This is a genomic window from Mucilaginibacter sp. P4_C11, assembly GCF_056402115.1.
This window is the reverse complement of record NZ_JBFUIA010000009.1, coordinates 115,344-220,334: the sequence shown is the minus strand read 5'-3', so window position 1 is coordinate 220,334 and position 104,991 is coordinate 115,344. Positions and strand designations below refer to the sequence as shown.

The 104,991-nt window shown below is 42.7% G+C and carries 77 protein-coding genes and 1 tRNA gene (1 of these 78 cut by a window edge); 35 read left to right on the top strand and 43 right to left on the bottom strand.

The window, feature by feature from the left end; translation table 11 throughout:
* The 3 genes from AC1DU2_RS10895 to AC1DU2_RS10885 all read right to left on the bottom strand — a co-directional run.
* Positions 1–237, bottom strand: a 237-nt coding sequence (locus tag AC1DU2_RS10895; RefSeq protein WP_477384305.1) for an SMI1/KNR4 family protein, incomplete at its 3' end; no start/stop codon positions are given.
* An 82-nt stretch (positions 238–319) separates the two neighbouring features.
* A complete protein-coding gene (locus AC1DU2_RS10890; protein WP_477384303.1) occupies positions 320–616 on the bottom strand; it encodes a hypothetical protein in 297 nt (98 codons plus the stop codon).
* A 24-nt stretch (positions 617–640) separates the two neighbouring features.
* Positions 641–1,456 (bottom strand): alpha/beta hydrolase, encoded by an 816-nt coding sequence (locus AC1DU2_RS10885; protein WP_477384301.1) that lies wholly within the window; start codon positions 1,454–1,456, stop codon positions 641–643.
* A 134-nt stretch (positions 1,457–1,590) separates the two neighbouring features.
* Here AC1DU2_RS10885 and AC1DU2_RS10880 point away from each other — a divergent pair, with 134 nt between their 5' ends.
* The 5 genes from AC1DU2_RS10880 to AC1DU2_RS10860 all read left to right on the top strand — a co-directional run bounded on the left by AC1DU2_RS10880 (position 1,591) and on the right by AC1DU2_RS10860 (position 5,597).
* Entirely contained in the window at positions 1,591–2,298 is a 708-nt protein-coding gene (locus AC1DU2_RS10880; protein ID WP_477384299.1) for an alpha/beta fold hydrolase, read from the top strand.
* Positions 2,299–2,364: 66 nt separating this feature from the next.
* A complete protein-coding gene (locus tag AC1DU2_RS10875) occupies positions 2,365–3,060 on the top strand; it encodes an ATP-grasp domain-containing protein (RefSeq protein ID WP_477384297.1) in 696 nt (231 codons plus the stop codon).
* Entirely contained in the window at positions 3,036–3,455 is a 420-nt protein-coding gene (locus AC1DU2_RS10870) for a hypothetical protein (RefSeq protein ID WP_477384295.1), read from the top strand. Before AC1DU2_RS10875 ends, AC1DU2_RS10870 begins: the two co-directional genes overlap by 25 nt.
* 206 nt (positions 3,456–3,661) lie before the next feature.
* Complete coding sequence (locus AC1DU2_RS10865; protein WP_477353884.1) at positions 3,662–4,759, top strand: carboxylate-amine ligase; 1,098 nt, start codon at positions 3,662–3,664, stop codon at positions 4,757–4,759.
* 7 nt (positions 4,760–4,766) lie between these two features.
* Positions 4,767–5,597, top strand: coding sequence for a type 1 glutamine amidotransferase (locus tag AC1DU2_RS10860; protein ID WP_477384293.1), 831 nt, complete (start codon positions 4,767–4,769; stop codon positions 5,595–5,597).
* A gap of 347 nt (positions 5,598–5,944) precedes the next feature.
* Here AC1DU2_RS10860 and AC1DU2_RS10855 read toward each other — a convergent pair whose 3' ends face one another.
* Together AC1DU2_RS10855 and AC1DU2_RS10850 are read right to left on the bottom strand one after the other, a co-directional pair.
* Positions 5,945–7,291, bottom strand: a complete 1,347-nt coding sequence (locus AC1DU2_RS10855) for an efflux RND transporter periplasmic adaptor subunit (protein ID WP_477353880.1) — start codon at positions 7,289–7,291, stop codon at positions 5,945–5,947.
* A 39-nt stretch (positions 7,292–7,330) separates the two neighbouring features.
* Complete coding sequence (locus AC1DU2_RS10850; protein ID WP_477384291.1) at positions 7,331–8,779, bottom strand: TolC family protein; 1,449 nt, start codon at positions 8,777–8,779, stop codon at positions 7,331–7,333.
* A 94-nt stretch (positions 8,780–8,873) separates the two neighbouring features.
* On the opposite strand from AC1DU2_RS10850, the gene AC1DU2_RS10845 reads away from it, so the two are divergent.
* The 4 genes from AC1DU2_RS10845 to AC1DU2_RS10830 all read left to right on the top strand — a co-directional run bounded on the left by AC1DU2_RS10845 (position 8,874) and on the right by AC1DU2_RS10830 (position 13,125).
* Entirely contained in the window at positions 8,874–9,500 is a 627-nt protein-coding gene (locus AC1DU2_RS10845) for a polysaccharide deacetylase family protein (RefSeq protein WP_477384289.1), read from the top strand.
* Between the two features lie 223 nt (positions 9,501–9,723).
* Positions 9,724–10,098 carry a four helix bundle protein gene (locus AC1DU2_RS10840; RefSeq protein ID WP_477353874.1) on the top strand — a complete coding sequence of 125 codons (375 nt, stop codon included), beginning with the start codon at positions 9,724–9,726 and terminating at the stop codon, positions 10,096–10,098.
* Between the two features lie 308 nt (positions 10,099–10,406).
* The gene (locus AC1DU2_RS10835) at positions 10,407–12,674 is read left to right on the top strand and encodes an aconitate hydratase (RefSeq protein ID WP_477384287.1); all 2,268 of its coding nucleotides are present in this window, start codon (positions 10,407–10,409) and stop codon (positions 12,672–12,674) included.
* A 157-nt stretch (positions 12,675–12,831) separates the two neighbouring features.
* Entirely contained in the window at positions 12,832–13,125 is a 294-nt protein-coding gene (locus tag AC1DU2_RS10830) for a hypothetical protein (RefSeq protein ID WP_477384285.1), read from the top strand.
* 56 nt (positions 13,126–13,181) lie between these two features.
* On the opposite strand, the gene AC1DU2_RS10825 is transcribed toward AC1DU2_RS10830, so the two are convergent.
* The 5 genes from AC1DU2_RS10825 to AC1DU2_RS10805 form a co-directional block, all read right to left on the bottom strand.
* Complete coding sequence (locus AC1DU2_RS10825; RefSeq protein WP_477353867.1) at positions 13,182–14,816, bottom strand: ABC transporter substrate-binding protein; 1,635 nt, start codon at positions 14,814–14,816, stop codon at positions 13,182–13,184.
* A gap of 230 nt (positions 14,817–15,046) precedes the next feature.
* Positions 15,047–16,069 carry a recombinase RecA gene (gene recA, locus AC1DU2_RS10820; protein WP_477353865.1) on the bottom strand — a complete coding sequence of 341 codons (1,023 nt, stop codon included), beginning with the start codon at positions 16,067–16,069 and terminating at the stop codon, positions 15,047–15,049.
* Positions 16,070–16,250: 181 nt separating this feature from the next.
* Positions 16,251–17,009 carry an endonuclease III gene (gene nth / locus AC1DU2_RS10815; protein WP_477353863.1) on the bottom strand — a complete coding sequence of 253 codons (759 nt, stop codon included), beginning with the start codon at positions 17,007–17,009 and terminating at the stop codon, positions 16,251–16,253.
* A gap of 292 nt (positions 17,010–17,301) precedes the next feature.
* On the bottom strand, positions 17,302–17,445 hold the full coding sequence (locus AC1DU2_RS10810; RefSeq protein ID WP_158642931.1) for a hypothetical protein: 144 nt from the start codon (positions 17,443–17,445) through the stop codon (positions 17,302–17,304).
* A gap of 277 nt (positions 17,446–17,722) precedes the next feature.
* The gene (locus AC1DU2_RS10805) at positions 17,723–18,307 is read right to left on the bottom strand and encodes an RNA polymerase sigma factor (protein ID WP_147055814.1); all 585 of its coding nucleotides are present in this window, start codon (positions 18,305–18,307) and stop codon (positions 17,723–17,725) included.
* A 1,027-nt stretch (positions 18,308–19,334) separates the two neighbouring features.
* Here AC1DU2_RS10805 and uvrA point away from each other — a divergent pair.
* From uvrA to AC1DU2_RS10790, 3 genes are all read left to right on the top strand, one after another.
* Positions 19,335–22,265: an excinuclease ABC subunit UvrA gene (gene uvrA, locus AC1DU2_RS10800; RefSeq protein WP_477384309.1), complete on the top strand. Its 2,931-nt coding sequence runs from the start codon at positions 19,335–19,337 to the stop codon at positions 22,263–22,265.
* A gap of 274 nt (positions 22,266–22,539) precedes the next feature.
* A complete protein-coding gene (locus AC1DU2_RS10795) occupies positions 22,540–24,831 on the top strand; it encodes an IPT/TIG domain-containing protein (RefSeq protein ID WP_477384283.1) in 2,292 nt (763 codons plus the stop codon).
* A gap of 227 nt (positions 24,832–25,058) precedes the next feature.
* The gene (locus AC1DU2_RS10790; protein WP_477384281.1) at positions 25,059–25,646 is read left to right on the top strand and encodes a glycoside hydrolase family 19 protein; all 588 of its coding nucleotides are present in this window, start codon (positions 25,059–25,061) and stop codon (positions 25,644–25,646) included.
* Between the two features lie 15 nt (positions 25,647–25,661).
* Here AC1DU2_RS10790 and AC1DU2_RS10785 read toward each other — a convergent pair whose 3' ends face one another.
* The 3 genes from AC1DU2_RS10785 to tsaD form a co-directional block, all read right to left on the bottom strand.
* Positions 25,662–26,057 carry a contact-dependent growth inhibition system immunity protein gene (locus AC1DU2_RS10785; protein ID WP_477384279.1) on the bottom strand — a complete coding sequence of 132 codons (396 nt, stop codon included), beginning with the start codon at positions 26,055–26,057 and terminating at the stop codon, positions 25,662–25,664.
* Between the two features lie 67 nt (positions 26,058–26,124).
* Positions 26,125–26,295: a hypothetical protein gene (locus AC1DU2_RS10780; protein ID WP_177183727.1), complete on the bottom strand. Its 171-nt coding sequence runs from the start codon at positions 26,293–26,295 to the stop codon at positions 26,125–26,127.
* A gap of 89 nt (positions 26,296–26,384) precedes the next feature.
* Positions 26,385–27,386 (bottom strand): tRNA (adenosine(37)-N6)-threonylcarbamoyltransferase complex transferase subunit TsaD, encoded by a 1,002-nt coding sequence (gene tsaD / locus AC1DU2_RS10775; RefSeq protein ID WP_477353851.1) that lies wholly within the window; start codon positions 27,384–27,386, stop codon positions 26,385–26,387.
* A 344-nt stretch (positions 27,387–27,730) separates the two neighbouring features.
* On the opposite strand from tsaD, the gene AC1DU2_RS10770 reads away from it, so the two are divergent.
* Positions 27,731–32,137 (top strand): translocation/assembly module TamB domain-containing protein, encoded by a 4,407-nt coding sequence (locus AC1DU2_RS10770; RefSeq protein WP_477384277.1) that lies wholly within the window; start codon positions 27,731–27,733, stop codon positions 32,135–32,137.
* 191 nt (positions 32,138–32,328) lie between these two features.
* On the opposite strand, the gene AC1DU2_RS10765 is transcribed toward AC1DU2_RS10770, so the two are convergent.
* The 3 genes from AC1DU2_RS10765 to AC1DU2_RS10755 form a co-directional block, all read right to left on the bottom strand.
* Positions 32,329–33,534 (bottom strand): bifunctional 3,4-dihydroxy-2-butanone-4-phosphate synthase/GTP cyclohydrolase II, encoded by a 1,206-nt coding sequence (locus AC1DU2_RS10765; RefSeq protein ID WP_477384275.1) that lies wholly within the window; start codon positions 33,532–33,534, stop codon positions 32,329–32,331.
* Positions 33,535–33,661: 127 nt separating this feature from the next.
* Entirely contained in the window at positions 33,662–35,080 is a 1,419-nt protein-coding gene (locus AC1DU2_RS10760; protein ID WP_477353845.1) for an LptF/LptG family permease, read from the bottom strand.
* A gap of 109 nt (positions 35,081–35,189) precedes the next feature.
* Positions 35,190–35,570, bottom strand: a complete 381-nt coding sequence (locus AC1DU2_RS10755) for an START-like domain-containing protein (RefSeq protein ID WP_090642033.1) — start codon at positions 35,568–35,570, stop codon at positions 35,190–35,192.
* A 162-nt stretch (positions 35,571–35,732) separates the two neighbouring features.
* On the opposite strand from AC1DU2_RS10755, the gene AC1DU2_RS10750 reads away from it, so the two are divergent.
* From AC1DU2_RS10750 to AC1DU2_RS10740, 3 genes are all read left to right on the top strand, one after another.
* A tRNA-Met gene (locus AC1DU2_RS10750) sits at positions 35,733–35,806 on the top strand.
* Positions 35,807–35,913: 107 nt separating this feature from the next.
* Positions 35,914–36,732: a helix-turn-helix domain-containing protein gene (locus tag AC1DU2_RS10745; RefSeq protein WP_477384273.1), complete on the top strand. Its 819-nt coding sequence runs from the start codon at positions 35,914–35,916 to the stop codon at positions 36,730–36,732.
* A 41-nt stretch (positions 36,733–36,773) separates the two neighbouring features.
* Positions 36,774–38,321 (top strand): FAD-dependent monooxygenase, encoded by a 1,548-nt coding sequence (locus AC1DU2_RS10740; RefSeq protein ID WP_477384271.1) that lies wholly within the window; start codon positions 36,774–36,776, stop codon positions 38,319–38,321.
* 161 nt (positions 38,322–38,482) lie between these two features.
* On the opposite strand, the gene AC1DU2_RS10735 is transcribed toward AC1DU2_RS10740, so the two are convergent.
* The 5 genes from AC1DU2_RS10735 to AC1DU2_RS10715 all read right to left on the bottom strand — a co-directional run bounded on the left by AC1DU2_RS10735 (position 38,483) and on the right by AC1DU2_RS10715 (position 47,215).
* On the bottom strand, positions 38,483–40,024 hold the full coding sequence (locus tag AC1DU2_RS10735; protein ID WP_477384269.1) for a RagB/SusD family nutrient uptake outer membrane protein: 1,542 nt from the start codon (positions 40,022–40,024) through the stop codon (positions 38,483–38,485).
* A gap of 11 nt (positions 40,025–40,035) precedes the next feature.
* The gene (locus AC1DU2_RS10730) at positions 40,036–43,398 is read right to left on the bottom strand and encodes a SusC/RagA family TonB-linked outer membrane protein (RefSeq protein WP_477384267.1); all 3,363 of its coding nucleotides are present in this window, start codon (positions 43,396–43,398) and stop codon (positions 40,036–40,038) included.
* A gap of 239 nt (positions 43,399–43,637) precedes the next feature.
* Entirely contained in the window at positions 43,638–44,630 is a 993-nt protein-coding gene (locus AC1DU2_RS10725; RefSeq protein WP_477384265.1) for a FecR family protein, read from the bottom strand.
* 165 nt (positions 44,631–44,795) lie between these two features.
* Positions 44,796–45,353 carry an RNA polymerase sigma factor gene (locus tag AC1DU2_RS10720; RefSeq protein ID WP_477384263.1) on the bottom strand — a complete coding sequence of 186 codons (558 nt, stop codon included), beginning with the start codon at positions 45,351–45,353 and terminating at the stop codon, positions 44,796–44,798.
* A gap of 419 nt (positions 45,354–45,772) precedes the next feature.
* Complete coding sequence (locus AC1DU2_RS10715) at positions 45,773–47,215, bottom strand: arabinose isomerase (protein WP_477384261.1); 1,443 nt, start codon at positions 47,213–47,215, stop codon at positions 45,773–45,775.
* Positions 47,216–47,625: 410 nt separating this feature from the next.
* On the opposite strand from AC1DU2_RS10715, the gene AC1DU2_RS10710 reads away from it, so the two are divergent.
* Both AC1DU2_RS10710 and AC1DU2_RS10705 read left to right on the top strand, forming a co-directional pair.
* Positions 47,626–48,504, top strand: a complete 879-nt coding sequence (locus AC1DU2_RS10710; RefSeq protein WP_477384259.1) for an AraC family transcriptional regulator — start codon at positions 47,626–47,628, stop codon at positions 48,502–48,504.
* A gap of 79 nt (positions 48,505–48,583) precedes the next feature.
* The gene (locus tag AC1DU2_RS10705) at positions 48,584–50,062 is read left to right on the top strand and encodes a family 43 glycosylhydrolase (RefSeq protein WP_477384257.1); all 1,479 of its coding nucleotides are present in this window, start codon (positions 48,584–48,586) and stop codon (positions 50,060–50,062) included.
* Between the two features lie 49 nt (positions 50,063–50,111).
* On the opposite strand, the gene AC1DU2_RS10700 is transcribed toward AC1DU2_RS10705, so the two are convergent.
* Positions 50,112–50,936: a phytanoyl-CoA dioxygenase family protein gene (locus tag AC1DU2_RS10700; RefSeq protein WP_477384255.1), complete on the bottom strand. Its 825-nt coding sequence runs from the start codon at positions 50,934–50,936 to the stop codon at positions 50,112–50,114.
* A gap of 510 nt (positions 50,937–51,446) precedes the next feature.
* Between AC1DU2_RS10700 and AC1DU2_RS10695 the strand changes: the two genes are divergently transcribed.
* The 3 genes from AC1DU2_RS10695 to AC1DU2_RS10685 are packed head-to-tail and all read left to right on the top strand — an operon-like array spanning position 51,447 to position 56,320.
* A complete protein-coding gene (locus tag AC1DU2_RS10695; protein ID WP_477384253.1) occupies positions 51,447–54,020 on the top strand; it encodes an alpha-L-rhamnosidase C-terminal domain-containing protein in 2,574 nt (857 codons plus the stop codon).
* A gap of 1 nt (position 54,021) precedes the next feature.
* Positions 54,022–55,482, top strand: coding sequence for a GH39 family glycosyl hydrolase (locus tag AC1DU2_RS10690; protein WP_477384251.1), 1,461 nt, complete (start codon positions 54,022–54,024; stop codon positions 55,480–55,482).
* Positions 55,483–55,501: 19 nt separating this feature from the next.
* Positions 55,502–56,320, top strand: coding sequence for a sugar phosphate isomerase/epimerase (locus AC1DU2_RS10685; protein ID WP_477384249.1), 819 nt, complete (start codon positions 55,502–55,504; stop codon positions 56,318–56,320).
* 13 nt (positions 56,321–56,333) lie between these two features.
* Here the strand turns inward: AC1DU2_RS10685 and AC1DU2_RS10680 are convergent, their stop codons facing one another.
* The 16 genes from AC1DU2_RS10680 to AC1DU2_RS10605 form a co-directional block, all read right to left on the bottom strand.
* Positions 56,334–57,227, bottom strand: a complete 894-nt coding sequence (locus AC1DU2_RS10680) for an AraC family transcriptional regulator (protein ID WP_477384247.1) — start codon at positions 57,225–57,227, stop codon at positions 56,334–56,336.
* Positions 57,228–57,248: 21 nt separating this feature from the next.
* Positions 57,249–60,503 carry a glycosyl hydrolase gene (locus tag AC1DU2_RS10675; RefSeq protein WP_477384245.1) on the bottom strand — a complete coding sequence of 1,085 codons (3,255 nt, stop codon included), beginning with the start codon at positions 60,501–60,503 and terminating at the stop codon, positions 57,249–57,251.
* A gap of 233 nt (positions 60,504–60,736) precedes the next feature.
* The gene (locus AC1DU2_RS10670) at positions 60,737–61,849 is read right to left on the bottom strand and encodes a DUF4998 domain-containing protein (protein ID WP_477384243.1); all 1,113 of its coding nucleotides are present in this window, start codon (positions 61,847–61,849) and stop codon (positions 60,737–60,739) included.
* 33 nt (positions 61,850–61,882) lie between these two features.
* Positions 61,883–63,067, bottom strand: coding sequence for a DUF5000 domain-containing lipoprotein (locus AC1DU2_RS10665; protein WP_477384241.1), 1,185 nt, complete (start codon positions 63,065–63,067; stop codon positions 61,883–61,885).
* 43 nt (positions 63,068–63,110) lie between these two features.
* Positions 63,111–64,997: a RagB/SusD family nutrient uptake outer membrane protein gene (locus AC1DU2_RS10660; RefSeq protein ID WP_477353799.1), complete on the bottom strand. Its 1,887-nt coding sequence runs from the start codon at positions 64,995–64,997 to the stop codon at positions 63,111–63,113.
* 56 nt (positions 64,998–65,053) lie between these two features.
* Positions 65,054–68,413 carry a TonB-dependent receptor gene (locus AC1DU2_RS10655; protein ID WP_477384239.1) on the bottom strand — a complete coding sequence of 1,120 codons (3,360 nt, stop codon included), beginning with the start codon at positions 68,411–68,413 and terminating at the stop codon, positions 65,054–65,056.
* Positions 68,414–68,984: 571 nt separating this feature from the next.
* Complete coding sequence (locus AC1DU2_RS10650) at positions 68,985–70,226, bottom strand: FecR family protein (protein WP_477384237.1); 1,242 nt, start codon at positions 70,224–70,226, stop codon at positions 68,985–68,987.
* 87 nt (positions 70,227–70,313) lie between these two features.
* Positions 70,314–70,916: an RNA polymerase sigma factor gene (locus tag AC1DU2_RS10645; RefSeq protein WP_477384235.1), complete on the bottom strand. Its 603-nt coding sequence runs from the start codon at positions 70,914–70,916 to the stop codon at positions 70,314–70,316.
* A gap of 245 nt (positions 70,917–71,161) precedes the next feature.
* A complete protein-coding gene (locus tag AC1DU2_RS10640) occupies positions 71,162–73,816 on the bottom strand; it encodes a family 78 glycoside hydrolase catalytic domain (protein WP_477384233.1) in 2,655 nt (884 codons plus the stop codon).
* 990 nt (positions 73,817–74,806) lie between these two features.
* Positions 74,807–77,092 carry a GH92 family glycosyl hydrolase gene (locus AC1DU2_RS10635; protein ID WP_477384231.1) on the bottom strand — a complete coding sequence of 762 codons (2,286 nt, stop codon included), beginning with the start codon at positions 77,090–77,092 and terminating at the stop codon, positions 74,807–74,809.
* Between the two features lie 128 nt (positions 77,093–77,220).
* Complete coding sequence (locus tag AC1DU2_RS10630; protein ID WP_477384229.1) at positions 77,221–78,420, bottom strand: acyltransferase family protein; 1,200 nt, start codon at positions 78,418–78,420, stop codon at positions 77,221–77,223.
* An 18-nt stretch (positions 78,421–78,438) separates the two neighbouring features.
* Entirely contained in the window at positions 78,439–80,658 is a 2,220-nt protein-coding gene (locus tag AC1DU2_RS10625; protein ID WP_477384227.1) for an alpha-N-acetylglucosaminidase, read from the bottom strand.
* A gap of 482 nt (positions 80,659–81,140) precedes the next feature.
* Positions 81,141–82,733, bottom strand: coding sequence for a RagB/SusD family nutrient uptake outer membrane protein (locus AC1DU2_RS10620; RefSeq protein ID WP_477353783.1), 1,593 nt, complete (start codon positions 82,731–82,733; stop codon positions 81,141–81,143).
* Between the two features lie 20 nt (positions 82,734–82,753).
* Positions 82,754–86,023 (bottom strand): SusC/RagA family TonB-linked outer membrane protein, encoded by a 3,270-nt coding sequence (locus AC1DU2_RS10615; protein ID WP_477384225.1) that lies wholly within the window; start codon positions 86,021–86,023, stop codon positions 82,754–82,756.
* A gap of 256 nt (positions 86,024–86,279) precedes the next feature.
* Complete coding sequence (locus AC1DU2_RS10610; protein WP_477384223.1) at positions 86,280–87,281, bottom strand: FecR family protein; 1,002 nt, start codon at positions 87,279–87,281, stop codon at positions 86,280–86,282.
* 437 nt (positions 87,282–87,718) lie between these two features.
* Positions 87,719–88,315: an RNA polymerase sigma factor gene (locus AC1DU2_RS10605; protein WP_477384221.1), complete on the bottom strand. Its 597-nt coding sequence runs from the start codon at positions 88,313–88,315 to the stop codon at positions 87,719–87,721.
* A gap of 48 nt (positions 88,316–88,363) precedes the next feature.
* On the opposite strand from AC1DU2_RS10605, the gene AC1DU2_RS10600 reads away from it, so the two are divergent.
* Positions 88,364–88,486, top strand: coding sequence for a hypothetical protein (locus tag AC1DU2_RS10600; RefSeq protein ID WP_477384219.1), 123 nt, complete (start codon positions 88,364–88,366; stop codon positions 88,484–88,486).
* Positions 88,487–88,582: 96 nt separating this feature from the next.
* Here AC1DU2_RS10600 and AC1DU2_RS10595 read toward each other — a convergent pair whose 3' ends face one another.
* Positions 88,583–89,452 carry an inositol oxygenase family protein gene (locus AC1DU2_RS10595; RefSeq protein ID WP_477353774.1) on the bottom strand — a complete coding sequence of 290 codons (870 nt, stop codon included), beginning with the start codon at positions 89,450–89,452 and terminating at the stop codon, positions 88,583–88,585.
* Between the two features lie 274 nt (positions 89,453–89,726).
* Positions 89,727–91,256 (bottom strand): glycoside hydrolase family 28 protein, encoded by a 1,530-nt coding sequence (locus tag AC1DU2_RS10590; RefSeq protein WP_477384217.1) that lies wholly within the window; start codon positions 91,254–91,256, stop codon positions 89,727–89,729.
* 202 nt (positions 91,257–91,458) lie between these two features.
* Between AC1DU2_RS10590 and AC1DU2_RS10585 the strand changes: the two genes are divergently transcribed.
* From AC1DU2_RS10585 to AC1DU2_RS10540, 10 genes are all read left to right on the top strand, one after another.
* Complete coding sequence (locus tag AC1DU2_RS10585) at positions 91,459–92,463, top strand: LacI family DNA-binding transcriptional regulator (protein WP_477384215.1); 1,005 nt, start codon at positions 91,459–91,461, stop codon at positions 92,461–92,463.
* 314 nt (positions 92,464–92,777) lie between these two features.
* On the top strand, positions 92,778–92,954 hold the full coding sequence (locus AC1DU2_RS10580; RefSeq protein ID WP_477384213.1) for a hypothetical protein: 177 nt from the start codon (positions 92,778–92,780) through the stop codon (positions 92,952–92,954).
* 115 nt (positions 92,955–93,069) lie between these two features.
* Positions 93,070–93,972 carry a metallophosphoesterase family protein gene (locus AC1DU2_RS10575; RefSeq protein ID WP_477384211.1) on the top strand — a complete coding sequence of 301 codons (903 nt, stop codon included), beginning with the start codon at positions 93,070–93,072 and terminating at the stop codon, positions 93,970–93,972.
* A 322-nt stretch (positions 93,973–94,294) separates the two neighbouring features.
* Positions 94,295–95,149, top strand: a complete 855-nt coding sequence (locus AC1DU2_RS10570) for an ABC transporter ATP-binding protein (RefSeq protein ID WP_477384209.1) — start codon at positions 94,295–94,297, stop codon at positions 95,147–95,149.
* Entirely contained in the window at positions 95,133–95,921 is a 789-nt protein-coding gene (locus AC1DU2_RS10565; RefSeq protein ID WP_477353763.1) for a hypothetical protein, read from the top strand. Before AC1DU2_RS10570 ends, AC1DU2_RS10565 begins: the two co-directional genes overlap by 17 nt.
* A gap of 6 nt (positions 95,922–95,927) precedes the next feature.
* Positions 95,928–96,320, top strand: coding sequence for a GntR family transcriptional regulator (locus AC1DU2_RS10560; protein WP_477384207.1), 393 nt, complete (start codon positions 95,928–95,930; stop codon positions 96,318–96,320).
* On the top strand, positions 96,317–97,069 hold the full coding sequence (locus AC1DU2_RS10555) for a head GIN domain-containing protein (RefSeq protein ID WP_477353759.1): 753 nt from the start codon (positions 96,317–96,319) through the stop codon (positions 97,067–97,069). Before AC1DU2_RS10560 ends, AC1DU2_RS10555 begins: the two co-directional genes overlap by 4 nt.
* A gap of 6 nt (positions 97,070–97,075) precedes the next feature.
* On the top strand, positions 97,076–97,963 hold the full coding sequence (locus tag AC1DU2_RS10550; RefSeq protein ID WP_477353757.1) for an ABC transporter ATP-binding protein: 888 nt from the start codon (positions 97,076–97,078) through the stop codon (positions 97,961–97,963).
* Positions 97,964–97,984: 21 nt separating this feature from the next.
* Complete coding sequence (locus AC1DU2_RS10545) at positions 97,985–101,617, top strand: ABC transporter permease/M1 family aminopeptidase (protein WP_477384205.1); 3,633 nt, start codon at positions 97,985–97,987, stop codon at positions 101,615–101,617.
* A 22-nt stretch (positions 101,618–101,639) separates the two neighbouring features.
* Positions 101,640–101,864, top strand: a complete 225-nt coding sequence (locus AC1DU2_RS10540) for a hypothetical protein (RefSeq protein ID WP_477384203.1) — start codon at positions 101,640–101,642, stop codon at positions 101,862–101,864.
* A gap of 60 nt (positions 101,865–101,924) precedes the next feature.
* Here AC1DU2_RS10540 and AC1DU2_RS10535 read toward each other — a convergent pair whose 3' ends face one another.
* A complete protein-coding gene (locus tag AC1DU2_RS10535; RefSeq protein WP_477353751.1) occupies positions 101,925–102,179 on the bottom strand; it encodes a hypothetical protein in 255 nt (84 codons plus the stop codon).
* A 281-nt stretch (positions 102,180–102,460) separates the two neighbouring features.
* On the opposite strand from AC1DU2_RS10535, the gene AC1DU2_RS10530 reads away from it, so the two are divergent.
* On the top strand, positions 102,461–102,994 hold the full coding sequence (locus AC1DU2_RS10530; protein ID WP_477384201.1) for an RNA polymerase sigma-70 factor: 534 nt from the start codon (positions 102,461–102,463) through the stop codon (positions 102,992–102,994).
* A 136-nt stretch (positions 102,995–103,130) separates the two neighbouring features.
* On the top strand, positions 103,131–103,940 hold the full coding sequence (locus AC1DU2_RS10525; protein ID WP_477384199.1) for a lysophospholipid acyltransferase family protein: 810 nt from the start codon (positions 103,131–103,133) through the stop codon (positions 103,938–103,940).
* Positions 103,941–104,003: 63 nt separating this feature from the next.
* Here AC1DU2_RS10525 and AC1DU2_RS10520 read toward each other — a convergent pair whose 3' ends face one another.
* Entirely contained in the window at positions 104,004–104,483 is a 480-nt protein-coding gene (locus AC1DU2_RS10520; RefSeq protein ID WP_477384197.1) for a nucleotidyltransferase, read from the bottom strand.
* Positions 104,484–104,485: 2 nt separating this feature from the next.
* Positions 104,486–104,650 (bottom strand): hypothetical protein, encoded by a 165-nt coding sequence (locus tag AC1DU2_RS10515; RefSeq protein WP_477353744.1) that lies wholly within the window; start codon positions 104,648–104,650, stop codon positions 104,486–104,488.
* A gap of 186 nt (positions 104,651–104,836) precedes the next feature.
* Between AC1DU2_RS10515 and AC1DU2_RS10510 the strand changes: the two genes are divergently transcribed.
* A protein-coding gene (locus AC1DU2_RS10510; protein WP_477384195.1) for a hypothetical protein crosses the window boundary here: on the top strand, positions 104,837–104,991 show its 5' portion. Its footprint extends 43 nt past the window's final position; only the first 155 of its 198 coding nucleotides appear in the window; the start codon lies at positions 104,837–104,839; the stop codon falls past the right edge of the window.

Below are 104,991 nucleotides of genomic sequence, written 5' to 3'. Positions count from 1 at the left end.
AAAATAATCAGCAAAATTWTTTTCGCTTGTTATTTGCACGTAAGGGTATTTTGAATCAATTCCGTTTGCAATGTTTAGTACAAACCAACGGTAGTCTTCAGGTATTTTGACCTTAAATTGAGTTTCAAATATTATTAATTCTTCTTCTGTAGCAACGGGGTTCAAATTAAATTCGTATTCAGATGGAGCAACCTCAATCAACAATTTTACTTTTTCCTCAATTGTGTATTCATTCATAATAGCTTAACGTCGTTAACAATTGTAATTTTTTAACATATAAACATCCATTAAAGACAAGTTGGGGTAATAGTAACCTCTATTACCTATCCATTTCCAGCATCCTGTCAGCTATCATCTCCAATTCATTTTGCAGTGGAATTGATAACTCCTCAATCTTTTCGATGAATTTAATATCCATCGTATACATGTAATCATGAAACTCTTTTAACGGTGCATCAAAATCAGATGCCATGACAACACCACCAACATCGCTTAAATCAATCTTTATTCCATTCTCTTTAGCTTCGCCAATCAGTTTAATTATAAAATGCTCAACCTGATACCTCGAACTTAATGGAAGCTTTTCTATTACCTTAATAATTACATCATTCTCCATGTAAGCAATTTAAGCAATCGAAACCTATACTCCAAACGCCCAGCACAAAAACTTACCCATTACCATACCCCAGGTTTCGGTATTATGGCTGCCGCCAACTACCTCGATATACTGTATATCCTCAGGCCGAGAAAAACCTTTTGTCTCCAGTCCCTTAATCAGGTCGATGGTATCGTCAATGGCATCGATAATCCCGTTTTTGTTCCTGTCACTGGCTTCATCTTTGGTGCCGGTTTGCAGCCAGAATTTCAGGCTGGGTTTGGTTTCGGTTTCTCTAACTAAAGCGTGTGCTATCCGGTCGTTGTCAGTATAACCTTTAGCCAAATCCTTACTTCTCCACCAAAACGAGCCGGAGAATACTCCTACCTTATCAAATACGTTGGCGTTATTCCAGCAGATATCAAATGCCGATAATCCGCCTAATGAAAAACCGGCGAAAGCCGTACTTGCAAATTCATGAATACCGGTTTCCGCTTTTACCTGTGGCAATAGTTCGGTTATAATAAATTGGGTATATACATCGGCCAGTGCGCCGCGTTTTTTAAAGTCGGGCCTGTTGGCTACGCCGTACTCCTGCAGGCGGTCTTCGCCGGCGTGGATGGCAGCTACCAGTATTGGCTTCAGCCGGTTAGTGTTATATAGTTTTTCGAGCGTTTGGCTAAGCGCAAGGTTTTCCAGCTCCTGTCCATCGTTCAGCAATAACAGGTTTAACGGCTCTGCAATTTCCTGTTCGTCCGGTATTAATAGCGTGCATAACACCTCTCTTTTAAGCAAGACAGAATTTATCGTTATCGTTTTTTCTATTATCGTCATCTCAGTTTCGGCCCAGCCCCAATTCATCTTATGTTAATTTTAAAGGGCACAAAAGTACGCTATGTTTTCAATTTATTAAGCTAACGTATTAATTTATCAGTTAGTTGCCTTTTTCAGTTAAACCACTTAACTTACATCAATTAAAACTTAAACTGCCCATTTTGATAGAAAAATATCATCGCTGGTACTCGCCAAACTTAAACCTGCATGTAGAAATGCTGGTATTTGGCGACCGCGGATTTCCTGTTATACTATTCCCTACTACCAAGGGCCGCTATCACCAAAACAAGGATTTTGGCCTGATTGATAGCGTAAAATGGTTTGTAGACCAGGGCCTGGTAAAGATTTACTGCCCCGATACATTGGATGACCGCACCTGGTACGACAAAGGCATCCACCCGGCCGACCGCGCCCGTAATTACAGTTGGTACGATAAAATGCTTTTACATGAGCTGGCCCCATGGGCCATGCACGAAACCGGCATTGGCAAAGTAGCAGTTGCCGGATGCAGTTTTGGCGGTTATCATGCAGCAAACTTTGCATTTAAACACCCCGAGAAAGTGGCGCACCTTTTTACTATGGGCGGAGCCTTTGATATCAAAATGTTTACCGACGGCTTTTATAACGACGATATTTTTTACAACAACCCGGTAGATTATTTGCCCGGCAGCAACACAGGCGACCTATGGAGCATCAACATCATCCTGGGCACATCTGAGCACGACATTTGTAAAGATTATAATATACAGCTATCAAACATATTAAACAAAAAAGGTATTAAGCATTGGTTAGATATCCGCCCGAATGCCAGCCACGACTGGCCTATTTGGAAAGAAATGTTTCCACATTATTTGTCGACGATAAAATAATTATTGATTTACTGAATTAGTGAATTATTGATTTAAAAAATTACAACTACCAAAAACATATACATAATGAAAAAAATAGGCATCTTATTCGGACAGGAAAATTCGTTCCCGCAGGCTTTTGTGGATAGGATAAACCAGAAGGCAGAGAAAAACATATCGGCTGAGTTTGTACGCATTGATAAAGTTATGCAGGCCGAACCATTGGACTATGCTGTTATCATCGATCGTATTTCGCAGGATGTTCCTTTCTATCGGGCTGCATTAAAAAACGCGGCCATTTGCGGCACTGCCGTTATTAATAACCCATTTTGGTGGAGCGCCGATGAAAAGTTTTTTAATAACGCGCTGGCTGTAAAAATTGGTGTGCCGGTGCCAAAAACAGTGATATTGCCTTCAAAAGATTTACCAGATGACACTACCGACAAATCGTTCCGCAACCTGGCCTACCCGTTGGATTGGAATGGTATTTTTAACTATGTTGGTTTCCCGGCCTACATGAAACCCTTTGATGGCGGCGGCTGGAAAGAGGTTTATAAGCTGGACGATAAAGAGGATTTTTTTGATAAGTACAACAAAACCAAGCAGTATGTAATGATGTTGCAGGAAGAGGTTGTTTTTGACGATTACTTTCGCTGTTACTGCATTGGCGGCAAGCACGTAGCATTATGCAATACGAGCCGCGCAACCCGCATCACTTGCGTTACGAGCACGGTAAAGCCCCGGCAGCAAAAAAGCTTTTGGATACTGTTAAGGATTACGTGATAAAACTTAACCAGTTTTTAGGTTATGATTTTAATACCGTGGAATTTGCCATTCGCGACGGCATCCCTTACGCTATTGATTTTTGTAACCCGGCCCCTGATGCCGAAGTGACCAGCGTAGGCCAGGACAACTTTGAATGGGTGGTTGAAACCGCCGCTGATTACGCCATTGAACGCGCAAAAAAACAAAAGGACGGTTTAGATAACCTTACCTGGGGCGAGTTTGTAAAAACATCGGCAGCCAAAACACCACTGGTAGGTGCGAAAGTAAAACCGGCTAAAGTGGATGTATCTGTAGCCAAAGTTGATCATGCTATTGAGGCTGAGGGGAAAGTGAAGAAGGAGAGGGTGGTGAAGGCGAAGAAAGTAGAAGAGCCCAAGAAAGCCAAAAAATAACGCTTGTCATTTCGACGAGGTACGAGGAGAAATCTTATACGCTATACAACGGTGCTCCGTGAATTGCATAGCGTGTAAGATTTCTCCTCACGCTAATGCTCGCGGCCAGCCCTTGTTCGTTCGAAATGACAATTTGTTTATTAGTATAGAAGCGAATACACGGAAACATTCAGCATAGAAACTGAATGTATTTAACCTAACCAATTATGAACAAGTTTACCTTAGGTGTTGAAGAAGAATTTATGGTGATTGACCCCGTAACCAGGGAGCTAAAATCGCACGAGCAGAGAATTGTGGACAGCGCGCAAAAAATCCACGAAGACCAGGTGAAGGCCGAAATGCACCAGGCGGTTGTGGAGGTAGGCACGCATATTTGCCATAATACCACCGAAGCCCGCAAAGAGGTAAGTAAACTGCGCACAACCGTGGCCATGCTTGCCGGCGATATTGGCTTGCGCATAGGTGCAGCGGGAACGCACCCGTTTTCGCATTGGCAACATCAGCTCATCACAGATCATCCACGTTATTTCGAGATTGTAGATGAGATGCAGGAGGCTGCCCGCTCCAACCTTATTTTTGGTTTACACGTGCATGTGGGCATCCAATCGCGGGATATGGCTATCCACATTGCCAACCAGGTGCGGTATTTTTTACCGCACGTGTATGCCTTATCAACCAATTCGCCTTTTTGGGAAGGGCGTAATACCGGGTTCAAATCGTTTCGTACCAAGGTATTTGATAAATTTCCGCGTACCGGTATTCCCGATTATTTCAGCAGTATCGAAGAGTATGACAATTACATCAAGCTGCTGGTAAAAACCAACTGCATCGATAACGCTAAAAAAATCTGGTGGGATATCCGGGTTCACCCTTTCTTCGAAACCATCGAATTCCGTATTTGCGATTGCCCTATGCTGGTAGATGAAACCATTGCTTTTGCAGCACTTTTCCAGGCGTTGTGTGCCAAATTATATAAGCTGCGTCAGCAAAATATGAAGTTTATAACCTACTCGCGGGCACTTATTAATGAAAATAAATGGCGGGCCGCCCGTTACGGCATCGATGGCAAAATGATTGATTTTGGTAAGGAGATGGAGGTAAACACCCGGTCGTTAGTTTTGGAATTGCTTGATTTTGTCGACGATGTGGTTGACGACCTTGGTTCGCGCGATGACCTGCAGTATGTACATAAAATACTGGAAACCGGTACCGGGGCCGACAGGCAGCTGGCCATTTACCAGCAAAATAATAACTTTGCGGATGTGGTTGATTACATCACATCGCAAACACTAAAGGGATTATAACGACAGGATGACAACGAAACCGGAAATAAAAGTAGCCATACTTGATTTGTATGATGGGATAGCGAATGAGGGGATGCGCGGTTTCCAGGATATTTTAAAAAGATATAAAGCACAACACGATTTAAATATCACCTATAAAATCTTTGACGTTCGCAGGGGATGCGAGGTGCCGGGGCTTGATTTTGATATTTACATATCAAGCGGGGGGCCCGGCAGCCCTTTACATGAAGGCACAGAATGGGAAAAGAAATATTTCAGGCTGACAGACAGGCTCGAAGATCATAACTTATCCAACACTACCGATAAAAAGCATGCTTTTTATGTTTGTCACTCTTTCCAATTAATGTGTCGTAAATACGAGCTGGGGGATATCAATACCCGCCGTTCGCCATCATTTGGTGTGTTGCCGGTAAATAAAACCGGGGCTGGTTTAACCGAACCCTTGTTTGAAGGCCTTGCCGAACCATTTTACGCAGTTGACTCCAGAAGCTGGCAGGTTATCAATCCGAACGAAAACCGGTTTAAAGAATTGAATATGCAGCTGGTGGCTATCGAAAAAGAGCGCCTGCATATTGATTTGCCACGGGCCATGATGGCCATTCGTTTTGACGAGTACTCCCTTGCTACCCAGTTTCATCCCGAAGCGGATGCCAATGGCATGAAAAACCTGCTTTTAAAGGAAGACAAAAAAGATGAAGTAATTAATGAGCATGGCGACGTAAAATACAAGGAAATGCTAAGCCACCTTGCCGACCCTGACAAAATTAGCCACACCCAACAAACGCTGATCCCTAACTTTCTAGATCAGGCAGTAATGAGTTTGCAGGGACTGGTGTAGGAAGATTACTCAATCGTTGTTATTGTGGTTTGTAAACCCTCATAGTACGGCTTGATAATCTCCTTTAAATAGCTGTCTTACTGAGTTATAAAATTTCGATAAATTCTGAAGGGAGAATGACATCGTAAAAAGGGCAGTCATGGTGAGCCTGTCGAACCATAGCGGGCAAAGGCCTCTCCGCGCGACCCTTCGACAGGCTTAGGGTGACCGGCCTACGCACCTCGAAAGTACAATATGTCATGGGTGGACGCGAAAACGCCACGTAATTAAAAATCCTGAGTCCCATAAAACAACAAAGCCGCAACCCAATAGGGCCTGCGGCTTTGTTAATATCAAATATCTTCTGATTAGTTACTCTTGCTGTTATCAGCATTAAACAACTTCGCTTTATCAACTTTTTCAATAATCATCCCATCGGCCAGCGTTTTAGTGATGGCAGCATAAGGGGCAGATACTACTTCCTCGCCTCCTTTAAGCCCGCTCAATATCTGGATATAAGAATCATTCTGGATACCTGTTGTAACCTGCACTTGTTTTAGCTTGTTACCCGCAGTTAACACAAAAACATATTCTTTTGACGGCTGTGTAATTGATGGTTTACTCTTGTCGTCGTCTTTTTTAGGCGGCCCGTTCTGGTCTTTTTTCTCTTCGCGGGTGGTTACCGATTGAATAGGCACAGATAATGATTTTACCTGGTTGGTATTGATATCAACTGTAGCTGTTAATCCGGGGCGGAAAGGTGAAGGGTTATCTGCCGTTTTTTTCAATAACGACATGTATGAATCTGCATTGATGCGTACTTTAACGGTAAAGTTAGTCACCTGGTCGGCAGTGGTACCAACCACATTGGCCGAGCTTCCTATTTCAGATACAACACCGGTAAATTTCTTACCCAAAAACGCGTCAATCTCGATATTAGATGAATCGCCTAACGAAATGCGATTAATATCGTTTTCGTTCACATCAACGTTAACATCCATTTTGCTAAGGTCAGATATCGTCATGATCTCGGTACCTGCAAATTGCTGGGTACCTAAAACACGCTCGCCCAACTCAATAGATAGTTTTGATACTACGCCATCAACCGGCGAGTAAATGGTTGTTTTAGCCAGGTTATCCTGCGCTTCTTTTACCGAAGCCGATGACTGTGCCAAACCATATTGCGAGCCGATAACATTTTGTTTGGCGGCTTCATACGAAGCTTTAGCGCCTTCGAATGCAGCTTTAGCATTTTCATATTCAGATACGGTAAGCACTTTGTTTTTATAAAGCTCTTCGCTGCGTTTAAAAATACCTGCCTGGTTGTTAAAGGTGGCCTCTGCCTGTTTCAACATCTGGCCAGAGTTACCTACACTGGCTTTCTGAGTATTGTATGATGCAATAGCCCTATCATAACCCGACTTTAATATATCAGGACGGATTTTACAAAGTAATTGCCCTTTTTTCACCACATCACCTTCTTTGATAGGTAATTCAACAACCTCGCCAGATACTTCGGGGCTTATTTTAACTTCGATATGCGGTTTTATTTTACCGCTTGCAGATACGGTTTCGTTAATAACGCGTGTATCAGCTTTTTCGGTAGCAACCTGCGTTAAAGGCGGCTTACCAATAAGGCCGGTTGCTTTGGCAATGATCAGCAGAACAATCAGCGAGCCAAGTCCTATCAGAATATATTTAGTAGTTTTTCCCATGATTATGAGTTTGGATATTTACGGTTTTAGTTTTTTTATTTACAATGATATTTGTTTGCCCAGGTAGTAATCAATCACTTTCGCCCTAAACACAACCATATATTGCGCGTTGATCATGTCAAACTGCGATTTATTGAGGTTGGTTAACGATGTATTATAGTCAAGCGAATTTACCAAACCAACATTATAACGCTGTTGTATAATATTAAAGGCTTCTTTATTGGCCTGGTATGTTTGCGTATATGACAGGTATGATTTTTCGGCAGCTTTTACATCCAATACCGCCTGGTAAATAATCTTGCTCAGGTTATTACGGGCAAGCTGTGTGGTTACCTTAGCGTTTTCATATTGTATTTTTGCTTTGCGTACCGACGTACGTGAGCTAAAACGGTTAAAAATGGGTATCTGTAAGCTAACCCCTACCGATTGGTTAAAGTTATCGCTCAGCTGTTTAAAAAACGGATACTTATTATATACAGCGGCATATTGTGGTAGTGTAGCCGGTTGGTTACGGTTGCCATTAACAAAACCGATTGTATCTATCCTGCCGGTAGGTGTTATCCCTCCCAATAAAGTACGCGCGTCTGAATAATTTGAGCCTAACTGGCCAAACAACACCACGCTTGGGTAATAATTACCCTGGGCTATTTTTATTCCCTGCTGGGTGGCTTTCTCCCGTTGCTCGGCAAGCAATAAATCCGGGTTAACCAATTCGGCGGTTTTTAAAACTTCTTCCGCGTTATATAATGTTTGAATGTCTGTCAGTTTGCTGATATCCGGTTTCTCAACTACGATATCCGTTTGCGGAGTCATTTCCATGTATTGCTTTAAAGTAAGCAACGAAATTTCATAGGCATTTTGAGCATTGGTATAATTCAAATCGGCTGTAGACACGGTTGCTTTGGCCTGCGACAGATCCGCCAGTGTTTGGTTGCCCACATCAAAGTTTTTTTGCGCCCTATCTAAAGTAATTTTAGATACATCTACTTGCTGCTGAGCGGCTTTTACCAAATCCTGGTTGGTTAATACCTGTAAATAGGTAGTAACCACATTTAAAATTAGGTCGTTCCTTACTTTTGCGGTAGCTGTTTTATCCGCATCAAGCAATAAACGGTTCTGAATGATAGTATTGCGCAACTGGCCACCCTGAAACAAGGTTACCTGCGTTTGTATGGTACCATTCAATGCAAAAATTCGCTGGTTGATGAACTGGTTGGTAGATGGGTCGATGTTACGGCCAAAGTTAAATGATGCCTGCGGACCTGCCGTAAGGTTTGGGAGCTGGTTATATTTCGACTGTTTTAAAGTTTCATCATCCAAAGCCTCGGTAAACTGCGATTGTTTGATGGTAAGGTTACGCTCCAGGGCCAGATCAACAGCCTTTTGCAACGATATTACCTCTTGCGCATTAGCCCGGAAGCTTAACGACGAAAACATGATGGCGCAAATTACAGTAGCTTTAAAAGATGGTATAAATTTTAGTTTCATAAGGTTTTTCTATACAATGGTAAGCAACTGATTACTACCTTGCGGTGTTGTTTTCTATCTACCGGAAAATTTAACATTAACTTTTGTTTTGAATATGTACCTGGTTAAAACTCCCTGGCTGCTAAAAAAGCTTTACCCCGAGCTTATTTGGAATGTAAACCAAACTAACCGTTGTATTTATCTCACTTTTGACGATGGACCCATACCTATTGTTACACCATTTGTTTTAAATATTTTAAAACAGTACAATGCCAAAGCAACATTCTTTTGTATTGGCGACAATGTAGGCAAACATCCTGATATTTTTAAGCAGGTTGTTAACGATGGGCATGCTATTGGCAACCATACCTACAACCACCTTAAAGGATGGAAAACTGACAACAAAACCTACCTTGATAATTTTCTATCGGCAGATAAAATACTGCATACTAATTTATTTCGGCCACCTTATGGCCGCATCAAAAAACAACAGGTAAAGGATTTAAAATCTGTTAAACCCGACATCAAAATCGTCATGTGGGATGTGCTGAGTGGCGATTTTGACATCAACCTAAAGCCGGAGGATTGCCTAAAGAACGTTATGAAGTATACCGAAGCGGGTTCAATAGTTGTATTTCATGATAGTTTGAAGGCCTTTGATAGGTTGGAATATGTTTTACCAAGGGCGATGGAGGTTTGGAGTAAGGAAGGGTATAGTTTTGAGTTGATTGGGTTGGATTGAGTTGACTGGGTTGAATAGGTTGAATAGGTTGAATAGGTTGAATAGGTTGAATAGGTTGAATAGGTTGAATAGGTTGAATAGGTTGAATAGGTTGAATAGGTTGAATAGGTTGAATAGGTTGAATAGGTTGAATAGGTTGAATAGGTTGAATAGGTTGAATAGGTTGAATAGGTTGAAAATTAACTATAAAGAAGTGGTTGTACAAAAACAAAACATTAATTAAATGGCATCATTTACTGAACTGGAAACTTGGAAGCAGGCCCGAAAAATACGGATGCTGATTTCTAACCTTGTCAAAAGTTTTCCAAATGAGGAAAAATTCAGATTAACCGATCAAATAATTCGATGTTCGAGATCAATAGGTAATAACATTGCCGAAGGCCATGGACGTTTCCATTTTCAGGATAATATCCGTTTTTGCATCATCGCCCGTGGCTCACTTTCAGAAACGCTTGATCACATGATTATTGCAAGAGATGAAAACTACATTGATGACGCGGTATTTAAATCGTTTCAAAATGACTACGATCAATGTCTTAAATTATTAAACGGCTACATCTTTTTCATCAAAAAGAAAAAGAATGACGAGTTAAGTTGAGTGGTTGATTAAGTTGATTAGGTTGTAGATTCATTTTCATTTAACCTAAGCAATCCAACCCAATCAACCAACCCGAACCAACTCAATCAACTTATTCCAACCCAATCAACTCAATCCAACCCAATCAACTCAATCCAACCCAATCCAACCCAATCAACCGCCAACCTATTTAGAACCTATCCAAATAAGAATTGACGAAACCTTGATTATTAATTAGATGTTATATTTTGTAAATTCGCCGCACTAAGTTTCTGACAATCAATTTTAGTGTCAATTTCTTTTACTTTTCACCTAAAAATCAAATACAAATGGCTTTTGATTTAGATATGATCAAAAAAGTTTACGACCGCTACAGCACCCGTGTGGATGCTGCCCGCAAAGCGACTGGTAAACACCTTACTTTAACCGAGAAAATTTTATACGCCCACCTTTCAGAAGGCGACGCCAAAACAGCGTTCGGCCGCGGTGTGGATTACGTTGATTTTGCACCAGACCGCGTGGCTATGCAGGATGCAACAGCGCAAATGGCTTTATTGCAGTTTATGCAGGCTGGCCGCCCGCAGGTTGCTGTTCCATCTACCGTACATTGCGATCACCTGATACAAGCAAAAGTTGGCGCCGTTGCCGATTTACATACCGCCGTTGACATTAACCGCGAGGTTTATGATTTCCTGGCTTCAGTATCTGATAAATATGGTATTGGTTTCTGGAAAGCCGGAGCCGGTATCATTCACCAGGTAGTGTTAGAAAACTACGCGTTCCCCGGTGGTATGATGATTGGTACCGATTCGCACACGCCCAATGCGGGTGGTTTAGGTATGATAGCCATTGGTGTTGGTGGTGCCGATGCCTGCGATGTTATGGCAGGTTTACCATGGGAGCTTAAATTCCCTAAACTGATTGGTGTTAAATTAACGGGCAAATTATCTGGCTGGTCATCAGCTAAAGACGTTATACTAAAAGTAGCAGGTATCCTTACTGTAAAAGGCGGTACCGGTGCTATAGTTGAATATTTTGGCGAGGGTGCACGTTCACTTTCTGCAACAGGTAAAGGTACTATCTGTAACATGGGTGCCGAAATTGGTGCAACCACCTCGGTTTTTGGTTACGATGAAAAAATCGCGACCTATTTAACAGGCACAAAACGTGGCGACATTGCTGAATTAGCTAACGCTGTTGCAGAACACTTAACCGGCGACGCGGAAGTTTATGCTAACCCCGAACAATATTTCGACCAGGTTATCGAGATCAACCTGAGCGAACTGGAGCCACACATTAACGGTCCGTTCACACCGGATTTAGCATGGCCTATATCTAAATTTGCAACAGCGGTTAAAGAAAATAACTGGCCTGCAAAATTAGAAGTTGGCTTAATTGGCTCATGTACCAACTCATCTTACGAAGACATTACCCGTTCTGCATCAATTGCAAAACAGGCTATCGATAAACACCTTACTACTAAGGCCGAATTCACCATCACTCCGGGATCGGAGCTTGTGCGTTATACAGTTGACCGTGATGGTTACCTTGATACCTTTGCACAAATGGGCGGTGTGGTATTGGCAAACGCTTGTGGACCATGTATTGGTCAATGGGCCCGTCATACCGACGATCCAACACGCAAAAACTCTATCATCACATCGTTTAACCGCAACTTTGCTAAACGCCAGGATGGTAACCCTAACACACATGCGTTTGTAGCATCACCAGAAATTGTAACAGCTTTGGCTATTGCAGGCGATTTAACATTTAACCCGCTTACCGATACTTTAACCAACATTCATGGCGAGCAAGTTAAACTTGACGAACCATTGGGTATAGAAATGCCGGTTAAGGGCTATGCTGTTGAAGATGCCGGTTACCAGGCCCCTGCCGAAGACGGCAGCCAGGTACAGGTATTGGTTGATCCAAAATCAGCACGTTTACAGTTGTTGGAGCCGTTTGCCGCATGGGAAGGCACCGACATTAAAGGCCTTAAATTGCTGATTAAAGCAAAAGGCAAATGTACTACCGACCATATTTCTATGGCCGGCCCGTGGTTAAAGTTCCGTGGTCACCTGGATAACATATCAAACAATATGTTGATTGGCGCTATCAACTATTTTAACAACACTGCCGATAGCGTTAAAAACGAATTGACTGGCGAGTACGGACCAGTACCAGCTACTCAACGTGATTACAAAGCAAACGGTATTGGATCCATAGTAGTAGGCGACGAAAACTATGGCGAAGGTTCATCACGTGAGCACGCTGCTATGGAGCCACGTCACCTTGGCGTACGTGCTATATTGGTAAAATCATTTGCCCGTATCCACGAAACCAACCTTAAAAAACAAGGTATGCTGGGTATCACCTTTGCTGATAATAACGATTACGACAAAATTCAAGAAGATGACACTATCGACATTACCGGCCTAACAGAATTTGCCCCTGGCAAACAGTTAACCGTTGTGTTAAACCACAAAGATGGCTCGGTTGAATCGTTCCCGGTTAACCATACTTACAACGCTCAGCAAATTGAGTGGTTTAAAGCAGGTGGCGCGTTAAACATCATTCGTAAACAAATGGCATCTTAATAAGACTAAAAGCCGAAAGGTTAAAGCTGAAAGCTAATTATATGAGCCTCCCTTTGGGGAGGCTTTTTTGTTTTAATCTTTATTGTAATATCACTTTTACTTAATATGGAATAAACCGGCAGGAGCTACATTAGTCGTACATCTAAACAATCCGGCTATGAAAAATCATGTTTTACTTATTGCAGTTATTTTGCTGCTAATTTCATCTTGTGCAATTATCCCCGTTACCTATTTTAGTGACAGGCTTCCACCAACAACATCAATAGAGATCTATTATTCTGCTCACGATGTTAAGCACGAATACAAGGTTATAGGTCATTTAACCTGCCCAAACTTTCTTGACCAGGAGGAAGTAAAAAGCAAGCTCTCTGATTACGCAAAAACTGTAGGTGCCGATGCCGTAGTTATTTGGGGACTGATAATTCAAAAGACTCGCAAGCAGCTATCGTAACTGCCGATGCGTTGAAGTATACAGATAAGTAAAACAGGTGTTCCCCCTTCAGGGGGTTAGGGGGCTTTCACCACCCTCTTCAACACCAACAAGTTTTGCCCGTTTAAACTAAAGCCAGATATATTATTCTGGTAAAGGTTTACCAATTTATCATAGTACAAAACCACCACAGGCGATTGCTCCATTACCAGGTTATCCATTTGCTGGTAAATGGCATAGCGGGCCGAATCATTTTTTACCTGGTAGGTTTGCTCAAACAATGCATCAAATTTTTTATTGTTAAAGCCGGTATAGTTGGGGCCAAAAGGAATTTTATTTTTTGAATAAAAAACCGACAGATAATTTTCACCATCCGGATAATCTGCTATCCATTGGCCGTAAAAAAAGTTGATGCCATTTTTTGACACCAGCTCCCGCAGGCTGGCGCCCTGGGTAATTTCTACGCTGGTTTTAATGCCTATCCTATCCAGCTGACCTTGCACATATTCAATCAGGCTGCGATAGCCTACGGTAGTAGCCAATGATATTTCGGGCAACCCCTTACCGTCGGGAAAACCAGCTTCGGCTAATAGTCGCCGCGCTTTATCAGGATCGTAAGAGTACCCCTTAACACATTTACCATCAAAACCCGGCATACCCTGGGGGATAAAGCCTGCATAACCGGGGGTTCCCATGCTATTGCGCAGGTATTTAATCATCTTTTGGCGGTCAATAGCGTAGTTTATCGCCTGCCTCACTTTCAATATTTTCAGCGGCGATTTTTTGACGATGGCCAAATTACTGTCGACCAAAATACCGAGGTACATGGTATTTAGGTAGGGTGCCGTATTTAAAATGAATTTACCTTTATACTTTTGTGTTACCGCGCCCGATTTGGTAAGGATATCATCGCGATAGCTACCGTCGATATCATTCAAAAAATCGAGCTTCTTTTTTACAAACTCTAAAAATGATGTTTGTTTATCGGCAATAAATGTAGCCCTTACGGCATCCAGGTACGGCAGATGCCTGCCATTTTTATCCATTTCCCAATACTTATCGTTTTTAAGCAGTACAAGTACCTCCCCCTCTTTCCAATACTTAAACCTGAATGGGCCGGTGCCTATAGGGTGGCTCCTGAAATCTTTGCCATAAAACTCAACAACCTCCTTAGGTACAACCGAGCAATATTGCGCGGTAAGCATGCTTAAAAAAGGCGCGAAAGGCTGCTTCAGCCTGATCTGGAACGTACTATCATTAGGCGCTGTAAAGGCATCGCAGCCCTTTACTTTATCGCTAAAAATCCAGGAGCCCGATGAGGCAACTTTAGGATCTATCAATCTGCCGAAACTGTAAACAAAATCAGATGCCAGAGCCCTTCGGCCTACTCCGTTTTTAAAATGCGGATCATCGTGAAAATAAACATCATTGCGCAGGTGAAATGTATACAGCAATCCATCAGCAGACACATCCCAGCTTTTTGCAATGCACGGCGTAACTTTTAAACTGTCGTTAACCTGCACCAGCCCGTTAAAAACCTGGTTATCCATCCAAATGGTATAGTGGTTACGGCAAAAAGCAGGATCGAGCGAGGTGAGGCCTTCCTCCAGGTTGATATTGAAAACTGTTTTATGCGAATTTGCAGATTTTGAAGAGCAAGCAGAAAGCTGGATCATCAATCCCAAAAACAGCAATAAGACCAGTTTATTCATCAAAAGCTAATGTAATAATTATTGAATTAGCGACTTGGGGAGTTAGTGATTTATTACTTAAAGATGAAGTTTTTAAATAGTGAGTAGTTGGATTAGGTGAGTGGTTTTAATCTGCTTGTTAAGGCACCCTTGTCAGTTTAAATAAAATCCAAAAAAAAGCCCTCCAAAATGGAAGGCCTTTTTATATCTGTCAAATCCGAAATCGAAATTCCGTAATCCGAAATCAAAAATTAAACTTCAGCTAAATGTTCGCCGGTAACTGTTTCTTTAATTTTTGTTTCCAGTTCTTCCATCAGCTCGGGGTTATCCAATATTAATTGTTTAACCGCATCGCGACCCTGGCCTAAGCGGGTATCGCCATAGCTAAACCACGAGCCTGCTTTTTTAATGATGTTGTATTCAACACCCAGGTCGATAATTTCGCCGGCTTTAGAAATACCTTCACCAAACATAATATCAAACTCGGCAATACGGAACGGAGGCGCAACTTTATTTTTAACAATCTTCACCTTTACGCGGTTACCGGAAACTTCATCGGTATCCTTAATTTGTGATATACGGCGTACATCCAAACGAACCGAAGCATAAAACTTCAAGGCGTTACCACCGGTAGTAGTTTCGGGGTTACCAAACATTACGCCTATTTTATCGCGCAGCTGGTTGATGAAAATACAGCAGCATCCTGTTTTGCTGATGGTACCGGTTAATTTACGCAGGGCTTGCGACATTAAACGTGCATGCAAGCCCATTTTTGAGTCGCCCATTTCGCCTTCAATCTCGGCCTTTGGCACCAACGCGGCAACAGAGTCAATAACCAGGATATCAATGGCGCCTGAACGGATCAGGTTATCGGCAATTTCCAATGCCTGCTCGCCGTTATCCGGCTGCGAGATTAGCAGGTTCTCTACATCCACACCCAGTTTTTTGGCGTAGAAACGATCAAAGGCATGCTCTGCATCAATAAATGCAGCTATGCCACCTTTCTTTTGCGACTCGGCAATGGCGTGGATAGCCAAAGTTGTTTTACCGGATGATTCCGGCCCATATATTTCAATAACCCTGCCTTTAGGCAAGCCGCCAACGCCCAGGGCGATGTCGAGCCCCAAAGAGCCGGTTGATATTACCTCTGTAGGCTCAATAACAGAATCGCCCAACTTCATGATGGTGCCTTTTCCGTATGATTTTTCAAGCTTATCCAGCGTAAGCTGTAATGCCTTTAATTTGTCTGAGTTATTTTTATCTGTGTTAGCCATCTTCAAATTATCTTTAGCAAATATAAATGTATTATTTAGAATTACTAATTTTTTTAGTAATTATTTTTTATTGATGAGTGGTTGATTGAGTTGGATTAGGTTGATTAAGTTTTAACTCGTTAAGCCACATCAAATATATCGAAACAAAACCTACTCACTGAATCAACTCAATCTAACTTATTCAACTTTTCTCCACACTCCTTTTCTTTAATTCCTTACTGATCTTATTAAGTGCGGTCTTTTTCTTAGCTTCTTTGGCTTTTTTAATCTTTGCGGCCTCGGCTTTTAATAAAGCGGTTTCTGTATTGTTTCGCTCATAATACCTGCAAAACCAGGTGAGCGGGCAAATATCGCATTTGGGGCTGCGGGCTACGCAAATGTACCTGCCATGCAATATTAGCCAGTGATGGGCAACGGCAATATGCTCTTTAGGAATGTGTTGTATCAATTGCTTTTCAACAGCCAGCGGCGTAGTTGCGTTATTGGTTAAACCTATGCGGTTGGCTACTCTAAAAACATGCGTATCTACCGCCATTGCCGGCTCTTCAAATACTACAGATGCAATAACATTAGCGGTTTTACGGCCAACGCCCGGCATCTTCTGCAGGTTGTCTATGCCCGATGGCACCTCGCTGTTAAACACATCTACCAGTATTTTGGCCATGCCCACCAGGTGCTTTGCCTTATTATTAGGATAGCTTACACTGCGGATATAAATAAAAACCTCCTCGGGTGTTGATGCGGCCAATGCTTCAGGCGTAGGGAAACGTTCAAACAGCGCCGGCGTTACCTGGTTAATGCGTTTATCGGTGCATTGCGCCGACAGAATAACCGCCACCAATAACTGGAACGGGTTTTCATAATGTAACTCGGTAACAGGGTTAGGCTGATTTTTAGAAAAGTATTCAACAAAGTGTTTGTAGCGGTCGGCTTTTAACATGGTTCATTAGTTCATTGGTAGCTGCACGATTTATTAGTGTCGGCGCTTATTAAATATTGTAACCAATATACTGCAATTATGCTCAATAAATTGCAATTGGCAAACCACTAAATATAAATTTATTGAACTATTCACCAATGAACTAATGAACAAGCGCAGCGACAATGAACCAATGAACTAATAAAAATAGAAAGGTTCATAAATCATTTATCGGATTTTTGGCAGGATCGATTCACATCGGGTACCGTAATCAACAATTTATGATCTATGAACCAGTGAGGGGGTGCAATGCTTAACGCAGGCTCTTCGAATAGTCAAGTATCTGGTGTATGGTTTGCACTTTGGGCTTCTTAGCCAAAAGGTCCAAATCGGCGCGAATTGAATTGTAAAAAATCAACTCGTCTGCGTCCAGGTTTAAATGTACATTATCGTTCATTTCAGCTTGGTTAGCATTAGCATTCAACGTTCTTGTAAAGGTTTCATCCATAAGCTTTATTACTGTAATTTTTATACGATTTATAACGGTGGCTTAAAGATAATATTTTGTTAGATGAAAATTAAATGAAATATTTTTTATTAATTAATTTTTCCTGATTATTTAATTAACTGGAAATGTGATTAATAAAGTTACTTGCGCAAAAAATCCGGTTAATTGATAATTAATCAACAACCAGATTCAATATTAAAATAACTTATTACTTAACGCTTAACGACTAATTTTTAAGGCTTAACTCCCTGCCCTGCATCATTTTGCGCAGGTTATTGAGCGCATAGCGCATACGGCCAAGAGCGGTGTTGATGCTTACGTCGGTAATATCGGCAATCTCTTTAAAGCTCATATCGCCAAAGTGACGCATAATCAGCACCTCTTTTTGCTCAGATGGCAAAAGCTGTATCAGGCCTTTAAGATCCTTATAAGTTTGCTCCCTAACCATCTTATCTTCAGTGCTTTCATCGTAGTTACCCAGCACCTCAAAAATATCAAAGTCGTCGCCATTGCTCACCATAGGTGCGCGCTTTTCGCGGCGAAAATGGTCGATAACCAAATTATGTGCAATACGGGTAACCCAGGGCAAAAACTTGCCTTCTTCGTTGTACTTTCCGGCTTTAAGGGTATTTATTACTTTTATAAAAGTATCCTGAAAAATATCCTCGGCAAGGTATTCATCTTTTACCAGCAGGTAAACAGAGGTGTATATTTTTGATTGGTAACGCCTGATCAATTCTACAAGCCCCGCTTCATCACCGGCAATGTATAGATGGATTAGATCCTGATCACTCTTCAATTGAAAATCCATAGAAAGTACTACTTTAAACTTAATTTTTAGTTAAACTCTTGAAAAGTAAAGTATTTCCTATAGCGTTTTTGTTAGGGTAAAAAAATTGTTACTTCAAATAAAACAAATTCCCGGATAAAAAACAAATAAAATTTTTTCAACCGGTCATTTTTTAAATATTCATCGGGTTAATTAGCAACAAAACAATTTATTATTTGGCAACAATAATATTAGACTAAATTACACTACCAAAGGTTTAATGGGTACCAAAATAAATTTTTAAAATTGAATTGATAAAAAAATAAGGTACTGTTAGATTGTATTAAATCCGTTACAAATATTTTGTACTGTAAATTTATTAAAAGGCATCAACTTATTGCCCGGCAAGATGTTAAAAAATGTTAAATATTAAATGTTGCCGGCGTTAACATAGACTAATAGTAGTGATAACTCTATAGCTCATTTAAAAATTCTCTTGCATCCTGAAGTTCAATTTTCCCTTCCTTATAAAGATTTATTTCCTTTACAGATCGTTTTAGCCGGGTATACATCACCTGTTCCGACTTAGATAACGGGCGCTTATTGTTGTCTTTTGCAACATTATAATCCAGGCCAAAAGCGTCCAATACAGCTTTGATGGCTTTCTCGGTTTTTTTATCCTCAATACTTACAGTCAGCGTAGTTATTATATTAGCTTATATTTTAAAATTACAAAATGATACCAGCTTTTAAAAGCATTATTACGCCAATATACAGATATCCGTTAAATCCAACTCTCAAAAACCCCAACTCCTTCACGTGTTTACGCTAAAGTAATTCCGCTCACCACCAACCCAAAAAATCCTCTCTAAACAATTAAAAGTCAACAAACTGTAAACTCGGGTATTTAATTGCAATAATCATCTAAACAAAGTGAAAGCGATTTGGATTATGCTAAATATTTTAGGATTTTTGCATTTTAGAAAAAAGACCATAGTCGATAGTCCATAGGCCATAGTGATTGTATGGTTTTTGCTATGGTCTATGAACCATGGACTACCAACAATATATGAGCAAAGAAGCAGAAAAAGATCCATCAAAACATATTATTATAAAAGGGGCGCGTGTACACAACCTTAAAAATATGGATGTGGCCATCCCCAAAAACAAGCTGGTTGTTGTAACAGGCATGTCGGGCTCGGGCAAATCGTCGCTTGCTTTTGATACGTTATATGCCGAGGGCCAGCGCCGCTATGTAGAAAGCCTTTCATCATACGCCCGCCAGTTCCTGGGCCGCATGAACAAGCCCGATGTTGATTATATAAAAGGTATAGCCCCAGCAATAGCCATTGAGCAAAAAGTAATCACATCAAACCCGCGCTCAACTGTGGGCACCTCAACAGAAATTTATGATTACCTGAAGCTGCTTTTCTCGCGCATTGGTAAAACCATTTCGCCTATATCCGGCCTGCCGGTGAAAAAAGATTCGGTTACCGATGTGGTAAACTTTGTACTCAGCCTGCCCAACGAAAGCCAGGTAACCATATTGGCTCCTTTATATCCGCACAATAACCGCAGCCTAAAAGAAGAGCTGGCCGTACTGATGCAAAAAGGTTTTGTACGCGTAGAATACCAGGGAAAGCTATCAAAAATAGAGGCATTGTTAGAGGACGCCAGTATTGTTGATGATGGGTCATGGCTGGTGGAAGAGGTGAAAGGCGAAAGCTTAAAGGCGAAAGGCAAAAAGCAAAAGGCTGAAAGCGATATCGAAACCATAAACCTTACTACGCATCAGTCATCCCTTACATCCTACTCAGCTATACGTATTGTTGTCGACCGTGTTAGCAAAAACGAAGAAGATGAAACAGTAAGCCGCTTAGGCGATTCTGTTCAGACAGCGTTTTTTGAAGGTAAAGGCGATTGCTACGTGCGTTACCAGGAGGCTGGCGCGGAGCAGGAAACCGAACGCTTTTTTTGCGACCGTTTTGAGCTGGACGGTATTAAATTTGAAGAGCCTACCCCCAACTTTTTCAGCTTTAATAACCCTTACGGCGCCTGCAAAAAATGCGAGGGCTATGGTAAGGTAATTGGTATTGATGAAGATTTGGTTATTCCTGATAAAAGTAAATCGATATATGAAGGGGCTATTGCCCCGTGGCGCGGCGAAAAGATGCGCGAGTGGAATGACAACCTGGTGAGGCATGCCCTGAAGTTTGATTTCCCTATCCATCGCCAGTATAACCAGCTTACTGCTAAGGAACAAAAGTTATTGTGGACAGGTAATAAATTTTTCCGCGGCCTTGATGAATTTTTCAAGGAGATGGAAGAGCAAACCTACAAAATCCAGTACCGTGTTTTGCTATCGCGATACAGGGGCAAAACCACCTGCCCCGAGTGTAAGGGCAGCCGTTTGCGCCAGGATGCATCATATGTAAAAATCAACGAACGTTCCATTACAGATGTGGTTTTAATGCCGTTGGATAAAGCGCAGGAGTTTTTCCAGGGCCTGGAACTGAACGAGACCGATGCCAAAATTGGTAAACGTTTGTTAATGGAAATAACCAATCGTTTGGTTTTCCTGAACGATGTAGGCTTAAGCTATTTAACGCTAAATCGTTTATCAAACACGCTATCGGGCGGCGAATCGCAGCGAATTAACCTCGCTACCTCATTGGGCAGCAGCTTAGTAGGCTCGATATATGTATTGGATGAGCCAAGCATAGGCCTCCACCCGCGGGATACCCAGCGCCTAATTGGCGTATTAAAATCCCTGCGCGATGTGGGCAACACTGTTTTGGTGGTTGAACACGAGGAAGAGATTATGAAGGCGGCCGACCATATTATTGATATTGGCCCCGAAGCCGGTACTCATGGCGGTGAATTGATTTTTACCGGAACTTATGACGAGATTATAAAAGATGATAACAGCTTAACCGGCCGCTACCTGAGCGGTAAAGACGAGATAGCTATACCAGCCACCCGCCGTAAATGGCACGATTTTATCGAGATAAAAGGCGGCCGCGAAAACAACCTGCAGCACGTAAATGCTAAGTTCCCTTTAGGTGTACTTACCGTGGTTACCGGCGTGTCCGGATCTGGTAAAACCAGTTTGGTAAAACGCATACTGGCACCTGCCCTGCAAAAAACGCTGGGCAATTACTCGGGCGAGCAAACCGGATCATACGATAGCATCGAGGGCGATTACGCTAAGATAGAACAGGTAGAAATGGTTGACCAAAACCCTATTGGCCGTTCATCACGCTCAAACCCGGTTACCTACGTAAAAGCCTGGGACGAGATCCGCAACCTGTACGCCGCACAACCGGCAGCCAAAGCGGCCGGCTTAAAACCATCCGCATTCTCGTTTAACGTAGAGGGTGGCCGCTGCGATGTTTGCCAGGGCGAGGGTGAAGTGAAGATTGAGATGCAGTTTATGGCCGATATTTTCCTTACCTGCGAAACCTGCGGTGGCAACCGCTTTAAACAGCACATACTGGATATTACCTACAACGAAAAGAATGTAGCCGAAGTGCTGCACATGACCATTGACGAAGCTTTGCAGTTTTTTGCCAAGGAGCCAAAGATCATCTCAAAAATAAAACCCTTGGTTGATGTTGGTTTAGGTTATGTACAACTGGGCCAATCATCAAATACACTATCGGGCGGCGAAGCGCAGCGTATTAAGCTGGCATCGTTCCTGGTTAAAGGTAACAATACGCACAAAACGCTATTTATTTTTGATGAGCCAACTACCGGGCTGCATTTTGCCGATATTAAAAAGCTGCTGAAATCATTTGATGCCTTGCTTGAACACGGCAATACCATTATTGTTATTGAACATAACATGGATGTTATTAAATGCGCCGATTGGGTGATTGACATTGGCCCCGAAGGCGGCGACCGTGGCGGTAAAGTAGTATTTGAAGGCGTACCCGAAAGCCTCATCAAAGAAAAAAAGTCTCACACCGGGCATTATTTAAAAGAACGGTTTGGGAAGTAACCGTTACCTATTAAAATAAGAAAGGCTTCGTAATTGGGGTCTTTCTTATTTACTATTAAGTTTTATTTGTGACTGCATAACCCAATACTAAACCACGGTTACAAAAAATTGCGCGCTTTAACGTAGGGACTGTTGACCTGTTTTTGATCGTCCACACGCCGGTTGCATTACACCGTTATTACTATTAACGAAATTATGGTTAACCTTATCCGGTTATTTTAGGTTTAAATTAAAAAATGCAACAATAACTCTATTCCTTATCATCATAATGAACATGTCGTTAAAAAATCTATCTGAATCAACTGCATTAGTATTATTGCTAATTGTAGGTTATTCATGCTCGAAAGGCAAAAACGATTCATCGGATCCTTCGCCAATTACCAAACCCTCGCTTACAGCAAAAATAGACAGCACCGATTATAACCTGGATGCCGCGGCTATTACCTCAACTTATTATAGTACGGATGGAGATGACGTAAAAGCACTGAAAGCTACAGGCCGGTTAAATACAACAGGAAATAAGATTGTATTTTTTATAAACGATTTCAAAGATGGCACCATTGAGTTAAGCAAAAAAGCCGGAACATCTTTCAATCCGGGTAATTCTCACTTAAAGATTAATGCGGTAGTAACCACACCGCCTGTCCAAACCTATGTCCAGTACATTAAAGATGGCAACACTTACTACGCGGTATCGGGCACAATCACTGTTATTATAAAAAGTAATGGTACAGCAACTGTTAAGTGGGATATTAAGTTTACCGACGCCAAGGGCCGTTCGTTTAATTCATCAGGCTCATTCGATCTTACTAATTTCCAGGCCAATATTAAACCAAAAACTGATATAGTTGACCCCACACCTGTAAGTGATAAGCCAACTATCGAAAGTATTAGTCCGCAAAAAGGATTTGCTTTAGATACAATTAGAATTACCGGTACAAATTTTAGTGCAGTAAAAACCGATAACGAGGTTAGCTTTAATGGCACTAAGGCAGTTGTGGGCTCGGCAACAACTACCCAACTGGTTGTTATCGCGCCCGCCGCGGCAAGCACGGGAAGCATTGTAGTCAGCATAAAGAACGGCACTGCTGTAACCGGCCCTGTATTCACGTATTTATTACCGGCAACAATAACCGGAATTAGCCCCGCGAGCGGAAAAACAAACGATACTGTAACCATTACCGGTACAAATTTCAGTACAGTATTGGCAGAAAACACAGTGTTTTTTAAAACAGCTATCGGCATAATGTTAACCGCTACCAGTACAAAATTAACAGTACGGGTACCGGCAAGCGGGTCAACAGGCACAATAACTGTAAATGTTAATCATGCCCGCAAAACCATTACAGGCCCTGTGTTTACTTATACTAACAAACCCGTTTTGCAAAGCATATCGCCCGCGCAGGGCAACCCGGGCGATGTTATCACTTTTACTGGTACCAACTTTAGTACCACTCCGGCCACAAATATTGTTTTCATTAATGGAGTCCGTGCATCGGTACTAACGGCTACCGCAACTAAGCTTACTGTTAAAGTCCCGGCCAGCGCTACTACCGGAAAGATAATTTTAAGTGTTGATGGGAACAGTGCCAATGAAGCATTAATTTTTACCGTAAACCCGCCAAAAACTTCGCTGGCCTGGACAGAGGTTTTCACATCAGTCAATTTGCAGCAAAGTAATCAGATGGTAAGTACAGGAGGCAGTGTGCTTATTACCGGGGGCCCGCAACAGAGTTACCTGTATTTTAGTGCAGACGGCAAATCATATACCGACGTTTATAATAATTTACCGTTTGCCCAGGGGCAAAAACCATCTATCAACATTATCAAAGCCGATAACAACAACTACTACGTTACCACAAGCCTGGGCATTGCAAAATCTACAAATGGTACTAACTGGGTAAAAATAGTTCCGGATGCTACATCGCCCAACAGGAGTTTTACGGGAATTACTGTTAACCAGGATAAAATTACTTTGTTGGCAGGTAAAAAGGTTTATAAGTCCCCGGATGGCGGCTCAACCTGGTCAAGCGCCGATATTTCCGGTCCGGGAACGCTCAATTACATCAGCAGTTTTGCGAATGAAAAGTACATGTTTGCCGTTGATAACAGCAAGAACTTTACTTCGAAAGAAGAAAAAATTTTTTACCAGTCGATGGACCAGGGCCGCACCTGGCGAGAAACCAGCGGCGTAACAGGTATTTACAATTATAACCTGGGCGAGCGCGATTTTTTAACAACATCGTCATACAACGTATTTTGTTCCTTTAGCTATAAAGGCTCGGGACAAAGCCTTGGCAGCACCCGCGTATACCGCTCTGTAAACCAGGGCGCAACATGGGAAGACATAGGCAGCGAAGCATGCAGAGTAATAAAAACAGCCGGAGATATTGTAGCCTACGGAACTGCTTACCTTAATCTATCCTTAAATAATGGTGATACATTTACAAAATACACTATACCAACGGGATATACTTTAGGAGGCATCGTAATCACTCCATCTTATTATTACATCAGCGCGTATACCAACACCGGTTCCAATAAGATATTCAGGGCTACCCGATAGATAATTTAAATTTCAAAAAAACGGCTACGCTTTATAACAGCATAGCCGTTTTTTTATCTCCGGATACTCCCGGTAGCACTATTTTAAAATCCATAAAAAGATTTGCTACTTCGTTCCTAAATCGTTATATTTGACTAACATCCAACGCCTTACACAAAGATATTGCGCAAATCTTTGTATCCGGGTAACATCGGCTCAATCATTAACATACCTAAACTTACACTACTATGCCAGGAAGCAAAGCATTTTACGACACCATCCGCCCATTGTTTGGCGGACATTTCTCTCAAAGCCAGATTGATGGCATCGAAACTATTTTAACCGTTATTGCAGCAGCTGGCATAACCGATAACCGCAAAACAGCGTATATGCTGGCTACAGTGTTTCATGAATGCGCCAAAAAAATGCAGCCGATAGCCGAATTTGGCAAGGGCGCAGGCCATGACTATGGAAAAAAATTAAAAATGGGGGCTGGCTCTGGTCACCGGGTACCCTATACCACACCCGATAAATTATATTATGGCAGGGGCTACGTACAGCTAACCTGGTATGAGAATTATGAGAGTATGGGCCATTTATTGCATGCTGACCTGCTCGGAAATCCAGAACTGGCCTTAGATCCAACTATAGCTGCAAACATCATGGTTAAAGGGATGGTTGGCGGGCTATTTACGGGCAAGGGTCTTGGCAAATATTTTACAGCCGACTTAACCGACTGGGTAAACGCCCGCAAAATAATTAACGGCCTTGACCAGGCCGCAACCATTGCGGGGTATGCTCAAACTTTTCATAAAGGATTAACTGCGCCGGTTTAAAATAACCAAAGGAGTTTAGGCGGCGAAAGATCCCAGGGAAATTCCGGCTTCCTGAATTTCCTTGTGTCTGCCGGCTGTCAAAGCTGCCACGGCACGATATAATTGTTGATTATCCTGCCAAAAAGCAGCTTTGATTTTTAGCACAACCGCTAATAAATCGCCGGGGTAGTAATCGCCCCCGGCAAAAAGGTCATCAGTAAGTTTTTCGATGGCCAGCGGTACAAGATATGGCAAGCTAATCTCCTGCCCTATCATTAAACGCAGATCCTCGGTAGTAAATTCATTTAGCGGGACCTTTAATAGTTCCAGGCAACGTCGTACAAGTTGTGTTGGCGCCGTTGCCGGATCTTCAACGGCTATCTTTTCCAGGTTTTGTAGTGACTTGTAGCGCCAATTATTTTCCAGTTTCATTAAATGAAATCAACATGTGTAAGCCATTAACTTAATCAACCACTCACCCAATTAACCATTCACCTAATTATTTGCCCCCCGTTTTAACGTACATGTAAATAATACCGCCGATAACGGTAATTGCCAATACAATAAGCCCGGTAACGCCTTTTTTTTTATCCTGGCGCATTAGCCATACTAAAAATGCAACCAGCGGCAGCACAAAAACTGCCCAGAATATTAATGATGGAATGTTCATAAGAAGCCCCCCGCCCCCCCTAAAGGGGGAGTTTTAAATTATTAATAAAGTTAATGCCCTCTTGTTCCCCCTTCAGGGGGTTAGGGGGCCTAAAAAATCATCCTTGCCATAGGTGCAATTTCCTGCCCTACAAATTCACCTTTTAAATATTTATAGTAACCGGCAATTGCAATCATGGCGGCGTTATCTGTACAATACTGCATAGCCGGAATAAAGCTTTCCCAGCCATTTTTTTCGCAAAGCGCTTGCAGGCCCAATCTTAAACCTGTATTGGCCGATACACCGCCGGCCAAAGCCAATTGTTTAATGCCATACTGTTTTGCGGCCTTTTCAAATTTATTTAGCAATATAGTTGCTATCCGTTTTTCAACCGAGGCGCAAATATCGTCCATATTTTCGCTGATAAAATCGGGGTTCTTAGCCACGTTATCGCGAATAAAATACAATATCGACGTTTTTAATCCGCTAAAACTAAAATCAAAGCCTGCGATCTGCGGCTCGGGGAACTTGTAAGCATCCGGGTTACCCTGCCGCGCATATTTATCTATAAGCGGGCCACCCGGATAAGGTAAGCCCAATATCTTACTGGTTTTATCCATTGCCTCGCCCGCTGCATCATCCAGTGTTTGGCCAATAATTTCCATCTCAAAATAATCTTTCACCAAAACTATTTGCGTGTGCCCACCCGATACGGTAAGGCATAAAAACGGAAACACGGGCTTATGATCGCCAATAAAATGGGCCAGGATATGGGCCTGCATGTGATTAATTTCGACCAATGGCGCGTTTTGAGCAAGCGCAAATGCCTTGGCGAACGATACACCAACTAATAATGAGCCTAAAAGGCCCGGCCCGCGGGTAAAAGCTACCGCATCAATATCATTTTTGTTTACTTTTGCGTTCAATAGTGCTTGTTGAACGGCAGGAACAATATTTTGCTGATGTACCCTTGAGGCAAGCTCGGGGACAACGCCACCATATGCCTCGTGAATGCTTTGGTTAGCAATAACATTGCTCAGGATAACCCCATCAACGCAAACAGAGGCAGACGTGTCATCGCAAGAAGATTCAATTCCTAATATTACAGGCACAGTTTTAAATTATTGATTTATTGAATTAGTGAATTAATGATTTATGTTTTTTTTGACAAACTATCATTGCATTAAATTGTAAATGGAATGGCAGGAAAATTCAATAAATCAATAACTCAGTAATTCACGTTTTTAATTATCGAATTACTGAATTATTGAATTAACGATTTGAAGAATATTTACCAAACTGCCATTTAGTTAAATTGTAAATGAGGGCGGCAAAAAATTCACTAAATCAATAATTCAGTAATTCACTAATTATAAAAGGCAAAGTTATTAAAAAAGCACTCAAAATAGTATTCGGGCTGGTGTTGTTGATATTATTGACACTGAGCATACTTTTATTGGCTTTTCAATATAAACCCGTACAAACATGGGCCGCTAAAAAAGCGACCAAATATTTGTCGGACGAGTTGCGTACTACCGTAAGCATAAAAAGCCTTTATATAAGGCCGTTTAGCACCGTAGTTATTGAAGGCCTATATGTACTGGATAAAAAGAACGATACGCTGCTGAATACCCCTAAGCTGGCGGTAGATATCAATGGATTCTCTATTTTTAACAGCATCAAACAACGGCTTATCACTTTTTCGGCCATCGAGCTTGATAACGGCTCGTTTTACCTGAAAAAGCAAAAGGACAGTACCACCAACCTCGATTTTATTATCAATTATTTTAACTCGGGCGATACTGCAAAAACCACCAGCAAGCCATGGACGCTGAATTTTGATAAGATTACCATTAACAACTTCCACTTCCGGTATAAAAACCAGCTGATTGATACCGCAATGGCCCAGGTTAATTTTGACGATATTGATGTAAAACATTTTAGCACGGTGGTTTTAAACATGGATATCAAAAACCACCTTTTTAAGGGCAATGTGCAAAAGCTAACCCTTGTAGAAAAAAGCGGGTTTTACGTTAAAAATTTAACCTCAAATATCACTATAGATACTAACCAGATACTGGCACAAAACCTCCATTTAAAAACCGGGCATTCTGATCTGAAAGATTATTTCAGGATGAAATTCAAATCGTTTAGCGATTTTAACGAGTTGAACACGAAGGTTTATATGGATGGCGATTTTAAATCGTCGCGGGTATCATCGGCAGACATCGCCTACTTTACCAGCGGGCTCGAAAAAGTAAGCTTTGATCTTGGTTTAGATGGCCGGGCCCACGGGCCGGTTAGTAATTTAAAATCAAAGGGGGTTACCATAACCAGTGGCCAGGCTACCTTTATAAAAGGCGACTTTAATTTAAGAGGCTTGCCCGATTGGAATAACACCTTCCTGGAATTGCGGTTTGACCAGATAGCATCCAACAAAAAAGATATCGATTATCTCATCAGTCATTTCTCGGGCCAGCCCAACCTAAAAGTTCCCGATATTATCAACAAGTTTGGCAACATCAATTTCACGGGCAGGTTTAGCGGCTTGCAAAACGATTTTGTGGCCTATGGTATTTTTAAAACCAAGCTTGGCCGTTTTGATTCGGATATTAATTTAAAGATTGATAAAAAGGGTAGCCCCAGTTACAGCGGTAAACTGGATGCCTTTAATTTTGACCTGGGCACCCTGCTTGATGAAAGCAGCCTGGGCCGCACCACGTTTACATCAAACATAAAAGGCAGCGGCGACGACCTGAAAACCCTGAGCGAAAAAGGCGATGCCAAAATCAAATACATCGATTTTAATAATTACACTTATAATAACCTTACCATCAATGGCTCGTTTATAAAAAAACTTGCTGGCGGGCATATCACTATTAACGATAAAAACATAAAGCTCGACCTGAAAGGTAAGGTAAACTTAAATGGCCAGCTGCCCGCTTATGATTTGGCAGCCACTATTAAGGATGCCAAACTAAACGCCTTAAAACTGATAAAAGATACCATCACCCTTAGTACACAGCTAAAAACTACGTTCAGCGGCGATGATCTCAAAAACTTACAGGGTAATATTTTGCTATCGCCGATAAAGATTGTTGACCCACGCAATAATTACCAGGCCGACTCGCTTTACCTATCGGCCAATGGCAGCGGTAATGCCAGGGAGATAGCCCTTAAATCTGACTTTGCCGATGCCAATATTAAAGGCAGTTTTGACCTTGCTACCCTGCCATCGTATTTTAAAACCATTGTTAAAAAGTATATCCCCTCGTTACAAACTACTATTGTACCACCCAAGCCAGAAGAGTTTGATTTTAACCTGACCATCAAAAAACTCGATCCGCTTACATCGATATTTTTACCCGAATTAAAAATACCAGATCAGGGGAATTTTACCGGCCATTTCGATTCCAATAACAAAACGGCTACGCTATCGGGCTATATCAAAACGTTTAAATACGGCAAAATAGTTTTTCATGATTTTATTATTGATGAAAGCACATCCGACAATTTGCTGGGACTTAACGTTTCGCTAAAAAAGGTTGACCTAACCGACAGCCTCTTTATAAAGGATATTAACATAACCAACTTTCTTAAAAATGATAGTTTAAACTTTAACGTTAAGCTATCCGATAAAAATGCGGTAAACCAGCTGGATCTTTACGGCCTGGTTGAATTTGGTAAAGACACTACCGCCAAATTGAAACTATTACCCTCGGATGTGATCCTGGAGCACGAAAAATGGAAAATACAAGACCAGGTACGCATCCGCCTGCTTAATGGCAAAACCCAGGTAACAGGCTTTGAGTTATCAAATGGAACACAAAAGGTTAGGATAAACGGCTTTATATCTGATAATCCTACTGATGTATTAAAGCTCTCGTTTGAACAATTTAATATGCGCACGCTTAACCAGCTTACCAAAACATCGGGCATATTTTTAAAGGGCTACCTTAATGGCGATGTAAACATGACCGCCATTACTGCAGATCCCGGTGTTGACGCAAAACTATCTATCGATTCGCTTACCATGAACAAAACGCTTATTGGTAATGTAAAATTGGTATCAACACTGGATAACGACCGCAAGCAGGCCGACGTGAAATTAAATATTGTTAACCGCGGCCTTGAAACCATGAACCTATCAGGGATATACGCCTTTGGAAAAGATGCAGAAAACAACCTTGACTTTGATGTAAAAATGAACCAAACAGAGGCTATCATTTTTGAACCCTTTATCAAAGACCTTGTATCAGATATTAAGGGCAACATATCCACCAACCTGAAGCTGACGGGGCCATTATCAAAACCGCAACTGAATGGAGATGTTACCCTGGTAAACACAGGCGTAACCGTTAATTATTTAAAAACAGCTTATACCGTTAATACCAAAGTAAACGTAACCAATAGCGTTATCAAGGTAGACAACATGGTGCTAAAAGATAAAAAAGGCGGCACGGGCACGGCTAATGGAACGATAGATTTAAACAATCCATCTAACCCGGATATTGAGGTTGACCTGGTTGCAAAAAACCTGCTGGCGCTGAATACTACGTTTAAAGACAACCACGTGTATTACGGCACCGCTTACGGTACCGGGAATTTTAGTTTCAAAGGCCCGGTTGATAACATGAAAATTGATATAACTGCGCGCACCGAGGCAGGCACAATTTTCAATATCCCGCTTAACACCTCATCAACAGCAAGCGATTATGATTTTATAAAATTTGTAAGCCATAGCGATACCGCCAAAGTTGTAGCCAAAGAGCGCGCATTTAATGGCGTAACCCTTAATTTTGATTTAACCGCCGACGAAAAGACCGTGGTAAGGATAGCAACAGATTATGGCTTGCTGGAAGGCAGCGGGGTAGCCAATAACCTAAAGCTGAATATTAACAGCCTGGGCGATTTTGAAATGTATGGCGACTTTTTAATAACCACGGGCAAATTTGAATTTACGGCTAAAAACTTTATCAGTAAAAACTTTACGGTAAGCCAGGGCGGTACCATCAGGTGGACAGGCAACCCGGCAAACGCCGAAATAAACCTGAAAGCGCTATATGAGGTACGTACAGATCGTTCGCCGTTGTATACCGCCGCGGGCCTGCAATCGCCGCAGGGCAATAAGCAGGTATTGGTACAGGCCGAGTTGATCCTGACCAAATCGTTGTTATTACCGGTTATCGACTTCGACTTTAACTTCCCAACCGATCCTTCGGTAAAGGATGACGTGGCTACTTATTTATCAGACAATAACAACCGCAGCCAGCAGGCATTAAGCATCATTGTGCGCAGGCAGTTTTCGTCGGGCAGCAACAACAGTTTAACCAACCAGGTTATAAGCACCGCAGGCGATGCCGTTACCGAATTTGCTTTTAATAAACTAAACAACCTGATAGCACAATCAAACATTAAAAACTTTGATTTAAACATCCGATCCTTTAATGAGGCCAGCGCCTCGTTGCGCTTTTTTAACGACAGGCTTTCGTTTAACGGAAGTTTGTTTACCAACACAGCCTCAAACGATTTATTTAACAACAATAACACTACCCTTTTCAATCAAAGCTTTAACTCCATTAACAAAGATTTTGAGGCCTTGTACCGCATCAGGAAAGATGGCAACTTAACTGCCAGGTACTCGTACCGGATTTTAAACAGTACCACCCTAAACAATTTAAATAACCAGTTGCTGCCGCAGTATGTGAACGGATTGGGCTTGGTTTATCAGCGGGATTTTGACACCTTCCGCGAGTTTATCCGTAACCTTTTCGGAAGCGGCAAGCGCGCCCAGGCCCCGGTAACACCATTACCGGTAACAAACCCCAATCCTATTGTTACCAAACCGGACGACGATGATTAGTTTATTGATGTGCAAATTTCAGATTTCAAATGTGCAGATGAACATACTTCAAGGCTATTGAAAACTGCCCTATCTAATACAAAAAAAGCAGGCTGACATTAATCAACCTGCTTTTTTATAATCTGATTTCCCTGCATCTGCACATTTAAAATCTGCATATCTGCACATCTGTAATCTGCACATCTAACAGCTTAATGGTCGCGCATAATCGCATGATCCATTTTGTCGCGTTTGGTACGCAGGTATAATTCATTATGTGGGTTTGACGCTATTTCGATAGGTACGTTTTCAATAACCTCCAGGCCGTAGCCAATCAAGCCTGCGCGTTTTTTGGGATTGTTGGTCATCAGCCTCATTTTCGAAATTCCAAGGCTGCGCAATATCTGCGCTCCAACGCCGTAATCACGCTGATCCATTTTAAAGCCCAGTTTAACGTTTGCTTCAACGGTATCATAACCGTTTTCCTGCAAGTGGTATGCTTTTAACTTGTTGATAAGGCCTATTCCGCGGCCCTCCTGGTTCATGTAAACAACTACGCCCTTTCCTTCCTTGCTTATCATTTCCATTGCTTTGTGCAGCTGTGGGCCGCAATCGCAACGGCACGATCCAAAAATATCGCCGGTAACGCATGAACTATGCACCCGGGTTAAAATTGGCTCACCGGGCTCCCAGGTGCCTTTTACCAAAGCCAAATGATTTTCCCCGGTATCCAGTTGGGTGTAGGCTATCATTTCAAAATCGCCCCACTCGGTAGGCATTTTCACCGATACTTCTTTTTTAACCAGTGTCTCGGCGTTTAAGCGGTAAGCTATCAGGTCTTTGATAGATACAATTTTCAGGTTAAACTCTTTTGCCATAACCAGCAGGTCGGGCAGGCGGGCCATGTCGCCGTCTTCTTTCATGATCTCACATATAACTCCAGCTGGTTCAAAACCGGCCAAAACAGCCAAATCAATAGCCGCTTCGGTATGGCCCGAGCGGCGCAAAACGCCTCCATCTTTGGCAATAAGCGGGAATATGTGACCTGGCCTCCCTAAATCTTCGGGCTTAGTGGCCGGATCAATTAATGCCAAGGTTGTTTTTGAACGGTCGGTGGCCGATATGCCGGTTGTGCAGCCGTGTCCCAGTAAATCAACAGAAACCGTAAAATTAGTTTCGTGCGAGGTGGTATTATGGCTCACCATCGGCTCCAGTTCAAGTTCGCGGGCTCTATCTACAGTAATAGGCGCGCAAACCAGGCCGCGGCCATAGCGTACCATAAAATTTATTGCTTCGGGGGTGGCGTTGCGGGCTGCAGTTAAAAAATCACCTTCATTTTCCCTGTCCTCATCATCAACCACAATGATCATTTTACCTGACCGTATATCGTCTATAGCTTCTTGTATTGTATTTAACATTATGTGGGTATTACGTATGGCAAACCTAAAAGGCTGCCATGATGTATTAAAGTTTAAACAAATTTAAACTATATTAAAATGATTCTGGTCGGTGCTATGTAAAATGATTTTGAAGGCGTTTGCCGTATCAGGCTTCCTTACGTTTAAAGATTTTATTAAAATATCTTTTGTAGGCCTCCATGTCAAATATCACTGAATCGGTAGCGGCTTTATAGGAAAGGAAAAGCCCGATGGGCGTTAGCACAATAATGGCCACCCACATACCAAATACAGTATTAACGTTACCTGCCTTTACAGATTTTTCGCCTATGGTTGATATAATGTAATAGATGAGGAAAAATATCACCGAAATTACCACAGGCAGCCCCAGCCCCCCTTTACGAATAATGGCGCCAAGCGGCGCACCTATTAAAAACAATGCTATACAGGCGGCTGATAAAGTATATTTCTTTTGCACTTCCGAGTCGTACCGGCGGATGGTAGACGCATCGTTATTATACTTATCGGCGCGATTTTTCAAAAAATCCTTTACCGACCGCACCTCAGATGCAGCGCTTGATAAAGCCATCTGCTGATCTGCAATTTTCATGCTTTTCAACACATCTTTATCGGCAGCAATATATTTTACTTTTGACTTAGCCGGCAAATTAAAATACTTGATGTACGGCGTAATAAGTTTATAATTTAATACAACAGCAGCATCCGTAGCCTTTTGACTCGAATCAACAAAAAATTTAAGTTGCCGCAAATTCATCATTTGCGATGCGGATTTAAACTCATTTTCATCGGTACGGCTAATTTTAAAGCCATCCAGCGAAAATTTTTGCTCCATCTCTTTAAACCGGAAACGGGTAAAGCGTTGCCGCAGATCATAATTAGCGCCGTCGCTTTTTGATTCCACATAGTTTACACCTTCCTTGAGTTTTAGCACCAGGTACTTATCGCCCATGGTACGGAACATAGTACCCTCGCGGGCCATGGTTACTTCGGTGTTATTGGTTTCGTCGTTTTTTTTATAAATAATAATACCATAAAGCCTTTGCCCGTCGGGATCTTTTTTTGTTACACGGATGGTGTAGCCTGGAAAGCTGGAACTGAATATCATTTCGGGCAGTAAATCGGCCGATTTCTGCTTTCGGGCATCATATAAAAGGGAATAGTATTTCAGGTTAGCTATCGGCAGCATATAATCCGAAAAGAAAAAGGCCGCGATACTTAATATGGATACAACAATGATCATGGGATACATTGCCCTGCGTAGCGAAATGCCGGCAGCTTTAATGGCTACCAGTTCATAATTTTCGCCAAGGGCACCATAAGTCATAATGGTTGATAGTAATACCGATAACGGCAGCGCCATGGCCACATTGGTTGCCGAGTTGTACATCATCAACTCCAGGATAATATACCAGGCAAAGCCTTTGCCTATAAGGTCGTCGATGTATTTAAACAAAAACAGCATCAGCAACACAAACATTACGATGAAAAGCGTGCTTACAAAAGGCCTTATAAATGACTTAAGCAGTAAAAGGTGGATCTTTTTCATCGGGGCAATTTGTATTTACAGGATAAAAAACGCGCAACGGTGCAGGTTAATTTTCATTAACGCAAAATTAGCGTTTGGTAATACAAAATTAGCTAAAATTAAATTGGCCTTACGCCCCCAGTACGCTTATGAGGTAATCAATCTGGTTATCCCATATCAGTTTTCGTTCGGGAATCTGGTCTTCCGTTGCAAAATCGGTGATGCTCAGGGCAACATCGTTGGTAAGTTCGTCTTGCAAAATCTCCATTTCAAAATAGCATTGCGGCTCATCCTCAAGCCATTTGAACCTAACCAGCTTATTTTCTTTAACTAAAATAAGTTTTGCTTTTTGCGGCTCATCGTCCCAGGTAAAAGTAAAAACCTGGTCACGAACATTTACATCATCGGCAAACCATTGTGCTAACCCGTTAGGCTCATTTAGGAAAGTGAACAGTATTCTTGGAGATGATTTTATCTCATACTCAATAGTAAATTTCTTTTTTTCGGACATCGGGGTTTATACTTGAAAACAGGTTATGCAGTAAATGTTAACATTTTTTCTAAAGAAAACGAATTTCTGCTATATTTGCAAACCTTTTTAAGGAAGCACATTGTTTTATAAACATAGCTACTCTTTTTACCAACCATATAAAAAGAGGATTAAATTAAAAACGGCGGGGTAGCTCAGATGGTTAGAGCGTAGGATTCATAACCCTAAGGTCGGCAGTTCGATCCTGCTCCCCGCTACTAATAACAGAAAGCCCCTTGAAAAAGGGGCTTTTATTGTATACCACCGTTTGCATTTTTATTTCCCCAAACCTTCAGCCAGATTTATATTACATATCGTTGAAAATATGCAGCACCAAGAATTTGCGCCTCCCGAAGAGCTACAAGATTCCATAAAATGTTTTTGGTACAACAGCAGAGACTTCGGGGAACAGCTATCTGATTTTGAAGTACAACCCGATGGCTATGCCGAAATTATTTTTCACTTCGGGAGCGGTTGCAGCATTGCCCAGAATGAGGGCATGCTACCATTGCCATCGCCGTTTATGATGGGACTGCTCAACCAGCCTGTTGTTTTTTACGCAAAAAACCGTTTGGAAATTATTGGCATCAGGTGCTTTCCCTGGACGGTGTTCGATTTACTTGGGCTGCCTGCGGGGAAAGGTGGTGTGCGCATATTTGAGCATCCTATAGCCCAGCTTCACCTCACACTAAAAAACGGCATGGAAGCCGGCAGGATAGATGAAGCACTGGCCTGCGTAAAACGGTATTTCATGAATGCCCGGTTGGATGTTGAAACCAACAGTATGCTATTTAAAGCAGGAGTTGCTATGCGCAAAGCAAGGGGTACCATGCCTGTAAGCCAGGTTGCGTCGGCAGCACACGCCACCGTTCGTACGTTGGAGCGCAACTTCAAGCAATCGTCTGGCCACACGGTTAAAGATGTATCGGGTTTAATGCGTTTTGAGCAGGTACGTAACCAGTTGTGGCTTTATCCGGAAATCAACCTTGCGGGCTTAGCCCACGAACTGGGCTATACAGATCAATCTCACTTAAGCCGCGAGTTTAAACGGTATAGCGGCACTACACCTGCAGCATTCGCTCGAAAAGCCAAGCAAGGGAAGCCGCCTGCAGGTAACGATTTTGTCGCGTTTGTACAAGCCTGAGACAGGAGCATTACTGAATTTTGTGTATCAAATCATTCCATATGAAAGTTACACTTAAAAGCGATAAATCTGCACAAAATAACTCCGTCTACGATGTGATCATTTCGGGCGCCGGGCCTGTAGGCCTGTTCCTGGCCTGTGAACTGGCCCTGGCCAAATGTTCGGTACTGATGTTGGAAAAAGTGGAGAACCCGCACTCGCCACTAAAACAACTACCCTTCGGGATCCGGGGCCTCTCAGCACCTACTATCGAAGCGCTGTACCGGCGCGGGTTGCTACAACAACTTGAGGTACACAAGCGTCTTAAAAATCCCCATCAAAATGCCGGGCAAGGGTTACGGCGACAGGTGGGGCACTTTGCCGGCATTCCGTTTCATGAAGGCGATATTGACACCACTCAGTTTACGAATCGCCTGCCCGGCTCAACCGACACCAGCTTGATTTCTGAAATGGCGGAGCTTGAAACCGTGCTGGCCCGTCGCGCCGAGACTCTTGGCGTAGAAATCAAGCGCGGGCTTGCCGTTACTAACTTTCATCAAACAGCGGAGGGGGTAACCGTTCAGTCTGGCGAGCAATCTTTTCAGAGTAAATGGCTGGTAGGTTGTGATGGAAGCCGTAGCGTTGTTCGCAAGTTGGGCGGTTTTGAATTCGCGGGCACCGAACCTGAATTTACCGGCTACACTACCCGGGTTGACATTGCCGATCCTGAGAAGCTAAACCCGGGCCGAAACGTGACACCAGGAGGCATGTACCTGCAATCGCAGCCAGGCTACCTCATGATGCAGGATTTTGACAGCGGGGCATTTCATAGCTCAGAAAAGCCAATTACCCGTGAACACGTGCAGGAGGTGTTACGCCGTATTTCGGATACCGACGTTACCATCAATACCCTGCAGATAGCAACCACCTGGACTGACCGGGCACGGCAAGCCACTACCTACCGCAACGGACGTGTGTTATTAGCCGGAGATGCCGCACACATTCATTCACCATTAGGTGGCCAGGGACTTAACCTTGGGCTGGGCGATGCCATGAACCTGGGCTGGAAGCTTGCTGTAACCATCCGGCAGGAAGCGCCGGATGGCCTGCTGGACAGTTATTATACTGAACGGCACCCAATTGGCGCACAGGTTTTGGATTGGTCACGAGCGCAAGTTGCAATCATGAAACCAAATCCGGGAGCCCGCGCGCTGCAAGCAATTATGCGCGACTTGATGAATACGCGTGATGGCGCCACCTATTTTGCAGGACGCGTGTGGGGCGTTTTTACCCACTATGATCTTGACGGCCACCACGCCCTGACAGGCTACAGCGTTCCCAACTTTGAGCTGGGGAATGGTATGAGAATTGGCGAGCTTATGCACGATGGCCTGGGGATACTGTTGGATTTTGATGCCAACATTTCACTTAAAACTTTAGCGAGTGAATATAGTTACCAGATGAAATACATTTCAGGTAGCACAAAAGAGCGATTAGGTGTAAGCGCTGCGCTGATACGCCCGGATGGCATTATCGCCTGGGCTTGCGCGACCAACCCGGATTACAGCGAACTTCGAAAGGCTGTCGCGCGTTGGTTTGCCGGTAATTAAACGGGGGTTCTGGCAGCGAAGACACCCGTTCATTTACTAAATTTAGTAATAGTTTATTCAACACCAGGTTAAATACAAAGGCATAACAACCCAAACAGGTAAACAAAGCATTTAAGCACACTTGTTTACCTGTTTGGGATGCCGTTATAGCATAGTAAAAATCAATACCCCGGGTTTTGGGTCAGTTTGTTGTTTATCTGCAGTTCGCGGAACGGAATTGGAAAAATCAGTTTGTTTTGTGTTACGTTGAAAGCGGCTGGTAATATCCATCCATACAATGCTTTTAAACGTACCCCTTTTGCGTTAGATACCTCGATGGCTTTTCCGATACGGATTAAATCTGCCCAACGGTGATTTTCAAACGCTAATTCATGGCGGGTTTCATCGGCTACATTGGCCGCAGTTGCCTGCGCCAGATCCGGCAACCCGGCTCTTTGTCGTACCTTGTTTAAATACGGTAATGCCTGTGCACTTTTATTTTCATTTACCAAACATTCTGCCAATAACAAAAGTGCTCCTGAATACCTAAATACCGGCCAATCATCGGGCGTGTTAAAATCTGTTATATATGGAGGATGGAAATATTTTTTTATCATATAAAAGTAGGTTAACCCTGGTGTAGGGGTAAAACCAACGGGGCTTTTTAGGCCGGTAGCTGTAAAATCTTCTACCCCGCTAATTTTCCCTTCAACAACGGCAACGGATGCAGGCAACCTTAAGTCACCGGGCTCGTACGAATCCACCATTTCCTTTGTTGGCACATTCCAACCACTGGAAATATCCATCGAACCTCCATGGTAGCCTGTCAGAAACTCCGAATTAGTTGTTTTAGGCATAAAAATCCAGGCAAAATTGCTTTGCTGGCCACTAATCAGATCCGATTTATACTGCACTTCAAATATCGATTCGGAATTGTTTTTATTAACCGGATCAAATACGTCAGCATATTTAGGTAGCAGGGTATAGTTCATCTGGGTAATGTCTCGTAATTCTGTTTCAGCACTTGCAAAATCTTTGGTTGGCTGCGACATGTATGCGTAAGCCAATAACATTTTGGCGGCGCCTTTAGATGCCCTGCCAGACTGCGGAAATTTGGCAGCTACGGGCAGTACAGGAATAGCGGCCTTAAGGTCTGCTATGATTTGTTTATACACTTCGTCAGCCGTATTTCTTGGTTGAAATGCCTCGTCTACAGAAGTTAACTCCTTCAACTGTAAAGGTACCCCGCCATAGTGCTGCACCAGGTCGAAATAATAAAAGGCCCGCAGAAATAAGGCCTCGCCAGAAATCTGGTCTTTTTCGGGTTGTGACAAGGTAGATGATGCCAACCTGGTTAAAATGGTGTTAACCCTGGCAATTCCTGTATAATTATCTGCATACCTGTTTCCTTGTGAATTGGGCGTTGCGCTGGAATTGGCATCATCCAAAAACAGCGCCAGTACTTCTAAGCTTTCTAATCCCCTGTTGGCAGAATACCTTGTAAAAAAAGCGTTATCAGAACGCATTTCGTCCATATAAATGCCTTCGTGTACTACTGCCCGCAGCGATGTATAGGCACCTGTTAACGCCTGATCAAACTGGGTCTTATTTTTAAAAAACGAGGCAGAACTCAAATATGTTGGAGGCAACTGGTTTAAAAAATCTTTTTTACAAGATGATAAAACCATTGTCATGACAATGATATATAATAACCTATTTTTCATGTTGTTTATTTTTAAAAGTTAAGGTTTGCTCCTACTGAATAAGTTTTTGCAATGGGGAATGCTGTAAAATCGCGCCCCTGATGAAGGCCATCTAAACCATAGAGACTTATTTCAGGGTTCATTCCTGGATATTTTGTAAACGTGAATGCATTTTGCGCACTAAAATATATTCTTGCACTTCTGATAACGGAGTTGTGCTTTATGGGGAAAGTGTACCCAACTGTTATATTTTTTGCCATCAGGTACGTACCGCTGAAAACCTGCCTTGTAGTAAAGTTGCGGAAATCGACCGTTGTACCGGATTTTGTCCTCGGGTAGATTCCGTCCCCCGGATTAGCTTCTGATCTCCACCTGTTAGCCACGCCTTTTCTTACATTAAAAACGCCATCCAGGTTTTCGGTAGATTGAAAGGCATCGTCGGCAATGTCGTTACCAACCGTACCAGCTACCACTATACTTGCATCAAAATTCTTGTAGCCAAAACTATTGGTCATCCCGTAAGAAAACTTAGGGTTGGGGTTACCTATCCAGGTTCTGTCGTGGTAATCAATAATGCCATCCGGCTTTCCGTCGGGACCGCTTACATCTGCAAATCTTGCGGTACCAACCGTAGCTGCCGCATCATGCGGCTGTGTATCAAACTCATGCTGGGTCATGTACACGCCGGTATTTATATACCCGTAAAACATCCCTATAGGTTGGCCTACCGCGGTGCGGTTATCATCCCAATATTCCTGGTAGCCGCCAATAGGTGCATTGCTGGTGCCAAGCTGTTTAACAATATTGCGGTCGAAAGAAATATTAAAGGTGGTATTCCATTTAATTTTGCCTACCGAATTCTTTGTTTCTATACTAATTTCATGACCCCAAAAATCAAACCGGCCAATGTTTGAAGTAACACTGTTAAAGCCAGATTGTGAAGGAATATCAATTTGATATAATAACCCGTCTGTTTTCTTCCAGTAATAATCATACGTCAATAAAACCCTGTTGCCAAAAAGACCAAGGTCTAAACCGATATCATACCCGGCTGTTGTTTCCCAGGTTAGGTTATTATTACCAATACCATTGAGTGAACTTCCGGAAGTAACCTGGTTATTGAAAACATAATTACGTTGATCAACGCCAGACAGGTAAGTGTAGTTCCCTATATTATTATTACCCACTTTTCCATAGCTGCCTCTTAGTTTCAGGAGGTCGATATTTTTGAATGATTTCATGAAATCTTCGTCAGAAACAACCCAGCCTACCGAAACGGAAGGGAAGTTACCGTACTTGGTGTTCGTCCCAAACCTTGATGAACCATCTCTTCTGAATGCGAGGGAAAGCAAGTATTTATTTTCGTAATTATAGTTTAACCTGCCTATGTACGAGAGAATGGTAAAATCATAGGCATCCACACCCGGGTTAGCAGTTTTTGTTGCAGCTACATTCAGCCATTGAATATTATCATCCGGAAAATCTGTTGCCGATATGCCACTGCTTTCATAACTGGTTTTTTGGGCAGTATATCCAACAAAAGCCTCAATATTGTGCTTGTTGTTAATTGTTTTTGTATAGGTTAAGGTATTTTCGGCAAGCCATGATAAAAAATTATTGGTGTTATAATAGGCTGATGCTGAAGTAGCCGGCTGAACCCCGCCACGTATTGTTGATGGGCTAAATCCACGATTAATACCATTTTCCCCATTAACATTAATGCTAATTTTATATTTCAAATCGTCGGTAAGTTTAACCGTAGCGTACGCATTCCCGATAAGAGATAGCCTTTTATACAGGTTTACCGTTTGATTTAAAACATTGTAATAGTTGGGAGTTTGAAACATACCCGGAGGCGCAAAACCAATGGGATAAGTTCCATCTGCATTTTTATAATTAAGCGTTGGATCTGTAAGGTAGGCAACCTGGATAATATTACGCCCCTGGCCCAAATTAGGGGTGATATTTTGGTTGCGGTAAGTAACACCAAGATTAAGCCCCAAAGTTAACCTGCTGGATGCCGTATATATGTTATTTGACCTTGCGGTAACTCTTTCGGCCCATTGATTAAGCATTACTCCGTCTTGCCTGTTGTAGTTAAGGTTTACCAGAGATTTTAAATTTGCTGTGCCGGTAGAAAGGGACAAATTATAATTCTGTGTCCGGGCATTTCTCAACAAAACATCAAACCAATTGGTGCCATCGGTTGGCTTGTATTGCGAAGGATTTTGATATTGAGCAGGTACACCACCGGTATAGCCTTCATACTTCGCAGCATCTTCGTAATACTCCTTCTTAAATTCAGCAAATTCGGGCGCATTCATTAAATCCGGCCGGCCCCTTTTAGATACCGTTTGTACGCCATTATAAGTACTGAACTCAATATTTTGCTTTCCGTTCTTAGCTTGTTTAGTGGTAACAAGTATAACGCCATTAGCTGCCCGCGAACCATATAATGAGGAAGCAGAAGCATCTTTTAAAACGGTGATACTTTCCACTTCGTCAGGGCTCAAGGCTTGAAGCCCGCTTTCTGTCGGAAACCCGTCAATAACAATCAGCGGATTGTTACCAGCGCCGATAGATGCAGCACCGCGGATACGGAACGACATTTCTACACCAGGCTGGCCGTCGTTCTGATTTATTTGTACACCTGCAAATTTGCCCTGTAATTTTTGACCGATGTTGGCTACAGGTAAGTCTTTAACCTCCGAAGTATTAAGCTGGCTGATGGCGCCGGTGACTTCACGCTTACTCTGCGTTCCGTAGCTTACCACAATTACTTCTTTTAAACTACTTGAAGATGCTGCCAGGCTAACATTAATAACTGTGCGCCCGCTTACAGGTACCTCCCTGGTTTCAAAACCTATGTATGAAAACACAAGTACTGCCCTGGTTGTATCTACCAATTTAATCATATAATCGCCTGACGTATTGGTGGTAGCACCTACTGTTGTGCCCTTAACCCGCACGCTCACCCCGGGCAGGCTTTCTCCCTTATCGTCGCTTACTTTTCCTTTAACCGTTATTGTTGCAGCCTCGTTTTCCGTACCATCCAATAAAAGAGGTTCCGGCTTTCGCCTTTCTACAATAATTACCTTGTTTTTCTTTTCGATGTAAGACAGGTCGGTGTTATCAAAAATATTTTTCAGAATTAAAGCCACCGACTGGCCTGCCTCGCTTATACTTAGATGCTGATATTGTTTTATCAGGCTTTCATTGTAAGTAAAACGGATATCGGTTTTACCCTCAATATCCTTTAAAATAGACTTCAGGCTTTTGTTATCGGCCGCAATGTCTATCCTGGTTTTTTCTAATATTTGTCCGGATGAATTGTTCGCCCAAAGTAATTGGGTTCCCGAAATAACAACCATGACCATATAGAATGTAAATTTCATGACGCGTAAAATTAACGGCAAGAGGTAGTTGGTATATTTTTCCATACCTTTGAAATGTGATTAAGTGAATATTTAAATGTTTACTAATTCGCATTGAAAATCAGTGAGTGATTGGCGTTACTGAGCTGATTTTTTCAATTAATTCAATCGGTGTGAATTCTAGTTCGCACCGGTTTTTTTTTGCGCTGGTTTGTAATTTTATCCCATATTGCTTCTCGTTTTAAGTTTTAATAATCGGTTTATTTGTTATTTATTGGTTTGGTACTTAATAAAATGTCTTGTTTGTTTATTTTGTAGGTCAGTTTATTAGCCTCACAAATTGAAAAAAGCAGGTCCTCCAGCGTGTCTTTGCTGTCAAACTCCGAACTAAAACGAATATTTTTCAGGCTCTCGGCAGAGAAATGCATCTTCACTTTAAAGTAGGATTCAAGCATACCTGCAACGTTGCCCAATGTTTCATCGTCAAATTTGTATTTGCCCTGAATCCAGCCGGTAAAATCCGTTGCATTGATAAGCCTTTTCGCTATGTCGCCGTTTACTTTACCAATGGTGACCTGTTCATTAGGCAACAGAACAACCTGCTTTGCTTTTTCGTATTTCAGGCTGGCAAGCCCGCGCACAGATACCTTACCACGCACTACTGTTATTTGAACATTTTTCAAAAATTTATAGGCACGTACATTAAAAGCAGTTCCCAACACGTTTATCTGCGTACCGGCTACATCAACAATAAAAGGTTTATGCTTATCGTGGTAAATGTCAAAGTAGGCCTCGCCTTCCATCAATTCAACCTCACGGGTTTTGCCGTTAAAAGTTTCAGGATATTTTATGCGGCTACCGCCACTCAAAATAACAGTCGAATTGTCGCTGAGCGTAAGCGTTACTTTTTGGCCGGCCGGGGCATAGGTTTCGGTATAAACCTCGGGGCTTAGCTTGTTTTTTACTTCATCCAGGTGCTTTATTGTAAACCAGCCCAGGCCTAAAAACAACAACATAGAAGCAGCTACCAGCACCGATTTGAAATTGATCATGTGCCTGGCGGGTTTGTCTATCCGGGCATCAATAGCGTTTTTCAGCTCGCTGCTTATCAATTCTTTTTCGTCTGCATTCCATTCAAAATCACCCGACTCTGCAAGCATCTCGTACCATGCCTCCAGCCTGAATTTTTCTTCGGGCGTAATGGTACCGTCGTTGTAATGTTTTAATAGCTTTTCTGCTTCTTTGCTGGTCATCTCTGTGGTTCTAAGGTTAAGTCTTAAATATGCGTGGTTGGTAGTAGATAAAATATGAAATAAATCACAAGCAGCTGAAATTCAATAAAATAAAATCTAGGAAATGAATTTACTAAAGGCCGTTCGGCCTAATTAGAAGTAACAGTGGGGGGGGGGCTAAACCAGCTATTTTTCCGCCAGCTTTAATCTAAAATGCTTTAAAACATTATTGATTTGCTTTTTTACCGTTTTATCAGAAATCATTAGTTTTTCTGAAATCAATTTATGCGAGAGGTGTTCCTTCCTGCTTAAAATAAAAACATCTCTCATTTTTTGAGGAAGTTTAGCAATTTCGCTATCAACAAATAAGCTTAACTCGTTGGCCTCAACTTGCTTTACAATTGAATCACATTCCAGGTCAAAAAACAATTTAAGTGATTCTAAATATTTGTTTTTGGAGATATTATCTTTTATATACGTTAAACCTTTGTACCTGGCGGCGGTAAATAAATAAGCCCTTAAAGAATTGATATCATTCAAATGCATTCTGCGAAACCAGAGCGAAACAAATACTTCCTGCACAATATCTTTGGCTTCGTCATTGTCTTTTACAACTTTTGCAACATATATAAAAAGAGGTTCCCAGTATCGCTTATAAATAAGGTCAAACGCCCCCCTATTATCTTCCTGCAATAATTTCAGTAACTGATCATCCGAACAAAGAATACAATCTTTATTAAGCATAAAATAGGTATCTGGTTCAATAAAAAGTTTATCCTTTAAACCGGCAGTTCAAATAACATAAGGCTATGTGATTGAAATAACAATTTAAGCTGGATCAATAATTGGTTAATTGCTACGGCATTTGTTGAGTAATTAAAGATTCGGACTTGTAATTTCTTTACTCAACAATGCAAAACGTTAATCAAAAAAGCCGAAGGAAGCTATTTTAAAAATAGTGTTGCAATCACAAAATTAATACCTGCACGCATACAACCGTCCTATACTGTCTTGCTCACCTCATTACACAGCAAAGCCTCAAAAATTTTTTACATTACACGGGCAACCTAAAAAGAGTCAATTATATCATACTGGCCAACAGCCAAATACAGCACAACCTTATTGACTTATTGGATAAGAGATTGGCTGTTATAATATACCCATCAGCACACTTTAACCGCCTTTATGTTGAGCAGTTTTGCTAATTTTTCAATTTTTGAAGCGATATGCCCTTTGCCAACGGCACAATGGTGTGCAGGGCCATGCGAGTTCCAGGCCTCAACAAATCCCCTGGCCCCAATTGGAAATTTATAGCGGCTGTTAGTGTTACCAATTTCCAGTATTGGGCCGACAACAGATTCGGCCTCGGCAATAAGTAACTGCACCTTCCCGTCAACAGTTTCAATAACAGATAATAAGGTAACAGGGCCATGCTTTACCGACATCTCCACGGATAATCCGCTGCCAACCTTGCCATGATAAACCTGCAAGGGCTTCACTTTTATCCTGCCTTCAGCAATCGCCGGGTGGCAAGGGCCATCGTGCCCCATTAATACCACATCATCGGTAAAATCCATGGCATAATATTCCGTAAATGACCCGCCTGCTCCAAAACAGTCCATAATCTTCATGGCCTGCGCATTTTTTATTTCATATTCGCCGGCCACCGGAATACCACTTGCCGTAAGCAATGATGTTCCCAGGATAACCGAACTCATGGTATCTTCATTTTGCGCGTTGCCTGTACCTTTGTGGTAATAAGCCACCGACCCCAGCCTGTGCTTTTCAACCAGTTTGTCAAGTGCTACCGCGGTTACGGCGGCCCGGCTTATTTCACTGGCAGGGCAATCTGCCTGTACATCAAACCTATTGTAAAACTCTTCTATTTTTTCCTTTGTCTCCTGTTCGGTAACTCCCGGCCTTAAACCAGACAACTCGTCAACCTCGATAACTTCAATGTGGCCACCAAACGTTGCACATTGCAGGGTAAGGTTTGCGTAAATATCCAGCATACCGCTATAATAATTACCCATTACCCCCATCCTGTTGTAGTACATCATATGGGCAACTTTAGCAGCTGCTATCCATTCCTCTACCTCATCCCACACACCGGGATCGTTGTTCAACATGCCGGTAACCTGGTAAAAAGGGATATTTGACCGCCTGAATACGTTGGCAATTTCGGGCACCGGGCAAGCCGAACAAAAGGCAAGCCACTCGCCCGTCATGGCGGTCCGGTTGTTCATTTGGTTAAATGTCGAATAATCAATGGCTGCCTCGGGGGCCAGGTTCAGTACAATAACCGGCACTTTAACCTTGCTTACAACAGGAAGCACTGTAGATGATAGGGCATAAGTGGTAACATATAAAAATATCAAATCTACTTCCTCGCGCCGAAAACGACTGCCCGATTCAAATGCTTTTTCAGGGGTATCTACCAAGCCAAGGTTTACAATTTCGGCACCATAGCCGTTTAGTTTGCCGGCCACCAAATCAACGTAACCCGCAAGGCGTTTTTCAAGCCCTTCAAATTGTTCCCAATATGCCTGCAAGCCTATACCGAACAAGCCAACCTTAAGTGCAGGTTTGTAATTTTTATCAGTCATCCTTTTTATTTTTTACTATATATTTTTAGCTTAAGTCCGATTAGTTGTGAGTAACAAGTCATCGCCAACTCTGCACGTTATGTTATGACATGCCCTGAAATTTTATTAATTACCGTTTTTTTATGTTTCGGGCAAGGTTGATATTAACTGGCATTCAAATGTATCTGATTTGGGATGCCGGGAAATATATAATTTGATAATTGTTATATAGTTTTTGACTCCCCCATCCCTACGCCGGCAACAAAACAGGCGCTTATGTACATTTTGATATTTAATATACCATTTCTGTCATTTAAGGATGATGTAATAAAAATCTTGATAATTTTATCACATCATATAAACCGGCGGTATGCCTCAAGTCCACTTTATAGTCTTTTACAATTTACATTTATTTGCTTAATTATCGGGAGATGATCAATTATTACAAGTATTTGCCCGTTAGCCAGGACGATGAAAACTGGGGGTTATGTGTATTGAACACAGGTTGCACACATGTGGAACCGGCCGGCTGTTATCCGTCAAAAACGCATCCCGCGCATCACAATTTCAACTGGAAAAATGGCCGGATTTTAAATGAATACCAGGTAATTTATATCACAAAAGGGCAGGGCATTTTTGAATCTGATCATTGTAAGATGAAAGATGTAAAAGCAGGTACGCTTATTTTTCTTTTTCCTGGTGAAAGGCATCGGTATAAACCCGATGACAACACAGGTTGGGATGAATACTGGATAGGGATAAAGGGCGAAATTCTGGATAACCTTGTTAAAAAAGGTTTCTTTAAGCCCGAAACGCCATGTGTATATATTGGGTTTAATGAAAATGTATTTAACCTTTTTAATTCGATAATTGAAAAAACCAAAAATGAGAGCCCAGGATATCAGCCGTTAATATCGGGGGCTGCACTGCATTTGCTGGGCTACTGTCATTCCATCACCAAACAATATGCTATCGAATCGGAAGAAAATGCAGTTGTGGTAAACCAGGCCCGGTTATTATTTCGGGCCAATATCGCCGAAGCTTTTTCTCCGGAGGAAGCTGCCGCCCAATTAAACATAGGCTATTCGCGGTTCAGGAAAGTTTTTAAAAATTATACCGGGTTATCGCCCGGGCAATATTACATTCAACTTAAGATTGACAGGGCAAAGGAGTTGCTAAACGAACCCGGCATGTCTGTAAAAGAAATCGCGTTCAAATTAAATTTCGAATCTTATTTCTACTTCGCCAAGTTGTTTAAAGAAAAAACCGGCCTGTCTCCTACCGATTACCGGAAACGCGCGGCAGGCTAAGCTTAATCTTAAACCAGCGATATTGATAATCAAGCCTGTATGATAACCCTTATTTACTAATCCCAATTAAATCCTCAACATGAACTTCTTTAACTATTTTTATAAAAAGCCTGTCGCCACCTTTATCTGCATGGCTATTAGCTGCCTGCTTTTACCGCTGTGCGGCTACACGCAACTTTCAGAGGTAAGCAACTTTGGAAAAGCGGGCGGCCAGGTAACAAAATTTAGTAAGCTTGGCGATGCCATTGACGCTCATGACGGCGAAATAGCCTATTTTAATGGGATATATTACCTGTACGGAACCAGTTATGGCTGCGGATTTGAATGGGGACATAAAGAAGCTCCATTTTGCGGCTTTAAGGTATATACATCAACAGATTTGGTTACCTGGCAAGACCGGGGAGCGCTTTTTGATGCGAGTACCAAAATCTGGCAAACCCGATGTGACGGAAATACTTACGGTTGTTTTAGGCCACATGTTATTTATAATAAAAGCACCGCCAAGTATGTATTATGGATAAACGTTTATGATAACAGGGTGGGTTACCGTGTATTTACAAGCAGCAAGCCAACCGGCCCTTTTATTGAGCAGGCCGAACCTAAACTGGCCGTAAATAGTGAGGCCGCTGTTGCCGGCCTAAACAATGGCGACCACGATACCTTTGTAGATGATGACGGTACCGCTTACCTGGCTTATACAGATTGGCGGGCCAAGGGCGCAATTGCCGTTGAGCAGTTAAGTGCCGGATACCTGACAGGCACGGGCAAGGTTACCAAAGCCATCACGCCGGGCGAAACGGAAGCACCATCTTTATTTAAAAGGAAGGGCATCTATTACCTGGTATATTCAGATCCAAACTGCGGCTACTGCTCCGGAACCGGTGCATCTTATCGTACCGCGCCATCGCCTATGGGGCCATGGTCTGAAGGGATCAGGATCAGCGATAACTCATGCGGTGGCCAGCCCTCGTTTGTATCGTCTATCAAATTAAAATCGGGTGAGATTTTTCTTTTCGGCAGCGACCTGTGGAACAACGGCGCTAAAAACGAATCGCTGGCCAATTATTATTGGTCGCCATTAACATTCGATGCCCATGGAGCTATCAACAAAATGGAATGCAACAAAACATTTAGCATTTATTCATCGGCAAAAAAAATAACTCATAAAAATGCTGTTGTAAACGAGCTGGCGCCGGTTTGCGATATAGACAGTACAACTAAGCGCAGCCAGGCTTTTATTGCCAACAAAGACGGCATTTTAAGGCAACTAACCATATCATGTTTTAAAAATCAGCACCCAACTGATGGCTTATTAATTGAGATAAAAAATGCGGCAGGCAAGCGCTTATACTCAGTAAATATCGCTGCTGACAGCATCAGCTGGTCTCCAAAAAACATCCTTATCCGCCCGGAAATCTGGCTACAAAAAGGAAAGCGTTACTTGATTACAGTTGGCACCCAGGCAACTAAAGGGACCTATGGACTGGAATACTATGTAGAAGGCAATGCAAAACCATCAAAACGCTTCTTGTTCTCAAAAACAATAGTTTCAAAATAGCGGCTAATGGCTTGCAAATGCGCTGTACCTTAACTGCATTCTATCTGCTTCATTTGGCAATGGAGTTATAGATCAAAGGGGTTTGTTGTTCGTCGTCAATAGTATCGCCAATGGTAAGCTTGTTAAACTGCTCATCGCTTAAAATATTTTGGATGCCGTTAAAGGTAGCGCCATCGGGCATGTAAGCACACGTCATAGCCCTGCGCAAGCCAGGAGTCATGTTGGCATTTGCACCGTGAATGGTAAGCCCGTTATGAAATGAACAGCTGCCCGCCTTCATTGGTGCAGCAACAGAAGCCGATTGTTTTAAGCCCGGATAAAAATTAAATATCATTTCCATGTTTCGTCCGATACCGGGATTTTCAAAGCTGGTTACCTGATGCGATCCCGGAATAAAAAACAGGCATCCGTTCTCCAGCGTGGCATCATCAAGGGCAACCCAGATAGACAATGCCCGGCGATCGGAAAACGACCAAAACGGCGTATCCAGGTGCCATGATGTAGGGTTGGCCCATGGCCTTTTAAACAAGGCCTGGTCATGCCAAATTCTAATTCCATCTACACCGGCCAGCTTTGCAGCCATCTCGCCAATTTGGGGATTAAACATCAACGCTTTAACTTTTTCATTGGTTTGCCACAGATTAATCAGCTGGTCAAAAACTTTGCTCAGGTACTCCGAGTCTTTATTAATCCCATCGTCTTCGCCAATTTTACCGGCTTTGCCCGGAATTTTTTGACCATCCCTGTCATTAATTGCCTCAGTTACGGCTTCCCTCCATAATTCGAGTTCCCCGGTGCTCAGGAAATCTTCAATTACTACAAAACCATTTTCCTGGTAAAAATCAATCTGCGATTGATCTATCGATGTGTTCATATAATTTATTATTTAGGTAAACTGATTGTTGAAACAAACCTAAATAATAGCCCTGCCAATTTATTTTACCAAAAATTGAATTTGTTTGCATTTTTTGACAGCCTCAGTTTTTTCTGTTCATTTATAAAAGCCAACGGCTCGCTGTTCATTTTTCTATTAAACCTAAATCAATTGAGCTTTTTCTTAGCTGAGACAGGCATTTAAATGCCTGTAAGCGTTAATAGCGCTACAAGTTCAGGTGTTAAATGCCGGTAATAACAAGAAGAGCTATTTCCTCCCTTGCACTTTCTGACATAGAAGCCATTAACAAAGCACGTTTCTTGCCTTACTCAATTATACCTAAAGCCATTGGAACAGAGAACCAAAAAAAGCTTCATTTGTCTCCTGCATCATCCCCGGATGTCAAAAAGTGCAAACAATAGCCTGTTTGCAACAAATATAATTTATCAATAAGGATGTAATTTCGTTGGGATAACCAGGTTATAAATCGCCTATTTAAATTATTGTCCTATGAATTATTTAACACATGCTTTTGTGCTGCGCGTTTATTTAAAAGCTCATTTTAAGCGTGTTTTTTTTAGGCTTCTGGTTTTTGTATTGTACCTGGGTTACTGCCAGCCGGTACAATCGCAAATTACCGGCTACCCACCTGTATCCGCAAAAAAAACCGGGATAGCAAATCCGCAGTCTCCTGACCCGCTTATTAATTATACCTGGCCCAATCCCGGTGCAAATGACGGGTTAGAGAGTTATCAATTACAACCGGTTAGCTGGACAGTATCTAACCCGGCAAGCTTCAATACGGGAGAGTTTAAGAAAAACAGAGTTATTGAAGTAAAGGGCGCCGGCGATATCCGCTTTGATTTTGGGCAAACAAATGCCGGTTGGCTGGAGTTTGATAGTCCTGACCTTACCGGTAAAGTAGAAATGACTATAAGTGAATATAATCAGCCTCCTGATTATTTTTCCAGCTATCCAACAAAAACATTATCTCCCAAAAAACATGGCAATACCTACCGCCTTGAGCTGAACCCCGATTTATACGAGGGCGTTCGGTTTGGATGGATTAGAGTGCGGTCATTTGCTAAAACCTGGCATATTACCGGCGTGCGGCTCATTTGCCAGATAAAACCCACCAATTATAAAGGAAGCTTTTCATGCAGCGATACCCTGCTTACGCGCATATGGTACACCGGCGCATACACGGTAAAGCTTAACCTGCTTAAAGACTATTTAGGTGCTATTTTAATGAACCGCGGCGACAGGTTTTCCTGGACCGGGGATGCGCACCCAGCCCAGGCGGCGTCGATGGTGGCGTTTGGGAATTATGATTTTGTGAAAAAAAACATAGCATACACATCAACGCAAAGTAACGGCATCAAGAGTTATGCACTATATTGGGTACTGAGTTTGATTGACTATTATAAATACACCGGCGACACCGCAACAGTTAAAACCTATATTGATAATGCCTGCGAAAAGCTGGATGAAGCGTACAAGATTTTTGGAACCAATCCTAATTTAGAGTTTTACGGCTGGGACGAGCGTTTGGGGGCCGGATTTGAACATCCTAATATCCCGGAGCCACAAAATGCTTATAAAATGCTTTCCATACGTGCCTGGAAAGAATTCTCGGCGGCCATGGGTATATATGGACGAACAGACCTGCGGGATAAATACAACCGTTATGCAACTGAAAAAATAACTGCAACCCGGAAAGATGCCGCCTGGTACGGGAGCTTTGGCCTTCATGCAGGTGCCGACGCCGTTACCACAGGCCTGTTAAACCCTGCCGAGAAGAAGGCAATTTATGAAAACAGTTTTACCGACAGGGTAAACCGCATTTCTTACTCTCCCTTTAACCAGTATTTCGTAATCCAGGCATTTGCCCTATTGGATAAGTATGATGATGCTTTGAGCTCGATACGCGACCTTTGGGGTGGCCAGGTAAAATACGGAGGCACTACTTTTTTTGAGGATTACCGGCCATCGTGGAACGCAGCCGTTGGCAAAAACGGGCAGGTGCCAGCCAACCAATGCGGTTTTACCAGTTTGTGCCATCCATGGGGTGCCGGTGTAACCAAATGGCTTAGCGAGGAGGTGCTTGGGATAAGGCCAACCTCGCCCGGGTTCGCTACATTTGATATACTCCCCCACCTTGGCCGCACGCTTACAAACGTTGCCGGGAAAACACCAACTTTACAGGGCGATATAAGTGCAAGCTTTAATGTTACTACCGGGCAATGCTCTTTTTCGGTACCTGCCGGCACCGTCGGCCGCATCGGTATTCCGAAGGCCGAAAAAAAAATCGGCAGTATAAAAGTCAATGGTATGCTCATTTGGGACGGCACTTATCACCCGGTTAAGGGCTTTGGCGGTGCAAGTGAGGATTCGCAATTTGTCTACCTTCATGGTGTGGAACCAGGGAGCTATAAAATGGTTGCCGCCTATAGCGGCACTCCCCCCAGGTATGCAGAGCCTGCGGAGTATTATGCTGCCAAATACTTTGGAATTGATTCAACAACCAAAGGCGACTGGGCTGGCGTTCATGGAAAAGACGGTTACGTACTGTGTAACTATAACGGGAACGGTAATGACAAAACATCGCTGCCCGCTTATGTATCTAATGTAGAATATTACAAGGTAAAAGGAAATGGACAGCCAAATCCTGTTGTTTGGCAATCAAACACTAATGACCACAGGGCACCGGCTCCCGATAGCGCCAACAGCATGCCCAGAACAGCCGCCTGCTTATACGCAATGGATGCAGACCAGATTGGTTTTACCTTTACATCTACCATTGCCATAAAGGGCACACATGACTATAAAATATCGCTCTATTTTCTCGACTGGGACAAAAAGGGGAGAAAAATTGAGGTTGAAATGTTTGATGCGGCAACATCAAAACTTATTGCGCCCGTTAAGCTTGTTAGTAATAGTGTTAATGGTGCTTACCTCACCTACGCATATAACAAATCGGTTAAATTCCGGATCAACCTTGTACGTGGTGACAATCCTGTATTGAGTGGAATATTTTTTGACCCGATTATAGCAAACGCTAAAAATAAAAAACAACTAAAGTAAAATGAAGACGGCAACTGTAAGTATAGCCCTTTTGTTTTGTGGCTTAATTTGTAAAGCGCAAACACTTAGAATTGGATGGGATGAAAATGTGATGATATCTAAATCGACCCCAACGCTGCAGGTTGTTGGCAACCCCATGTTACGCCCCCAGGGAGCCATGCGCGAAGGTGCCATTAATGCGCTAAAAAATCTTGGGGCAGATTATGTACGGTATGTGCCGTGGTTTCCTTACCCTAAGCTTGCCGTAGCCGAGTTAAAGGCCCCGGAAAAAATCACCTCATGGGATTTTAGTTTAATAGACCCCATGACCATCGATTTTTTGGAAGCAACAAAAGGTCATCCTGTAATCATCAACTTTAGTACAATCCCACAGTGGATGTTTAAAACCAATCAGCCTGTTCCTTATCCTGACGACCCTAACCAGGTTGGCTGGGGTTATGCAGGCGGTACCGAATTGCGCGATACAACAATGAAAGAATTAACAGATTATTATGTACGGTTAATAAGCTGGTACACCAAAGGCGGATTTACCGACGAATTAGGAAAATACCACAAATCTGGCTATCATTATCAAATACCTTACTGGGAGGTGCTGAATGAACCCGACCTTGAGCATAACATGTCGCCGCAAACTTATACCAAAATTTATGATGCTATGGTTACAGCCATCAGGGGGGTATTGCCCAAAGCAAAATTTGTAGGGATGGCCCTTGCCTATGTAAAACCCGGATGGTTTGAATATTTCCTTAATCCGGCTAACCATAAACCAGGTATCCCAATTGATTTAATATCATACCATTGCTACGCAAATGCAAATAGCCGGCAAAAATTCGAGGCTTACGAATATTCTGTTTTTGATAAGGCCGAAAGCTTTGTGAATACTGTTAGTTATATCGAGAACATTCGTAAACGCCTTGCGCCCAATACCAAAACCGACATTAATGAACTGGGCACCTTTGTAAGCGACGAAATGCGCAACCAGCCAATAATTCCTGCTTATTGGAACCTATCGGCAAGTGTGTATGCTTATTTTTTTATCGAACTCTCAAAAGCAGGTATAGATATCATTGGCGAATCGCAATTGGTTGGTTTCCCAACACAGTTTCCGGATGTGAGTATGATAAATTACCAAAATAATAAGCCCAACGCGCGGTATTGGGTATTAAAATTGATTAAAGACAATTTTACGCCCGGCAGTAAAATGGTTAAAACATTTTTGGACGACAATAATGGCGATGATATTTTAGCCCAGGCCTATGTAACGCAGGGGGTAAAAAAGGTATTGCTTTTAAACAAAAGGAACAGGGCAATCAACGTAAAACTGCCTGTAGATTTCAAGGGAGCTAAAGTGAGCACCATAGATATGGAATCTGGCCATAACGAAGCACCGGTAGCAACTATCAATGGCGAAGAAACAGAGATGAAAGCATTTGCTGTTAAGGCAATTACACTCAACAACTAATTGCCTTTTTTGTTAAAATATGGAAATCAAAATACTGAGCCCGCTATGGGGACATGAGCATTTGCCCCTGGGCGGGTTTCTTGATAAAATAAAACTTGCCGGGTACGACGGTATAGACACCTGGATACCAACCGACCGTACCGAAAAAAAGCTTTTGTTTGATTATTTACAAAAGCACGAAATGTATATGGTGAGCCATCAGCATCGGGCCGAAGGGAGCACGTTAAAAAAATTCAAAGCCTCATTTATTAAAAATCTTTATGAATGTGCCGGGCCCTGCCCCTTGCTCATAAACTCGCATACGGGCCGGGACTATTTTACTTTTGAACAAAACCTTGAACTGGTTGATGCCGCCCAGGAACTTACCGTTAAAACAGGCATCAAAGTAGTTCACGAAACACACAGGGGCAGGTTAGGATACTCGCCCCAAATGACCATCGGGTTCTTTGCGGCCCGCCCGGGTTTTAGTATCACGGCCGATTTCTCGCACTGGGTGTGTGTTACCGAAAGTATGCTTGAAAATTTTAAGCCCATTGTTGACGAAGCTATTAAACGAAGTTATCATATTCATGCCCGTGTTGGTTTTGAACAAGGTCCGCAGGTGGCCGATCCGCGGGCAAGGGAGTGGGGTTACGCACTTAACCACTTCCTTACCTGGTGGGACCAGATAGTTTTAAACAACACCCAAATCGGTCGGGATATATTACCCATAACCACTGAGTTTGGCCCCGAACCGTACATGCCCAAAGCCCCGTTTAGTGTTAAGCCAATGGCCAATCAGTTTGAAATTAACTGTTACATGAAAGATTTGCTAAGAGAACGGTACAGCCGGATATAAAATATCGGGGGTATTACATCTGTTGATGGTTTGCAAGCCGGCTCCTGAATTGCTTTGGCGCCAAACCATTCTTTTTTTTAAACATACGCGAAAAATAAAAAATCGATTCGAACCCGGTTTGATAAGCAATTTCATTTACCGTTAAATTTGTAAACGTAAGCAGATTTTTTGCTTTATCAAGCCTCAACTCCAGGTGATACTGATTGGGAGAAAGGCCGGTAACCTGCTTAAATGTTTTCCTGAAATTAGAATATCCCATTGGGAGCTCTTTGGCAATATCCTCTAAACTCACCGGGTTTTCAACCGATTCCTGCAACAAAAATTTAGCCTTTGAAACCAGCCGTTCATTTTTGCTTCCGGTTTGATCATGAAATTTTGAAAGTGCGCTTAAAAGGCCTAACATTTGAAGTGTTATGCCAGTTACAATTTGCCTGTATCCTATTTCTGCACGTTCAACAGTTTTTATCAATGTATGAAAAAGCTGGAGTAGCTCTTCATTCAAACCAACATCAATAAAAGGGGCCTCGGGTTTAAATACGCCCTTTCGCATTAACTCGTCGGGATATTCGCCGTTAAAGCCTACCCAATATTCTTCCCATCCCGATAGCGGATGTGGCTTATACCTGTGCCATATCCCCGGGAATAGTAAAAAGCACATTCCCGCTTTAACCTCAAAAGCCTTTGTTTTTGCCGATTCCAGTATACCTTCGCCCTTTGTAATAAAAACAATGTAATAACCGCTAAGTATGCGCCCCTTATCCCAGGTAAAGGAGTGATCTATCGGATGTTCGCGATTGTTGGGATAGTTTTTATTAGGCCCCACTTTTGCAGAGCCTACTGTATTCAAATAAAAGCCCCAGTTTTTTTCGGCCGGTCCTACATTCAGATATTTTTGGTAATTCTGCATTGCTTACAGGTAAATATACGCCTAATTATAGGTATACATATTAACTGTTACCGGTCCCAGCAATCCTGATTGTTCCAAACCCTTTCCCGCATCGGGGCCAAACAGGGCTGCTGTTTTCCTTTTATCGGCCGGTAATTTGGCATCGCCCAGCAAGCGGTTTACCCAGGTATTCACAATTTTAATTTGCAGCTGATTTTTGCCCGGCCGCAATGCTTTTGTAATATCCAGGCGGTATGGCGGTGTCCATGCGCCACCCATTTCAATACCGTTTACTGTTATTTTGGCTATATCCCTGGCAAGGCCAAGGTCAATTACGTAGTTTGTACCGCTTTCAATCTTATCAATGTTTATGGTGTTGCGATAGTATGCTGCACCCGAATAGTATTTAACGCTATCATTTGCATTAAGCGACCAATCGGTTAACGAACCAAATGTTACCGGTTTTGCGGGCCCGCCCATGGCGTTATCAAATGTTACGGCCCATGGTGTTGTTATACCTATGCTTTGCTTAGGCACGGGGTAATTTGACTTTGTTGTATCGCTGCCCGCCCCATCTTTCCTGAAAATAATAAAGGCACTTTCATTGGCCGCAAGCTTTAAAGGGATGGTGGTATGGGTTGCTGTTGAATAGAATGATGGCAAATTGCGTACGGTGCCGGTCACGGCATCCCAAAGTTCGGGCTTTTTGCCGGTTACCCTAAACTGCGCGGCAATGTTAATCGTTTCGTTTTTTTGGTTCGATATAAAATAAACCGATCCATTGTTTAGTTTCCTGTGGATAAACAGTACCGGGTCGTTCTTTTCTGTTTTAAAATCCGGGGCAACCCCTACCAGGTTCAAGGCCTCCTGCATATTCATGCCGCTAATTACAAGGCCTTTGCCATAATGATTTACCTTATTTGTTGTACCATTAATATTGCCCCACAACTCAGCGGCCATTAACTTTACCTGTTTATCTGCTTGTGGATAGCCCTGCAAACTTGGCGACCTTTCTGGTTTCGGCCCTAATATCACTGCTCCGTTGCGCACCAACTCCCTTATCTTAGCCAATAACTCCGGGCGAATGGTGCTAAGCTTAGGCATAACCAAAATACTGTAGCTTATGCCATTCGGTAGGCAAAGCTTTCCATTTTTTACCGAAAGACTCCCCTTTATCACATCACCATTAATATAATCAAATGAATATCCCCTGGGTAGTTCAGGATCTGTAACTCCCATTATCCTTGGGGCGTCCTCGCCTATAAAGTAGGCGGCATCAGCCGCATATTGGCCTTGCTGCAACATAAAGTTGCACCGCTTTAAATATTTCACAAACACATCCATATCAAAAAACCATGTATTCCCCCGGTTAAATTCGGTACCAAACCAGGCACTGATGCCCGGTTTCGGGTCATCCTCGGGCTGGTGTATAAAAACATGCAACAAGGTATTGTTTATGCCATCAGTAAAAAAGCGGTCGCCGCGTGCCTTCAAATTTCCGGGGTACATGCGCCAGGGAGCCCCCGCCGAAGTAAATGATTCGGCAGATACTTTAACTTTACCATAAATGTGCGCCACCGAAGAGGCCGCCCGGTTTTCAAACATACCCAAACGCCCGTCAAGCCAAAATTCGCCCGCCACTTCGTCCGACTGGCCTCCGTATTGTAAAAATTCAGCCGGAAATCCAAAATAACCGTATGGTTCAAGCCAGGTGGTAAGTCCATGCTCATGACTTTTCCTGGTAAGGCCGCCCACGTATTTAAAAGCGGCATCATCTGCAATCAGGCGCCTAAGGTCCCACAAAAAACGGTCGGACAGGACAGCGCTGCCAACCACTTTACCTTGTAAAACCGGTATAAATGGCGTAGCATCATAATTGTACTTCTGTTTAAATTCCTGTAACAGCAAATCGGTCCAGTTTTGGCTACCCGTTTCGTAACTATCGGCCACTACTACGGTAAGGGTTTTACGATCTTCTGGCGGAATGCGCTTTAATACCTGCCCCACATAATTGTCAAAATGTTCATTAATGTGCTGGCTGCTCATTTTGTCTGTTTCAAAACCTGTGGCCTCGGGCGTTGCAGGCACGTTGTGCATGTTGGTGGGTACCATTCCGGTGCGCTCAATTATCCAGTTGCCGGCAGGCACCTGCCAGTTAAGCGTACCGTCGGCAGCCATGTATTTTGAAACATCTATCACCTGCGCCTGGTTTATAATATATTTTGACTGCTCATTGGCTTGCGGATTCCAGAGATAGGCATTCCAGGTAAGGTCTTCGGTTTGCCAGGCTTTGGCCAGCGTTTTTTCCATATAACTATCAACCACCGCCGTTGGCGACATTTTCAATTCTGTTATGCCCGAATTACCAGAGATGTTGGTGAACAATAATCTAAAACCGGTAGCCGTAGTTGCCGGTATAGAAATTGCCGATTTGGCCCAGGGCAAAAAGCCAAAGTTTAACGCCGGGCTTCGCCTGTCGATAATAAAATGCTTAACAGTAATATATTCATCCTTCGTTTTTACCTGTATATCTCCTTCCAGGTAAACCGGCTGATGCGTTGCCGAGATGGTTATGCTGCGTACGGTGTATGGCTTTTGTGTATTGATATCTACCGACAGTTGCTGGCCCTGTTTAAAATGAACCCCGGTAGCCAGGTTATTATCCATCAGGTTGTTCAGCGAGTCGATTCCTTGCGCTGATGATAGCCGGGGTTTTACTTCGCTGATATCGGCACCATAATCAGCCGGAACCGGATACGCCAAAACCCTTACATCCTGAAAATTTGATTGTGGCTCACGCAGCTGCTTATTATAAAGCAAGGGGCCCTTTACCAATACCTCCGACGATGTTAAATAGCGCATACTTTGCCCCGGTTTAACCCACGGCCCGCCCGCCTGGCTCCATCCCGGTCCGTTAAACAGTCCAATTTTAATATTTAAGCGTGTTGCCGTTTTAAGCGCTGTATGTAAAATATCCCACCACTCATCCGAAAGAAATTTAACCTTCCCATAAGGCACGTCGTTTAAACCAATATCTCCTAAAAATGCCCTGTTAATGCCCACCTTTTTCATGGCTTCCAGGTCTTTTACCACCCCTGTTTTTGAAACATTACCCGATAACCAATACCAGTAAACACTGGTCTGAATAGAATCCGGAATCATTTTAAAATCTTTTTCAATTGCATCAAACTTTGCTGACCTGGGCGGAGTAATGCTATGAGCATTTTGACCTTTGGTTACCTGGGTAATGAAAAAAAGGAAGAGGAGTGACAAGCTATTTTTTATAGATATCGTCATAAGTTTTTTTATAAATATAACAGGGGAGTTTCATTTTATTTATGTTGATGTATTGGACTGATTTAAACTTCACGCTTTGCATTGGAACGTATTTAACGCTAAAAAAGGAAGTGCAGGATTTCTCCTGCTACTTCCCTGCATGCGGTTATTCCCAATAAATAACCATATCATGCCTTGTTAACCAATAACAATTTTTTAAAAATTTGAAATTATAGTGTTTTTTTTGTGGCTAACTATAACCCATAGGTACTTATTTCGCCCATTACCATATAGCTCTGCGGGCCGCTAATGCCAACAAATTTAAAGTATCTCGCCCTTGGATTATTAGGGGTCAAATACCGTTGCTCGCCATTAATTAAACGGTTAAAATTAAACGTGCCCTGGTTTACCCAGTTTTTATTATCAGTGCTGGTAAAAAACTGAAATTTATCAGGTCCACGGTCGTCACCTCCGGTTTCAAAAGTGGTGCGCCAAACACCAAATTGGGTAATTGTTCTTTCTATACCCATATCTATTGTTGCATAATGCGGATAGCTTGAACAGCCGGCGCAGGTATGCCAGCGTGTTGCGTCGGTACCGTCAATAAAATTGGTTACCGCATTGTCTCCTGCTGAGTGCTGCGTTGAATAGTCAATAATCTTCCAGTCTTTCTTGTCAAATGCAAATAACCCTCCATCTGAATAAGCGGTATAAAAATTGTCGATACTCAAAGAATCAGGTTTAAATATCGTCCTGAACTTATAATTTGTATTGGGTTTAATATCGGTAATTTCCGAGGTTTTCTGATCCACCGAAAACACCTGCGATTTCACATTACCGGCAACGTCTGTGTACTTAACTTCTGATGCAAAAGCCCCGTTTGATACATCGGCGCCGCCCCAATTAATGGTAAGCTTGCCCTTGGCACTTAATACGGTTGAGTTTACAGGCCTGGTTAACAGTTGCGCCTGGTATTTAACACCATAAGAGCCGCCTACTACTTCTACAGGTATGGACGAATTTCCTTTCCCGTCATAGGTACGAATAACAAACGTATAGCTTTTTTCGTCAAGGTTGGTAATCATCGCGCTTACGGTATCCCCGGCAGGCGGGATATCAACAGACAAAGAATCCTTAAAATTATTCCAGAAAATTTTGGCTTTTATTACCGATGGGTCCGATCCCCTTAGCCATGCAATCTTTATCCTGTTAAGGCCGGAATAGGCTTTGGGTGCGGTAGCTTTGCCGGTATAGGTTAATCCACCCGGAACCACAAATTGTTTGTAGGTTGCATCCATTTTGGTACAAGCTGCAAAAACACAAATAGTAATGAATACTATTAGTCCGACATGCAATATCTTTTTCATTATATGATTTTTACGATTAATTAAGTAAAATACCTATTGTACTATCTGGCCAAAAAACGTCATCTCCATGATTACCACCTGGCCCGGACTACTGTATGTTTCCAGCGATTTTAAACGCAGGTAACGTACTGCAGAGGGCTGCACATCAAAATTAAAATCGGCACCCAGGTTGGTAGCATAATTGATATCCTCGTTGGTTTTTTGGCCCAGCGGCAAGCCCGATGGTTTAAATGTTGTAAAATTGCCCAGCAAGGTCCACTGTGTCCATCCGCCATCCGGATCGGGCGAATTTGATCCCCATAGTTCAAAGTTTTTTAAACCCGATCCTGTGTAGCAATGGTCATTAGGTTCCATCCACATTTTAAACCTGCTCATCAAAACCTTTTTACCCAAATCAATGGTGATCCATTGCGGCAGCGACGAGGCATTTGATGAAGCATAAATTCGCCTGTCGGCCAATCCGTTCCATATATTTTCAATATTAAAACCCGGATCTGCAAGTTCAGTCTGGTCGGTTGGCAATACCAATTTACTAAAGGTGTTTTTCGGAATTTCAATCTCGAATTTAGGGGTCAGTGTTTTAACCAACGTGTCTGATTTATTATTCCAGCGATCGCGTATAAACACCGCAAATTTCTGGGGTTTTGATTCAAAGCCACGGGCAGCAAAATTACCGGCGGTTGCTGCGGTATAAAACGTGCGCACGGTTACCCAATTGTTATTGCCTGTGGTATCTCTTAATACCACAATAGCCAAATCTGCCTTATCGGGGTTTTTAAACGAGACGCTTACGCCGCCAAATGTTTCCGAAAAATTCGAGGTCTTAAACACCGATTTAACGGGCGGTGTTTTGGGCGTTACATCAACTGAAATAGGGTCCGACACCTTTTCATTGTTACCCACACTATAAACCTTTACCGCATGTTTCAATGTATCACCAAAACCCACCAAACGTAATGTATCTGTATATCTTGATGATTTTGCCTCCCTGAAAACGCCCGGCTGTATTTCATATACGGCCTTTACGTAAGCCAGGTTAGGGTCGGCCGGAAGCGTATAGGTTAGTATGCCTCCCCCGGGAGTTGCATCAACCTTTACCGCGCTTATTTGCGCAGGAGCTGGTGCATTTGAATCTACAAAGTCTAATCTTCCTTCTTTTGAACAACTGTACCATAAAAGGGCGACGAGCAACCCTCCTATAAAATATATCTTTTTCATTTTTCCTGTTTTAATTATGTGATCAACCTGTAAATGATATTTTTTACCAACCTAAGTTTTGAACTAAATTCCTGTTAGCTGTCATGTTACCTTCTGCAATAGGCCAGAAGTAGTCTTTTGCCCCAAACGTTTGGTTAAAAAGCACAGTGATGCGGTAATAGGATATGGGGGTTGTTTGCGATAGATCCCAGCCTTTAATTGAGTTATTTAACTCTTTGGATGATTCTTTCCACCGGCGCAGGTCCCACAGGCGTTGCGATTCGAAAGACAGCTCGATAAGGCGCTCCTGGTGAATAATAGCACGCATACCATCCTGGTTCTGGAACTTTACCGGATTGGTAGAGTAGTTGGTCCATGATGATGCAACGGTACCTAAACCGGCGCGTTTCCTAACCAGGTCGATGTATTTATTTACCTCAGGCGACGGCCCTCCTGATTCATTCAACGCTTCAGAATAAAGCAAATACAAATCAGATAAACGCATTATAGGATAAGGATAGTCAATAACCGAGTAATCGTTAGATGAGTTGATTGTATTTTGAAAATTTATCAGTTTTTTAAGGTTGTATCCCGTTACCGTATTATAACCGTATTTGCCTTTACCATCCCGCTGTTTAAACTTGCCCTCCAGGTAAAACAGGTCCATATATTTTTTATCATCAAAACGGCCCTGTCCATAATATACTCCGCCATCAAAGCCAAGGTCTGCGTAAAACCGTGGTTCCCTGTTAAAATGCAGTCCGGCGGTGGTATAGCCTTTCCGTATGTACAACTTATCGGCATCCCCTGCGGTTCTTAAACCATAACGTCCGTTATAATCCCAGGTTTTATCCTCATCAAGGGGTACACCATTAGCGGTATAAAACAGTTCGGCAATTTTTAAAGGAGGCGAAAGTTCTCCCCTTGTAATAACGCCGTCAAGGTATAATGGGTCCCACCAGCTTGATATCAACCGTTGTAAATCAGCCGTATTTGATTGGGTATTAGCCCAGATGATCTCGCTGTTCCATTTCTCGGTAACGGCGTTTCTGATGCTTAACTGCGTTTTAATGGTATCTGTAAGGGTAAATTGTTGAAAAGCCGGGTTATAGACATACAGTTTTATGCCGGCAGATTCGCACACATCTATAGCCCTTTTGCAGGCAGTAGCTGCCGAATCCCATTTTACTTTTGAATAGGTGGTATTAAATAGCGGTGTTCCGTCCAGGTTTTTTAAACTGCTCTGATCGGTGTTACCATTAAATAACGGGCTGGCAGCCGTAACCAATACTTTTGCTTTTAAGGATAGTGCGATGGGCTGCGTAATGCGCCCTGCTTCGGTAGTCGGGCTGATGATTGTTAAGGGCAGCCCCGGTGCTGCTTCGTCGAGAAGCTTCGCGATGTAACTAAAACAAGAATCTGCAGGATCGCGAACTACTTTTACCTGGTTCACATCTGCCGAAATAGGCAAATTAGTTTTGATGAGCGGAATAGGCCCGTACATCCGCACCAGGATAAAATGGTAGTAGGCTTTAAGAAATTTCACTTCCGAAATCCATCGTCTTCTTTCTGTTTCCTGCATATCGGGTACTTTTCCAATATTTTCAAGGAAAATGTTGCAATCCCTGATGGCCTGGTACATTGGCTGAAACCTATCGCCCAGCGGACCAACCTTACTCTGAAAGCCTTTGGCCATATCTAAATAGGCGCCCCTTTCGGGAATTTCCCATAGCTCATCGCCACCAACCATCGCCGGGTCATCGCCTAACTGGCCATTTTTTGGCATAAAGGAGTAACAGGTAAATAAAAACTTCATAGCCTGGGTACGCATGGTAAAGGCGTTATCTATGGTGGCCACGTTATCCGGAACTACATCTAAAAACTTTTTGCAGGAAGTTAATGCAGCTAAAAAGAGCAATGCATAAGTTCCTGTTACAATATATTTTCTCATAATATGTGTGTTTATGAATTTAACTGGTATAAATTAATTGCGCCCTAATGCGGTATTTACCTTATTGATACATTTAAACCAATATTAAACACGCGCTGAATAGGATAGCCAAGGCCATCGCCACCCATTTCTACATCCCATAATTTAAACTTGCTGAAATTAAGCAGGTTAGTTGCGTTCACATAGATCCTGAAGTTGGAGAGGTGCAAACTCTTCTGTAAACTTTGAGAGATCTTATACCCAAGTTCAACCTGTTTCAGGCGCAAAAATGAACCGTCGCGCATGAACCAGGTACTGGTTTGGTTGTTGTTATTGTTAATATCCGGGCTTAACCTTGGCCAAAGGGCATAAACATTACGTGAATCTTCAGACCAGTGACTATCGGCATAGGCTTTTAATAATTGTGTCTGGTTATTAAACGGTGATGTACTGTTGGCATCAATCCAAAATGATTCATTTGCCAACCCCTGGAAGAAAGCCGAAAAATCAAAGTTTTTATACCCCATAGAAAACCCAAACCCATAAACAATTTCCGGTAATCGTGGATTACCGATAGGAACACGATCTGCATCTGTAATTTGACCATCGCGGTTTACATCGGTATACTTTATATCGCCGCCGCCGTAAGGGCCAAAGTTTTGTTTCGGAGAATTCAGCGCTTCTGCATCGTCAACAAAAAGCCGCTCTGCAATGTATCCGTATTCCTGAAAAATAGGATTCCCTATACGGCTGCGATATTTTTCGTCATAAACCGGCTCTTCGTAAACGGTATACTTGCTCCTGGCGTAAGTGAAGTTTCCGGTTGCCGAAAACCAAAAATCCTTTCCTATATTGTCCTGGTAATCTATCGAAATATCAGTTCCTTTTCCTGCAGCCTCGCCCACGTTTGACCGTACATCGGCAGTTAAACCCATGGTAACCGGAATTGACGCACGCGACATCAGGATGTTTTTACGCTTTTCGGAGTATATCTCGGCGTTGATCTTCAGCTTATTAAAAAGCCCTATTTCAAGCGCCAGGTTTGTTTTTGTCGATTTTTCCCAGGTGATGTCGTCATTGGCGTAGCGGGATATGTTTACACCGTTTAAATAAGTGCCTGCTCCCTGGCCGTTTCCAAAAGTAGCACCCCGGTAATTGGCATTCATATCCACATTAGAGAGGTAAAAGAAACGATCTGACGGCGACCCGATAGCATCGTTTCCGATAAATCCGTAAGTGGCCCTCAACCTAAGGTTATTAACAACGGGCTTAATATTTTCGAAGAATTTTTCATTGAATATACTCCAGGCAACACCGGCAGATGGAAAATAGCCAAACCTGTGTTTTTGAGAAAATCTTTCAGATCCGTTATAACCAAAGTTATACTCCAGGTAATAGCGGCTATCGTAATTGTAAGTTGCCCTTCCTGATACCCCTACGTTTCTGAAGGGAAGAGATTGCTGAAGATCAGGAGCGTTTGCGCTGATGTTATTTTGTATCATATATACCAGCAAACCACTAAAGCCGTGCTTTTTAAACTGATGGTTATAACTTAACATGGATTGCGCGTAGAAGGTAGAATTCAAATCTTTCCCTCCCTGGTTGTAGTCAAGGTATTCTGTTGCGGTGGGTTCGTTAATATTTGTTATTGAATAGGTATTAGCAACAGGATCATACCCGGTAAGCGAATAAAAATAAGGATTGTATGACCGTCTGACATCAAAATATGATGTACGGTTAATGTTCATCATGGCACTTAAAGAAAGCCCGTCGATTAATCCAGACAGATCCTGCTTGGCTTCTAACTGTGCCAGCATCAGTGATCGTGAATAGTTCATATACCCCTTGGTCAAATCTGCATAGGGGTTGGTATAGCCACCCTGGTCATAATTGCCGTACATGATGTGTTTAACAAACGCATGATCAGCGTCTACCGGGTAATATTGAGGGAATAGTACAGGATTGGAGCGCATAACTTTTCTGTACATTTCCGCACCGCCATCCAAAGGGCCTGTATAATCGTCGAAATTGCCGCTTAAACGGACAATCATTTCCGTTGTTTTAGTAAGGTTTATGGTAATGTTTGATCTAAGCGAGTAACTTGTTAAATCAATATTATTGTTAAAATTGTTTCGGTGATCAACCTTCAACATGCCGTTGTCCCTGTTTACCGATCCCGAAACAAAGTATTTTGCAACATCGCCGCCACCGCTTACATTCAGGTTAGCGCGCTGGTTCATGGTATAATCTTTAAAAACCTGCTTCTTCCAGTTGTTGGCGGGATAGATAATAGGATTTAACCCGGCCGCAGTGTTTGCTATCTTCTCGTCGCTGTAAAGGGTTATGCCCAATGGGTTACGTGTTAATATCGCTTCATTGGATTGTTTCATATAAGTAACCGGATCGGCCATTTCGATATCCCGTACCGAAGTTGAAATGGAGTTTTCTAACCGGAATGCTATTTGTGCTTTACCTACTTTACCTTGCTTGGTGGTTACCAAAATTACACCGTTGGCCCCCCGTGCACCGTATACAGCGGTAGATGTGGCATCTTTCAGGATAGAGAAACTGGCAATATCGTCTGGTTGTAAGCGGGCCAGATCAGTGGTGCTTAGTTCCATCCCATCAATAAGTATTAAGGGATTGTTTTTGTAACCAAAGGTGGTAACACCACGGATAAAGAAATCAGCATTGTCCTTGCCGGGTTCGCCTCCACGTTGAAAGGCAATAAGCCCTGCGGCGCGGCCTGCCAACGCTGTTGTAAGGTTGCTTGATGGAATTTTAAGCTCGGACAGTTTAATGGAAGTAACCGAGCCAACCAAATCGGTTTTCTTTTGTGTACCAAAGGCTACTACAACCACCTCGCTTATTGAATTCTTATTTGATTTTAGCAGTACGTTGATGACGGTTTTTCCATCTACAGGCACTTCCTGCGTAATATAGCTAACAAAAGAAAATACCAGTACCGCATTATCATTGGGTATATCCAGCACAAACTTTCCGTTCTCATCGGTTTTTGTTCCTAAACCGGTGCCCTTTATCTTGATGGTTACACCAGGCAAGGTGCCAAGCGAATCCCTCACTGTTCCGGTTACCGTAACCTTTTGATTTTCGTCCTTTACCTCGTCAAACACCATCGTCGGGGGCTTCATTTTAACAATAATGGTTTTTCGCTCGATGAGATAGGTAACGGGTTGCCCATCAAAACATTTTTGCAGCACATAATCAACAGAAGCGTTTTTAAGATCGAGGCTGATCAATTTGGTTTCTTTAAGCGCATTGGGATTGTAAAGCAGGTTAAAGCCGGTTTGTGCCTTTATCTGCTTTAAAACATTTTCAAGCGATGCCTCCTTTACTGCCAGGTTTACTTTTTGCCCGTAACTGGCAGCACTAACCTGTAGCAGAGTGGCAATTATTAAAATAATGGTAAGCTTCATTATCTTGATGAATTGGAGCATTACGCGGGAATTTATGCCGCAACAAAATGCCGTATAAGTTTTATACATTTGGAATTAGGTTTATGAAATGAAAGTTGTTTCTATAACGGGAATGATTTCAATAGGCCAACGTTGACCAGGGCTGTCGCAAGCATCCCTGGTTTTGTTTTTACCTTGAGGCTTAGTAAGGTTAATTCATAGTACTTCTCCTTTCGTTTTTTAGGCTGGTTATTGTTTTCTTTTATTGAAAACCCATTTATAGCTTCATGACAACCGTGATTGTTTTAACAAAACAGCACGCCACGCAACTCATTTAGGTATTGGTTATTGTAAAGACGGAGGTGGCGGATAAAAGGGGGGGGATCAATTTATTATTAATAAAGTAGCACACTAAATATTAACCAGAACCTTATAAATAGAGTATAAGCATAGTAATATAAGATCATCGAAGTAATAATTCGGACCAGGTAGATTGGGATTAAAGAAACTATTTCCTAAAAAAATGGTGGTCAGCAACTATAGCTGCCATAGTTAATATTTAAGGCCGTCGGCAAATGATTGGTGAAAAATGTTAAAATACGGTAATCTTTCGCTCCTTTATGGCAAACGAAACACTGCCGGTTAACTGCAGCATCTTCAGTACTTCGGTTACGTTGCTATATTTTGATATCACGCCTGAAAAGACCTTACCGCGCATGTCTCCACGGTAATCCACATCAATGTTATACCACCTGGCAATTTTTCGCATCACCACATAAATATCTTCGTTGTCAAATTGAAAAAAGCCGTTTTTCCACGCAGTTGCCGAAGCGGTATCAGCCGCACTAACCTTTATGTTACCACGATCCAGGTTTGCCTGTTGCCCCGGCCTGAGCATTGCTGATGAGGGGGATGTTTGCTGGCCGTCATCGCTAAGCGTATTCACTTTTACCGATCCTTCAAGCAAGGTTGTTTTCACACTGCTCTCTTCCCGGTAATCATTTACGTTGAACCTGGTACCTAACACCTCTATTTGTTGGCGGCCGCTCAAAACAACAAAGGGCATCTTTTCAAACTTATTTGCCTTTTTTAGAGGAATAAAAACTTTCGTCACCTCAAAATATGCTTCGCCGGTTAACTCAACCAAACGTTTATCTGCCGCAAACTGCGCCGGGAATTTTATGGACGATGCAGCATTTAACCACACCTTTGACCCATCGGGAAGCACAACCTCGTATTGGCCGCCATCGGGTGTTGTAATCGTGTTATATAAAGGCGCTGCAGATGCGGCACTGCCTCCTTCGCCGGAAGCATTGGCCTGGTAAACCACCAACCCTTCCTTTGTTTTTGTAATAGTGAAATTCGATTGGGCAGCTATAGCGCCATTAGCCGCATCCTGTAAGTTAATTTTTTGACCGTTGCTTAAAGTTAAAACGGCCTTATTGCCGCCAAACGTAATTTTTTGCGGGTGGTTATTCGCCACCAAATTTGCCGGTTTATTTTTTTTGAAAACATAGGCGCCAATAGCCAAAAACAACAGCATGGTAGCAGCAGCATACCATTTATATAAATGGCGGACATTTTTTTTGTTGATTTTTTTTGCTGGCAAACCAGAATTTAAAATCGCCTCCAATTTAAGGTTCAGCGATTCTTCAGACACCTCGTTTGGGTTTACACCCTGCTCTGTTTGCTGCAATTGCTCTTCTGCCAACTGGCGGAACATGCCGTCGTAAGATCTGTCTGACAGCAACTTTAACAGCAAATCTGCTTCCTTTTCAGTGCATTCATTTTTTACCAGTTTTTCAAACAGAAGTGATAATTCCCTGTAGTTCATCTATCAGCAGTTATACTATTTTACTAAAGACGTAATTAAAATAAATATGGGGGGCTCAATCAATCGAATTAAAAAACTGCGCACCAATTAATTGGACAAAACTATGTAAAAACAACACATCAAAAAGGTAACAATTTCCATGTTTTTGACCATGTAAGATTTTACAACGTTTTTTGCTTTAGATAGATATTCCTTTACGGTATGGGGAGATATGCCAAGTTTTGTGGCAGTTTCTTTATAGCTAAATCCATCAAGCTTACAAAGCTGGTAAACCTGCCGCTGTTGTGGCGAAAGTTCTGCCAAAGCCTGTAGCAGCAGATTTTCGCTTTCTTTAAAAAATATTTTTTCTTCTATGTGCGAATAATGCTCGGTAATAGTCGATTTAAAGTGGGCCGTCATTTTCCGGTCGCTTTCCAGCTTTCTATAAAAATCACACACCAAATGCGAGCCTGCCCTATATAAATAACCCGAAAAATCGCGCTCATAAGTAATAGTTTCGCGCTGATGCCAGATCCGTGAAAATAAAACCTGGATCATCTCTTCTACAACCTCCTTGTCCTTCACCATCTTAAACATGTTGACGTACATCTTAGGGCTATATTTATGATACAACTGGGTAAATGCCAAAACACTCCCACTTTTGAGTAGTGCAGTAAGCTCTTTATCCGTTTGGCCAAGAGAAGAACTCATAGTGTTTTTTTCATTTAAAGTTGCAAAGCAAGGTTTGGTTACACCCGTTATCCGTTTAAAATTTGGAATGGTTTTTATTGGTTACACAATAATGCATAACATAAATATTAAAACCATCCCTATCTGTCATTGTCGTCTGTAACTCATTTATAGGGTTAGGTGATACGCTACTTGTCGCGAAATATCTATTAATTTCAAACTTAAATGCCACCAAATCTTCTTTTGACAGGATAGCTAAAATCCGGTTATCGTTGAAAATGATAATCGCCGCCCTTAACCGAAACTTTTTGATAGGTTTTACCCAACGCATCGGGCACAAAAATATCGGCAGTTGTGTTTTGTGGGATGGTAACCGTCATATCAAGCTTGCCGCCTTCTATTTTCCACTTACTGCTGATGTGGCCGTACGGGCAATCATAACTGCCCTCGGCCCAGGTTAGGCCTCCGCCTATAGCCGGCTTAATAATTATTTTTTTATAACCGGCCTCTCCTGCCTGTATGCCGGCTATGTTTTGATACATCCAATCGCCAATGGCGCCATAAGCGTAATGGTTGTAGGAGTTCATAGACGATTCCTCGAAGCTGCCATCGGTCCTGATGCCATCCCATCTTTCCCAAATGGTTGTGGCGCCTGCCTTTATGGGGTATAACCAGGATGGATAGGTATCCTGTAACAATAACCTGTAAGCCACATCGGCATGGCCAAACTTGCTGAGGGCATCGCAAAGGTACGGGGTACCTAAAAAGCCCGTTGTAAGGTGGTAATCATACTGCTTTATATTTTTAACCAGCCGTTCGGCAGCTTGTTGCCTTAGGGCTACAGGCAGCATGTCAAACTCAAGCGCCAACACATAGGCTGTTTGTGTATCAGATGATATCAACCCATTCGGCGTAACGTATTCCTTTACAAAGGCATTTTTTATCCTTTGTAATAATTGTGTATAATACTGCTCGTCGGCCTTTTTGTTCAGGATTTTGGCGCTGTTAAGTAATATCTGTGTTGAGTGGGCATAGAAACATTGGGCTATTAAATATTTATTGGTGATGGCAGATGTACCGTCCCTGTCGTTGTTCACGCTGTAAAACAGCCAATCGCCAAAATGATTGCCGGTAACCCAAAGGTCGTTTTTGGTTTGCTTTTCAATGAACTTAACCCAGGCTTTCATACTCGCGTACTGATTTTCCAGAACCTGTTTATCGCCATAAGCCGAGTACACTGTCCACGGTACAATGGTTGATACATCGCCCCAGCCGGTACTACCGCCAACTTCATTGTTGCCGTTAGTAAAAACATCGGGGATGATATAGGGGATACTTCCGCTGGGGTACTGGTCGGCAGCCACATCTTTAAGCCACTTGGTAAAAAAGTTGTGCACGTTCATGTTGTACGATGCCGTGCGCGAAAAAACCTGCGCATCACCCGTCCAGCCCAGCCGTTCATCGCGTTGCGGGCAATCAGTAGGCACATCTAAAAAATTGCCCCTTTGCCCCCATTGAATATTGTGTTGCAATTGGTTAAGCGATGGGTTTGAGCATGCAAAACTACCGGTCACCTTCATATCTGAATATAAGGCTATCCCGGTAAAATCGGCCGGGTTTAATTCGCCTTTAATACCTGCTACCTTAATATATCTGAAACCCTGCCAGGTAAACTGCGGCTCGAAAGTTTGTTTGCTGTTATCTTTTAAAATGTAAATATTCCGGGCTTTGGCGGCACGCAGGTTTTCGGTGTAAAAATTACCGGCCTTATCTAATACCTCGGCGTGCGATATCATAATGGAATCGCCGGCATGACCCTGAACGGTAACTTTTACCCAACCTACCAGGTTTTGACCAAAGTCGATCACTTTTTCGCCGCGGGGAGTAGTGATAATTTTAACAGGTTTGAATGTTTCATGCTGCCTTACCGGTTCATTGATGGTGGCAACCAGGTTATTTTTATCCAGGGTCTGTACTTTTACGCCCTGCCAGTCGCGGTCGTTAAAACCGGCCTCCGACCAACCCTGCCGGGCAAGCCGGGTATCCAGGATACATCCATCATAAATTTCGGCAAAGCGGAGGGCGCCGGTAGATGACTTCCAGCTTTCGTCGGATACAATTAGTTTTTCGGTGCCATCGGTGTAAACTATTTTAATTTGCAGCAAAAGCGCAAGGGTTTTCCCGTAAAAATCCGGCCGTGGATTGTACGGGCCCAGCGGGCTGCGGTACCAGCCACTGCCAAGCGCCACTCCAATAGCGTTATCACCCGATTTTAAAAGATCTTTAACATCATAAGCCTGGTATTGCAGCCTTTTGTTATAGCTTGTCCACCCAGGGGTTAGGTAGGCATCACCCACCTTTTTGCCATTGATCTGAGCCTCGTAAAAGCCATGGGATGTGATGTAGGCTGTTGCCTTGCTAATCTGTTTGTTTAACGAAAAACCGGCCCTTAATAACGGAACAGGGCCATTCACCGCATCTGGTGTTGATTGGCCTATCCATTTTGCCTGCCAGTCGGTTGGTGATAATAGCCCCATCGTCCACAGGGCAGGTTCGCTCCAGGCGGATTGTTTGCCGCTGATGTCCCAGGTCCTTACCTTCCATGAATAACTATGTCCCGATTGCAACGTTTTGCCTCCGTATGGCACGTACAACGTTTGGCTTGATAACACCTTACCGGTTGACCATAAACTAACGGGCTTGCCACCTTCCGCATCAATAGCATCTACCTGAACCTCGTAAGCGGCCTGGCTGTTGGCCTTGCTGCCATTTGCAGCCAGCTGCCAGCTAAACCGTGGGCTACGGGCATCAATGCTGATAGGATTTTTCTGATCTTCGGTTAACAGATTGGTGGCGGTTACCTGTGCTGTACCAATTTTGCATACTAATAAAAAACAGGTCGTGGCAAGGATTATTCTCATATATAGGTTAATGTTTTTACTATCAAAGGTTATATAAAGTTGACCATCAAAGACCGGGATAGCCCGGTTAGCGGCCATGCTGGTATAGTTTGTTTTCCAACTTCATCTTTATCCTTCAGAAACAAATGGGTTATAACAGGCTTTGTTGGTTAAACACACCACAAAGGGCATAACCGGTTGTTAAAAGCCAAAACAATTACAATCACTCGAAACAATACGTATTCAACAATATTTTATCATTGGTTGCCAACCCGGCAATTCGATAGATTATAAATGGTTAATCAAAATTAATTTAAGCAGATATGATAACCGTCCCCTTCTGTCTGCAAGACATGGAGCCATTATAAAGCAATTCGCTGTTCAATTATGATGCTTTTTCGAGACGGTACGACAGGGAGTATATTTCAGAGCAATTCAAAAATTGGGTATCCCACCAATAAAAGGGGCAAATTTTGGGTTGAAATTTGCCCGTTTAATTATTTTATTTCGGATTGTATAGGTAACACAGATGCGGTTACTGATTAAGTTCTAAAGATATATTTTGTGGACACATCCGGGCTTGTTCTACACGAATCAGAGGCGTAGCCTCGGCCAATCTTGTAGCCCCGGGTTTTAACCCGGGGAAAGAAACGAAGAAAACGATTGAGAGCCGTAGGTTCGACCCATATGAGCAATGCGTATATATTGTTTGAGCAAAATTGAAAATACCTGGATTTATCCCCAAATATGGGCCGTGCCGATGGCACTTTTGATGCCCTTTAGGCACTCATCCACGGGTTGAAACCCGTGGCTACAATATGTGTCGGGCCTATGGCCCTTAGGAACAGTTATGTAAAAGCTAATTGAAATCGAACAACCATACAAAGCATCATAGAGCCCTTTTCATTAAAGAATAAAGTTGTTGCATAATTCAGCTTGGCGGCATTAAACCAAACCCTATTTAAGCTGCGGCTTAAATAGGCACAATAATCCTTACCCCCTTATTGAGTTTTACCGGCCAGGTTGATATTGGGCTTGGGTTGCCCATTTAGCATCCGGTGTATCCTGCATAAAAAATTCCAGGCTGCCACCGTTCATGATCTCCTGGTAGCTGATATAATTACGAAGGCTCAGCTTCCCGTTCCGCTTAACCTGGTAGATGTATGCTGAATTTTTACTTTTTTTGTGGCAGGTTATGGTTGTGCTTTTCCCGTTGGGCAGCTTCAATATTACTTTATCAAAAATTGGCGAACATAATACAAATTGGCCCGATACCGGGTTTACCGGGTAAAAACCCAAAGATGCAAACATATACCAGGCCGACATTTGCCCGGCATCATCATTACCGCCAAGGCCGCCCGGACCATCGCTATACTCCGTTGCAAGTATTTCGCGAACCTGCTGCTGGGTTTTCCAGGGCGCTGCAGTATAATTGTACATAAACGGAATCTGGTGCCCCGGCTCATTGCCGTGCCAGTATTCTTTTTTCAAAAACAAGCTATCTAATGCCGATTCCAGTTTGGCTGGCCCGCCCATTAGTTTTGCGAGGCCCGGAATATCCTGCGGAGCATAAAATGTGTATTGGCGGGGCGTACCCTCGGTAATATAGCTTTCTTTTTTATCGGGGTTGTAATCAGTTATCCAATTGCCATTGGCGTAACGGCCACGTACCATGCCTGTTGCCGGGTCAAATACATTTTTATAATAGCCCGCACGTTGTATCAGCAATTTATAATCTGCTGTTTTATTTATTTGTTTCGCAAATTGCGATAGGGCATAATCGTCATAAGCATACTCCATCGTACGGCTAACCTGCTCTTTTTTATGGAAGGCATCGGGTACGCTATCTTCCAGCGGTATGTAGTGATATTGTAAATAACTATCCAGGGCCCGGCGGCCTTTGCCTTCCACATAATCAGCTTTATTGGCCGGTATATCAAAAGCGTTGTGCCGCAATAAGCCATAAGCTTCGTTTACATCATAATCCCGGATGCCTTTAAGATAGGCCGAGCTAATTACCGAAGCCGTATGGTCGCCTATCATTTCTGATGTATAATTGTTCCAGCAGGGGAATATAGGCATCCAGCCCCCTTGCCTGCCTTTAATGATCAGCGACCGTACCAGGTCATTTACAAAAGCAGGTTTCAGTATTTCATACAAAGGAATTTCGGCCCGGTAAATATCCCACATCGAAAAATCATCGTAATAATTACCCTTTGCCAGCTTTGCATTTTTATAACCTGTTGCAAACATCGGGTACTTGCCATCCACATCGCTAAACAGGCGGGGTTGCTGCATGGTATGGTAATAGGCCGTATAAAAAATATTTTTATCCCTCAGGTTATCGGTAGCAACGCTAATTTGACTTAAGGCTTTTTCCCAAACTGCCTTACAGGTTACAACCGCTTTATCAAAATCAAAGCCGGGCATTTCAACCTGTAAATTTTTACGGGCGCCATCCAGGCTGGTAAATGATGTACCTATACGAATCACCAGCTTTTCGCCCTTGTTCATTTTAAAACCAGCAAATGCGCCTAAGCCAGGCATGTTTTTCAGGCTTGTGGCCGATAAAATTTGCCCATCGGTAAAAGTCCCCGTGCGATCGGCCTGTTTTTCAAAACGGATTACAAAGAAGCCATTAAAACCGGCGCTTTTGCCCCATCCCTGGTAAATGCGATGCGCCGGGTTGTAACCGTATATTTCCCCTCGTTGGGCATCCACCTGTATATAACCTTCGTGCCTGTCGCTGTTGGGGGTAACCATTAAATAAAGGCTATCGGCCTTATCCATGGTAAACTGCATTATGCCACAGCGTGGGGTGGCGGTTACGGCGGCATGTACGCTATATTCGGCTAAATTAACCTTGTATAAATAAGGGGTTAACAACTCGTCGGCGTGTTTAAATGAGGTTTGGTAATTGTTGGTTTTTAACTTCCCGGTTATGGGCATAACGGTAAAGCTGCCATAATCCTGCGTACATGAACCACTTAACCAATGCGAGCCGCGCAGACCGTAAAACAGGCTATCTTTATAAAGGTACGGTGGTACGCACTTATTTTCTGTTGCCTGGGTTTCCGGCGTCCACTGAGTCATGGCGAATGGCGTGGTTACAGCAGGGATAGTATTGGCTTGCGATGCGGCATAGCCCGAACCGTGTTTTACTGCCGACGCAGTTGTGGCAACAGCGGTACCTGCCAATGGCTGTACATATTTAACAACATCCTGCGCAAATGCGGATGTTGAGCCTACCAATAGCAATAAAGTAAAAAATAAACGTAGCCCTTTATAAGATATCATACAATGTAATGTTAATCGTGTAATAGTCTTTAGCCGAAAGTCCTAAGTCAAAAAAGAATAAAATATAACTTTTGATTTAAGACTTAGTACTATATTAACTTAACACTGAGCTTCTGCAACGCACACGACTATATTTTCAAAAATATTTTGTTTCGATATAAAAAATAAAGCAAAGCAAGCTGCACAATCACTATGCTTATGGCCTGCCAAACCGCTTGCCATAGCGGCGATACGTACTGGATCAGCCCGCCAAAAAAGTAATGGGCGGTATGCTGAAAATCGATCATACCTTCGGATGCCAGGTAAATAAGGATTGAATTTACCCCGATAAGCACAAAAGGGAAAGCCCATTTACGATAACCCGCCACGTCAATAACCAGGTAAAATACAGACAGGAAAACCAGGCTCCATCCACCTACAAACAAAACGAAAGAACTTGTCCAAAGGCGTTTATTGATAGGGAAAGTTAAATTCCATACGGAGCCAATGGCAATTAGAATTACTCCGGCCACAAACAATGCCACACCCTTTTTCCACATGGGCCATTTTGCCGATTGGTATTTTAAAAACTGACCGGTAAAGATGCCCAGCATGGCTGTACCAATTGCCGGGGTGGTTGATAACACACCTTCGGGATCATGCACTTTATCATGCAGCCTGCCCGGAAGCAACAGCCTGTCGATATATGATTCCAGGCTGCCATTCATGGTTAAAACCCCTGCGCCATAACCCGGCACCGGGATAAGCATCATGGCTGCCCAGTAACCTATTAGCAATACAGCAAACCAGGTAAGTTGCTGCCGGGTATTAAAATTCAAATAAATGAGGCCTGCAAAAAACCAGGCCAGGCCGATGCGCCCTAACACGCTTGCAAAGCGAGTTTGCTCGTAGCCGTTCCACTTGAAAAGACCGTTAACAATCATCCCCAAAAAAAGCAGGATAAGGGTACGGCGAATCATGGATAAATAGATGCTCCGCTTATCGGCTTTGGGTAAAAGCTGCGCATCATTTACCCCCGCCTTTACCATTTTATTATGCATAGAGTAGGGCATAGACACACCGGCTATAAACAAAAACAGCGGAAAGATCATATCATAAAATGTAATCCCATTCCAATCAGTATGGTGCAACTGGCCCGACATCCACAATAAAACCGGCCAGTTGGTTGCTTTGGCCAGGGCATGTACCACCCCTTCGCCACTCATTATCCAAAACATATCAAAGCCACGCAGCGCATCTAACGATAGTAGGCGTGGTAACTTTACAGGCGTATTTTTACCGTTGCCGGTATTTATAAAAGGATCAGTTATAATTGGTGCATTGGCCATATGCCTTAAATATTAATGTTATTTTAAGTCTGCCCCTATTTTAGTGCGATATTTTTTATACAGTTGCTGGGCCAGCAATATGCTATTGCCTTTGGTGGTTACCGGGTATAGCTTTTGTGTGTTTACCCAGTTCCACTCCCAGGCGCTTATATTTTTATCAAATGCGGCGGCATCCATTGGCCTGGCGGCTTTCAACGCGGCCTGGGCCTCTGCAAAAAACTTTTGCCACCGTACTTTATAAAAATTGTTGAGCAAACCGCTCCACTGGCGGCAGGAGTATTCATGAAGCGGGCTTTTTTCATCGCCCCAAAGCGTAACCAGGTTTCGGGCATTTCGTTCATAAATTGCCTTTTCGGTTGGCGTTGTTCCACATTTACGGGCATCGGCAAGCCATGGGCCCAATAAAAAATCTTTACGTGTTGCCAAAAGCGCATCCATATCGCCAATCAATTGAAGATACTGAACGCTGTATTTATCAAAGTCTGCTAAGTTTTTATCATCGTAAGCCTTTACCCATTTTTGCTGCAATGGCCTGGCATAGTTTGCCAATACCTGTCTCGATAAATCAACCAGGTCATATTGAAAGCCATCACTCTTGCTGCATGCGGGGATGGCCTTCATCAGTTCGTCCCAGGCGGGCAATAAATCTTTACGCTGATAATTTAATTTAGTCCTTGTCCACACCGCGGCCGAATCAAACGTTGGCCTGCCGGTTATAATTGACTCCGAAGCATCACGGATATCTTTACCGTTATAAACTGTTTCTTTTAATACCTGCCATGCTTTGATTGTATGCTGGTTCACGCTACCATAGCGGTTTAAAATGTACGACCGAAGCCAGTTATCCAGGTTAATAGGCTCGCTTTGCCAGGTATTACTTGTCATTAGTTCATACAACACCGGGTTTTGCTCAATGCCTTCCATGGTAAGGCCAATACCTGCCAGCTTGCCCGATGCAGTATCTTTAAGGGCCAGCGCAGGGCCAGTCGCTACGCCTTCAATCCGGCCAAACATACCGATATTGCCGCCAAAATTGTGCAGCATGTTCCATATCCAGGGTTTGCCGTAATACGCTTCTGTGCGTTTCCAAACGGGTTCAATTTCTGTTGCCAAATCAAGCATAATCATGTGATCGTTGGGCACGGCCTCCAATAAAGCTTTTATTTGCGGCGTTTTCCAGAATTTGCGGTCGCTGTAAAAAAGCCAGCCCTGCATCACCCATACGGCTTTCGGGTCGGCGCTGCTCATGGCCTGGTAAACTCTTGAACTTAGTGCCGATAAATAGGCAGGATCATCAGTTGGCGGTTCATTTTCATTAAAGGTATCGGCCGAGTATAGATGATCGGTACCGTATAAACGGGTTTGGGTTTCTAAAAACTTACGCCCAATTAAGTCAAACATTGGGTCGTGGGTATCCAATATATAGGTATCGCCAAAACCATTGTTCCAGTTGGTTTTTTTTAACTTTGAATTAGGGAAGCGTGTTGTAAACGCGGCGGGTACATGGCCGGTAAATGATTGTAAAACGGGTTTCATACCCAATGCCCTTTCGCGCTGTAGTATTTTTTTTTGCAAATCGCGGTGGCTGTTCATCCAGCTAACGGGCAGCGGGCCGCCCCAGCCATCCAGGTTGCCCATCCAAAACCATGAAAAATAAGCGGGGCCGCAAAAAAACGATTTCAAATCATTATCTGTAAAACCCATATCCTTATAAACTTCATACCAGGTATACTCCTGGCCGGTTAATGCAAGCGGCATATCAACGCCGTGCAGGGCCATCCAGTCAATTTCTTTTTCCCATCGTTTCCAGTCCCACCAGCTCATACTATAGTTGTACGTGCAATAGTTTAAGTAGTACCGGTATTGGTAGGGTGTGTTTTTATGAATTTTAGTGGTTACCGCGGGTAATTTTGCAGGCAGGTTTAAATTGGTGCCATTCCAGGTTACCTGGCAGTGGCAGTATTCGGTTAGGTAATAGTATAATGCGGATGCTACTGCGACACCATTATTACCCCTTAATACAATTTTGTTGTTAACGCTTTCTATTTCAAACGCATCTTTGCCATTTATCGCCGGGATTTCTTCTACCTTAAAATGTGCTGCTGCCTTTGGTATTACGCGGCCAATTAATGCGTATGATGCATTCTTGTTAACCTGGGCATTTGCGCCTCCACGGATAAAAATCAAAATAACGAGCAGGGCAAAAAAACGTACTGAAAAAAATTTGCTTAACAACATATAGAACCTATTTAAATTTGATAAGATAGAAATGTTAAAGAGGGTTTTAACTTTTAATTTACGTTATTGCTTTTACCTACTTACGAGTTATTGAAATTTATGTCATAAACATTTGCCCGAACGCCGGCTACGACTCACCCGGTCGAGGCTACGCCCGACCACCCTCTCTCCGGCTGCGCCGCATAGAGGGTTTCGCGTTAGTAGTTAATTTATAATCAATGCTATGTAAATCAAAAATCCCTAAAACCCTCTTTGCGGCTTTAGCCGGAGAGAGGGTCGGCCAGCGCAGCGTAGCCGGGGTGAGTTGTCGCCGCCACGCGATATACGACATCCCGCCTCGGCGTTTCGCCAGGCTTTAACACTCAATCATGGTCTTTTTCTTTTATTGTTAACAGTCTGATAGAACAATTATATTAAAAACAAAAGACGGTAAAAAACAAATACAGGCCGGTGTGCGGCCTGTATTTGTTAAACAATATTGGTTAATAACCTGGATTTTGTACCAGTTTTGGATTCAACTGCATTTCGGGTCTTGGTATTGGGAAAATGCGTTTTGCGGGATTTGCATCTGTTTTGATGCCCCATGGCTTCTCAAACTGACCAAAACGGATAACGTCATTACGGCGCCACATTTCCATCGCCAGTTCGCGGCCGCGTTCATCTAAAATATCCTGTAGGGTAACAGCTGCCAATGCGGTAGCTTTTGCACGTGCCCTTACCTGGTTAACCAAGGATAAAGGCGAATCGCCGTTGGTTGCAGTTGCACCTCTTAAAATGGCTTCGGCTTTCTCCAGCAACACATCGGCATACCTGAACATCGGCACATCATTACCCTGGTTACGATCTGTATTTAAGCTGTCCGGATAAAATTTGTTGTTCCTGTATCCTTCTTCGTTGGCGAGCTCATCATTACCAATATCAAAGGTTGCATTATTTTTCCAAACAATATCAGGCGTAAACTCCAGCTGGTGTACAACAGTAGCATTAGGATTAGGGCCACTATAACTTGCATCAAGCCCAATGTTGGTGGTTGTAATATTTATAGGCGTGCCATCATTGTTATATTGCTTGCCTACCAGGTATTGTTTTTTGCGGATGTCATTGGCGTCGTTAAATAAGGCATAATACTCTTTGTAAGTATATACAGGCCCATCTGGTGTATAAGGCATTTTATATTTACTTTTCAAATTAGGGTTAAGCGTCCAGCGGGAATAATACTGCCCCTGCGCCTGAACACCATCATAAGGAACGGCAAAAATAAAATCTTTAATTTGCGGACCGTTGTTAGGTTTAAACATCCCCAGGTAATCGGCATCTAAAGAATACTGGCCGCCTTTTATAATGTTATCGCACATGGTAACCGCATCCTGGTACCTTGCCGTGCCAATATAGTATTGCGCATTAAGGTACATTTTTGCAAGTATGGCATAAGCTAACCCTTTGGTTGGCCTGCCATAAGTAGTTACGCCCGATGTAGCACTCAAATCAGGAATTTGCGCCAGCAATTCGCTTTCGATAAAAGCAAACACAGTTGCCCTTGGCTGGGTGCCAAGGTTGGTGGTATCGCCAAACTTTTTGCTGATAGGCACATTGCCAAACAGATCCATCAGGTAAAAGTATGACAAGGCCCGCATGGTTTTAATTTCGGCAACGGTTTGCTTTTTAGCATCACTTGCCGGGGTAGCGTCAAACAATGACAAGACCTGGTTACATAAACTTATGGTTCCGTAACCCCACTGCCAGCAGGTTTCTGTCATGCCGTTATCAGGTGTTACCGTATGCAGGTTCACGGTTGAATAGGTACCCCCATCAAGCCAGTTACCGCCACGCGCTACCAGCACGTTTTCATCGGTACTTAAATTTTGCAATAACCAGTACTGCCTGCCCGGCGCCCCGCGAAACGAGGTATAAATAGGCCCGGTGGCTGCTACATACTGCGCCGGGGTAGTTGGGAAAATAGATGGGGTAAGTGCTGATTTAGGCGTAATATCTAATTTTGTACAACCCGAAAGGTAAATAGCGCCCACAACCATGGCAATAAGGCCAGGTTTTATATATCTTTTTAAATTATTCATGTCAGTTAGGTTAATGGTTATTATAAATCAACTTGTATACCTGCAAGGAAGCTCCTTGTTTTTGGATAGAAATTATTACTATCAACACCAATAAACTGGCCGCTTGCCTGGTTATCGATGTTCAAATTCAACTCGGGATCAACCCCTTTGTATTTGGTGATAATAAATAAGTTGGTACCAGTAACATACAAACGGATGCCATGTACATAATTACCTGCAACATTAAATTTGTAAGCAAGTGTTGCATTACTTAACCTGATAAACGCGCCGCTTTCAAGATAACGTGTTGAATACAAGTTGGCGTTAACATCGGTACCAGGCTCGCTTAATGTTAAGGTAGGTACACCATGTGCCGAAGCCTGGGTTGGCTGGTTAAAGCTGGCCAAAGATGCATTCATGATTTTGTTACCCCCCTGACCTCTGAAAAAGAAATTAAGGCTGAAGTTTTTATAAGTAAAATCGTTACCCAAACCAAATGTATAGGTTGGCTGTGCATTACCCGCATAAGTTTGATCGGCACTTGTAGGTGTGGTGGTTGACTGACCGTTGGCACCTAAAAATGTGGATACGCCGTTGGTACGGCCAAGGTATTTCAGCGTATAAAACTCGCCAAGCGGATAGCCGGCTTCAATAATAGATACCTTGATACCGCTTTGTCCGGGTCCTTCAGGATCACCCACATATATTTTAGAAAGATTTGGCGCCAGTGAGGTAATCTTATTTTTATTGAATGAAATGTTGCCGTAGCTGCTCCAGGTAAAATCTTTTGATTTGACAGGTGTACCGTTAAGGGCAATCTCGACACCTTTGTTAGACATGCTGCCTACGTTTTCTACCTTGGTGGATACGAAGTTATTGATCAGTGATACCGGAACGGTAGTGATCATGTCGGTTGTTTTTTTATTGTAGATATCAACCGAGCCACCCAACCTTCCTTTTAGTATAGAGAAATCGATACCACCGTTAAGCGTGGCTGTACTTTCCCACTTCAAATCGGGATTTGGGTTTTGTATAACACCTATAGCACCTATGTATGCACCGTTGTAATAAAAACTACCTGTGGTACCGTAAAGCGTTATTGGTGTATAGGGCGAGAAGCCTAATGAATTACCTGTTTTACCATATCCAACCCTCAGTTTTAAATCATCAAACAGCGATTGCGATTTCATGAAACCCTCGTCAATTACACGCCATGCGGCCGATGCAGCAGGGAAATATCCCCAGCGGTTGTTGGTACCAAAAGCGTTTGATCCGTCACGGCGTAATGATGCCTGCAAAAGGTATTTACCCAGGTAACTGTAATTTAAGCGGGAGTAAAATGATATCAGGCGTAAAGTTTCATGGTTAACACTGCCGTAATCAACCCGGTAACCGGCGGCAGGCGTACCTAAGGCCAGGTTACTGTAGCCGGTAGCATCAGAAATGAAGTTTTGATTAGTTGACTGGAAACCGTCACCCTTTGTGGTTTGATCTATTGAATAACCAAACAACGCTTTGAAGGTGTGCTTTTCATTCCAGTTATGTGAGTAAGTTAAATAGTTTTCAAACAGCTTTTTGGTATCTGTATAAGTCGACCGGATAGCTTTACCGTTAAGGCCGGGAGCAAGCTCCGATGCCGAATTGTAATAGGTATTGTTATCGGTATTTGTTTCCTGGTAAGCTAAATTAAAATTGTAAAGCAGGCCGGCAGGTAATATCAACTCACCGCGCACATTACCCAACAACAAGCTCACTTTTTGTTTGTAGGTATCATTGGTGATAAGCCCGACCGGGTTATAACCCAGTTTTAAAGTTGGGTCGTTATAAAATGTACCATCAGCATTATAAATGGTACGGGTAGGCAAATACTGAACTATTGATTTAAACAATCCGGGGCTTTGGCCATTAGCAGTCGACAACGGAATATCATTAACCAACAGGTTTGAGTTGGTAACCGCGTTGCTTAGCGAAAAATCCAATTTCAATTTATCATTCAGCGCTTTTTGCGTAATATTAAGCCTGCCTATAACACGCTTTAAACCGCTGCTTTTTACAATACCCTGGTTGTCAAGATAATTTAAGCTTCCGTTATAAGTAGTTTTATCGGTACCGCCGCCAAAAGACAGGTTATGGTTTTGCGAAAAACCAGTGTTGCGTTCAACCGCTTTTTGCCAGTCGGTATTTCCACCATTATCATTTGCCGGGGTAAAACTTTGTCCGTTAGCTTTTACATAGGCCCTAAGCTGATCGGCACTGGCTACATCAAACTGGTTAGATACTTTTTCAAATGCGCCGTAACCATTGTAAGTCATCCTCATCTGGCCCGCTTTGGCTTTTTTGGTAGTTACTATAATTACACCATTGGTAGCCCTTGTTCCGTAAATTGCAGCAGCAGAGGCATCCTTTAGCACATCAATAGAGGCAATATCCGATGGAGCAAGCAAGTTAAAATCGGCTCCGGGTACACCGTCTATCACGTAAAATGGTACCGAGGCGTCGCCTGTTCTTATTGATGATGGCCCACGAAGTGTAACAGAAGCTTTTCCATTGGGGTTACCATCATTGGTAATATTTAAACCTGCTACTTTACCTTCCAGCAAATCGGCAGGGCTTGATACCACACCTGCGTTAAATTGCTCGGCCTTAACCGTAGCAATGGCGCTGGTTAGCTCCTTTTTGGTTGTGGTACCGTACCCTACAACAACCACTGTAGATAATGAATTGGCCGAAGGCACCAACGTAACCTTTATAACGGTTTGTGTGCCAACGGTTATTCGTTGCGTATCAAAACCGATATAGGAGAATACCAATACCGCGTTTTCATTGGCTACCTGTACCCTAAACTTACCCTCTAAATCGGTAACAGCTCCTGTTGCAAGGCCTGCAATTTTAACAGAAACACCTATCAGGGGTAAACCTTTATCGTCTACAACGGTACCGGTAATGATGGTAGGCGGGGGAAGCTCCACTTTTTTCTCAACCGGTGGCTTTGGCGCAGGCTTAACCAATAAGCTGCCTTCAACCTCGGTGTAGGTAAACTGATTGTCAAGCAAAACCTTTTTTAAAACGGCTTGCAGTTTCTCGTTTCGCGCCCTCAGGGTTACTTTAACATCACTTTCAATATTATTCCCGGTATACATTATCCGTACACCTGTGTTTGCCGAAATGCGTTCAAGCGCATCAGAAAGTGGCATTTTTTTCAACTTAAGGGTCACTGGCTTTTCCAGCACGCTTTGTCCGTATGAGTTATCGGCCATGGCAATGGACGATAGTGAGCAGACAACTAATAAAATAATCGCATTAATTTTCATAACGAGTGTTATGGCTCGAAAGAATCTTTCGGGTATGGTTTTTTTCATATTTTTGCTATATTAAAGTGTTATAGGTCAAGCTGGAACGTGCTATGGTTCTTGAGGCCTCCTGCATGCTCCATTAATAAATCTTTGGCATTTTATTCCTCCAAAACTGGCCCGGCCATTTTGGAGGATCATTTTTCTCTTTCCCTGTTTTTTAATTCATAGCGTCTTAATTAGGTCAAACATTATTTGTTTTTATATAATTGGTATATTAATTACAGCCCTTGCCTTTTAAGGTATAGGCGCTGCCCTCCTTTTTAAAGTGGGCGTTTATAAGGGCTTCTATCAGCTTTAATACTTTTTGCAGTGGCATGTTGTTAAAATCGGCATACAACGTGCAGTTGAGCAGATTTTTATCGGCCTTAATCACCACGTTATATTTGCGCTGAACATCGGCCAGCACATCAGACAATGGTGTATTATGATATTGCAACTTACCCTCCTGCCAGCTAATGACCGATAGGGCATCGTCAATTTTTTTTGCAACCAGTGTTTCGTCAGTTTTGGAATATACCAGCTGCATATTGGGTGTAAGCAAAACGGCGGGCTGTTTTACTTTTGTGTTCAATATCCCCACCTTACCGGTTACCACGGTTACTTTAATGGCTTTATCTTCGTTATAGGCTTTAACATTAAAGCTGGTACCTAAAACTGTGGTTGTAATTTTACCCGAATGGATGACAAACGGCTTAGCGCTGTTATGCGCTACTTTAAAAAAAGCTTCGCCGGTAAGGGTAACTTCCCTTGTATTTTGTTTGAACTTATCAGGATAGTTTAACCGGCTGCCCGAGTTAAGGCATATGGTGGTGCCGTCAGACAAGCTTATTAGTTTTATTTCGCCGTTTAGCGCTACTGTTTCCTGGTACTTAACAGGATCTATCCAATTATCCAGTTGTTTTCTGAATACGTAGGCTGTACAAAAAACAGTGGCAAAAGATGCCGCGATTGCCATTTTTACCCACAACCGTCTCGTGGGAAACTCCTGTTCAGGAGGCTTAATTATACGTTGATGAATATTTTTGAGTATTTCGCTGGATGCTTGATCGGTAAGGACGAGTTTTTTTTCCAACACATCTTTACTGAAACCATCAAGCGCTATAAGGTATAACTCCGAGATATCTCCCTTCAGGTATTCGGCAAGCCAGCGCTTGTCGTCCTGAGTCAGGGTATCAGTTTTATAAAGCCTTTCTAAACGTTGAACTATGGTTTCCACGAGCAATTTTTATATAAATACGCCGGGAGGTTTAAAACGGGGGGATGGTTTTGTAATTATTTTCAAATAAAAATCAAAAATTACAAACGGGTATTTTAAAGCTTAAAATGCCCGGTTTTTCGGGCTGTTTTTTTTGAACTTTTACGCGAAAAATCTTCGTTTTATTTTTGTATCAAAAAATGTACTTTTTGTATCAATAAATAGCGCATTTGTTGTTAAAAAGTGTAAATTAATTAACTTATTTTCACCTGTTTGTGCATGAATAAATTGCTGTTTTGATATACAAAAAGAAGCGTGTAAATTTGTAGTGTTTACCCACAAATTAAAGCAGTTTCTATGTTGTTTTGCACCGCATTCGATTTGCGGAATCCGCTTTTGTTTGTGTGAAGTAAGCTCTATTAATTTTAACTGCCCACACTATACATCATAGATCGAAATTATTGGTCGATACCAACCCAATAACAGGCCAGCAACACGCCGGCGGTTTTCCATTCGGCCTGGTGTTCGTGGATATGGTTTTTGACGGCCGCAACCGCGTGCCCAAGATACTCTTTAACGGTATGTTTAGATATGTTTAGCGTTTCGGCTGCTTCCTCGTAAGTTTTCCCTTCTAACTTGCAAAGGGTAAATACTTTTTTACGCTGGGGCGATAGCTGGTTAATGGCCTGGTGCAATAAGTAATACTGGTCGTCAATTAAGTGAAGGTTGCTATCATCCTGCTCTATTTCGGCAAAAGGCATGGCATTAACAACCGCAGCCTCGCGTAGCTTCTTGCGTAAATGTGATATTGATTTGTTAAAGCTCAACACAAAAAGCCAGCCGCTTACCGATTGGTCGGCCTTAATTTCGGCACGTTTTTCCCATAATGCGATAAAAATATCCTGTAAAATATCGCAGGAAACATCATCATCCTTGGTGAGTTTGTAAATATTACGGTAAATGGCCTGGTGGTACTTTTGATAAAGCAGATCAAATGCCCCGATGTCATCATCGTGTAAGCGAAACACTAAATCTTTATCTGCATCCATATTCATAACAACCGGTAACTATTTAATCATTTAAATTAACAAGCAGGAATAATTGTGAAAAGTACAAATATTTATTTATCGATAAATGTGCCTTACAGCGTTTTTGCCGATGATTACTTGATTTTTGCCATCGCTTTAAAAGATGATAATCGTTCTTTTAAAGATGGCCTGTTTTAAGCTTAACCTGCAAAAGGTGTTATTTTTACAGATTAAGCGTGACAGGCTAAAATCAAATAAATCAAATAAAATCGCTGTTATAGGGGTACATTAAAATTATAATTTAACAGTAGCCGGCAAATATTTGGCAATCAAATCCTCATAGTAAGGCTTTAACTCCGATACTACCGGTGGTTTTGGACTTTTTGAATACAAATCATACGGGTTAAATTTATCAACCCATTTAAACATCTCCTGGTCATGCGCATTCAGCAAATGATCGTAAGCCTTTTCGCGGTGTTGCGAGTAAAACGAATGGTAACGGATCATATACAACGCTTCCTCGGGCAAATAATCTTTGGTGATGTGGTACAGGTATTCATCGTGCCCCCATGACATGTGCACGTTATCCAATCCGCACTGGTGGGTGTAAACACCGTATTTGGTATTATAGCGTTCGTCAGTGCTATCGGGATTGGCGGCAAAAAACTCAGGGTAAACTATCTTATCCGAAAACTTGCATCCTACCGGGAATGAATCGCCGACAACGTTCCATTGGGGTTCGCCAAAAAGGCAAAGCACCTTGCCCAAATCGTGGATAAAGCCAGTTAATACAAACCAATCAGGATGCCCATCAGCACGGATGGCTTCAGATGTTTGTAATAAATGCTGCAACTGATCGAGCGAGATATCCGGATCCGATTCATCAACCAGTGTATTCAAATACTCCATTGCCGACCACCACGGCATTTCCATTTTATCAAACTGTAAAAAGTTAGCCTTTTTTGCTAAAACGTTACCATAGGTTTGGTAAGTATGGTTAAGCCTGTAAAACTCCCTTACCGGGTTATCTTCGGCATCATTATAAACCCTGAACTCATCTTTGGCTTTAGCCGTGCCGGGCTCGGGGTACCTGCTTAATACATCATCCTCCCAAACATCCAAACTTGGCAGCGGCGAAATTTCTTTTTCAGTTAACTTTTCCATATCGTAAACCATTCAAACAATTAATTATTAAACGTTGGTAAAGCCCTCATCTGTTTAACTCTAAATTATACTTATCGCTACCCCCGGAAACCCTGGAGTAAAAACTCCAGCAGGCCATTTATAAACCGGCAATCCAATAAATAAGTTTTAAAATGAACTGCGCTTAAAGGCACAGTTTAGCTTTATAATGTTTTAAAATTCACTAAAAAAAACATCGGTTTTACATAATTGGGGGTATTTATTTACGTAAACGATTACGTACATCAACCTTTACCTATTTTGTAAGTACCTTATTTTTAGCACTTCCGGGCACCATAATATTTTGCATTAACGATTTAGTAACGCCAAAAAGCGCTATTACGGGTAACGATTTAACCTGCGGTATTTTAAGTGAGTTAAGGGTTAACCCGTCAATATCTTCAAACACACAGGCAGCCCTAAAATCATGCCCGGCGCAGCTAAGTGTTACATTTTTAAAGCTCAGCCCTGCCGCGTGGCGGGCATAAAAACCCCAGGCGGGCAATTCGCCAAACATCGAAAATTCAGGATAATCATGCGGGTTTTCGGGTATCTTGTTCAATGAATCTAAACTTACGTGGGCTACAGCTTTACTGGCATCGCCATGATATACTATTTTTATATTTTGCAGGGTTACGTTTTGAACAGGATGCCCCGGTAAACCGGCAATTGATGATGGAAAGGGGTTGTGCCTGCCTTTTACCTCCGGCCCTTCCATTGGGTATCCTTTATCGGGCTTGCCTTTGGGCACATCAACAGTTACGTTGCTTATGCGGATACCGTTAATCTTGCTCACTACAGTATCTTTATTGCGATGGCCAAGGCGTATAAATATAGCATTGCCCGTGTTAACGGCATTAATGTTACTGATGTCAATATCTTCCATCACACCGCCGTCAACGCATTCCAGGGCAATTGCCGAGCGGTAGGTATCATATATTTTGATGTCCTTTATAGTAATTTTTTTAAAGCCGCCCCATGAAGCGGTACCAAATTTAATACCGCTGGCGCTTGAACGTGTGGTACAGTTGGCTATGTATATATTTTCGCAGCAACTATTCCGGTTGCTCGATTTCAGGCAGATGCCATCGTCATCGGCATTAAAAAAGCTGTTTGTAAGCTTTACATTTTTACAATCTACCAGGTCGATGCCGTCATTGTTCCAGTAGGTGTTGCTTATTACTTTTATGCTGTCGATAACCATATCGCGGCACTCCCGGTAATCCTGTATCCACACCAGTCCATTTTGAATAGTTATACCTTTTACCCGGATGCCAATGCAATTAAAAAAGCCAATTAGTTTGGGGCGATTTGGCTCTTCGGGTTGGATTTGCCCCCAGGGATTCGTTTTTTGCCATAACGAATCCCGCAATTTCCCGGCTTTCAGCATCGCGAAAAGATCTTTCAGCAATTCGTCGCCGTTGCCGTCAATTGTTCCTTTCCCGGTGATGCCAATGTGTTGCTGATCTTTAGCAAATATTAGGGGCGATGCATGGCCTTCGCCATAATCAATCCGTTTTGCACTCCCAAGCAGTACGGCATTAGCAGCCAGGTTTAGGGTAACGTTGGATTTCAGGTTGATAACACCCGTTAAAAACTTCCCGGCCGGAACATGCACTATGCCACCGCCTTGCGCGTTCGCATTGTCAATAGCTTTCTGAATGCTTACAGTATTATTGGTAATACCATCGGCCTTCGCGCCGTAATCGGTTATGTTAAAGGTTTTTTGCTGCGCATAACCGGCAAAGGGCATCGCAAGCAAAGCCAAAAAAGAAAATATTTTCATGATAAACTATCGATAAAGAAAAATTAAGCAGGTTTATTATCCAGGCATATGCCGTACAGCCAGGATTTTGTTTTTGTATCAGGCACCTAAGTTGTTAAACTTTTAGTTTAGTTTGCGGCATTGGCATCCATTTATTTACGTAAACGTTTGCATAAACCCCATTATATTAGTAAAATTATACCGTTATAAACAGGTATCCGCAATGGGTAACATCAATTTAAAAGAACTCGCTTTAGCACTTAATTTATCAACCGCCACAGTATCAAGGGCGCTACGGGACAGTCATGAAATAAGCCCCGAAACCAAAAAGAAGGTTTTGGAACTGGCTAAACAATTAAACTATGAGCCCAACCCCGCTGCCAGTAATTTAAGAAGCCATAAAACAAAAACCATTGCTGTAATTATTCCCGAAGTAACCAATAACTTTTTTTCGCAGGCTATTAACGGCATCGAAGAAATAGCACGCCGGCATGATTACCATGTTTTGATTTATCAAACGCACGAAAACAGCGATTTGGAAATGGCCTTTATGCGCCGTTTGCTAAGTGGCCGGGTTGACGGGATCCTGATTTCGGTAGCAAGTGAAACCAATAACGATCAAAATTTCAAGGACATTATTAACCAGTTGCCAGTTGTTTTTTTCGACAGGGTGAATGAAAATATAGATGCCGTAAAAATAACTACTGATGATTACGAAAGCACTTATAATGCCACCTGCCATTTAATTGAGTGTGGATGCAAAAAAATCGCCTACCTGATGGCCTTAAATAACCTATCGACAGGAAGAAAACGATTTGCCGGATATTGTGCTGCATTAAACGATAACAGCATTATCAAAAATGATGCATTAGTTATAAACGACGCTAACAATGAAGATGAGAATTACACGCTGATAAAAAAACTGCTGATTGATGAAAAACCCGATGGCATTATAACATCTATCGAGAACCTGGCCCTGCCTTTTTACTATGTATGCAAAGACCTTAATTTGAATATCCCCCGCGACATTAAGATAATTAGTTTTTCGAACCTCAAAACCGCACCGCTTTTAAACCCGTCACTTAGTACCATTACGCAGCCTGCTTTTGAGATGGGCAAAGAAGCTGCGGGCATTCTATTTAAAATATTGAATAAGAAGTATTTTGAACCAAACGAAACACTGGTACTAAAATCAACCATCATAAAAAGAGAATCGACGGGATTTTAAGGGTGGTTTAATCCGCGGTTCCGGGCAATTTTCCACACTATATTACCTTTCTGTTAAATAATACCCAAGCGGTAAAATTCCGGTTTGGGTGGTTTAACTTTGCAGTGGTTACCAGGTGAACAAAGGTATACCGCTGCGTAGGGCGCCGGACGGCGGCATATGAAAGGTTCGAGCCCTTTCCCTACATCTCGTTAAGAAATAGGTGCCGGAAATCAAAAGTTACTTTTGGGGATCGGGCATTTACGCTGTTTGCAGCGGACATTGATGAAATTAAGCCTGCACCACTGGCTACATGCGCTTGTAAAACCTGATTTATGAACAATATAAATTATCTTGAAGTAAGTTTAGCAGTGCTTATAGCAGTCGCGCTGGTGGTTTGGCTGGTGCGCCGCAACATCAAAGACGAGAAGAAGTTTGAAAAAGATATGATCCAATCGGAGATGAAGCCCGACAAGGAAGAGCAAGATGAGCGAGGCGATCCGTTGGTTTAATATTAAGTTGAAAGTACTAAGCCTTAAGTTCTAAGTCGAATTTGCTTTTTGACTTAGAACTTAAGACTTCGGCTAAAGACTAACAGTAGCATCAGATTATATTTTACGTTTAACAATGCAAAGAAGAGCAGCATTAAAAAATATTGGCGGCCTGTTGTTGGTGCCGTCAATTGGGTTAAGCCAAGGTATCGACCCTAAAAGGCGTGCGTTAAGGGTAGCTCATGTTACCGATATTCACCTGAAAGATAAGTTTGGTGCGCCTGCCAAATTTGTGAAATGCCTGCACCATGTACAGCAGCAAAAGCCCGACCTTATACTGAACGGCGGCGATATTGTTTTTGACATGAACAAGGAAAACCTGGGCACTATTAACACCCAATGGCAGCTGATGAAAGGCATCCTGAAAGCCGAAACCAGCATACCCACCCATTTTTGTCTTGGCAACCACGATATTTGGTGGAACGAGAACAATAAAAGCGAAGCCGTTTACGGCAAACAATACAGCATGGACCAGCTGCAGCTGGCCACCCCTTATGACAGCTTTATACAGGGCGGCTGGAAGTTTATTTTACTTGATAGCGTTCACCTGGATGTTGATGGTACCTGGTACATTGGCAAACTGGGCGACGAACAATTTGCCTGGCTGGAAAACGAACTGAAAACCACAGATGCGGCTATGCCCATACTCGTTATGTCGCATATACCTATCCTAAGCGCCACCGTGCTAATAGCCGATAACATTATTAACAAGTGGGAAATACTGGGCGGCGACATGCATACCGATAGCACCCGCATCATTAACCTGTTTGCCCAATACCCTAACGTAAAGCTATGCCTGGCCGGCCACATCCACCTACGCGATAAGGTGGTGTACAACAACGTTACCTACATTTGCAACGGCGCGGTAAGCGGTGCCTGGTGGGAAGGTAACCTGCGCCAGACCGCCCCGGGCTACGGCCTTCTCGACCTGTATAGCGATGGTACTTTTGAGGAGCAATATGTGAATTACTTGGGGTAAAGAATCATTCGATGGCTTACCCAGGCTTAATGTGCACATGCATCGTAGCCCTGGGAGGGGTTGCCCATTCCTTCGCCTCTTCTGTTGATCTCTCCACGCACGTGTGGCAACAACGCCCGCAATGAACCGGCTCTTTAAAATTCGTTACTATTTTTCTCCCTCCCTTCTTAAACAGCCTTCCGTCAACTTATTGCACTGATTGCCTGCTATATTTTGAAATATACCACCGGAAATATTATTAAAAATTATTTTTTATGAGGCTTGTATATCTCAAATTTAGTTATGTACATTTGTAGTGCACTATCTAACTATAGCACCTATTATGATAGAGATTAAAGAACTGCATTTCGGGTACCAAAAAACCAAGCCGCTTTTTAGCGGACTAAACCTTTCCCTGAGTAAAGGTCATATCTACGGCCTGCTTGGCAAAAACGGGGCCGGCAAATCAACCCTGCTCAAAAATATGATAGGCCTTATCTACCCGGCGAAGGGCAGCTGCTATTATAACAACAAAAATGTTTTCGGCAGGCCGGTTTCTGTTTTGGAAGATGTTTACTTTTTGGCCGAAGAACTTTTTGTGCCCGATATTACACCCGCCCAGTATGTTAAAAGCACCGCGGTTTTTTATCCAAAATTCAGCAAGGCCGATTTTTACCGGTACCTGGCCGCCTTGGATGTTGATATGGATGCCGTGATGGATAAGCAAAGCTACGGCCAGCAAAAAAAGGCCATGATTGCTTTCGGGCTTGCCACCAATACAGGTTTGATGATCATGGATGAGCCCACCAACGGATTAGATATTCCCTCAAAAGTACAGTTTCGTAAGCTGATAGCTTCGGTATTAACCGAAGACAGGTGTATTGTGATATCTACCCACCAGGTACGCGACCTGGATAGCCTGATTGATACCCTGCTCATTTTACATAAAGGCGAGATAGTGGTTAACCAATCGATGGATGAAGTAGCCGAAAAAATAACCTTTGGCAGCTATGCCGACACCGAGGGCTTGCCTGTGCTATACGAAGAAAAAGGCCAGCGCGGCAAAAACGTCATTATGCAAAACACTACCGGCGAGTATAGCAAAGTAGATCTTGAACTGCTGTTTAATGCCATTATTACTGGCAACCACCCTGTTTTACAAACCTTAAAAGCAACAGCAAATGAACGAGATATTTAACCTGAAACGTTTTGGCCGGCTGTTTTACAAACATACAACCGAGCATTATAAGAGCTACCTGATGTCAATAACAGTACTTACCTGTGTGCTGTTGCTGGGGGGGAGTTTCCTGGTGTTTTTGATGGATGTGCGTATGGAGCTGCCGCTGCAGCTTTTACTATTGGCCTGGGTTATACTGTTCACCGGCACCATATTTACCAGCACCATATTTGCCGACCTGGGCGACGACAAAAAAGCGCTGGGTGCCTTAACCTTACCAAGTACCCATTTTGAAAAATACCTGGTGGCCTGGCTATACTCGTTCGTGGTATTTTTGGTGGTATCAATAGGCTGTTTTTACATGGTGATGCTGTTTTTATTACACGCTAAACATTTTCCGGGGCCGCCACTTGAAATATTCAGCCTTTTTTACCGCGTGCTTGGTTTTGGCGGCAATGTGGTGTTCATCATCCTTATTTTGTACTCGTTGTTTCATTCTATCGCCTTTTTGGGGGCTATCTACTTCAAAAAACTCCATTTTGTAAAAACTGCGCTGCTGTTTTTTATCGTGATAGCTATACTCATCATCTTCAACAATATAGCTATGGCGCATATGATACACAGGGATATTATCCAGGTAGTTCCTTTTACCTCGGTAGGCTTTATGGAGAATGGGAAATACTTTGGCGTAAATGCAGAGGCCTTTGTATGGACAGGCCAGTTGGTATATATCATTATGGCATTTATTTTATGGACGGCTGCTTACTTTCGCCTCAAGGAAAAACAGGTGTAATGCATTATGGAATTTAAAGATAAGGATGCCATATACCTGCAGATAGCAGCTTATGTGAGCGAAAATATATTATTAGGCAAATGGCTGCCCGAAGAAAAGATCCCCTCCACGCGCGATCTGGCCGTTGAGCTGGAGGTGAACCCCAACACGGTTATCCGGTCGTACGAGTTTTTGCAATCGCAGGAAGTGGTGATCAATAAACGCGGGCTGGGCTTGTTTGTGGCACCAGATGGGCCGCAAAAGGTGAAGGCCTATCGCAAGCAGCGTTTTATTCAGCAGCAACTGCCAGATTTTTTCAGGAATATATACCTGCTGGATATCGATATCAAAGACCTGGAGAAGATGTACAAGGAATACACGGCCGGCTTAACCCAGCCTAAAGCAGACGAAAACAAATGAAAACGAGTACAAAAATATTTATAGCCGCTTTAGTGTTCCTGGTGCTATGCATCGGTGGGTACGACCTGCTGCTGAAAAAAGAATTTTTAACCGGCCGGTACAAAAACTTTTATTCGCACTTTACCCAGCTGCCATACAAGGATTTTGATGCACTGGAAATAAATGCCGCGCATAAAGCCAGTGTTGAGGTGGTACAGGGTGCCTTTGGTGTGAAGGCCGATCCAAACATTCTTGATTACGTACAGTTTACCCAAAAGGGCAGGCTGCTGCAAATGAACATCCAATACAACACCAACCGGTTTTACAATGATGAAAATTACCGCATTATCATATCTTGTCCCAGCCTTACAAGTGTAACCGCCAATGCCTTCATGATTATCAATAGGCAACGCGTTATTGATACTACAACAAACGACAACTGGAATTATGGCAAACTAATGATTAATGGCTTTAAACAGGATAGTTTAATCATAAGCCAGGATTATGGCAGCCAGGTTGTATTGGCCAATAATAACATCGGCTTGTTAAACGCTACCGTTGGGTTAAGTCCTTTCAGCGGCTCGCACATTACTATCTTAAAAAGCAACCACTTTAATGTAGCCAAACTACAGGTACTCAACAAAAGCACCCTAAACCTTAACGAAGCTAAAATAAATCAGCTGGATTATCGCCCCGGCGATAGCACCCGGCTCATCATAAACGGAGCTGCCAAAAACAGCCTGTTACCCTATATCCACCTTAAACAATAGTAACTTATGAAATTACAAATCAATTCCCTTTCAAAAACTTACGCCAACGGGGTACATGCATTAAAGGATGTATCCCTCACATTAAATAACGGTATGTTTGGTTTATTGGGTCCAAATGGCGCAGGCAAATCATCGCTGATGCGCACCATTGCAACCTTGCAGGAAGCCGATAAAGGCAGCATTTTTTTAGATGACCTGGATGTGCTTAAAAACAAAACCCAGGTAAGGCAGCTGCTTGGCTACCTGCCGCAGGAGTTTGGGGTATACCCCAAAATATCGGCCGAACGCATGCTTGACCATATTGCACAGCTTAAGGGCATAGGCAATGCCGCCGAGCGTAAAGAACTGGTGGGCAGCCTGCTCGAAAATGTGAACTTATCTAAAGACCGCAAAAAACACCTGGGCACCTTTTCGGGCGGGATGAAACAGCGTTTTGGTATCGCCCAGGCCTTGATAGGCAACCCCAAACTCATTATTGTTGATGAGCCAACCGCCGGCCTTGACCCTGCCGAGCGCAACCGCTTTTACAACCTGCTGAGCCAGCTGGGCGAGAATACCATTGTGATTTTAAGCACCCATATTGTAGAGGACGTGAGCACCCTGTGCGCCAACTTTGCTATTATTTGCCAGGGCGAAGTACTGTATGCCGGCCAGCCCGATACCGCCGTAAACGAACTGGAAGGCAAAATCTACAGCAAAGCCATCAACAAAACAGATCTTAATTTTTACAAAGATGATTTTTCGGTTATCTCTACCCAGTTAAAAACGGGGCAGCTGCACATCCGCATTATACAGGATACCGAACCGGGCAACGGCTTTATTGCCGCAACCCCTAACCTGGAGGATGTATACTTTAGCAATATTGCCACCCGCGTAGATGTAAACACCATTTAACCCGCTTAAAAACAAAATATTATGTTTCGGAAAATATTCATTTTCGAGGTGCAAAACCGCCTCAGAAGGCCCGCGGTTTATCTTTATTTTGCCGCCGCCCTTGCATTTACCATCATGACATTTGCCACCGGATCGTTACCGCTGGGCGATAAGGAGCACATTAACGCGCCTTTTGTTTTGGCATTATGGTGCGCGGGTATTACCATGTTTATGATGCTGGTAAGCTCATCGATCATGGGCGAACCGCTTTATCGGGATATTGAAAATAACACTAAAGATTATTACCTCACCTACCCTATTACCAAAGCCGGCTATTTTTGGGGCAGGTACCTGGGCAGCTTTGTGTTTATGCTTTTTATAGCCACTTCCATTATTATCGGGGCTTACATAGGCACAAAGCTTGGCCCGGCCATGGGCTGGAAAGATGCAAAAGAATATGGGCCTAATAAGCTGATCTATTACCTGCACCCGTTTTTGGTGATGGCATTGCCCAACCTGTTTTTTACCTCGTCGTTATTTTTTGGCCTGGTAGCGCTTACACGGAATGTAAAGGTGATTTATGCTGGTGGTATACTGCTGTTTTTAGGTTATTTTATTTCCGTCTTTTTCCTTCAACATACCAGTAACGCCACAGTAATTATCAATGCCGATCCTTTCGGGCTAAGTGCGGTGCGCTTTGTATCAAGCATTACCACATCAGCTGATAAAAACACGATGCTGTTCCCGGTTACAGGGGCTTTTTTGGCCAACAGGCTGATATGGACAGGCGTTGGCCTGGTTATTTTAGTATTTACCTACGTGCGGTTCAGCTTCGAAAGATTTTTTAGCGGCAAGCGCGATAAAGCGGCCATTGATGATGTGGTTTCAAAAACAAAACGGGCATTGGTATTAAAGGCCAATATTAGTTTTACCGGCTCCTACAACCGCAAAACCTTGTTTAACCTTGCACGGGTAGAACTTACCAACATCATCCGCGACAATTATTTCTGGATAATTTTGCTGGCCGGAATGGGCTTCCTGGGTTTTGTATTCTGGTTGGGGATGAATGATTATGGGATTGCCTATTTCCCGCGCACTGTAATTTTAATGGCCATATTCAATGACGTCTTCCCCTTTTTCATCTTCTTCATCATCATATTTTACACCGGCGAAACCCTGCACCGCGATAAAATTACACGTTATGCATTCATAAACGACTCGTTGCCGCCGCCAAACTGGGTGCTTAATGGCTCAAAACTCCTCGCTTTGCTGGTGCTGGGTTTCGGCCTATCGCTGGTGCCGTTGGTAACAGGATTGGTTGTACAAACCGTAAAGGGCTTTCATCAATACAACCTGTCGTTTTTTTTAATGTATGTGTTTACGGTAATTATGCCGCGCTTTCTGGAGATGGTCATTTTTGCTTATGTGGTACACGTTGTTATCAATAATAAGTTTGTGGCGCATGGTGTTGGGGTTGCTATTTGGGTGCTGGTTTTCTTTTTAAATACTACCGGGATATTCAACTACAACCTGCTCATTTACTCGTATACCCCGTGGTACGGCATATCAGATATGGATGGCATCGGCCACATGCAGGCGCCGGTTTACTGGTTTAACCTGTACTGGCTGTTATGTGGCGGGCTGCTTATTATTATAGCCGCTTTGTTTTACTACCGGGGCGTTACCAGCTCATTTAAAGAGCGGCTGCAATTGTTGGGCCAAAGGTTTGATACCAAAACAAAGCTATTCACCGCGGTTGTGGGCATCGCTTTTTTGGCTGTAGGCGCTTACAATTACTACAACATTAGTTACCTGAACAACTTTTTAACCCAGGGCGAAAACGAAGACAGGGCTATTATTTACGAAAAAACTTTAAAAAAATATGCCAACCTGCCATTACCAAAGGTTACCGGGATAAAGTTGTTTGCAGATATTTATCCTGATAAGCAGCAGGAAATTGTAAAAGCCTTTGTAACTGTTTTTAACCCCACCGATAAACCAATTGAAAAACTATTGTTAGATGGCGATGAGCTTACCGGTTATAGTATAAAAATAGCCGGCAAGCCGGTGCCCTTTACCTATCCGCTGCTGTACAAACGGGGTATGTTCAATTGGTTCAGGCCCAAACAGGATACGGCCGACTTCAGGTTATACCAGTTTGAAAAGCCTTTGGCCCCTGGCGATTCGGCCGTGTTCGAGGTTAATTCATACATAGCACACAAAGGCTTCGAAAACGGCTTGTACGCCAAAAATCTGCTGCATAATGGCACATTTTTTAACGGCGGCCTGCCCGGCATGGGGTATGATGATGACGACGAGGAAAACAGCAACTATGTGCGCAAAAAAAACGGGCTGCCCGAGAAGCACGAGGACGAAATAGCGCAAAACGACCCGGTAGGTATCAGCACCCTCAAATCGGGCAAATCATCCGGCTTGCTAAACCTTGATATTACGGTAAGCACATCGGCCAATCAAACCGCTGTTGCCCCCGGTTACCTGCAAAAACACTGGCAGCAAAATGGCCGCAACTATTACCACTACACCGGTAGTAATTTTTATGGCCCGCTGGCCATCCTATCGGCAAAGTATGCAAACCGGCATGACAGCGTACAGCTTGACCATAAGGTTAATGTTGATATTTATTACCACCCGGCGCATAATACCAATATCAACCGCATAATGGCGGCTTATAAAGATGGACTGCAATATTTTTCAAAAGCATTTGGCCCCTACCCTTTCAATGATATCCGCCTGGCCGAAACCAGTGATTTTGGTCCGCATGATGCCTCATTAAGTACGCTTGATACTTATGCCGAACGCAATTCCTGGAATGCCAATTTTGAAAACCCCAACCAGTTTGATTTTGTATACTTTAACACCGGCCGCCAGCTGGCACAGCAATGGTGGCGCTACCAGGTTGCGCCAAATGCCACCGTGGGCTCGTTGGTAATACCCGAAGGCCTTGCAAGCTATAGCGCCCTGCTGTTGGCTGAGCGAAAGTATGGCAAAGACAATATGAAATGGATATTGTATGACCAGGTGAGCTTTTACACCTTTATCAGGCACCGGTTGGAAGAAAAAGAACATCCACTGATAAAGGCTAATGAATGGTTTTTATGGGGCGGCAAAGCCGGCCTGGTATTGTACACCCTAAAAGATTTGATGGGCGAAGACAGCCTGAACAACGCACTGCGCGAATTTAAAAACGCCTATGCTTTTAAAAGCAAGCCACCTTATGCCGGCAGCAATGATTTGTACCGCTACCTGCAAAAGCACGTACCCGATTCGTTACAATATTATTTAACCGATACCTGGCAAAAAATAACGCTTTACGATAATAAACTGATCGATTTAAAATCGGCCCCTACCGGTAACAAAAATGAATACAAGGTTACCCTTACGGTAAATGCAGGTAAGGTTTGGATTGACAAAAAAGGCAATGATGTAGCCGCCAAAAACATGAACGACTATATAGATATCGGGGTGTTTGGGGCCAATACTACCAACAAAGAAGGCCGGTTGGTAACTAACCCGCTTTACCTTAAACGGCACAAGCTTACCGCCGGCAAGCACACCATAACCATGATTGTAAAAGGCAAACCCGTAAACGCAGGCATCGATCCATATAATAAACTGATAGACCGTTTAATGGGCGATAATTCAAAAGATTTTTAATAAACGGCCAATTATTTACCCAGTGCACCAAAAACAACTCCTAAACCTTATCATCAAAAAGCTCATCGGCGAAGCAAGCGCTGATGAGCTTTTAGCACTTGAAAAGCTGGTAAAAGCTCATCCTGACGATGCATTTTTTATCAATACCATGACCCCCTTTTTTAATACCGAAACCGAAATTGAGGAAGGGCAGAGCGAGCGGCTGTTTAACCGCATTAAGGGTAAAATAAAACCAGAACAGCGCTAAACTTATGAAAAATTGCGAGCCCCTGATTTTGTAGGGATAACCAAATTACCACTCCTGACTTTAAACCTTCCCGCTCATAAACCCGATAGACCGGGCTTCCGGCTCCTTGCCTGCAAGACCTTGTACAAAAAGCTGTCCATCCTCAATTTTAAACTGCAGGCTGCGTTCATCAACCTTAAAACCATCTGCTTTTAAAACATCTTTTATCTTTTCAACCAGTTCTTTACGATCAAACACCGGGCTCAGCTTTAGTTGATCGTTTACGGGCTCAAGGACAATGCCATCTGCCTTGTAGGAGAATATTTTTGATTCCATAGGATAAATGTCGTGATTATTAGGTGGCTGATGCTTTATTTAATGTCACGATTTTTGATTTACTTTCCTACAAACTGTGCATTTACTGATAAGCACAATTGTACCTGGTGGTTGTAGTAATTATCCCTGCACGGCTATAATTTTTTACGCGGGCAAAATTAACTGAAAACGATTTTTCCCGTATCCGGCTTAAATTGTTAAAATTGCAGTTGTGAAAACCTTACTTTTATACTGCTAAACAGGCTATTTCATAACTTCACATACTGAGAAAATTAACCGGTTTGAGTATACAGGATTTGATCAGACGTATCCAGATTAATCAAGATGAATCTGCATTTAACGAGCTTTACAGACAGCAGTTTGCAAAGTTATTTCAGTTTGCCTATTCGTTTTTAGGAGATAAGGAAGCGGCCGAAGAAATAATTAATGATGTGTTTCTTAAAGTTTGGTTAAACCGTAAAGATATGGGCAAGGTGCTCAATATCCAGGTATACCTGTATGTTACGGTAAAAAATGCCTGTTTAAATTATTTAAGGGGAACCACATCCAAACAACTCAAAGAGTTAAACATAGCCGAAGCTTACTATTTCCACCTCTCGGTTGATCCGGCCCAGCTGCTTATCAGTAAAGAGTTGCAGGCTTTCCTTTTAACCGCTGTTGATAGCTTGCCACCGCGCTGTAAGCTTATTTTTAAAATGGTTAAGCAGGATGGTTTATCTTGCAAAGAAGTGGCAACTATCCTTAATCTATCCGACAAAACGGTGTTTGCACAACTGGCCATTGCACTCAAAAAACTCGAAAGCGTTTTGCTGTAATCCAACATTGTTTTTTGGGCAATACCGGTAAGCCGCAAAAGCAACTGTTTTCTCTCAAAACGTTACCCGAATCCACATGCATAAAGCATAACAACAACCGGGGCATTCCTTTACATTGCCGGCATATATTTACCAAATGAGTTTAATCAGCAAAAGCGACGTGATAAAAGCAATCGGCACCGCTAAGCTTCCTGCCTTAGCATCGCTTTTAATGAGGCTGATGAAAATAGACGCTTTTAATAATATGATGCAACAGGCAGGTATTTTAACGGGTGTTGAATTTACCAGTTTTGCGCTTCAGTTTTTAGGCATCACCATCCAGGTTGATGACGAAGACCTGGCCAACATCCCCGCATCGGGTGCATTCATCGCCGTGGCCAATCACCCTTATGGTGCTGTTGAATCACTGGCGTTGCTTAATTTATTGGTATCGCGCAGGCCCGATACTTTGTTTATGGGTAACTTTCTGCTTAAACGGGTGCCTAACCTGGCCGATTATATTATAGCGGTTAATCCGTTCGAAAAAATCAAAGACAGCTCCAGCATCAGCGGACTAAAAAACACATTAGGCCAACTACGCAATGGCACACCCGTTGCCATTTTCCCGGCAGGCGAAGTTTCGGCATTTGACTTTAAAACACAGCGTGTTACCGATAGGGAATGGCACCCCGTTGTTGGAAAGCTGATCGCCAAAGCCGGCGCACCTGTGTTGCCCATTTATTTTCATGGCGATAATGGTTTAGGGTTCAGTCTGCTGCGTTACATCCATCCCTCGCTCCAAACAGCCATGTTACCCGCCGAACTTTTTAACAAAAAAGGAATGGTGCTTCGGGTACGCATAGGCAAACCCATATCGCCCAGTGACTTCCATGCACAGCAAAAAAACGACGAACTATTGCCTTTACTAAGGGCTAAAACATACGGGTTAAAAGAGGAGGCTGCATAGTGTCAGTATCTTTAGCCCATTTATACAATGTGATTTGATCCTTACTTCGGCAATAAACAACCTTTAAATATCATCCCTTAATTTACGTATCTGTTCAAGTGCCAAAACATCACTCTGATCTTTCGGCCTGTTTACTTGCTTTTTGTTGATTATCAGTTGATTGATATGCAGGAATGGTATTTTTACATTTTCAATATCGGCTACAGAAGCCATTTGCAAACATTCCTCAAAACTGTATTGCTCCAAGCCCTTCATTTCGGTGAGTATATCAAGCCGGAGACTGTTGTTTAGGTGAAATTCAGTCCAGCCAGGTGCAAATTGCATAGTTTCTATTGTCGGATAGTCGCCCATATTACAGGCTATGAAAGCTTTACGTAAGGCTCGCCTGTTTTCTAAATTGTCGTTAAGCCAAATATCCAGGTCACCTGTGAAGCGCTGATAACCATGGAAATTTATAGCGTAGCCACCTATCAAAATATATTGTACATGGTAATCTTGCAGGGCTTTCCAGAAATTAACAATTTCCTCATCAAATACATCCACAATTATTTACTGATAAATGGTTTATGAGTTATTGAAGCTTTGCTGGCAGCTTGCTGTATTTTATATAAACGGGTAGCCATTTCAAAACGCTCTTTATAGCTTCGCTTTAAACCCTCTTTTAAAAGTTCTATTTCGGCCTGATCAAATGATTGCTTCGCTTTTTCCATGACTTAAGCCATTAAATATTATCAAATTTAAGGAAAATACAGGTAAAAATAACTAACACACATATTTAAGCATAACGACTAAAGCTAAAGTAATAGCAAAACTCATCAGGGTTATAAAAATATGACATGTTTCTATTCAAGCTGATTACAATTAAGTAAATTTGTATTAGATGCAAAAAGTTTATTATGCAAATACTTGAAATAAATGTACCTGATAATAAAACCCGCCTTGTTAAGCAATTTTTAAAGGAACTTGGAGTGACTGTTAAAGTAAAAAAACAATCCGGCATTCCAAATGCGGATACTATTGCTGCTATGGCGGAACTTAAAGCCGGAAAAGG

Coding starts and splice junctions, on each gene's coding strand:
- AC1DU2_RS10890 (WP_477384303.1), bottom strand. CDS start 616: ATGGAGAATGATGTAATTATTAAGGTAATAGAAAAGCTTCCATTAAGT.
- AC1DU2_RS10885 (WP_477384301.1), bottom strand. CDS start 1,456: ATGAATTGGGGCTGGGCCGAAACTGAGATGACGATAATAGAAAAAACG.
- AC1DU2_RS10875 (WP_477384297.1), top strand. CDS start 2,365: ATGAAAAAAATAGGCATCTTATTCGGACAGGAAAATTCGTTCCCGCAG.
- AC1DU2_RS10865 (WP_477353884.1), top strand. CDS start 3,662: ATGAACAAGTTTACCTTAGGTGTTGAAGAAGAATTTATGGTGATTGAC.
- AC1DU2_RS10860 (WP_477384293.1), top strand. CDS start 4,767: ATGACAACGAAACCGGAAATAAAAGTAGCCATACTTGATTTGTATGAT.
- AC1DU2_RS10855 (WP_477353880.1), bottom strand. CDS start 7,291: ATGGGAAAAACTACTAAATATATTCTGATAGGACTTGGCTCGCTGATT.
- AC1DU2_RS10850 (WP_477384291.1), bottom strand. CDS start 8,779: ATGAAACTAAAATTTATACCATCTTTTAAAGCTACTGTAATTTGCGCC.
- AC1DU2_RS10845 (WP_477384289.1), top strand. CDS start 8,874: ATGTACCTGGTTAAAACTCCCTGGCTGCTAAAAAAGCTTTACCCCGAG.
- AC1DU2_RS10840 (WP_477353874.1), top strand. CDS start 9,724: ATGGCATCATTTACTGAACTGGAAACTTGGAAGCAGGCCCGAAAAATA.
- AC1DU2_RS10835 (WP_477384287.1), top strand. CDS start 10,407: ATGGCTTTTGATTTAGATATGATCAAAAAAGTTTACGACCGCTACAGC.
- AC1DU2_RS10830 (WP_477384285.1), top strand. CDS start 12,832: ATGAAAAATCATGTTTTACTTATTGCAGTTATTTTGCTGCTAATTTCA.
- AC1DU2_RS10825 (WP_477353867.1), bottom strand. CDS start 14,816: ATGAATAAACTGGTCTTATTGCTGTTTTTGGGATTGATGATCCAGCTT.
- recA (WP_477353865.1), bottom strand. CDS start 16,069: ATGGCTAACACAGATAAAAATAACTCAGACAAATTAAAGGCATTACAG.
- nth (WP_477353863.1), bottom strand. CDS start 17,009: ATGTTAAAAGCCGACCGCTACAAACACTTTGTTGAATACTTTTCTAAA.
- AC1DU2_RS10810 (WP_158642931.1), bottom strand. CDS start 17,445: ATGAACGATAATGTACATTTAAACCTGGACGCAGACGAGTTGATTTTT.
- AC1DU2_RS10805 (WP_147055814.1), bottom strand. CDS start 18,307: ATGGATTTTCAATTGAAGAGTGATCAGGATCTAATCCATCTATACATT.
- uvrA (WP_477384309.1), top strand. CDS start 19,335: ATGAGCAAAGAAGCAGAAAAAGATCCATCAAAACATATTATTATAAAA.
- AC1DU2_RS10795 (WP_477384283.1), top strand. CDS start 22,540: ATGTCGTTAAAAAATCTATCTGAATCAACTGCATTAGTATTATTGCTA.
- AC1DU2_RS10790 (WP_477384281.1), top strand. CDS start 25,059: ATGCCAGGAAGCAAAGCATTTTACGACACCATCCGCCCATTGTTTGGC.
- AC1DU2_RS10785 (WP_477384279.1), bottom strand. CDS start 26,057: ATGAAACTGGAAAATAATTGGCGCTACAAGTCACTACAAAACCTGGAA.
- AC1DU2_RS10780 (WP_177183727.1), bottom strand. CDS start 26,295: ATGAACATTCCATCATTAATATTCTGGGCAGTTTTTGTGCTGCCGCTG.
- AC1DU2_RS10765 (WP_477384275.1), bottom strand. CDS start 33,534: ATGTTAAATACAATACAAGAAGCTATAGACGATATACGGTCAGGTAAA.
- AC1DU2_RS10760 (WP_477353845.1), bottom strand. CDS start 35,080: ATGAAAAAGATCCACCTTTTACTGCTTAAGTCATTTATAAGGCCTTTT.
- AC1DU2_RS10755 (WP_090642033.1), bottom strand. CDS start 35,570: ATGTCCGAAAAAAAGAAATTTACTATTGAGTATGAGATAAAATCATCT.
- AC1DU2_RS10745 (WP_477384273.1), top strand. CDS start 35,914: ATGCAGCACCAAGAATTTGCGCCTCCCGAAGAGCTACAAGATTCCATA.
- AC1DU2_RS10740 (WP_477384271.1), top strand. CDS start 36,774: ATGAAAGTTACACTTAAAAGCGATAAATCTGCACAAAATAACTCCGTC.
- AC1DU2_RS10735 (WP_477384269.1), bottom strand. CDS start 40,024: ATGAAAAATAGGTTATTATATATCATTGTCATGACAATGGTTTTATCA.
- AC1DU2_RS10730 (WP_477384267.1), bottom strand. CDS start 43,398: ATGAAATTTACATTCTATATGGTCATGGTTGTTATTTCGGGAACCCAA.
- AC1DU2_RS10725 (WP_477384265.1), bottom strand. CDS start 44,630: ATGACCAGCAAAGAAGCAGAAAAGCTATTAAAACATTACAACGACGGT.
- AC1DU2_RS10720 (WP_477384263.1), bottom strand. CDS start 45,353: ATGCTTAATAAAGATTGTATTCTTTGTTCGGATGATCAGTTACTGAAA.
- AC1DU2_RS10715 (WP_477384261.1), bottom strand. CDS start 47,215: ATGACTGATAAAAATTACAAACCTGCACTTAAGGTTGGCTTGTTCGGT.
- AC1DU2_RS10710 (WP_477384259.1), top strand. CDS start 47,626: ATGATCAATTATTACAAGTATTTGCCCGTTAGCCAGGACGATGAAAAC.
- AC1DU2_RS10705 (WP_477384257.1), top strand. CDS start 48,584: ATGAACTTCTTTAACTATTTTTATAAAAAGCCTGTCGCCACCTTTATC.
- AC1DU2_RS10700 (WP_477384255.1), bottom strand. CDS start 50,936: ATGAACACATCGATAGATCAATCGCAGATTGATTTTTACCAGGAAAAT.
- AC1DU2_RS10695 (WP_477384253.1), top strand. CDS start 51,447: ATGAATTATTTAACACATGCTTTTGTGCTGCGCGTTTATTTAAAAGCT.
- AC1DU2_RS10690 (WP_477384251.1), top strand. CDS start 54,022: ATGAAGACGGCAACTGTAAGTATAGCCCTTTTGTTTTGTGGCTTAATT.
- AC1DU2_RS10685 (WP_477384249.1), top strand. CDS start 55,502: ATGGAAATCAAAATACTGAGCCCGCTATGGGGACATGAGCATTTGCCC.
- AC1DU2_RS10680 (WP_477384247.1), bottom strand. CDS start 57,227: ATGCAGAATTACCAAAAATATCTGAATGTAGGACCGGCCGAAAAAAAC.
- AC1DU2_RS10675 (WP_477384245.1), bottom strand. CDS start 60,503: ATGACGATATCTATAAAAAATAGCTTGTCACTCCTCTTCCTTTTTTTC.
- AC1DU2_RS10670 (WP_477384243.1), bottom strand. CDS start 61,849: ATGAAAAAGATATTGCATGTCGGACTAATAGTATTCATTACTATTTGT.
- AC1DU2_RS10665 (WP_477384241.1), bottom strand. CDS start 63,067: ATGAAAAAGATATATTTTATAGGAGGGTTGCTCGTCGCCCTTTTATGG.
- AC1DU2_RS10660 (WP_477353799.1), bottom strand. CDS start 64,997: ATGAGAAAATATATTGTAACAGGAACTTATGCATTGCTCTTTTTAGCT.
- AC1DU2_RS10655 (WP_477384239.1), bottom strand. CDS start 68,413: ATGAAGCTTACCATTATTTTAATAATTGCCACTCTGCTACAGGTTAGT.
- AC1DU2_RS10650 (WP_477384237.1), bottom strand. CDS start 70,226: ATGAACTACAGGGAATTATCACTTCTGTTTGAAAAACTGGTAAAAAAT.
- AC1DU2_RS10645 (WP_477384235.1), bottom strand. CDS start 70,916: ATGAGTTCTTCTCTTGGCCAAACGGATAAAGAGCTTACTGCACTACTC.
- AC1DU2_RS10640 (WP_477384233.1), bottom strand. CDS start 73,816: ATGAGAATAATCCTTGCCACGACCTGTTTTTTATTAGTATGCAAAATT.
- AC1DU2_RS10635 (WP_477384231.1), bottom strand. CDS start 77,092: ATGATATCTTATAAAGGGCTACGTTTATTTTTTACTTTATTGCTATTG.
- AC1DU2_RS10630 (WP_477384229.1), bottom strand. CDS start 78,420: ATGGCCAATGCACCAATTATAACTGATCCTTTTATAAATACCGGCAAC.
- AC1DU2_RS10625 (WP_477384227.1), bottom strand. CDS start 80,658: ATGTTGTTAAGCAAATTTTTTTCAGTACGTTTTTTTGCCCTGCTCGTT.
- AC1DU2_RS10620 (WP_477353783.1), bottom strand. CDS start 82,733: ATGAATAATTTAAAAAGATATATAAAACCTGGCCTTATTGCCATGGTT.
- AC1DU2_RS10615 (WP_477384225.1), bottom strand. CDS start 86,023: ATGAAAATTAATGCGATTATTTTATTAGTTGTCTGCTCACTATCGTCC.
- AC1DU2_RS10605 (WP_477384221.1), bottom strand. CDS start 88,315: ATGAATATGGATGCAGATAAAGATTTAGTGTTTCGCTTACACGATGAT.
- AC1DU2_RS10595 (WP_477353774.1), bottom strand. CDS start 89,452: ATGGAAAAGTTAACTGAAAAAGAAATTTCGCCGCTGCCAAGTTTGGAT.
- AC1DU2_RS10590 (WP_477384217.1), bottom strand. CDS start 91,256: ATGAAAATATTTTCTTTTTTGGCTTTGCTTGCGATGCCCTTTGCCGGT.
- AC1DU2_RS10585 (WP_477384215.1), top strand. CDS start 91,459: ATGGGTAACATCAATTTAAAAGAACTCGCTTTAGCACTTAATTTATCA.
- AC1DU2_RS10580 (WP_477384213.1), top strand. CDS start 92,778: ATGAACAATATAAATTATCTTGAAGTAAGTTTAGCAGTGCTTATAGCA.
- AC1DU2_RS10575 (WP_477384211.1), top strand. CDS start 93,070: ATGCAAAGAAGAGCAGCATTAAAAAATATTGGCGGCCTGTTGTTGGTG.
- AC1DU2_RS10570 (WP_477384209.1), top strand. CDS start 94,295: ATGATAGAGATTAAAGAACTGCATTTCGGGTACCAAAAAACCAAGCCG.
- AC1DU2_RS10565 (WP_477353763.1), top strand. CDS start 95,133: ATGAACGAGATATTTAACCTGAAACGTTTTGGCCGGCTGTTTTACAAA.
- AC1DU2_RS10560 (WP_477384207.1), top strand. CDS start 95,928: ATGGAATTTAAAGATAAGGATGCCATATACCTGCAGATAGCAGCTTAT.
- AC1DU2_RS10555 (WP_477353759.1), top strand. CDS start 96,317: ATGAAAACGAGTACAAAAATATTTATAGCCGCTTTAGTGTTCCTGGTG.
- AC1DU2_RS10550 (WP_477353757.1), top strand. CDS start 97,076: ATGAAATTACAAATCAATTCCCTTTCAAAAACTTACGCCAACGGGGTA.
- AC1DU2_RS10545 (WP_477384205.1), top strand. CDS start 97,985: ATGTTTCGGAAAATATTCATTTTCGAGGTGCAAAACCGCCTCAGAAGG.
- AC1DU2_RS10535 (WP_477353751.1), bottom strand. CDS start 102,179: ATGGAATCAAAAATATTCTCCTACAAGGCAGATGGCATTGTCCTTGAG.
- AC1DU2_RS10525 (WP_477384199.1), top strand. CDS start 103,131: ATGAGTTTAATCAGCAAAAGCGACGTGATAAAAGCAATCGGCACCGCT.
- AC1DU2_RS10515 (WP_477353744.1), bottom strand. CDS start 104,650: ATGGAAAAAGCGAAGCAATCATTTGATCAGGCCGAAATAGAACTTTTA.